At 35.9% G+C, this 115,343-nt stretch carries 93 protein-coding genes and 2 rRNA genes (1 of these 95 cut by a window edge); 21 read left to right on the plus strand and 74 right to left on the minus strand.

What is annotated here, in order from left to right:
- The 15 genes from AC4BB2_RS11855 to pth form a co-directional block, all read right to left on the minus strand.
- A 23S ribosomal RNA gene (locus AC4BB2_RS11855) occupies window positions 1-2,215 on the minus strand (it extends 697 nt beyond the left edge of the window).
- A gap of 285 nt (window positions 2,216-2,500) precedes the next feature.
- Window positions 2,501-4,061: ribosomal RNA gene (locus AC4BB2_RS11860) — 16S ribosomal RNA — on the minus strand.
- The 16S and 23S rRNA genes sit together here, the layout of an rRNA operon.
- Window positions 4,062-4,660: 599 nt before the next feature.
- Window positions 4,661-6,157: a lysine--tRNA ligase gene (gene lysS, locus AC4BB2_RS11865; RefSeq protein ID WP_490473108.1), complete on the minus strand. Its 1,497-nt coding sequence runs from the start codon at window positions 6,155-6,157 to the stop codon at window positions 4,661-4,663.
- Between the two features lie 94 nt (window positions 6,158-6,251).
- Window positions 6,252-7,256: a tRNA dihydrouridine synthase DusB gene (gene dusB / locus AC4BB2_RS11870; protein WP_490473109.1), complete on the minus strand. Its 1,005-nt coding sequence runs from the start codon at window positions 7,254-7,256 to the stop codon at window positions 6,252-6,254.
- Window positions 7,257-7,268: 12 nt separating this feature from the next.
- Complete coding sequence (gene hslO / locus AC4BB2_RS11875) at window positions 7,269-8,165, minus strand: Hsp33 family molecular chaperone HslO (protein ID WP_490473110.1); 897 nt, start codon at window positions 8,163-8,165, stop codon at window positions 7,269-7,271.
- 219 nt (window positions 8,166-8,384) lie between these two features.
- A complete protein-coding gene (gene ftsH / locus AC4BB2_RS11880; RefSeq protein WP_490473111.1) occupies window positions 8,385-10,547 on the minus strand; it encodes an ATP-dependent zinc metalloprotease FtsH in 2,163 nt (720 codons plus the stop codon).
- Between the two features lie 99 nt (window positions 10,548-10,646).
- A complete protein-coding gene (gene hpt, locus AC4BB2_RS11885; RefSeq protein WP_069635832.1) occupies window positions 10,647-11,192 on the minus strand; it encodes a hypoxanthine phosphoribosyltransferase in 546 nt (181 codons plus the stop codon).
- Between the two features lie 112 nt (window positions 11,193-11,304).
- Complete coding sequence (gene tilS, locus AC4BB2_RS11890; RefSeq protein WP_490473112.1) at window positions 11,305-12,714, minus strand: tRNA lysidine(34) synthetase TilS; 1,410 nt, start codon at window positions 12,712-12,714, stop codon at window positions 11,305-11,307.
- An 80-nt stretch (window positions 12,715-12,794) separates the two neighbouring features.
- Entirely contained in the window at window positions 12,795-13,271 is a 477-nt protein-coding gene (locus AC4BB2_RS11895) for a S1 domain-containing RNA-binding protein (RefSeq protein ID WP_490473113.1), read from the minus strand.
- 43 nt (window positions 13,272-13,314) lie between these two features.
- On the minus strand, window positions 13,315-13,782 hold the full coding sequence (locus AC4BB2_RS11900; protein WP_490473114.1) for an FtsB family cell division protein: 468 nt from the start codon (window positions 13,780-13,782) through the stop codon (window positions 13,315-13,317).
- A gap of 132 nt (window positions 13,783-13,914) precedes the next feature.
- The gene (locus tag AC4BB2_RS11905; RefSeq protein WP_490473115.1) at window positions 13,915-16,164 is read right to left on the minus strand and encodes a hypothetical protein; all 2,250 of its coding nucleotides are present in this window, start codon (window positions 16,162-16,164) and stop codon (window positions 13,915-13,917) included.
- A gap of 295 nt (window positions 16,165-16,459) precedes the next feature.
- The gene (locus AC4BB2_RS11910; protein WP_490473116.1) at window positions 16,460-16,732 is read right to left on the minus strand and encodes an RNA-binding S4 domain-containing protein; all 273 of its coding nucleotides are present in this window, start codon (window positions 16,730-16,732) and stop codon (window positions 16,460-16,462) included.
- A 5-nt stretch (window positions 16,733-16,737) separates the two neighbouring features.
- Window positions 16,738-18,321, minus strand: coding sequence for a putative polysaccharide biosynthesis protein (locus tag AC4BB2_RS11915; protein WP_490473117.1), 1,584 nt, complete (start codon window positions 18,319-18,321; stop codon window positions 16,738-16,740).
- Between the two features lie 131 nt (window positions 18,322-18,452).
- Window positions 18,453-21,992: a transcription-repair coupling factor gene (mfd, locus tag AC4BB2_RS11920; protein WP_490473118.1), complete on the minus strand. Its 3,540-nt coding sequence runs from the start codon at window positions 21,990-21,992 to the stop codon at window positions 18,453-18,455.
- Window positions 21,993-22,149: 157 nt separating this feature from the next.
- Window positions 22,150-22,716 carry an aminoacyl-tRNA hydrolase gene (pth, locus tag AC4BB2_RS11925; protein ID WP_490473119.1) on the minus strand — a complete coding sequence of 189 codons (567 nt, stop codon included), beginning with the start codon at window positions 22,714-22,716 and terminating at the stop codon, window positions 22,150-22,152.
- 381 nt (window positions 22,717-23,097) lie between these two features.
- On the opposite strand from pth, the gene AC4BB2_RS11930 reads away from it, so the two are divergent.
- Window positions 23,098-24,078 carry an L-lactate dehydrogenase gene (locus tag AC4BB2_RS11930; RefSeq protein WP_490473120.1) on the plus strand — a complete coding sequence of 327 codons (981 nt, stop codon included), beginning with the start codon at window positions 23,098-23,100 and terminating at the stop codon, window positions 24,076-24,078.
- 81 nt (window positions 24,079-24,159) lie between these two features.
- Here AC4BB2_RS11930 and AC4BB2_RS11935 read toward each other — a convergent pair whose 3' ends face one another.
- Genes AC4BB2_RS11935 through AC4BB2_RS11950 form a run of 4 tightly spaced genes read right to left on the minus strand, consistent with a single transcriptional unit; the run spans window position 24,160 to window position 26,965 of the window.
- A complete protein-coding gene (locus AC4BB2_RS11935) occupies window positions 24,160-24,828 on the minus strand; it encodes a hypothetical protein (RefSeq protein WP_490473121.1) in 669 nt (222 codons plus the stop codon).
- Window positions 24,829-24,873: 45 nt separating this feature from the next.
- A complete protein-coding gene (locus AC4BB2_RS11940) occupies window positions 24,874-25,389 on the minus strand; it encodes a transcription repressor NadR (RefSeq protein ID WP_490473122.1) in 516 nt (171 codons plus the stop codon).
- A gap of 19 nt (window positions 25,390-25,408) precedes the next feature.
- Window positions 25,409-26,248 (minus strand): chorismate mutase, encoded by an 840-nt coding sequence (locus tag AC4BB2_RS11945; protein WP_490473123.1) that lies wholly within the window; start codon window positions 26,246-26,248, stop codon window positions 25,409-25,411.
- A gap of 12 nt (window positions 26,249-26,260) precedes the next feature.
- Window positions 26,261-26,965, minus strand: coding sequence for an NAD-dependent protein deacylase (locus AC4BB2_RS11950; RefSeq protein WP_490473124.1), 705 nt, complete (start codon window positions 26,963-26,965; stop codon window positions 26,261-26,263).
- A gap of 215 nt (window positions 26,966-27,180) precedes the next feature.
- Here AC4BB2_RS11950 and AC4BB2_RS11955 point away from each other — a divergent pair, with 215 nt between their 5' ends.
- On the plus strand, window positions 27,181-27,480 hold the full coding sequence (locus tag AC4BB2_RS11955) for a hypothetical protein (protein WP_490473125.1): 300 nt from the start codon (window positions 27,181-27,183) through the stop codon (window positions 27,478-27,480).
- Between the two features lie 81 nt (window positions 27,481-27,561).
- On the opposite strand, the gene queG is transcribed toward AC4BB2_RS11955, so the two are convergent.
- Together queG and AC4BB2_RS11965 are read right to left on the minus strand one after the other, a co-directional pair.
- Window positions 27,562-28,707 carry a tRNA epoxyqueuosine(34) reductase QueG gene (gene queG, locus AC4BB2_RS11960; protein WP_490473126.1) on the minus strand — a complete coding sequence of 382 codons (1,146 nt, stop codon included), beginning with the start codon at window positions 28,705-28,707 and terminating at the stop codon, window positions 27,562-27,564.
- Window positions 28,708-29,237: 530 nt separating this feature from the next.
- On the minus strand, window positions 29,238-30,728 hold the full coding sequence (locus AC4BB2_RS11965) for a MucBP domain-containing protein (RefSeq protein ID WP_490473127.1): 1,491 nt from the start codon (window positions 30,726-30,728) through the stop codon (window positions 29,238-29,240).
- A 545-nt stretch (window positions 30,729-31,273) separates the two neighbouring features.
- Here AC4BB2_RS11965 and AC4BB2_RS11970 point away from each other — a divergent pair.
- The gene (locus AC4BB2_RS11970; protein ID WP_490473128.1) at window positions 31,274-32,374 is read left to right on the plus strand and encodes an NAD(P)/FAD-dependent oxidoreductase; all 1,101 of its coding nucleotides are present in this window, start codon (window positions 31,274-31,276) and stop codon (window positions 32,372-32,374) included.
- Between the two features lie 57 nt (window positions 32,375-32,431).
- Here AC4BB2_RS11970 and AC4BB2_RS11975 read toward each other — a convergent pair whose 3' ends face one another.
- Window positions 32,432-32,815 carry a YbgA family protein gene (locus AC4BB2_RS11975; RefSeq protein ID WP_490473129.1) on the minus strand — a complete coding sequence of 128 codons (384 nt, stop codon included), beginning with the start codon at window positions 32,813-32,815 and terminating at the stop codon, window positions 32,432-32,434.
- Between the two features lie 202 nt (window positions 32,816-33,017).
- Between AC4BB2_RS11975 and AC4BB2_RS11980 the strand changes: the two genes are divergently transcribed.
- Entirely contained in the window at window positions 33,018-34,487 is a 1,470-nt protein-coding gene (locus AC4BB2_RS11980) for a peptide MFS transporter (RefSeq protein ID WP_490473130.1), read from the plus strand.
- A 140-nt stretch (window positions 34,488-34,627) separates the two neighbouring features.
- Here the strand turns inward: AC4BB2_RS11980 and AC4BB2_RS11985 are convergent, their stop codons facing one another.
- The 5 genes from AC4BB2_RS11985 to fabF all read right to left on the minus strand — a co-directional run bounded on the left by AC4BB2_RS11985 (window position 34,628) and on the right by fabF (window position 39,027).
- Window positions 34,628-34,903, minus strand: coding sequence for a hypothetical protein (locus AC4BB2_RS11985; RefSeq protein ID WP_490473131.1), 276 nt, complete (start codon window positions 34,901-34,903; stop codon window positions 34,628-34,630).
- A gap of 167 nt (window positions 34,904-35,070) precedes the next feature.
- Window positions 35,071-36,231 carry a cation:proton antiporter gene (locus AC4BB2_RS11990; protein WP_490473132.1) on the minus strand — a complete coding sequence of 387 codons (1,161 nt, stop codon included), beginning with the start codon at window positions 36,229-36,231 and terminating at the stop codon, window positions 35,071-35,073.
- 185 nt (window positions 36,232-36,416) lie between these two features.
- The gene (gene efp / locus AC4BB2_RS11995) at window positions 36,417-36,980 is read right to left on the minus strand and encodes an elongation factor P (protein ID WP_490473133.1); all 564 of its coding nucleotides are present in this window, start codon (window positions 36,978-36,980) and stop codon (window positions 36,417-36,419) included.
- A 371-nt stretch (window positions 36,981-37,351) separates the two neighbouring features.
- Window positions 37,352-37,786: a 3-hydroxyacyl-ACP dehydratase FabZ gene (gene fabZ, locus AC4BB2_RS12000; protein ID WP_010762460.1), complete on the minus strand. Its 435-nt coding sequence runs from the start codon at window positions 37,784-37,786 to the stop codon at window positions 37,352-37,354.
- 2 nt (window positions 37,787-37,788) lie between these two features.
- Window positions 37,789-39,027: a beta-ketoacyl-ACP synthase II gene (gene fabF, locus AC4BB2_RS12005; protein ID WP_490473134.1), complete on the minus strand. Its 1,239-nt coding sequence runs from the start codon at window positions 39,025-39,027 to the stop codon at window positions 37,789-37,791.
- Between the two features lie 291 nt (window positions 39,028-39,318).
- Between fabF and fabI the strand changes: the two genes are divergently transcribed.
- On the plus strand, window positions 39,319-40,071 hold the full coding sequence (gene fabI / locus AC4BB2_RS12010; RefSeq protein WP_490473135.1) for an enoyl-ACP reductase FabI: 753 nt from the start codon (window positions 39,319-39,321) through the stop codon (window positions 40,069-40,071).
- A 55-nt stretch (window positions 40,072-40,126) separates the two neighbouring features.
- Here fabI and AC4BB2_RS12015 read toward each other — a convergent pair whose 3' ends face one another.
- The 8 genes from AC4BB2_RS12015 to AC4BB2_RS12050 form a co-directional block, all read right to left on the minus strand.
- Window positions 40,127-41,215, minus strand: a complete 1,089-nt coding sequence (locus tag AC4BB2_RS12015) for an acyltransferase (RefSeq protein ID WP_490473136.1) — start codon at window positions 41,213-41,215, stop codon at window positions 40,127-40,129.
- A 115-nt stretch (window positions 41,216-41,330) separates the two neighbouring features.
- Complete coding sequence (locus tag AC4BB2_RS12020) at window positions 41,331-41,486, minus strand: hypothetical protein (protein WP_490473137.1); 156 nt, start codon at window positions 41,484-41,486, stop codon at window positions 41,331-41,333.
- Entirely contained in the window at window positions 41,483-42,070 is a 588-nt protein-coding gene (locus tag AC4BB2_RS12025; protein WP_490473138.1) for a DUF1700 domain-containing protein, read from the minus strand. The genes AC4BB2_RS12020 and AC4BB2_RS12025 overlap by 4 nt, the downstream gene beginning before the upstream one ends.
- Window positions 42,063-42,380: a PadR family transcriptional regulator gene (locus AC4BB2_RS12030; protein ID WP_490473139.1), complete on the minus strand. Its 318-nt coding sequence runs from the start codon at window positions 42,378-42,380 to the stop codon at window positions 42,063-42,065. The genes AC4BB2_RS12025 and AC4BB2_RS12030 overlap by 8 nt, the downstream gene beginning before the upstream one ends.
- A gap of 524 nt (window positions 42,381-42,904) precedes the next feature.
- Entirely contained in the window at window positions 42,905-43,438 is a 534-nt protein-coding gene (locus AC4BB2_RS12035; protein ID WP_490473140.1) for a hypothetical protein, read from the minus strand.
- 184 nt (window positions 43,439-43,622) lie between these two features.
- Window positions 43,623-44,459: a GNAT family N-acetyltransferase gene (locus AC4BB2_RS12040; RefSeq protein WP_490473141.1), complete on the minus strand. Its 837-nt coding sequence runs from the start codon at window positions 44,457-44,459 to the stop codon at window positions 43,623-43,625.
- A 55-nt stretch (window positions 44,460-44,514) separates the two neighbouring features.
- On the minus strand, window positions 44,515-44,895 hold the full coding sequence (locus AC4BB2_RS12045; protein ID WP_490473142.1) for an FAD-dependent oxidoreductase: 381 nt from the start codon (window positions 44,893-44,895) through the stop codon (window positions 44,515-44,517).
- An 11-nt stretch (window positions 44,896-44,906) separates the two neighbouring features.
- On the minus strand, window positions 44,907-46,448 hold the full coding sequence (locus tag AC4BB2_RS12050) for an ABC-F family ATP-binding cassette domain-containing protein (RefSeq protein ID WP_490473143.1): 1,542 nt from the start codon (window positions 46,446-46,448) through the stop codon (window positions 44,907-44,909).
- 436 nt (window positions 46,449-46,884) lie between these two features.
- Here AC4BB2_RS12050 and AC4BB2_RS12055 point away from each other — a divergent pair, with 436 nt between their 5' ends.
- Entirely contained in the window at window positions 46,885-47,472 is a 588-nt protein-coding gene (locus tag AC4BB2_RS12055) for a DNA-binding protein (RefSeq protein WP_490473144.1), read from the plus strand.
- Window positions 47,473-47,562: 90 nt separating this feature from the next.
- On the opposite strand, the gene AC4BB2_RS12060 is transcribed toward AC4BB2_RS12055, so the two are convergent.
- The 3 genes from AC4BB2_RS12060 to AC4BB2_RS12070 all read right to left on the minus strand — a co-directional run bounded on the left by AC4BB2_RS12060 (window position 47,563) and on the right by AC4BB2_RS12070 (window position 54,173).
- The gene (locus AC4BB2_RS12060; protein WP_490473145.1) at window positions 47,563-48,990 is read right to left on the minus strand and encodes a helix-turn-helix domain-containing protein; all 1,428 of its coding nucleotides are present in this window, start codon (window positions 48,988-48,990) and stop codon (window positions 47,563-47,565) included.
- Window positions 48,991-49,596, minus strand: a complete 606-nt coding sequence (locus AC4BB2_RS12065; RefSeq protein ID WP_490473146.1) for a bacterial Ig-like domain-containing protein — start codon at window positions 49,594-49,596, stop codon at window positions 48,991-48,993.
- 104 nt (window positions 49,597-49,700) lie between these two features.
- Window positions 49,701-54,173, minus strand: coding sequence for a bacterial Ig-like domain-containing protein (locus AC4BB2_RS12070; RefSeq protein ID WP_490473147.1), 4,473 nt, complete (start codon window positions 54,171-54,173; stop codon window positions 49,701-49,703).
- A 321-nt stretch (window positions 54,174-54,494) separates the two neighbouring features.
- Between AC4BB2_RS12070 and AC4BB2_RS12075 the strand changes: the two genes are divergently transcribed.
- Window positions 54,495-55,166: a hypothetical protein gene (locus AC4BB2_RS12075; RefSeq protein WP_490473148.1), complete on the plus strand. Its 672-nt coding sequence runs from the start codon at window positions 54,495-54,497 to the stop codon at window positions 55,164-55,166.
- Window positions 55,166-56,023, plus strand: a complete 858-nt coding sequence (locus AC4BB2_RS12080; protein WP_490473149.1) for a sce7725 family protein — start codon at window positions 55,166-55,168, stop codon at window positions 56,021-56,023. The genes AC4BB2_RS12075 and AC4BB2_RS12080 overlap by 1 nt, the downstream gene beginning before the upstream one ends.
- 55 nt (window positions 56,024-56,078) lie before the next feature.
- Here the strand turns inward: AC4BB2_RS12080 and AC4BB2_RS12085 are convergent, their stop codons facing one another.
- From AC4BB2_RS12085 to AC4BB2_RS12110, 6 genes are all read right to left on the minus strand, one after another.
- Complete coding sequence (locus tag AC4BB2_RS12085; RefSeq protein ID WP_490473150.1) at window positions 56,079-57,275, minus strand: DUF998 domain-containing protein; 1,197 nt, start codon at window positions 57,273-57,275, stop codon at window positions 56,079-56,081.
- A 266-nt stretch (window positions 57,276-57,541) separates the two neighbouring features.
- Window positions 57,542-58,645 (minus strand): NADH-dependent flavin oxidoreductase, encoded by a 1,104-nt coding sequence (locus AC4BB2_RS12090; protein ID WP_490473151.1) that lies wholly within the window; start codon window positions 58,643-58,645, stop codon window positions 57,542-57,544.
- 86 nt (window positions 58,646-58,731) lie between these two features.
- The gene (locus tag AC4BB2_RS12095; RefSeq protein ID WP_490473152.1) at window positions 58,732-59,100 is read right to left on the minus strand and encodes a MarR family winged helix-turn-helix transcriptional regulator; all 369 of its coding nucleotides are present in this window, start codon (window positions 59,098-59,100) and stop codon (window positions 58,732-58,734) included.
- 179 nt (window positions 59,101-59,279) lie between these two features.
- The gene (locus tag AC4BB2_RS12100; protein WP_490473153.1) at window positions 59,280-60,593 is read right to left on the minus strand and encodes an NCS2 family permease; all 1,314 of its coding nucleotides are present in this window, start codon (window positions 60,591-60,593) and stop codon (window positions 59,280-59,282) included.
- Between the two features lie 210 nt (window positions 60,594-60,803).
- Window positions 60,804-61,709, minus strand: coding sequence for a phosphatase PAP2 family protein (locus AC4BB2_RS12105; protein ID WP_490473154.1), 906 nt, complete (start codon window positions 61,707-61,709; stop codon window positions 60,804-60,806).
- Window positions 61,710-61,987: 278 nt separating this feature from the next.
- Window positions 61,988-62,647 (minus strand): DUF998 domain-containing protein, encoded by a 660-nt coding sequence (locus AC4BB2_RS12110; RefSeq protein ID WP_490473155.1) that lies wholly within the window; start codon window positions 62,645-62,647, stop codon window positions 61,988-61,990.
- Between the two features lie 233 nt (window positions 62,648-62,880).
- Here AC4BB2_RS12110 and AC4BB2_RS12115 point away from each other — a divergent pair, with 233 nt between their 5' ends.
- Window positions 62,881-63,786: an ROK family protein gene (locus AC4BB2_RS12115; protein WP_490473156.1), complete on the plus strand. Its 906-nt coding sequence runs from the start codon at window positions 62,881-62,883 to the stop codon at window positions 63,784-63,786.
- Window positions 63,787-63,982: 196 nt separating this feature from the next.
- Here the strand turns inward: AC4BB2_RS12115 and truA are convergent, their stop codons facing one another.
- Window positions 63,983-64,720: a tRNA pseudouridine(38-40) synthase TruA gene (truA, locus tag AC4BB2_RS12120; protein ID WP_490473157.1), complete on the minus strand. Its 738-nt coding sequence runs from the start codon at window positions 64,718-64,720 to the stop codon at window positions 63,983-63,985.
- 220 nt (window positions 64,721-64,940) lie between these two features.
- On the opposite strand from truA, the gene AC4BB2_RS12125 reads away from it, so the two are divergent.
- The 3 genes from AC4BB2_RS12125 to AC4BB2_RS12135 are packed head-to-tail and all read left to right on the plus strand — an operon-like array spanning window position 64,941 to window position 66,979.
- Complete coding sequence (locus tag AC4BB2_RS12125; RefSeq protein ID WP_490473158.1) at window positions 64,941-65,249, plus strand: ArsR/SmtB family transcription factor; 309 nt, start codon at window positions 64,941-64,943, stop codon at window positions 65,247-65,249.
- 31 nt (window positions 65,250-65,280) lie between these two features.
- Window positions 65,281-66,216, plus strand: coding sequence for an ABC transporter ATP-binding protein (locus AC4BB2_RS12130; protein WP_490473159.1), 936 nt, complete (start codon window positions 65,281-65,283; stop codon window positions 66,214-66,216).
- Window positions 66,209-66,979, plus strand: a complete 771-nt coding sequence (locus AC4BB2_RS12135) for an ABC transporter permease (RefSeq protein WP_490473160.1) — start codon at window positions 66,209-66,211, stop codon at window positions 66,977-66,979. Before AC4BB2_RS12130 ends, AC4BB2_RS12135 begins: the two co-directional genes overlap by 8 nt.
- 83 nt (window positions 66,980-67,062) lie before the next feature.
- Here the strand turns inward: AC4BB2_RS12135 and AC4BB2_RS12140 are convergent, their stop codons facing one another.
- Entirely contained in the window at window positions 67,063-67,572 is a 510-nt protein-coding gene (locus tag AC4BB2_RS12140; protein ID WP_490473161.1) for a DinB family protein, read from the minus strand.
- Window positions 67,573-68,317: 745 nt separating this feature from the next.
- Here AC4BB2_RS12140 and AC4BB2_RS12145 point away from each other — a divergent pair.
- Window positions 68,318-69,142, plus strand: a complete 825-nt coding sequence (locus AC4BB2_RS12145) for a hypothetical protein (protein ID WP_490473162.1) — start codon at window positions 68,318-68,320, stop codon at window positions 69,140-69,142.
- 370 nt (window positions 69,143-69,512) lie between these two features.
- Here the strand turns inward: AC4BB2_RS12145 and AC4BB2_RS12150 are convergent, their stop codons facing one another.
- The 3 genes from AC4BB2_RS12150 to rlmH all read right to left on the minus strand — a co-directional run bounded on the left by AC4BB2_RS12150 (window position 69,513) and on the right by rlmH (window position 76,371).
- A complete protein-coding gene (locus AC4BB2_RS12150; protein WP_490473163.1) occupies window positions 69,513-73,478 on the minus strand; it encodes a BspA family leucine-rich repeat surface protein in 3,966 nt (1,321 codons plus the stop codon).
- A gap of 885 nt (window positions 73,479-74,363) precedes the next feature.
- Window positions 74,364-75,500, minus strand: coding sequence for an LPXTG cell wall anchor domain-containing protein (locus AC4BB2_RS12155; RefSeq protein ID WP_490473164.1), 1,137 nt, complete (start codon window positions 75,498-75,500; stop codon window positions 74,364-74,366).
- A 391-nt stretch (window positions 75,501-75,891) separates the two neighbouring features.
- A complete protein-coding gene (gene rlmH / locus AC4BB2_RS12160; protein WP_490474700.1) occupies window positions 75,892-76,371 on the minus strand; it encodes a 23S rRNA (pseudouridine(1915)-N(3))-methyltransferase RlmH in 480 nt (159 codons plus the stop codon).
- Between the two features lie 423 nt (window positions 76,372-76,794).
- On the opposite strand from rlmH, the gene AC4BB2_RS12165 reads away from it, so the two are divergent.
- Both AC4BB2_RS12165 and AC4BB2_RS12170 read left to right on the plus strand, forming a co-directional pair.
- Entirely contained in the window at window positions 76,795-78,114 is a 1,320-nt protein-coding gene (locus AC4BB2_RS12165) for a S1C family serine protease (RefSeq protein WP_490473165.1), read from the plus strand.
- A gap of 188 nt (window positions 78,115-78,302) precedes the next feature.
- Window positions 78,303-78,587 (plus strand): hypothetical protein, encoded by a 285-nt coding sequence (locus AC4BB2_RS12170; RefSeq protein WP_490473166.1) that lies wholly within the window; start codon window positions 78,303-78,305, stop codon window positions 78,585-78,587.
- Between the two features lie 56 nt (window positions 78,588-78,643).
- Here AC4BB2_RS12170 and ytpR read toward each other — a convergent pair whose 3' ends face one another.
- The 4 genes from ytpR to pepA form a co-directional block, all read right to left on the minus strand.
- Window positions 78,644-79,261 carry a YtpR family tRNA-binding protein gene (gene ytpR, locus AC4BB2_RS12175; protein ID WP_490473167.1) on the minus strand — a complete coding sequence of 206 codons (618 nt, stop codon included), beginning with the start codon at window positions 79,259-79,261 and terminating at the stop codon, window positions 78,644-78,646.
- Between the two features lie 180 nt (window positions 79,262-79,441).
- Window positions 79,442-79,897: a universal stress protein gene (locus tag AC4BB2_RS12180; protein ID WP_490473168.1), complete on the minus strand. Its 456-nt coding sequence runs from the start codon at window positions 79,895-79,897 to the stop codon at window positions 79,442-79,444.
- 42 nt (window positions 79,898-79,939) lie between these two features.
- On the minus strand, window positions 79,940-80,251 hold the full coding sequence (locus AC4BB2_RS12185) for a thioredoxin family protein (protein ID WP_490473169.1): 312 nt from the start codon (window positions 80,249-80,251) through the stop codon (window positions 79,940-79,942).
- Window positions 80,252-80,261: 10 nt separating this feature from the next.
- Entirely contained in the window at window positions 80,262-81,338 is a 1,077-nt protein-coding gene (pepA, locus tag AC4BB2_RS12190) for a glutamyl aminopeptidase (protein ID WP_069635767.1), read from the minus strand.
- A gap of 272 nt (window positions 81,339-81,610) precedes the next feature.
- Here pepA and AC4BB2_RS12195 point away from each other — a divergent pair, with 272 nt between their 5' ends.
- Entirely contained in the window at window positions 81,611-81,949 is a 339-nt protein-coding gene (locus AC4BB2_RS12195) for a PepSY domain-containing protein (protein WP_490473170.1), read from the plus strand.
- A 47-nt stretch (window positions 81,950-81,996) separates the two neighbouring features.
- Here the strand turns inward: AC4BB2_RS12195 and trmB are convergent, their stop codons facing one another.
- From trmB to AC4BB2_RS12220, 5 genes are all read right to left on the minus strand, one after another.
- Complete coding sequence (gene trmB / locus AC4BB2_RS12200; RefSeq protein WP_490473171.1) at window positions 81,997-82,644, minus strand: tRNA (guanosine(46)-N7)-methyltransferase TrmB; 648 nt, start codon at window positions 82,642-82,644, stop codon at window positions 81,997-81,999.
- A 122-nt stretch (window positions 82,645-82,766) separates the two neighbouring features.
- Entirely contained in the window at window positions 82,767-83,546 is a 780-nt protein-coding gene (locus AC4BB2_RS12205) for a phosphotransferase family protein (RefSeq protein WP_490473172.1), read from the minus strand.
- Between the two features lie 233 nt (window positions 83,547-83,779).
- Window positions 83,780-84,643, minus strand: a complete 864-nt coding sequence (gene dat / locus AC4BB2_RS12210; RefSeq protein WP_490473173.1) for a D-amino-acid transaminase — start codon at window positions 84,641-84,643, stop codon at window positions 83,780-83,782.
- A 2-nt stretch (window positions 84,644-84,645) separates the two neighbouring features.
- The gene (locus tag AC4BB2_RS12215) at window positions 84,646-85,863 is read right to left on the minus strand and encodes an ABC transporter permease (protein WP_490473174.1); all 1,218 of its coding nucleotides are present in this window, start codon (window positions 85,861-85,863) and stop codon (window positions 84,646-84,648) included.
- Window position 85,864: 1 nt separating this feature from the next.
- A complete protein-coding gene (locus AC4BB2_RS12220) occupies window positions 85,865-86,602 on the minus strand; it encodes an ABC transporter ATP-binding protein (protein ID WP_490473175.1) in 738 nt (245 codons plus the stop codon).
- Window positions 86,603-86,738: 136 nt separating this feature from the next.
- Here AC4BB2_RS12220 and AC4BB2_RS12225 point away from each other — a divergent pair, with 136 nt between their 5' ends.
- The 3 genes from AC4BB2_RS12225 (at window position 86,739) to AC4BB2_RS12235 (ending at window position 88,854) form a co-directional block, all read left to right on the plus strand.
- Window positions 86,739-87,167: an HIT family protein gene (locus AC4BB2_RS12225; RefSeq protein ID WP_490473176.1), complete on the plus strand. Its 429-nt coding sequence runs from the start codon at window positions 86,739-86,741 to the stop codon at window positions 87,165-87,167.
- The gene (locus AC4BB2_RS12230; RefSeq protein WP_490473177.1) at window positions 87,167-87,508 is read left to right on the plus strand and encodes a YtxH domain-containing protein; all 342 of its coding nucleotides are present in this window, start codon (window positions 87,167-87,169) and stop codon (window positions 87,506-87,508) included. The genes AC4BB2_RS12225 and AC4BB2_RS12230 overlap by 1 nt, the downstream gene beginning before the upstream one ends.
- 338 nt (window positions 87,509-87,846) lie before the next feature.
- Window positions 87,847-88,854 carry a peptidylprolyl isomerase gene (locus tag AC4BB2_RS12235; protein WP_490473178.1) on the plus strand — a complete coding sequence of 336 codons (1,008 nt, stop codon included), beginning with the start codon at window positions 87,847-87,849 and terminating at the stop codon, window positions 88,852-88,854.
- Window positions 88,855-88,900: 46 nt separating this feature from the next.
- Here the strand turns inward: AC4BB2_RS12235 and AC4BB2_RS12240 are convergent, their stop codons facing one another.
- The 10 genes from AC4BB2_RS12240 to AC4BB2_RS12285 form a co-directional block, all read right to left on the minus strand.
- Window positions 88,901-89,362 carry an ASCH domain-containing protein gene (locus tag AC4BB2_RS12240; protein WP_490473179.1) on the minus strand — a complete coding sequence of 154 codons (462 nt, stop codon included), beginning with the start codon at window positions 89,360-89,362 and terminating at the stop codon, window positions 88,901-88,903.
- Between the two features lie 17 nt (window positions 89,363-89,379).
- A complete protein-coding gene (locus AC4BB2_RS12245) occupies window positions 89,380-90,324 on the minus strand; it encodes a 3'-5' exoribonuclease YhaM family protein (RefSeq protein WP_490473180.1) in 945 nt (314 codons plus the stop codon).
- A 2-nt stretch (window positions 90,325-90,326) separates the two neighbouring features.
- Complete coding sequence (locus AC4BB2_RS12250; protein ID WP_490473181.1) at window positions 90,327-93,023, minus strand: AAA family ATPase; 2,697 nt, start codon at window positions 93,021-93,023, stop codon at window positions 90,327-90,329.
- Complete coding sequence (locus tag AC4BB2_RS12255) at window positions 93,020-94,252, minus strand: metallophosphoesterase family protein (RefSeq protein WP_490473182.1); 1,233 nt, start codon at window positions 94,250-94,252, stop codon at window positions 93,020-93,022. The genes AC4BB2_RS12250 and AC4BB2_RS12255 overlap by 4 nt, the downstream gene beginning before the upstream one ends.
- Window positions 94,253-94,419: 167 nt before the next feature.
- Window positions 94,420-95,550: a metallophosphoesterase gene (locus AC4BB2_RS12260; protein WP_490473183.1), complete on the minus strand. Its 1,131-nt coding sequence runs from the start codon at window positions 95,548-95,550 to the stop codon at window positions 94,420-94,422.
- On the minus strand, window positions 95,543-96,412 hold the full coding sequence (locus tag AC4BB2_RS12265) for a phosphatidylserine decarboxylase (RefSeq protein ID WP_490473184.1): 870 nt from the start codon (window positions 96,410-96,412) through the stop codon (window positions 95,543-95,545). Before AC4BB2_RS12265 ends, AC4BB2_RS12260 begins: the two co-directional genes overlap by 8 nt.
- 21 nt (window positions 96,413-96,433) lie before the next feature.
- Window positions 96,434-97,039: a CDP-alcohol phosphatidyltransferase family protein gene (locus tag AC4BB2_RS12270; RefSeq protein WP_490473185.1), complete on the minus strand. Its 606-nt coding sequence runs from the start codon at window positions 97,037-97,039 to the stop codon at window positions 96,434-96,436.
- Between the two features lie 273 nt (window positions 97,040-97,312).
- A complete protein-coding gene (locus AC4BB2_RS12275; protein WP_490473186.1) occupies window positions 97,313-97,654 on the minus strand; it encodes a YlbF/YmcA family competence regulator in 342 nt (113 codons plus the stop codon).
- 68 nt (window positions 97,655-97,722) lie between these two features.
- Complete coding sequence (locus tag AC4BB2_RS12280) at window positions 97,723-99,915, minus strand: PBP1A family penicillin-binding protein (protein ID WP_490473187.1); 2,193 nt, start codon at window positions 99,913-99,915, stop codon at window positions 97,723-97,725.
- Window positions 99,916-100,194: 279 nt separating this feature from the next.
- Window positions 100,195-102,768 (minus strand): MucBP domain-containing protein, encoded by a 2,574-nt coding sequence (locus AC4BB2_RS12285; RefSeq protein WP_490473188.1) that lies wholly within the window; start codon window positions 102,766-102,768, stop codon window positions 100,195-100,197.
- Window positions 102,769-103,225: 457 nt separating this feature from the next.
- Between AC4BB2_RS12285 and AC4BB2_RS12290 the strand changes: the two genes are divergently transcribed.
- Window positions 103,226-104,182 (plus strand): endo-beta-N-acetylglucosaminidase, encoded by a 957-nt coding sequence (locus tag AC4BB2_RS12290; RefSeq protein ID WP_490473189.1) that lies wholly within the window; start codon window positions 103,226-103,228, stop codon window positions 104,180-104,182.
- Between the two features lie 696 nt (window positions 104,183-104,878).
- Window positions 104,879-105,745, plus strand: a complete 867-nt coding sequence (locus AC4BB2_RS12295; protein ID WP_490473190.1) for an RluA family pseudouridine synthase — start codon at window positions 104,879-104,881, stop codon at window positions 105,743-105,745.
- Between the two features lie 187 nt (window positions 105,746-105,932).
- Here the strand turns inward: AC4BB2_RS12295 and AC4BB2_RS12300 are convergent, their stop codons facing one another.
- From AC4BB2_RS12300 to AC4BB2_RS12325, 6 genes are all read right to left on the minus strand, one after another.
- Window positions 105,933-109,601, minus strand: coding sequence for an Ig-like domain-containing protein (locus AC4BB2_RS12300; RefSeq protein ID WP_490473191.1), 3,669 nt, complete (start codon window positions 109,599-109,601; stop codon window positions 105,933-105,935).
- Window positions 109,602-109,803: 202 nt separating this feature from the next.
- Window positions 109,804-111,324, minus strand: a complete 1,521-nt coding sequence (locus AC4BB2_RS12305) for a phosphohexomutase domain-containing protein (protein ID WP_490473192.1) — start codon at window positions 111,322-111,324, stop codon at window positions 109,804-109,806.
- A 37-nt stretch (window positions 111,325-111,361) separates the two neighbouring features.
- Complete coding sequence (gene argR, locus AC4BB2_RS12310) at window positions 111,362-111,817, minus strand: arginine repressor (protein WP_490473193.1); 456 nt, start codon at window positions 111,815-111,817, stop codon at window positions 111,362-111,364.
- Between the two features lie 213 nt (window positions 111,818-112,030).
- On the minus strand, window positions 112,031-112,669 hold the full coding sequence (locus AC4BB2_RS12315) for an ABC transporter ATP-binding protein (RefSeq protein WP_490473194.1): 639 nt from the start codon (window positions 112,667-112,669) through the stop codon (window positions 112,031-112,033).
- The gene (locus tag AC4BB2_RS12320) at window positions 112,659-114,800 is read right to left on the minus strand and encodes a hypothetical protein (protein WP_490473195.1); all 2,142 of its coding nucleotides are present in this window, start codon (window positions 114,798-114,800) and stop codon (window positions 112,659-112,661) included. The genes AC4BB2_RS12315 and AC4BB2_RS12320 overlap by 11 nt, the downstream gene beginning before the upstream one ends.
- Before the next feature lie 73 nt (window positions 114,801-114,873).
- Window positions 114,874-115,233 (minus strand): lactococcin 972 family bacteriocin, encoded by a 360-nt coding sequence (locus tag AC4BB2_RS12325; RefSeq protein ID WP_490473196.1) that lies wholly within the window; start codon window positions 115,231-115,233, stop codon window positions 114,874-114,876.
- Window positions 115,234-115,343 lie beyond the last annotated feature (110 nt).

A 115,343-nucleotide genomic window follows, 5' to 3' on the forward strand; every position in this document is an offset into this window, starting at 1 on the left:
CGGGTTAGAGGGTTCATAACACAAGGGTAGTATCCCACCAGCGCCTCCACCGAAACTAGCGTTCCGGGTTCATCGGCTCCTACCTATCCTGTACATGTGGTACAAACACTCAATATCAAGCTACAGTAAAGCTCCATGGGGTCTTTCCGTCCTGTCGCGGGTAACCTGCATCTTCACAGGTACTAAAATTTCACCGAGTCTCTCGTTGAGACAGTGCCCAAATCGTTACGCCTTTCGTGCGGGTCGGAACTTACCCGACAAGGAATTTCGCTACCTTAGGACCGTTATAGTTACGGCCGCCGTTTACTGGGGCTTCAATTCTGAGCTTCGCCGAAGCTAACCCATCCTCTTAACCTTCCAGCACCGGGCAGGCGTCAGCCCCTATACGTCATCTTTCGATTTTGCAGAGACCTGTGTTTTTGATAAACAGTCGCTTGGGCCTATTCACTGCGGCTGACCGAAGTCAGCACCCCTTCTCCCGAAGTTACGGGGTCATTTTGCCGAGTTCCTTAACGAGAGTTCGCTCGCTCACCTTAGGATACTCTCCTCGACTACCTGTGTCGGTTTACGGTACGGGCAGTTGTTTTCTCACTAGAAGCTTTTCTTGACAGTGTGACATCAGGAACTTCGGTACTATTATTTCCCTCCCCATCACAGCTTGTCCGTACAGAGTAAAGCATTTGACTCTACTCAAGACTTACTGCTTGGACATGCACTTCCAGTCGCATGCATTCCTTAGCCTCCTGCGTCCCTCCATTGCTCAAACAAAAACAACTGGTACAGGAATATCAACCTGTTGTCCATCGCCTACGCCTATCGGCCTCGGCTTAGGTCCCGACTAACCCTGGGCGGACGAGCCTTCCCCAGGAAACCTTAGTCATACGGTGGACGGGATTCTCACCCGTCTTTCGCTACTCATACCGGCATTCTCACTTCTAAGCGCTCCAGCCGTCCTCACGATCGACCTTCAACGCCCTTAGAACGCTCTCCTACCATTACACCAGAGGTGTAATCCACAGCTTCGGTAAACTATTTAGCCCCGGTACATTTTCGGCGCAGGGTCACTCGACTAGTGAGCTATTACGCACTCTTTAAATGGTGGCTGCTTCTGAGCCAACATCCTAGTTGTCTGTGCAACCCCACATCCTTTTCCACTTAATAGTTATTTTGGGACCTTAGCTGGTGGTCTGGGCTGTTTCCCTTTCGACTACGGATCTTATCACTCGCAGTCTGACTCCCGGATATAAATGAATGGCATTCGGAGTTTATCTGAATTCGGTAACCCGAGATGGGCCCCTAGTCCAAACAGTGCTCTACCTCCATCATTCTTAATTCCGAGGCTAGCCCTAAAGCTATTTCGGAGAGAACCAGCTATCTCCAAGTTCGTTTGGAATTTCTCCGCTACCCACAGCTCATCCCCGCACTTTTCAACGTACGTGGGTTCGGTCCTCCAGTGCGTTTTACCACACCTTCAACCTGGCCATGGGTAGATCACATGGTTTCGGGTCTACGACTACATACTCATTCGCCCTATTCAGACTCGCTTTCGCTGCGGCTCCGTCTCTTCAACTTAACCTCGCATGCAATCGTAACTCGCCGGTTCATTCTACAAAAGGCACGCCATCACCCATTAACGGGCTTTGACTTGTTGTAGGCACACGGTTTCAGGATCTATTTCACTCCCCTTCCGGGGTGCTTTTCACCTTTCCCTCACGGTACTGGTTCACTATCGGTCATTAGGGAGTATTTAGCCTTGCGGGATGGTCCCCGCGGATTCCGACGGAATTTCTCGTGTTCCGCCGTACTCAGGATCCTCCTAGGTGTTGCCAACATTTCGTCTACGGGGCTATTACCCTCTTTAGCGGACCTTTCCAAGTCCTTCGACTATCTTGACAGACTACCACAACGGAGTCCTACAACCCCAACAAGCAAGCTTGTTGGTTTGGGCTCTTCCCGTTTCGCTCGCCGCTACTCAGGGAATCGAATTTTCTTTCTCTTCCTGCAGGTACTTAGATGTTTCAGTTCTCTGCGTCTACCTCTAACCAGCTATGTATTCACTGGAAAGTAACATCCTATAAAAGATGCTGGGTTTCCCCATTCGGAAATCTCTGGATCATAGCTCACTTACAGCTCCCCAAAGCATATCGGTGTTAGTCCCGTCCTTCATCGGCTCCTAATGCCAAGGCATCCACCGTGCGCCCTTATTCACTTAACCTTACGATCTTACGATCGGTTTTGTTTGGTTCGTTTCTCTAGCGATAGAGGCGTCACCAATAAAATAAGCTTCGAACAATTTTAATTAAAAAACTCATTCAACGCGGTGTTCTCGGTTTGTTTTGATTACTTTTTTACTTCAATATCCAGTTTTCAATGAACAATTCGTTTGAGAGAAACATATAATAAGAAAAATAACCAACGGTTATTCTCTATTTATAAGAGTAAACCTCTCAAAACTGAACAAAGTATCGACGAATGTGTAAGTTTCCGTAATATTCCTTAGAAAGGAGGTGATCCAGCCGCACCTTCCGATACGGCTACCTTGTTACGACTTCACCCCAATCATCTATCCCACCTTAGGCGGCTGGCTCCACAAGGGTTACCTCACCGACTTCGGGTGTTACAAACTTTCGTGGTGTGACGGGCGGTGTGTACAAGGCCCGGGAACGTATTCACCGCGGCGTGCTGATCCGCGATTACTAGCGATTCCGGCTTCATGTAGGCGAGTTGCAGCCTACAATCCGAACTGAGAGAAGCTTTAAGAGATTTGCATGACCTCGCGGCCTAGCGACTCGTTGTACTTCCCATTGTAGCACGTGTGTAGCCCAGGTCATAAGGGGCATGATGATTTGACGTCATCCCCACCTTCCTCCGGTTTGTCACCGGCAGTCTCGCTAGAGTGCCCAACTGAATGATGGCAACTAACAATAAGGGTTGCGCTCGTTGCGGGACTTAACCCAACATCTCACGACACGAGCTGACGACAACCATGCACCACCTGTCACTTTGTCCCCGAAGGGAAAGCTCTATCTCTAGAGTGGTCAAAGGATGTCAAGACCTGGTAAGGTTCTTCGCGTTGCTTCGAATTAAACCACATGCTCCACCGCTTGTGCGGGCCCCCGTCAATTCCTTTGAGTTTCAACCTTGCGGTCGTACTCCCCAGGCGGAGTGCTTAATGCGTTAGCTGCAGCACTGAAGGGCGGAAACCCTCCAACACTTAGCACTCATCGTTTACGGCGTGGACTACCAGGGTATCTAATCCTGTTTGCTCCCCACGCTTTCGAGCCTCAGCGTCAGTTACAGACCAGAGAGTCGCCTTCGCCACTGGTGTTCCTCCATATATCTACGCATTTCACCGCTACACATGGAATTCCACTCTCCTCTTCTGCACTCAAGTCTCCCAGTTTCCAATGACCCTCCCCGGTTGAGCCGGGGGCTTTCACATCAGACTTAAGAAACCGCCTGCGCTCGCTTTACGCCCAATAAATCCGGACAACGCTTGCCACCTACGTATTACCGCGGCTGCTGGCACGTAGTTAGCCGTGGCTTTCTGGTTAGATACCGTCAAGGTAAGAGCAGTTACTCTCCTACTTGTTCTTCTCTAACAACAGAGTTTTACGATCCGAAAACCTTCTTCACTCACGCGGCGTTGCTCGGTCAGACTTTCGTCCATTGCCGAAGATTCCCTACTGCTGCCTCCCGTAGGAGTCTGGGCCGTGTCTCAGTCCCAGTGTGGCCGATCACCCTCTCAGGTCGGCTATGCATCATGGCCTTGGTGAGCCGTTACCTCACCAACTAGCTAATGCACCGCGGGTCCATCCATCAGTGACACCCGAAAGCGTCTTTCAAATCAACACCATGCGGTGTCGACTATTATGCGGTATTAGCACCTGTTTCCAAGTGTTATCCCCCTCTGATGGGTAGGTTACCCACGTGTTACTCACCCGTCCGCCACTCCTCTTTTCAAATGAGTGCAAGCACTCGGTAGAAAAGAAGCGTTCGACTTGCATGTATTAGGCACGCCGCCAGCGTTCGTCCTGAGCCAGGATCAAACTCTCATAATAAAAGTTGAACACAATCCGAAGATTGTTAAGCTCATTTGGTTGCTAGCATATTGCTTCGCTTTTGTTAAAAATTGTTGTTTGTTTTTACCGTTGTAAAAACAACCTACACATTTGGTTCGTCTTACTTTGTTCAGTTTTCAAAGGTCTACTTTGTTACCTCGCAGCAACTTTTATATCATATCAAATCGACGATTTGATGTCAACACTTTTTTTCAAAAGTTTCAAAGTTTTTTTCTGCTTGTTGTTGTCGAGTCTTTCTTGACAACTTCATTAGTTTATCAGGTTGTTTGTTATTTGTCAACAACTTTCTTCCTGATTTTTCAAGTTTTTTTAAAACTCGAAATGTTATTCTATTTTTGTCGTTTGGCGTTTTTCATCAGTGCCTTGCGACAAGATATAATATACCAAGTTTCAGTGCTTTGGTCAACTAAAATTTGCACTTTTTTTAAAGTTTTTTTCGTTACCGATTGTTTTATTACTTTTGTTCTTTATTGTTCGTTTTTAAATGATTTGCGCAAGAGAATCCTACTGTTTTTTTGTTTTTTTCCGGAAAATAAAAAAGAGTAGATTTATCAGGAAACAATCTACTCTTTTATCTTTTATCTCATTGTTGGAAACAACAGAACATCACGGATTGATTGAGCGTCAGTTAAGAGCATAACTAATCGATCGATACCAATTCCTAATCCTCCAGTTGGTGGTAAACCATATTCTAAAGCTTCAATAAAGTCTTCATCTACTCCATGTGCTTCATCATTTCCTTGCTCACGTTCTTTTTCTTGGTCTTCAAAGCGTCCACGTTGATCAATTGGATCATTTAACTCAGTAAAGGCATTCGCAAATTCTTTTCCTACTATAAATAGTTCGAAGCGATCAGTGAAACGAGAGTCTTCCGGATTTTTCTTCGCTAAAGGCGATACTTCTACTGGATGACCGTAAACAAATGTTGGTTGTTGCAACGTTTCTTCAACAAATGTTTCAAAGAATTCATTTATAATATGCCCCACTGTCATATTTTTATTAATTTCTACATTATGTTTTTCTGCTAATTCACGCGCTTGTTCAACAGGCATTTTTTGCCAGAAATCAACACCAGTTTGTTCTTTGATTGAGTCAACCATATGCACACGTCTGAACTCAGAACCTAAATCAACAGCTTGTCCGTCATACGTGATGTCAGTTGTTCCCAGAACTTTTTCTGCAGCATTGCGGATGATTCCTTCTGTCAAATCCATCACGTCTTGATAATCTGTATAAGCGGTATAGGCTTCTAACATAGTAAATTCTGGGTTATGAGTCGTATCAATCCCTTCATTACGGAATACTCGACCGATTTCATAAACCTTCTCCATACCGCCGACAATCAAGCGTTTCAAATGTAATTCTAACGCGATTCGCAAGTATAAGTCCATATCCAGCGCATTGTGATGTGTAATAAAAGGACGTGCTGCTGCGCCACCGGCATCATTATGCAAAACAGGTGTTTCCACTTCTACATAACCGTTACCATCAAGATAGCGACGAATTTCACTGATGATTTGACTGCGTTTCATGAAACGATCGAAACTATCTTTATTACTAATCAAATCTAAGTAACGTTGACGGTAACGTTGTTCTATATTTGTTAAGCCATGGTATTTATCTGGTAAAGGACGCAACGCTTTTGTTAGCAAAACAATTGTTTTTGCTTTAACAGTCACTTCACCTGTATCAGTTTTCATGATTTGTCCCGTTACACCAAAGAAATCTCCCAAGTCAGCATGTTTAAATAGTTCATATGCTTCATCACCAACTTGGTCTTTACGTACATAGATTTGAACTTGGCCTTCACGGTCTTGTAAATGAGCAAAACCAGCTTTTCCTTTGCCGCGTTTAGTCATCATACGACCAGCAACACTAGCTGATAAATCCATCTCGCTTAATTCTTCTTTTGAATGTTGGTCAAATTGTTCATGTAATTCTTTTGAATTATGTGTACGGTCAAAACGCTTACCGAAAGGATCAATCCCTTCTTCACGTAAATTTTCCATTTTCTCACGACGCACAAGCATTTGATCATTTAGATCTTCTACATGCGCTTGTTGTTCATCTGCCACTTTGTTTCCTCCATTCTGAAATCACATACCCCTATAATGCCACAGTAAAACAAAAAAAAGCAAGCCGAATTTTTATTTCAGCTAGCTTTTTTTGTTAGATTGTTTCGATTGCTTCCTTTTCTGCATGTTTTTCTGCTTTTTCTTCGAAGGCATCCATCAAATCAACCATTTCTTGTTGAGTCTCAGCTTGATTAATTGCAACTTTCACTTTAGCCGCACGTGGAATTCCTTTAAAATAGTACGCAGCATGCTGACGAAATTCTCTAGTAGCAATTTTTTCACCTTTTAAATCAACTAAACGTTGTAAATGTACTTTCGCTGTTTCGATTTTTTCGTGAGGTGCTGGTTCAGGCATTAATTCTCCTGTTTCTAGATAATGTTTTGTACGTTGGATCATCCACGGATTTCCCAAAGCAGCTCTACCAATCATCACACCATCAGCTCCAACATAATCTAACATACGTTTTGCGTCTTCTGGTGTGCGTACATCACCATTGCCCATGAAAGGAATCGTTAAATGTTGTTTCACTTCTTTTAAGACATCCCAGTTCGCTTGACCTTCATACATTTGAACTCTAGTACGCCCATGCATTGCAATAGCCGAAGCTCCTGCTTTTTCAGCCGCCAATGCATTTTCAACAGCGAATAAGTGATCTTCATCCCAACCTGTTCTCATCTTCACTGTAACTGGTAAGTCCACAGCAGAAGAAACTGCATCGACCATTTCGTAGACTTTATTTGGATCTAAAAGCCATTTCGCTCCTGCTTCTGCTTTGATAACTTTGTTCACCGGACAGCCCATATTGATATCGATAATTGCAGCTTGCGTATTTTCTTCTACAAATTTCGCTGCTTCAACTAATGTTTCTTTATCTCCACCAAAAATTTGTACGCTTAATGGATATTCTCGTTCATCTATATAAAGCATGTCTAACGTTTTTTTGTTTCTTTGCTGAATTCCTTTGTCACTGATCATTTCACAGACAACTAAGCCTGCACCAAATTCTTTGACCGTTACACGAAAAGCAGCATTGCTAATTCCAGCCATCGGTGCTACTACAACACGATTTGGAATTTCTATATTCCCTATTTTCCACATAGTGGTTCTCTCCTACTTTTCGCGAGTATTGTTGATCGCTTCGTCTCTTAATTCAATCAGATCATCTTCACTATATTGATATTTGTTCCCACAAAATTGGCAAACTGCTTCAGCCCCGTGATCTTCTTCGATCATTGCATTGATTTCATCTAATCCAACAGCAATGATTGCTGTGCCAAATTTTTCTTTTGAGCAGTTACATTTAAATTGAACTGGCATTTTTTCTAAGATTTCGATTTCATCTTTACCAAGTAAACGCTCTAAAATGCCTTCTGGTGATTCACCTTCATCGATCAAACGTGAAATCATCGGGACTTCTTGTAATCGTTGTTCAATAAAATCAATTGTTTTTTCATCTGCTCCAGGCATTACTTGAATCATAAATCCGCCAGCCGCTTTAACACTTTCATCTGTATCCACTAAAACACTCAACCCGATTGCTGAAGGGATTTGTTCAGACACTGCCATGAAATAAGTAAAGTCTTCGCCAATTTCACCAGAAACGATGGGTGTTTGTCCTGAAAAGGTTTCTTTCAAACCTAAATCTTTGATTACAGTAAAAATCCCTTCTGTTCCAACAGCTCCACGTACGTCAATTTTACCACTTTCGTTTAATGTTAAACTGACATGAGGATTTTTTATGTAACCTTTAGTATTTCCACTGCCATCACTATCAACAACAATTCCACCTGCTGGTCCATTCCCTTGAACTTTTACAGTTAATTTGTCTTCACCTTTCAAAGTCGCTCCAAGTAATAAAGCTCCAACCATTGTTCTTCCTAATGCAGCCGTTGATGAACTCCATGTATCGTGACGTTGTTGTGCTTCTGATATTGTATTTGTTGCGCAAACTGCATATGCGCGAATCGATCCTTCATAACATAATGCTTTTACTAAGTAATCTTCCATTTTGTTTCCCTCTTCTCACTAGGTACTTTTTCTGACTCATTATCAGATAATACTAGTGTTTGCTTATTTTTTCAACTAAATAATTCTATAATTTCAATCAACGTACACAAATAAATCGTCTCTTTCTTCGTTCGCAAGTGATTCGTCTCATCAGCTATGTCAACAATTCTAGTGTTCTCCAACAAAAAAAAGCATCCCTTAAAAGGGATGCTCATGTTTTTATTTGTAACGATCGTCAAAGTTATTACGGTCATATTCAGAATCATTTTTAGCCTCATCATCAGATTCAACTTCTGATTGAACTTTTTCTTCTGTTTTTTCACTGTCCGCTTTTACTTCTTCTGCTTCATCATTTAGTTCTTTTTTTGCGTCTTCAAAATCTTGTTTTTCTTCGGCTTGTCTTTGTGCATCTTTTTCTTCTAATGCACGTTTTGCTTCTTCAAACGTTTGAGCTTTTTCACTAGGGAATTGGCTATCAATAACGTCTTGAGGCATAACGCCTTCTTCAAACAATGATTTGATGCTGCGAGCATCTAATGTTTCATACTCTAACAGTTTTTCAGCAATTAGTTTGTGTTGGGCACGATGAGATTCAATGATTTCACGTGCTTTGTCGTGTGCTTCCATCAAGATGCGACGAACTTCTTGGTCGATCTCAAAAGCAACTTGTTCTGAATATGCTTTTGTTTGACCATAATCACGGCCAACAAAGACTTGGTGGTTTCCTTCGTATTGAACTGGACCTAATTTGTCGCTCATTCCATATTCAGTTACCATACTACGCGCAATACCTGTTGCTTGTTCAAAGTCATTAGATGCACCTGTTGATTGTACATTGAAGATAATTTCTTCAGCTGTACGTCCACCAAGCAATCCAACGATTTGTTCAAACATATCTTCTCTAGTCATTAAGAATTGATCTTCTTTTGGTAAAGCAATCATGTATCCACCAGCACGTCCACGAGGAATAATCGTTACTTTATGAACGATACGAGCACGGCTTAAAACTAAACCGACAATTGTATGCCCAGCTTCGTGGTAAGCAACCATTTCGCGTTCTTTTTTGTTGATTACACGATCTTTTTTCGCAGGACCAGCAATTACGCGGTCTTCTGCTTCATCCACATCGGATGCATCGATTTTCTTTTTATTACGACGAGCTGCCACTAAAGCTGCTTCGTTCAAGACGTTCTCTAAATCTGCACCAGCAAAACCTGGTGTTTGTTGGGCAACTACTTTTAAATCAACATCATCAGCTAATGGTTTGTTACGCGCGTGAACTTTAAGGATTGCTTCACGGCCTTTCACATCAGGACGACCAACTAAAATTTGACGGTCAAAACGACCTGGACGTAATAACGCAGGATCTAACACGTCTGAACGGTTTGTTGCAGCAACGACAATAACGCCTTCGTTTCCATCAAATCCATCCATTTCAACAAGTAATTGATTTAGGGTTTGTTCACGTTCGTCGTGTCCGCCGCCCATACCAGCACCACGTTGACGACCAACGGCATCAATTTCATCGATAAAGATAATCGCTGGAGCATTTTTCTTCGCTGTTTCGAATAAATCACGGACACGGCTCGCACCGACACCGACAAACATTTCAACGAAATCAGAACCAGAAATTGAGTAGAATGGTACGCCTGCTTCACCAGCAACGGCTTTAGCTAGTAATGTTTTACCAGTTCCTGGAGGTCCTTCTAAAAGAACACCTGCTGGAATACGGGCACCTAACTCTACAAAACGGCGAGGATCTTTTAAGAATTCAACCACTTCGACTAATTCTTGTTTCTCTTCCTCTGCTCCTGCTACATCTGAGAAGCGTACGCGATTCGCTTTTTTGTCAGCTTCTTTGGCTTTTGATTTACCAAAGTTCATGACACGGCCGCCACCACCGCCACCGCCGCCTTGTTGTCCCATCATCATATAGAATAAGAAGATGAACAGCACGATCGGTAAGAAACTAAATAAGATAGAAAGCCAAGCACCGCTTGATGATTGTTCTTTCACTGTAAGTTTCACGTTATTTTTTTGAGCCATATCTTGAATGCCTGACAAAGTGATATCACTTGGCAAGACAATAGTAGTAAAGGCTTTTGTAGATACTTCTGTTGATCCCCATAAAGAAAGACCGCCAGTGTTTTTGATTTCTTGTTTTTCTTTGTACTGACCTGTGATCTTATAAACTCCATTGGTTGGTTGGATCGTCAGTTCTTTCACTTTACCTTCTTCTAGTTGAGTATTGAAGGTTGAGTATTCGATATCTGGTGACTGGGGATTGTTATTTCCAAAAATGAAATAAACAACCATGACCATCGCCAAAATAAGCAATACGTAATATAGGCCATTTTTCATGCCGCTATTCTTTTTATTCATGCCTGTCCTCCTTTGGTTACTGCACGTAATTTAATTTTACGGTTTTATTTTATCAATTCTGACCATTACATTGTAACATAACTAAATCCCAGAGAGATATTAATTTGATTCGTAGATTTCTGGTTTTAATACGCCTACATATGGGAGATTGCGGTATCTTTCAGCATAGTCTAAACCATAGCCTACAACAAACTCATTCGGTACATTAAAACCAACATAATCGGCAACAATATCAACCACGCGTCCTTCTGGTTTATCCAACAACGTGACAATTTTCACAGACGCTGCCTTTCTATATTTAAATAAATCTACTAGATAAGCTAGTGTACGGCCGCTATCGATGATATCTTCTACAATAAGGATATCGCGTCCTTCAACATTTGTGTCCAAATCTTTGACGATTTTCACTTCACCAGAAGACACTGTCGCATTTCCATAACTAGATACATCCATGAAATCCATTTCTAAATACGTATCAATTGAGCGTGTAATGTCGGCCATAAAAGGAATTGCACCTTTCAAAATACCGATGACTAATGGATTTTTATCCTTATAGTCTTCTGTCAACTGTTTTCCTAGTTCAGTTGATTTTTCAAGAATTTGTTCTTTGGTAATCAAAATTTGCTTAATATCTTTCTCTAGCATATTGCTCTCCTCTTCTTTATAGTTCCACTATTTACTCTCAGTGCTTTTAACACCTAGAAGACAGGTGTGGAACATTAGTAAAATGTCGTTTCCTTATTTTAGGTTATTTTGTTTACTCGTTTATTTTATAAAGGAGTCTGTAGTGTATTTTATCAGTTTCTTTAGGAATACTCAAATATGAATTTACGAATTTTGGCACCCAAATAATGTTCTCTTCCGAAGAAAGGATAACCCACGCTTGTTCTCGGATATGATTAGGGATTTTTTGATCAATAAATAATCGATTTAGTCTTTTCGTTAAGTCTGGTGTTAAAGAAATTCTATCTCCATCTTGTCGATGTCGGATCGTTAAGGGCAAGGGAACCTGACTACTTATAAGTAGAGAATATTCTTGCCAATTTTTTATAGTTTCCGGTAAATTTAGTTTTCGTTCAGTTGTTTCAAGTCCTATCCATTCCTTATTAGAAAGAAAAAGATGTTGGTTTTCCTTTAGACAAAATAATTGCTCTTCTTGATTAAAGGTCTCTTTTTTCAAATATGCTACATCATATTCCTTAATCACTTGCCATCCTTGTTGGAGGTCCAATGATTTTTGTGGGGTTGCTTGATTAAGGTCAAGCAATGCTAAAAATCGTTGAATATGTATTTGGCTGAGTGTTACACCTTTTGGGACTAATGTCCGTTGAAACAAGGTCATCAGAAAAAAAGTTTGTGTGCTTTTTTTTTCTTGTTCCAATTCAGATAATTTAATCTTCCAACCTTCTGCGGTTTCTTCCACCCAGCGATCATATTTGGGATCAATAACTGATTGAATGAGCTCATCAGCTAATTCAATCTGCTCAATAAAATTAGTCATATGTTGTAAGAATTGTTGGTTTTCTTTTTTTAACTCTGGGACAACTTGATGTCGTACCCGATTGCGCATATACGCATCGCTCTGATTCGAACGATCTTCAAAATACACAACTTCTGATTCTTTAGCGAATTGTTCCAACTGTTCTTTTGAAAAGATTAGGAATGGACGAATCAATTCACCTTTTCCAAACACTTGTCTTGCTCTGATGCCTACTAAATTAGAGATTGCACTTCCTCTAGTCAGCTTCATTAAAATCGTTTCCGCTTGATCATCACTATGGTGAGCAGTAAAAATCGTGGGGTAGATTTCTTGCTCCATGATTTCAGCAAAGAAATCATAACGGTATTTGCGAGCGCGAGCTTCTGTATTTTTTGTCTTATCTATAGCATCCCATTTTTTACTGTAATAAGGAATTTTTTGTTCTTTGCAATAGGTTTCCAAATAAGCGGATTCTTGTTCCGACTCTGGTCGCAGCTGATGATTAACATGAGCCACAGCTAGTTTTAGTTGATCCTTTTGAGCCGCTGTCTGCATTAGTTTCAATAAGACCATTGAGTCAACGCCGCCAGAGATTGCTAATAATATTTTTTGGTTTTGCTGCCAGTATTCATTTCTTTTACAATGATCGTAAAACGCTTGAAACATCTGCTCACCTCTTTGATTCATAGTTTATAAATTCTCTCACAAAAATATACATGCACTAAACAGAAAAGCCGAGCTTTCGCTCAGCTTCGATTATTTATTTACTAGTTACGGCGTCCGCCGCGACCACCGCGTTTACCTTCTGTGTTACGTTTCAAAGAAGATAGACGATCATCACTATCTTTTAAAAACGAGCTCATCAATGAATCAAAATCTTGTTTTGAATTCATTGGTTGTGCTTTTGTAAATTGTTTTTTAGGTGCTGGACGTTGTCCGCGGTCACGATTACCTTGTTGTTCAAAGTTATCCCGACGTTGAAATTCGCGTTTTGGCTCCGCTGCTGGTGCATCTTGCGCTTTACGAATCGACAAGCCTACTTTACCGTCATCACCTACTGAGGTAACTTTAACTGTTACTTCATCCCCGACAGTTAATACATCATGGATGTCTTTAACAAATCCATTTGATACTTCACTAATGTGAACCAACCCTGTTTTTCCTTCACCTAAATCGATGAAGGCACCAAAATTAGTGATACCTGACACTTTTCCTGGCAACTTCGCTCCTACTTCGATTGACATAAAAAAAATGTTCCTCCTATTATTTACCCTATTATATCTTCAGTTATTCGCCTGATTGTTTCTCAGTCGAATGAGACTGTGATTGACTTACTTCTGATGATTGCTTTTGTTCATTACTGGAGCCAGTCGTTCCGCCTAACTCTGGAATGTTGTAGATTTGTTCTCCTTCTTTTGAGACATAAAACCGGCTACGGGCTAATTTTGCCACATAATCATCATCTCTCAACAAAGCAACGTCTTGTTCCAAACGCTTGAGCTTCTTGTCTGCTTCGCCTGATTCAGCAACAGCATCCGCTTGTTGCGCTTTAAAGGTATTCAATTGTTGGTAATCTTTCACCAACTGGATACCAGAAACAATAAAAATCACAAACGCCACGAGAAAAACAACCGCTAGACGCCGACGTCTGAAAATTAACTGTTTTTGCTGTTTTTGAAATTCAGCATACTGTTCTTTTGTATACTCATTATCTAACGCAGCAACTTTCTCCATGTCTTTTTTCTTTTTTCCCATGTCTTACGCTCCACTCGTTTTTGGTTTGTCTGTCTCATTATACCAACATCTAAGAAGCTTGTCTAATCTAAATTGTTACTATTTTTTTAAAGTCTTAAAAACTAGTATTGTTCTATTCAAATAGGAACATACTCATCCTGTTATATCGACAGCTGGTTTGCCTAACGCAGGTATTTCACTTCCTGAACGCAAACAACGATACTTCAAGTTGATAGTCATAGACGGATGAATAGTCGGCTTATCCTTATCGGGATCTTTAATTTCTTCGCCATTCTCGTCGACAAACAAAATACGGAAAAATAATTTTTCAGGATCATCGGTCTGAGTTGCAATCGAAGAAGAAGGGATTAAATTAACATTATTATAGTAATTATTTTCAGCCTTCAGACTATCTAATCTGACTATCCTAGAGTACTGATCTTCTACACCATCTTTGCCGATAATAAGCTTTATACCTTCCCCCTTAGTACTTTCATAATTCATAGAAAGATTAATCTCACTTATTCGAACAAATGGAGGTAAATTCCAGCCAAAAGTATTTTTAGTTGGGTAACTTTTACCTGTCCAATGAGTCGGAACATACAGTTCATTTAATTCATAACTTGCAGGCGAGTTATACGTGCCATAATATTTAGGCAAAGGAACATAGTAACCATAATCCGTTTCCCCTCTACTGACATTGGGAGATTCTACAATTTTTAGAACTGGGATATACTTATTTTTAGTATTAAGAAGTGCTTGCCCATAGGAAACACCATTGAATTTCGTTGACTGAATCAGTCTCAATCGATTACGGATAGTACAATTTTCCAACGACAACATAGGCGTTCTTATTGACCCTCCAAATTGATTGTAGTTAGGATCAGAACCGAACATACTGAGATCAAGACTGATGTTATTGGGTAAACTGCAGTGACTAAAATCAGCCGTTGCAAGACCAGATAAATCTGCTAAAACAGAATCATCATGTTCAACGCCTTGTGCTGTGCTAGAGTCAATATGACTAATATTAAATTGACCATAATTTGCTTGCAAGATTGTTTTTTGTTTTCCTTCTCCACCTTCTAATCGCGAAGACCTAACTTGAACACGACTTGCTGAAGCAATATTTTGATAACCATCTGGAAAACTATAATCAGCCATAAATCGTAGATAGGTTTGTTTATCTCCTTTCATTAAAGCTAATGCATTTTCAATATAAAATTGAGAATAATTTGACGGCACATTGTACCATACTGAATTATCTGCATATGACGCAGTTTCAGTATTTTCAACCTTAAACTCCACTGCTTCAGGATTCTCGATATTAATTAGTTTTTCAAAATTTCGATAGGAACCGCCGTTTATTCGCAGACGATCACCTAGCCCATATCCTGTGTAATTAAAAAGAGTCCCACAAGGATTAGTCTGACCATCCACCCCCATATTATGGGCATTACCAGAAACTAAACTGAACCGTACGTTATTGAAATGTTGCTGTGATAGCGAATTAAAATGCTTCTTGGTTTCACCAAATGTTACGATACCTTCATTTCTCAATAAAGATCCATAACCAGCTTCTATATAACCACAAGGTTCAACAACCAGATCATCAACATAAAGTTGATTGATATTTGTTGTCTCACCAATCAATGTGTCCGTTTCTGCTAGTGGAACAAACAGAATCGTACAAAAATTACCTTTAACACTAAAATCAAACGGTGATCTAGTTAAACTAAGATAGCTTTTGTGTTTTGTAAACTCTTCTCCTCGTTTAGACATAAGTCTCATATCCTCAATTGCTTCATTTAATATTTGAGACCCTAATGCATTGTCACCTTTTACAATTATTTTTCCATTAGGTTGTAATTCTAACGGGCATATCGTATGTAGGTCACTTGTTGATGGTGCGTGAAAGCTAGCATCTTGCGCCATTTTACAGGCTCTTTTTAGCGCTTCCGTTGAATCAGTTCCACTTGGCAAGTCTCCTATTACATTTTTCCCGCTGGTTGAGCTTCCCCAAGTTGCGGGATGTTTAGCATCTGCCTTCACACCGAACCAAGCAGCTTTAACATGCGTTAAAGCGGGGTAATCAACAACAGGAGTATTATTATCTTTATACGTTGTTGTGACCTGCCCTTCACCAGAAAAAATTTGATAATGTCCTGCTTCAATATCCGAATTCACAAACAACGTTTCGTCAGGCAAAACCTTAAATGTTGCTCCTTTTTCAAAAATCAACCTAGGCTTATTTGATATTTTCCCTCCACTAAATATAAATACTCCTGCTGGAACAATAACATCCTGCTCCAAGTTGTTTAATTTACTAATAAATTGGGCATTATCAGTGACACCATCATTAGCAAATCCTAAATCTGAATCTAACAAAGACTTTCTTTCCATTTACTTAACCCCTCTCTTTATTCCTTTTATTATAAAATTACGACAGTAGCTTGACGCTTCTGTATCTTAATAATGCCATTAGTTCTTATCCTTCACCTTTCGAAATACCTCCAACACTCCCCCATGACTTTATAAAAAAATAAGAGCTTGGAAATAATTGTAACGCCTCTTTTAACATCAGGTTTTGAACCTAATGATTAAGGAGATACAACCATTCCAAACTCTTATTATTTATTGCTTAAATATACTTCTCTTCATTTTATTTCAGATCCAGACAAAACAATGCTAATTTTATTTATTCACTATCACTATTTTCGACTCTTTTTTCTGAAATAATCTGATACATTTTTTCCGCATCTTCTTTTTTCGTTGAATCACGAAGTTCAAGTACTTCAATTTCTAAGATTTTGTTTCCAAATTGGATCTTGACTTGATCACCAATTTTTACATTGCTTGATGACTTTGCCAAGATACCATTAATTTGAATCCGACCTTTATCCGCAACTTCTTTAGCCACAGGTCTTCTTTTGATAATTCGAGACACTTTTAAAAATTTATCTAAACGCATAAAACCTACCTCTTCATTCTTAATATTTTCGCTCCAAACGGTAATGTTAGCCATTCTCGTATTGTAAATAATTTTATTTTGATTATGATAAAAATAAATGTTGCTCCACCAATAAAAACGCCCAACAACGTAACGATTAATGCTTGACCACGATGACTAACCGTTCCAATCACCAGCCCAATAACACCTTGATAACAGAGTAACACAATTCCCATCATACCTAAACTGATAGTTAATTTTTTCAGAAAGTGATTTTCTACACCAAATCGATTGATTTCTTTTTTTGAGAAGAGCACCAAGAAAAATAATGTAGCAACTAGTCCTGCAATAGTAGAAACACTTGCACCAACCGTTCCCCAACTATATGTTAGCGAGCTTGTTAAGAATAGTTTGATGAGTAAACCTACTCCAGCAGAAACTATGGATGTCGTAAACTGGCTACGACTTTGCAAAATACTTTGATACGCTTGAATAACTGCCATAAACGCTATGGAACAAACGTATATCCCTAAAACGCCATTTCCTTTGTAATCTTTAAATAAAGCAAAATTCATATAAGGAAGCAATAAAACTAAGCCCAACGAAGCGGCTGTAGCAATTGTTGTCGTTAAACGTAAAAATATTTTTGCAGCTTTCAAAAAACGCCCTTGTTCCTGACTGATAAAATATTTTGTCAGAGCTGGTAAAAAACTTGAGCTTAGTGCCAAAGCAACGACGAGACCTAATTGCACCAAAGGTTGACCTCGATCATAAATACCTTTATCGATTTTAGCTGCAGAATCACTGATCCCAGAAGCAACTAATGAATTTTTTACAAAAAATGAATCAATCAATTGAAAGAAAATCAAAAACGCACTATATAAAGAAACAATTCCGCCTTCTACTACTAAACGTCCAAATAATTTTCCAGAACCTTTTTCCACTTTCCACTCAGTAAGATACGCTGAACTGCCGACACGGATTTTTTTGTCATAGTACCACAAAATTCCAGCAGCGATTATGCCTCCTAACAAGGATCCTCCCATCGCAATTGTTCCTGTCTGATAAACAGACCAACCGAATTGGCTAAAAGAATACGCAGCAACCAAAATCACACCCACTCGAATAATTTGTTCCATTACTTGAGAAACAGCGCTTGGAATCATTAGTAAGTGTCCTTGAAAATTCCCACGATAAAAAGACAGTATCGGAACTAACAAAAATGTAAAAGAGACGACTTGAATCAACGAGGCTAATCGAACGTCTCCCATCATAAAGGCAATTTCATGACTACCCAAAAAGAAAAACGCCCAACATAAACCGGCAATCACAAACACAAAAGGAAACAATTGTTGTAAAACCTTTTTCTGTGCGCTAATCTCTCGTTGTTCTGCTACTACTTTTGAAATAAATTGAGGCAGCCCCGACAACGCCAATGTCATAGCAATTCCATAAATCGGATATACTTGCTGATATACATAGAACCCTTCATCACCAACTAAGTTTTGAAAAGGCACACGATAAACTGCACTCAGTACTTTAGCGATAAATGACGCAACAGTTAAAACAGCAGCGCCGTGCATCATCGTTCGCATCTCATTACGCGCCATGGTTGACCTCCTATTCTAAAAGTCGGCTGGGCTCGCTCAGCTCTGACAGAAAAATAGAAAAAATAGACTGAGACACTCTTTGACTCCTTCAATTTTTATCTTTTTCCTGAGAAACTGGCTCATGAAACTAGCTAACTTTGCTCTTCATCAACAGCAATTGTCTTGTACTTTTCTTGCCTTAAAGCTGCAGTAAATAAAGCAACTTCTTGCAGCCAAGCAGCTTCTTTCATGTCTTTAGGCACTTTCAAGCGAACCGACATTTTTTCATTATCTACAGCTAAGTCTGCTTTCAACTGAGTTTTAGATAATGCTTCAAAAATTTGTTCTACATTATAAGTCTTAGTACCGATCTTGCTTAAGGTAAACGTGATTTCTAACTGTCGTTTACGAATCGTTTCTACTAAAGCACGATCTCCGTCCATTTTAATTTGTCCAGTAGTCAATAAATGAGCCACTTCGTCTGGATACTCTCCAAAACGATCCAGAAGATCCGCTTCCAATTCATCATACATATCCATATTTTCCAATTGACGAATTCGTTTGTAAATTTCAATTTTCTGACGTTCATCAGCAATATAGCTTGTTGGTAAATAAGCATCGATACCCAAATCGATTTCAACAGATGTTTTCTGATCTTGAATGTTTTTCCCTTGTTTACGAGCCACTGCTTCTGAAAGCATTTGTGAATACATGTCAAAACCAACCGAATCGATAAATCCGTGTTGTTGCGCACCTAATAAATTCCCTGCTCCACGAATGGATAAATCCCGCATAGCAATCTTAAATCCAGAACCTAGTTCAGTAAAATCTTTGATCGCTTCTAAACGTTTTTCACTGACTTCATTTAAGATTTTTTGTTGTTCGTACATAAAATAAGCATACGCTACACGATTGCTCCGACCGACTCTTCCTCGCAATTGATACAATGTAGATAAGCCCATATAATCAGCATTTTCCACAAATAGCGTATTTGCATTAGGAATATCAACACCCGTTTCAATGATTGTTGTCGTGACGAGAACATCATATTGTCGCTCAATAAAATCAAATAGCGTATTTTCCAATTGAACTTCCGTCATCTGACCATGTGCATAAGCGATTCTAGCATCTGGAACCAAGGCTTGGATTTCTTCTACCTTTTGCTCAATCGTATCCACCCGATTATAAAGATAGAAGACTTGTCCATCACGGGCCATTTCTCTTTCGATAGCTTCTCTAACAGCCCCTGGATTATTTTCCATGACGTATGTTTGGATCGGATAGCGGTTTTCTGGCGGCGTTTCAATGACAGAAAGGTCACGTACCCCAAGCATCGACATGTGCAGTGTTCTAGGGATTGGCGTCGCTGTTAGTGTTAAAACGTCCACTTGTGCTCGAAGTTGTTTCAAGCGTTCTTTGTGTTTTACCCCAAAGCGTTGTTCTTCATCGATTACTAACAAACCAAGATCACTAAAATTCACGTCTTGTGATAGCAAACGATGTGTTCCAACTACAATATCCACTTGACCATGTTTAATTTTTTCGATTGTTTCACTTTGCTGTTTTTTCGTTCTAAAGCGGCTCAACAAACCAACTTCCACTGGAAATCCTTCAAAACGATCCAGCATGGTTTCATAGTGTTGTTGTGCCAAAATAGTTGTAGGAACTAAAAAAGCGACTTGTTTATTGTTATTGATTGCTTTAAACGCCGCACGCAAAGCAACTTCTGTTTTCCCGTAACCGACATCCCCCACAAGCAAGCGATCCATCGGTCTAGTTTTTTCCATATCATGTTTGATTTCAGCGGTACTACGTAACTGATCGTCAGTTTCACTGTAAGGAAATGCATCTTCAAATTCTTTCTGGTAGGCATCATCCGGCGGAAATGCATAGCCTTTTTCAGATTCTCTTGAGGCATAAAGCTGAATCAAATCATCAGCGATATCTTCAATTTTAGATGATACTTTGCGCTTAGTTTTGCTCCATTCACTACCACCTAATTTATTGACTTTTGGTGATTTCGCTTCTGAAGCGACGAATTTTTGAATCAAGTTCAGCTGTGTTACAGGAATAAACAGTTTATCATCATTTTGATACAAAATAGTGATGTAATCTTGATGAACACCGTCAACTTCTAAAGTCTGCATGCCAATATATTTACCGATCCCATGATTCGCATGAACGACATAGTCACCTGTTTTTAAATCGCTATAACTTTTTAGGCGTTCTGCATTGGAAACCGTTTGACGTCGTGCTCTTTTTTTCGTTGTTGTATGGAAAATTTCTTTCTCCGTGATGGCAACGATTTTTTCAACTGGCAATTCAAATCCCGACTGTAGTGAGCCTTCGACGATTTGGATTTTTCCTGCTATTAACTTATCAGGAGAGGCTGTCACACTTGAAATATCAAAATCACGAAACAGCTCTTCGACTTTTTGACTACGTTCTTTTGTTGGAACAAAAACGACAACCGTCTGATCTTGTTTTTGCCAACGATCCATTTCCGTTTTCAATAAAGGCATTTGACCAAAAAATTGCTGCATGGAACGGTATTGAAAATTATGCACAGCTTGAAAACGCAGATTGCCCATTCCTTTTTGAAACAACGAAAAGAAGGTCGTTGGAAAAGTCATTTTCCGAACTTGCTCATGAAACTCTAAACCAAATGTCTGTTCAGGAAAAACACGCATTTCTTCTAATTTAAGTACTTGCCATTCGTTCTCTTCACGAAGGATTTCACGCTCTGCTTCTAAAATCCGAGCATAGTCATCCACGAAAACGAAACTATCTTCAGGTAAATAATCAAGCAACGTCGTTTTTGTTTCATATAGAAAATCAGTATAATAATGTGCTGTATCCGTAGGAACACCTTGATTCCAAGAGGTTGCTAACTGCCCAAAGTAATCTTGAAGGAAATCTTTTTCAGCGGCATCTTTAGCGATGGCTATTCTTTTTTCCAGTGCATTGTTTAGTTGTTTTTCACCGTGAACCAAATCTTCTTTTGAAAACACAAGATCTGTCATTGGTGACAGCGTTACAGATTCAATGTTCCCCACAGAACGTTGTGTATCGGCTTCAAAATAACGCAGAGAATCAATTTCAATATCAAATAATTCCGCTCTGACAGGATATTCAGAATTGAGCGGATACACATCAACAATGCTGCCTCGGATACTGAAATCTCCTGGCTTGCCAACTAAAGATTGACGTTCATAGCCCATTAATACAAGCTGCTGCGCTAAAGTATCTAATTCAATTTCTCCGCCAATTGACCAATGCAATTGGGCTTGTTTCCACGTTTGTTTACTTGGCAAATATTTTCTTAAGCCGGCTACAGGAACAACTACAATTCCTGCTTGATCGGTTAAAAGAAAGTTAAGGGTTGCTACTCTTTCCGCTCTAGCTTCTGGTGAAGAAAAAGCCATCTCAGCAGACAGCACTTCATCCACGGGAAATAAATAGACTTCTTCATCAGATAACACGTTGCGAAAATCTTCAACTAATTGATTTCCATAATAAAGATTAGGAACTGCAACAACGATTTTTTTATTTTTTTCTTTGAAGCCACTAGTCATAACCAGTGTTTTGGCAGAGCCTGCTAAGCCTGTAATCAACTGGCGACTATTTTCTGTTAGTTGATTACGCCAATCTTTGGCTAGTTCACTTGCACCAATTCGTTCAATGATGTTCACGTTAGACTCCTCCTATAATTTAAAAGCGTAGTGGGCTCGTTTCGCCTCCAATGAAAAAATAGAGAAAATTGAACGAGGTGCTTTTTACCTCATTCAATTTCCATCTTTTTTCCCGAGAAACTAACTCACGAAGCTAGACAATAAATTCCCCAGTTGTTTATTTTCCATTAAATTGATTCATCGTATCAACAAACGTATGCCCTTCACAGGCATAAATGGCTGCATCCGCTGCATTTTTTACGGCTATCAATATTTCTTCGTGACTTTCTTTTGGAAATCCACTTAATACATGATGAACTACTGTATTGCTGCCTATTGGACGTCCAATACCGATTTTAATTCTCGGAAACTCATTTGTTCCTAAATGAGAAATCAAACTTTTTATCCCGTTATGTCCGCCAGCTCCACCTTTTTCACGTAGACGAATTTTGCCAACTTCTAAATCTAAGTCATCATAAATAACAATCAACTCTTCATCTTCCACACCATAATAAGTCATTAACGGTCCAACTGATCGACCAGACTCATTCATAAATGTCAGAGGTTTGACCAACATGATTTTTTCTGTTCCTATAAAGAACTCTGCGATATCTGCTTCAAATTGACTTTTATTGAATGTCGCATTGTAACGGTGAGCAATTTCATCTACTGTAATAAAACCAATATTATGTTTTGTTTCTTGATACTTGCTTCCTGGGTTACCTAGCCCGATGATCATTTTCATTTTGTTTATATTCTCCTTATAATTAAGAGGTTTAAACAAAAGCTGATTCTATAAGCTTTTGTTTTTTCACCACTGTATATTCATTCTCCAACACAAAATACCCGAGCAGGAAAATCTTCTGCCCAGTTTTTTTATAATTATACCATAAAACAGTCAATTGCCGAATCTTTTAATTTGTTAAAAAAAACGTAAGGCTGATTTATTTTTTTCACTGGAAAAAAATAATCAAAAATACAAATAGTGAAATAACGCACATGAAAGAGTTTTCTTATGATACAGAAGGAAAAACTGTATTAATATATAAAACAAACACCGTGACAAAACTCACAAACGATGGTATTATCATTGTGATAAAACAATTATCTGAAAGGGATGATACACATGACTGCAGCAGTAGGATATAAAGATCATCAAAAAGTGATTTTAGTTGGAGATGGCGCCGTCGGATCTAGTTACGCTTTTGCCTTAGTCACTCAAAACATTGCACAAGAAGTTGGAATTATAGATATAGATATCAAGAAAACAGAAGGAGATGCCGCTGATTTATCTCACGCATTAGCCTTCACTTCTCCTAAAAAAATTTATGCAGCTACTTATGACGACTGTCATGATGCTGACCTTGTGGTATTAACTGCAGGAGCCGCACAAAAACCTGGCGAAACAAGAATTGATTTGGTTCACAAAAATTTGAAAATCAATAAGCAAATTGTAACTGCAATTGTTGATTCTGGTTTCAATGGCATTTTCTTAGTTGCCGCTAATCCAGTCGATATTTTAACCTATTCTACATGGAAATTCTCAGGATTTCCAAAGGAACGCGTTATCGGGTCAGGAACCTCACTTGATTCTGCTCGCTTCCGTCAAGCAATCGCCGAATTAGTTGACGTGGATGCTCGTAATGTCCATGCATATATCTTAGGTGAGCACGGAGACACAGAATTTCCAGTTTGGTCTCATGCAAACGTTGCTGGATTGCAAATTTATGAATGGGTCAAAAATAATCCGGACGTAGATGAGGAAGCGATGGTTAATCTATTCTTTAATGTAAGGGATGCGGCTTATTCAATCATTGAGAAAAAAGGCGCAACATTCTATGGAATTGCAGCGGCCTTAGCCCGAATTACTAAAGCAATTTTAGACGATGAAGATTCCGTCTTCCCACTTTCTGTTTATTTAGATGGTGAGTACGGACAAAACGATATTTATATCGGTGCACCAGCTGTTATCAATCGTCAAGGAATCAAACAAGTCATTGAAATTCCATTGTCAGATTCGGAAATGGATCGAATGAATGCTTCTGCTAATGCTTTGAAAGAAGTTATCCAATCAGCATTTGAGAAATTTGAAGCGGAAAACAATTAAAAAACTCTCTATCCGAAGTCATCCTGCTTCGGATAGAGAGTTTTTATTGTTAATCAAGTTAACCTTGTCAGGCAAGGTTACTTACATTGGCAAATATTCTAACATCACATCACTATCTTTTGGCTCTACGTTTCCAGCATAATTTGGTGTTGCCAAAGATACCCCACCATTTTTATTTATAAAAGTATAAAAATCACCTGAAATTATACGGTCCTGATCGCTGTATATACGTTCTCCAAGTACTAATTCTGTATTTACGTTAACGCTACGTATAGCATTGTTCCCTGCTGAAAATATGCGTATTGTTTTTGTGGGAATCTGCTGATATGAAACCTCGTAACTCGTTACATGTTCTTGTTCTGGTGCCTTTAATCCAAATGATACTATGCCTTGTGATGCATTTTCAAAAGAAAATTCAATAGCATTCGGAATATTCATTCCCTTATTAACAAACACTTGATTCGCTTTAAACGTATCCAATGAAACTTCATAAGGATAGGCTTTTGTCACGTCTTCTTTTGTCGTCTCTTGAGTAGCTTGTTCTTCAGATGAACTACTTGAAATTTGTTTTGTTGAATCACCTGTACTTGATTTTGATGTTGAAGTATTTGAGTTATTAGACTCAGTCTCTTTCTTCACAACAGAACTGCTAGTCGTTGAGCTTTCCAAACTTTTATTGGATTCCTGTATATTTGAACAACCTGAAAGTAAAAAAATTGCCCCAAAAACAAAATAGATTTTTTTATTCATACTTTTCATTGTCTCCTCAATTTTCATTTTTTCATGTCTATTTTATCATTTATACAAAATACCTTTTTCAATCAACACTTCTTTTATATCTTTAAGTACTTCTTCATTTTCACAACGAATCGTATGCAAGTGAATCCCTTCAGTCAACTCAGACAATAACGAAGCGCTATTTTTTTTATAGGCTTTGACAAATTCTTTCACTTCTTTTTCTGTGCGAATATACAGTCCACCCGTTAATTCCCCATAAATCGGATGTTCTACCACTACATCCAGAATTTCACCACCTAGAGAAACAATCGTCAATAGTTCCTCTTCCGTTTGCTCAGGTGAATGTTGACAAGCAATTTTTCTGATAATCCCTTTTTTATCTTTTTTAGCCTCAAGTAAATACCCTCGAGCTGTTGCAATAATTTCGTAGCCTGCTGCTCGTAAAAGTGCAACATCTCCAACTACTATTTGGCGACTGACCTTGAATTCTTTCGCAAAGAGACTGGCACTCACTGGCTTTTCTGCTGATTCTAATTCAAGTAAAATCGCTTCTCGTCTTTTTATGCCATCCATTCACTTTCCTCCTGTTACCTTAGTCTAGTTGTTTTTGCTGAAATTGTTTTGAAACATCCATGATTTCTTGGTAAGTCTCCTTAATAACTTCTTTATACTTATCATTTTTTACATAACTATCAATTTTTGCTAGCACTTCTTTTTCTCTAGATATATCTAAAATTGGCTGTTCTGATGTTTTTTTGATTGCAACAATGGCTTCCACAACATCCATACGCTCTTCTAATAAAGCGACGATTTGTTTGTCTACTGCGTTGATTTTGTCTCGCTGAATCACCAGAGGGGGACGTTTTTCATCCACTTCTATTTCTTTGATAATTTTCGCTGGATTCCCACCAATGACACAGTTATCTGGAAATGATTTTGTTACTACAGCCCCTGCTGCCACAACAACATTATCGCCTAAAGTTACACCCGGAGTAATGACAACACCTCCGCCTAGCCAAACGTTGTTTCCTAATGTGATTGGTTTACCATATTCTAAGCCGCTGTTTCTTTTAACAGGATGTAATGGGTGAGTCGCTGTATATAATTGAGCATTCGGACCAAACATACAGTTGTCACCAATCGTAATCGGACAAATATCCAAGAAGATACTGTTGAAATTCGCATAAAAGTTTTTCCCAACATGAATATTAAAGCCATAGTCAAAACTAATAGAAGGTTCAATATAGCTGCCAGTTCCAGTTGTACCAAACGTTTCTTCCACTAACTGCCGACGAATCAAGTGATCTTCTTCTCGATTAATCAATTTCATTTGTTCTCTAGCAAATTTTCTTGCCGTCGTTAATTCTGGATCAGCAGCAAAATAAAGTTCGCCATCAATCATTTTTTGTCGTTCTGATTTTATCTCTTCCATAGTAACGCTCCTCTATAAAATATTTTCAAAAATCTTCGTTGCATCTTCTTTGAAAAAATAAGCCTCTTTACTTAATTGAATCGGTGTTTGATTGATTACTAAAATCTTTGCTGTATCAGCTGCATAATGAATCAAGTCACAAAAAGGATGCACTTGAAAGCTAGTTCCAACTATAACCACTAGTTCAGCGTTCGCGACAGCTTCAATTGAGCTCTCAATTGATTGTTCGCTTAAACCTTCTTCATATAAAACAATATTGGGTCTAATTTGTCCACCACATTGCTGATGGCGATCAGATACTAAATATGTGTTTGCTGAAACTTTTTGACCACATGATTGGCAATAGCAATCATACAAATCCCCATGGAAATTTACTAAATGCTGCGTTCCTGCCATTGCGTGAAGGCCATCTATATTTTGAGAAATGACCCATGTATTTTTTGTTTTTTCTAATTTTGCCATTTTCAGATGAATGAGATTAGGCTGGGCCTTAGGATGATACAATGTTTTCACAAATGAATAAAACTTTTCAGACTCTTCCAGTAGACATGTCCGACTTAACAAATATTCAGGACGTTCTATCCCGTGATATATCCCCGATAAGGATCGATAATCAGGTACACCCGAAGCAGTTGAAACACCTGCACCCGTCAAAAAAGTAATTTTTTCAGCTTGTTGGATTAGGTCCACAGCTTTTTGTTCATCAATTGATTGCATAGACTCATCTCCTAATACTTTTATTATAGCTTAAATGGATGTCAGATAGAAAAAATATTCGCATAAATTTAAATTTTAGCGATTCAGAATTGAAACTGTATCGCCTAAAATCATGTGAGAAGCTTTTAATATTGTTAAGTTTTTCACTGTCTTTTCATGACAAAAAAAAGAGAACGTGATAGAATACTTAATGTATAAAAGTGAGGTGAAACTTCGTGGTAGCATTTATTATTTATTGGGCAGCTATTTTAGTCTGCATCGCTTGGGGTGTTTTAAGTTTATGGTTTTCAATCTATTATCTTTCACGTAAAGAAAATGGAAACCTTTGGGCTTTCGCATTTTTAAACGTTCTTGCAGGTATTGTTTTAGCAATTGTTTTAGTTATTTACAAAACGTGGGATTTCGATATTACAACATATTCAAGCTTGATTTACACAATCTTAGCTTCATATGGCGTCTTAACAATCTTACAAGCGATTTTAGGCCGCGAACCAAAAGAGGCTGCAAAAGCTTAATTTTGTTAGTTAAATATCAAAAAGCACTGAAAAGATTTTCTTTTCGGTGCTTTTTCTTATATATCTGACATAAATGATTGATTACTTTTCTAATCGCTCAATTGCATTCGTTATCTCCACAATCACTTCTGCATCTTGTTCTTTCTCTAATAACTCATTCAAAATAACACGCCATTTTTCTGCTTCTCTATTTCCTAATTTACCAATGGCCCAAGCCGCAGTTCCTCTAATCACAGGACGCACATCTTCTTTTGCACAAACTAAAATTTCCGGTAACGCACTACGATCACCTAAATTAGCTAAAGCAATCAACGCGTTTCTTTGCAATGGTTTTTTCCCTCGCCAAGAACCTGAAAGATGCCCAAAGGTTTCTTTAAATTCTTTATTAGATAGGTTTAACATTGGTTTTAGCTTAGGGTAAACTGTATCAACTTCTGGTTCCATTTCTTTATGAAAATGAAAATTTTTCCCTTTATTATATGGACAAACTAGCTGACAAATATCACAGCCGTAAATCACATTACCCATTTTTTTACGATACTCTTCTGGTACCATTCCTTTGGTTTGAGTTTGATAAGCTAAACATTTTTGTGCATTCATGCTGCCGTCACCTAAAAGCGCTTGTGTGGGACAGGCTGTTACACAACGAGTACAGTCACCGCAGCCAAAAGGAACAGGTTCGTCCACTTCAAAATCAATATTTGTCACAATCTCTCCTAAGTAAACGAAAGAACCGAACTCTTCTGTAATCAACAAACCGTTTCTACCGATAAACCCTAATCCTGCACGCTGAGCTACAGCTACATCAACCAATTCTCCAGTATCCACTTGTGGAGCAAAACGCCATTCCTCCGATTCTTCCAAACTTTTAGCCTGAGATTGAATAAAATCAATCAATTTTGTTAAACGATCCCGCAAAATATCATGATAATCAATTCCCCAAGAAGCTCGAGAAAACATGCCTCTTTTCTCATCTCTTGGAACTTTCTCTTCGATTTTAGTTGGATAGGCTAACGCAATAGAAATAATTGTTTTTGGGTTTTCAAACGTTTTTTCTGGATAGATACGTTCTTCAATCACTTGATGTTCAAAACCTGAGTTAAATCCAAGTTCTTTTTGTTTTCTTAATGAATCCTCTAATTCATAAAAAGGTTCAGCCGAAGCAAAGCCGATTTTATCAATCCCTAACCGTTTACTTTCCTCAATAATTCTTTGTTTTAATGTCATGGTGTATACTCCTTAATTTAAAAGCTGAACACGCTCATTTAGTACGTCACTTAATTATAATCTACCAGTTAAATTATTGTCATTATTTTACTTTCGATTTGATAAATCTGTCGTTTATTGTCCAGATGAACTTGAAGCAAATGTTACCTGTTTAACAAAAATAATAATGATTACTATTGAAACTCTTCAAGAAGATTCTTATAAACATCTACTCAACTATATCAGCCCATGTAAAATACTCTTTATTAATATTAGCAACGATTCGCCTTTTTCTTAAACTAGGATAGACTGTTCCAGCAAACGCCTTGGCTATCACTTGCATAATCAATTTCTTGCTCTTATTCTGCCATAGTAGTTACTAGATTGCTATACTTTTCTCTTATAAAAAAGACTGATGACTTCTTAGTCATTAGCATGAATTTAATCAACAAGCGTCCATTTACCTATTTTGCTATTGTTCATTATGTATAAAAAAGAAGCAAAGAAAATCTTCGCTTCTTTTTTAGAACATCCACTGTTTAAATGGATCTTTATTCTTTAATCTTTCTTGGTTTAAAAAATAATAACGTACCTACTGCTAACACAATAAATCCAAGACTAGCGACAACACTTGTTTGTTCACCTGTCTGAGGTAGTTTTTCATTTGATTTATACGTATTTTTTTGATTATGGTTTGTTAAATTTATTGTTGCAGGTTTTTGAAGTACGACTTCTGGATCCACTGGTCTGATTGGTAGTATTGGTTTTTCAACCCCAATTTGTTTATAAACGAATGTTACATCATTCGTACCATCACCAAATGTTCCAGATAATATTGGTTCTACCACACTTGTATAGGTCAATGGTTGATTGTTTGAAGAAACATATTCATAGCCTTCAATAACTGGTGGCTCAACTGACCAGGCTACATTAGGTCTTCCTGTTAAAGATGTAGCCGCTTGGTCCATAATTAAATGGTTATTCTCATCCACTAATGATACAACAACAAGCAACCGCAAACGATCCATTACGTCTCTCAAAGCCTTCACTGCATCGTCTGCCTCCTTATTTGTTAAGGCATTGTCAAATGCATCAACAGCTTGATGAAACGCATTTTCAAAATCTACTTTGTCTTTAGCATTAGCAACCTTCGAACCAGATAACTTACTTGCTTCTTCTATAATTTCAGCTAAATGATCTCTACGAATTAGGCCATTACCGTCATTAATTGCAGCATAGATATCATTAGCTGCATTGACAACATTTACTCTGTTTGCAACAGCTAACCTTGGATTTATTGTACCATCCGCTTGCAGAATATCTAACAAAACAATTTCCCCTGCATCAACGGCGTCTTGTATCCTAGCTTTCTTAGCTTCAACTGATGCTGGTGTATATAGATTTTTAAATTCATCCGTGTTATTTATAATTTTAGTTGCTTCGTCAATTGCAATTTCTAAATTTTTTGCAAAACTTAACTCAACTGGTGCCGAAACTAAGCTATTGACTTTCTTATTGAGCTGTTTTATCACATCAGAAAGCCAACTATCTATCACACTTGGGTCAGCCAATAACTTTTCTGCTTCTTCCATTATTACTCTTAGTTCTGCTATTGACTCCGCTGTATATGTACCTTTATCAAGTTTTGATTGAGCTTTAGCAAGTGCAGCTCTAACTCTTTGTTTTTGCACCTCACTTGCTTTTGACATCTCCTTCTTTTCTATTTGCTCTCCTGATTGCTTTAATGCTTTTTCTTCTTTCCCCTCCGGAACTGATACTGCGTCTACTTTTTGGCTTTCCTCTACGATATTATTTGCAGACGTATCTCTATCTGGCGTCTCAGTTGCAGCTGAGTCCACCTTGTTTTCTTCTATCGGCTTAGGATTAACTACCTCACCAACCTGCTCTTCAGTATTTTGAGGAGCTACCATTTCACTTGATTCAGTTGTTTCATCTGTTACTGCTAAAACAGAAATTGGCGCTACCAATACCTGTATATTGAACAATGAAACGACAACCATACCTTTTAATAATTTTTTCATTTTTTCTCCCTCTTTAGAATCATCCTTTAAAAAAAAGTAAAATACTTTCTAAATTAAGCATATCATAGCAAAAGTTATTAGTTTCTCATCAATTTATTTTTTTCATAAAATTAATGAGAATTCTTTAACAATTCATCTACTTTTTTATTCCTATTATCTATTTTACAACACTGAGAATATTTATCTCGTCAAACAAATAAACCATTAAATAATTATGCTTAACACCTCGAAAAAGACGATTCTCAGTTCAATAGTCTTTTTATTTAACTAACAGAATTCTACGAGCTTAGGTTAATATGGCAGTGTAACTCTTGGGAGGAGTCTAAATATAGGATTACTTATAGACAATCTAAAAAAGAAAAACATGTTCTAAAACTAAAAAAACATTTGATCCACAACTCATTGTTTTGTTTTTTTGATACCTTTCTATTCATTCTCTTTTATAGCAATCCAACCATATAATAAATGAAAGATCTCTTGCATCCTTCACTATCTTATGTAAAAATGAATTACTTGATTCTAGAAGTACATTAAAGGAGCTATCTATGAAAAAATTAGCAATCGTTGGTGGCGGAATCATTGGACTGACCTTAGCCAACTACATCGATTTAAAAAAATATACTGTCACAATTTATGACAATCCAATAGGACAAGCGACCAAAGCGAGCGCTGGAATTATCTCCCCTTGGCTTTCTAAACGCCGCAATAAAAAATGGTATCAACTAGCAAAGGATGGTGCAGCCTTTTATCCTAAATTAGTGAAAGATTTTTCTCTATCGGAAAATGTCTATCAACAAACTGGAACATTGATCCTTCGCAAAGATGGTGAACTTGACTCATTGAGAAAACTGGCAGAAGAAAGAAAACGAACAGCTCCTGAAATTGGTGATATCCAATTATTGACGCCTCAACAAGTATCAGAAAAACTGCCTATATTAGCCAAAGCACCTGCTCTTTTTATCACGGGCGGTGGAAAATTAGATGGTGCTAGTTACTTAGAAACATTGCGGAAACGTGCGCTGACTCAACATATTACTTTAAAAACAGAGACGGTTAAACTTAACCGAACACAAGATAAGTGGTCTATTACTACCTCAACTGAAACAGAACCATTTGACGAAATCGCTTTATGTGCAGGCCCTGGCTTATCTTCTCTATTAGAACCTTTAGGATATAAAACTGATATTAGACCACAAAAAGGACAATTATTAGCTTTTGAAACCCCCTTTAAAGAAAGCGGTCACTGGCCTGTAGCCATGCTTGACGGGGAAAGTGATTTGATTCCTTTTGAAAATGGACAAATTCTAGTAGGAGCAACTCATGAAAACGAGGCTGGTTTTGATTTATCTCCCACTAAGGAAGCTTTTTCCATACTCAAGCAAAAAACAGCTCCATTTCTTACTAACTCAACTTTTTTTGAAGACTATCTATCTACCTATCGTGTTGGAACTAGAGCGTATACGTCGGATTTTGCACCATTTTTCAACTGTCTACCAGATGATCCTACGGCTGTTGTGGCAAGCGGCTTAGGTTCTTCTGGTCTAACAACTGGTCCTTATATTGGATTCCTTTTAGCCGAGTATTTTAATTCAGGAAAAAACAATTGGGATGAGTATCAAAAAACGATTGATCATTACTTGAAATAGCCACGACAAAACCGGTTAACTCACCTTATTTTGGTAAATTAGCCGGTTCTTGTTTTTTTAAAACGCCTCATCAAAAAGCAATTTTGACTGCAGCAAATACGGGTCTTGATACTTTACTGTTAATTCTTTTAAAAATGGTAATAATTCATCTTGCTCCAAAGAAAAAGTCTCCATCAAATTTTGATATTTTTCCCGTTCATCTTCTGTGACCTTATTTTTAAAATACCCCCAAACATGTTGATAGGCATTCAACGTATTTCCTTTTTTAGCTGGTTCAGCTAATGCGTGGTGAATATAACTATAAAAAGCTTGCTCTTTTTCTTCATTCCATGTATTATCAGCAAATAGTTTTCCGATAGCTTGATAATCTTGTTGGGATTTTGCCAGGATTAAATACTTCAATGATGCCCACTCTTGTTGTTTTTCTATGATTAATTTCAATATAATCCCCCGTCTTCTCTCATCCAGTATTCACAATGAAAAATGAGAAAAAGATGAGTATATTCTCTATTTTTTTTATAGTCTAATCATTAAAATTTATGATGATTAAAATGGTAACAGTTTACAATCAATATGTATAGTTTTTAGAAAATCTATGTTAAGTGAATTTTCTGAATATTAAAAAGAATTGAGGTTAGTATTTATGAACGATCAGCAGCTAGACAAATCTTTCTTGGGTCAACCCAAAGGCTTGTCTACACTCTTCTTCACTGAGATGTGGGAAAGATTTAGTTACTATGGTATGCGAGCAATTTTACTCTATTATATTTACGATACAGTCTCAAATGGCGGTTTAGGTTTACCAAAAGAAACTGCTTTGGCCATTATGTCGATTTATGGATCCTTGGTTTTTATGTCCAGTATTATTGGCGGTTGGATTTCAGACCGAGTATTAGGTGCTAGAAAAACCGTATTCTACGGCGGTGTATTCATTATGGTAGGGCATATTGTCTTGGCTACCCCGTTTGGCATTGCCGCTTTATTTCTTTCTATTTTTCTGATTGTAATCGGTACAGGAATGTTAAAACCTAATGTCTCCGGCATGGTAGGTCATCTTTACTCAAAAAAAGACACCCGGCGAGATGCAGGCTTCTCTATTTTTTATATGGGAATCAACATTGGCGCATTACTAGCACCATTTATTGTTGGTACATTAGGGCAAACGTATAATTATCATGTTGGGTTCTCAGTTGCCGCTTTTGGTATGTTTTTCGGTTTACTGCAATATTATTTACAAGGAAAAAAATCATTAGAGGGGATCGGCTTAAAACCTACCAATCCTATTGATTCAAACGAACGAAAACTATTCATTCGTTCATTAGTGATTGCCTTTATTTTTACTATCGTTCTTTTTGGCGGTGCATTTATTTTAGGTCACTTAACGATTGATTTCTTTATAAACACTGTCAGTATTTTAGGGATACTATTGCCTGTCTATTATTTTATAAAAATGCTGACATCTAAGAACGTAACAGAAGAAGAAAAACCAAGAGTGCTAGGCTATATCCCATTGTTTCTAGCTGGTATTGTTTTTTGGTCGTTAGAAGAACAAGGCTCATCTATTTTAGCACTATTTGCAAATGAACGAACGAATGACACCTTGTTTGGATTCTCCATTGCACCTAGTTGGTTTCAATCATTAAATCCAATTTTCGTTGTATTTTTGACTCCTATCTTCGTCACTTTGTGGACAAGATTAGGGAATAAACAACCGTCAACAGTCGTTAAATTTTCATTAGGTTTAATTTTTGCAGGTTTTTCTTTTGTCATTTTGATGTTGCCAGGTTTACTATATGGTACAAACGGAAGAGTTAGTCCTTTATGGCTATTTTTTAGTTTTTTCGTGATGATTGTAGGTGAAATGTGTATTTCTCCAGTTGGTCTATCCATCACCACAAAATTAGCACCTAAAGCTTTTGAATCTCAAACCGTAGCAATTTGGTTATTGGCAGACGCTGCTTCACAAGCTATCAATGCGCAAATCGCACGTTTTTATACACCTCAAACTGAATCCGCCTATTTTGGAATCGTAGGAACAGTAGCAGTTATTGCAGGTATTCTTTTGATTTTTTGCAAAAATCCAATCAAAAAATTGATGGGGACTATTCACTAAAAAAGATTATAAACTAAAAAAATACAGGATGAAGTGTTTTAGTAGCTAACTTCATCCTGTATTTTTTATCTGTGTTATTCGGCCTATTTTGTGTTACAGTGTCCATATTTAAAAATCTTGTAGTTAAGAAAATGCTGATTCTATTTGCCCATATCTGCTTGCACCACATCCGCGTCGTCAAGACTGACTCCTTTTGGAACAGGTATTTCCGATCCATCCTCGAATGTTTTAATTGTCACCTCTTGCCCATCAACGACTTCTGTACGTTCACTCACAACATCGGCTTCTTTTTTGTCAATTTTTTTCGTTTGTGGCTTAGTGTCTTCTTTACCATTATTCCCACCTCCACAAGCGGTTAATGGCGCTACTACTAGTAAAGTTAATAATACTAGTAAACCAATACTTCTTTTTTTCAAAACTGAATTCCCCCTTTTTTTTGATACTTATAATTTATCAAAGTCACATGGATTCTATTTGTATATAATCTGTATTTTTTCTGTATTTATATATTTCAAACAAAAAAACCTTAAAGACCGTCCTTATAAGACTGTTTTTAAGGTTTTCTTTATTTTATCTACACTTTTTAATAGTTTAGTGACTCTTGCTTAACAATTGTTGCTTTTAGAAGTAACGGTGCAATAATTGTTGTTGCTATAATTACAACAATCACGGAAGAGTAGTAATCTTCTGAAAGAAACTTCGATGCTAATCCTACTTTAGCAATAATTAATGCCATCTCGCCTCTGGAAACCATTCCAGAACCAATAATCCATGTAGAAATCCCCTTGAATCCTGTCATTCGAGCGCCTAATGCGCCACCCACTAATTTTGATAATACTGCTGCTATTGTTAATACTGAGATAAATACAATATGTTTTCCCATACCTGCAAAAGTCATATTTAAGCCAATCGAAACAAAAAACATCGGAATAAACACGGCATATCCGATTGGTTCTAATTTCTCATCCACTCGTTTACGATAACCAGTTTGAGCAATTGCCACACCTGCAAAGAACGCTCCAATAATCGCTCCCATGTTCAATAGCTCAGCAAAATAGGCAAAACCTAAGCAAATAACCAACGAAAATGCTGAAACAGATTCCACAGCAATTAGCTTCTCACTTAAATTCAACACCCAAGGTACAAGCCATTTGCTTGCCGCAAATATAACAATGAAGAAAAAGACTTTCAACAATAGAACTTCCCACATCGGCAATCCTTCACCTGGTGCGGAACGATTCATCAAACTCAACATAACACCTAATATTAAAACAACAACAATATCATCAACCACAGCAGCGCCAAGAATCGTTGCGCCTTCTTCACTATCTATTTTATTTAAATCTTTTAATACTTGAACAGATATACTAACGGATGTTGCACTGAAAAGAACACCCAAAAATATAGCATTTGATATAGAAAAATCAAATAATTCCGCCACACCAAAACCCATTAAAGCTGGAAATAAAATTCCCAATAAAGCTACAGCTAAGGCTGGTCGCCAATATTTTTTTAACAACTCCAAATCACTTTCCAAGCCTGCAATAAACATTAAAATAATAACACCAATTTCAGAAAAATAATGCATAAAATCATCTGGCTGAACCCAACCTAATAATGCTGGACCAATCAAGATACCAACTAATAATTCTCCGATTACAGAAGGAATCCCCACTCGATTACAAAAATGTCCAGCAAGTTTGGTAAATAATAATACCAGACACAAAGTTAATAAAAAGACCATATTTCCTCTCCCTTTCTAACAAAAAACTTACAACTTATTGTATCATGCTACTTAACTTTGGTAGTCACAAAAAGTTTACAAAACCCTTACCAACAAATAAAGATTGCTCTAAAAAAATATGAGGCAAAACGAATAATCAGTTTTGCCTCACAGTCTAACTCCGAATACCTCGTACTTTGGTTCAATTATTTTGATGCACGTTTTAAATAGGTACCTTCTTGTGTGTTGATTTCCAACATCTCATCTGCTTCAATAAAATCAGGAACGTTTACAACTAATCCTGTTTCCATAACAGCAGGTTTGCCTGAACCTGAAACTGTTGCGCCTTTGATTGAAGGCTGTGTTTCTTTTACTTTCAAGATAACCGTTGTGGGTAATGTTACACCAATTACTTCTGATCCGTAAAATTGGATTTTTACTTCCATATTTTCTAAAAGGTATTTTAATTCCTCTTCGATTACAGAAGTTGGGATTTCATATTGTTCATAGGTTTCTAAATCCATGAAGTTGGCTGTATCATCTTGACTGTATAAGTATTGAACTGGTTTGCTTTCGATAAAAGCTTTTTTCACTTTATCATCTGGACGCATCGTTGTATCAGTCGTCGCTCCTGTACGAACGTCTTTCAATTTCATACGCATAACGGTATTCCCTTTACCAGGTTTGTGGTGGCTAGCGTCCATTACACGGATTAGTTTTCCGTCTTGTTCAAAAGTCATGCCTGCTTTAAGATCACTTACTGCTATCATTTTATTATTCTCCTCTTTCTTTAAGGTTCGATCATTCAATCTAATATTATGTGACCGAAACGTTGGTGTAGTCTCCGCTGTGTTTATAATACTTTGCTTCTGACTTAGCACAGAGACTCATCTTGAAAAAAATTCTTCTCAATCATTGTAGCAGATTACTTGTGGATATTCTAGAGAATACGCTGTTCCAGTTCATTTTTTTAAGGTGAAACTGGGGATTTTCTAATTTTTCAAAAAAACTGTACTACTTATTGCGAATTTTTTAGCCGTCAAACCAAAAATGCAGTGCCCCCCATAATCTGGGTTACAATCCAGTTAGGGGTGCACTACAAAAAAATCTTTTTTTGTGATTATTACAGTTCGTTTGCTTCTTATCTACCTACAATAAATGTTAATTCACATTCGCAGACTTTTTTATCTTCAACAAAGGCAGTCGCTTTTCCGATTCCTACATAGTCTCTAATTTTAACGATTTCAAAATGTAATTTCAGCACATCGCCTGGAACAACTTTTTGACGGAATTTTGCTTTGTTGATTCCACCAATATACGCTGTTTCCCCTTTAAATTGATCCATTTTCAAAATCAAGATTGAACCAACCTGAGCTAATGCTTCAATAATCAAAACACCTGGCATTGTTGGGTTTCCAGGGAAATGTCCTTGGAAAAACTCTTCATTGATCGTTACATTTTTTGTTGCGATGATTTTTTTATCTGTAATGATTTCATCCACATAGTCGATAAAACAAATTGGGTAACGATTTGGAATCATTTCCATAATTTCTGTTGCATTCATTAATCTTGTCATTTTTACTTTTCCTCCCATTTCTTCATACAAATAACACCATTATGACCGCCAAAGCCAAACGAATTACTTATCGCATATTCTGCCTGAACCTTGCGGGAACCATCTGTTACATAATCTAAATCACATTCTGGATCAGCTTCTTTATACCCTACTGTTGGATGTACAACACCTTCTTGCAGTGTCTTCACGCAAGCAATTGCTTCTATTCCACCAGCAGCACCTAAAAGATGACCTGTCATGCTTTTCGTACTGGAAATTGGAATATCATAGGCCCGTTCACCAAATACTCGTTTTAACGCTGCTGTTTCAGCCGCATCATTGGCTGGCGTTGACGTTCCATGTGCATTAACATATCCAATAGAGGCCGCATCAATTGAGGCTTCAGCTAAAGCTAATTCAATCGCATCAGCAGCACCACTACCGTCTTTTAAAGGTGCTGTCATATGACTAGCGTCACAATTGCTACCATAACCAACGACTTCACCTAAAATAGTTGCACCACGTTTTTGAGCGTGTTCCAGTTCTTCTAGCATCAACATACCAGCACCTTCACCCATCACAAATCCATGTCTTTCTTTGTCAAAAGGAATGGATGCTCTCGAAGGATCATCTGTAGTATTCAAAGCACTCAAAGCCGCAAAGCCGGCAATTCCGATTTCACAAATCGTCGCCTCTGTCCCACCTGTAATCATCACATCAGCCAAACCGTACTTGATTGTACGGAACGCTTCACCAATTGCATTTGTCGCTGACGCACAAGCCGTCACAATCGTTTGAGAAGGACCTTTTGCGCCTAATTTGATTGAAATATTTCCAGATGCCATATTAGCAATCACCATCGGAACAAAGAAAGGTGTTACTCGTTTTGCCCCTTTTTTATCCATGACTCTTACTTGATCTTGTAAAGTTGTCATACCGCCAATACCACTGCCGACGATTACGCCAAAGCGTTTGGGATCAATTGATTCATGAGTTAATCCACTCATATTCCATGCTTCCATCGCCGCAACTAATCCGTATTGAGAAAATAAATCCATCCGTTTTTGTTCTTTTCGGTCAAGAACGTCGCTTGGATCAAACTCTTTTACTTCACCAGCTAATGCAACACCCGTATCTTCTGAATCAAATTTAGTAATTTTATCAATTCCTAATTTTCCATTAACTAGGTTTTGCCAATATTCTTTCACCGTATTTCCTAGAGGAGTCACCGCTCCCATTCCCGTTATTACAACTCGTTTCATCATGCACCTCCGCCATTGTTTTGACTATCAAATTAAAAAAAACTTGCTTAACCAACACTTTTTTGTTTAAATTTAAGTAAAATAGTTTGACTTTCAAAGTATTTTGGTTAATAATTCAGACATCCGATAAAATGTCTGTCGATTAGTCATTATCAAGTTAGAGAATTTTATTATCATTCTCAAACAGATAATACCAGTTGCAATTTTATCCGTCAACTTAAATAAGGTCATATTTTTAGATTTTATTAAGACATGTGACACTAAAATAATTATCAAAGGGGAAAAAATCATATGTTTCTAAAAAATAAAAAAGTCGTCGTAATGGGCGTAGCAAACAAAAGAAGTATCGCTTGGGGATGTGCCAAAGCTTTGAAAGAGCAAGGTGCTGACATTATCTATACTTACCAAAACGAACGCATGAAAAAACAAGTAGAAAAATTAGCTGAACCAACTGATTTGTTGGTGGAATGTGATGTGTCATCTGATGAGTCAATTGCCCAAACATTCCAATTGATTCAAGAAAAATTCGATAAAATCGATGGATTAGTCCATGCAATTGCATTTGCTAACAAAGAAGAGTTAGATGGAAATGTCAGTGATATCAGTCGTTCCGGCTATTTATTGGCTCAAGATATCAGCAGTTACTCGCTTTTAGCTGTTGCACATTACGCAAAACCACTATTGAACCCTGGTTCAGGTATTGTTACAATGACGTACTTAGGTTCTGAAAGAGCCATTCCAAATTACAATATGATGGGAATTGCAAAAGCCTCTTTAGAAACAGCAGTAAAATATTTAGCTTACGAATTTGCAGCAGACAAAATCCGCGTGAATGGGATTTCAGCTGGGGCCATTAAAACTCTTGCAGTAACTGGTGTAAAAGATTACGATCAATTACTTAAACTTTCAGAAGACCGTACACCAGATAAAGCTGGTGTGACGATTGAAGAAGTCGGTAACACTTGTGCCTTTTTAGTCAGTGAGTTAGCTGGTGGGATTGTAGGAGATATTATTTATGTAGATAAAGGGGTTCATCTTACTTAAAGCAAAAGATGAAGTTGAGACAAAATCAAACGTATTTTGTCTCAACTTCACCTCTTTAATTAAGTTTCTGCATGTATGCACCATTTATCCTTAGCATAAGCTGTAGATCAAAATAGTAATATGGCAACTGATGGATAACAGTGATTGTGAGAGAACTTAATACATGTGTAGCAATCAAAGTTATGATCAACTGGAGCCAACTGTTGGAAAAGAAATCGTAGCTGTTCACCAAGTTTGCTGTCCATAAAATACATAACGGATGGATGAAATAATAATATTTTCCTAAGTCTCGCAGATGCTTTATATTCATTTTTAGGTTCAACTCTGCATGTAAACTCCAGCAAAAAAGGCACGTAGTAAATGGAATAAGCGCAAACATAAAGTTTTTATCAATACCCGCATTAGAATACACCGCAATTCCCTCTCCCACTAGAATTATTCCAGTAAGGATGACAAGTAGTCCAAGGTACTTTTTAGTTTGAAGGATTTTTTCTCGATAGTCCCATAAAAAGAAACCAATAACTACAAATATTACGGCAAAAAACAAGCCATTACGAGTCGTTATAAACACATTCATATACTGATCAAAAATTAATTTTAACGGTTCATTTTCAATGTAAGCATAGTAGGTTTCTAATGAACCAAATAGATACATAACAGCTGTAGCACCGAATAAAAAAACATAGCTTGTTTTTTTCAATAACCAATGCACAAAAATAATGCCAAAAATCATTGCCGGAATATACCAAAGATGATAATAAGTACCTGTGTAGAACACCCCTACTATTAAAGCTATTGGATACAAGGCGGGGCTAAGTGGATAAAACTGTTGAATCCACATAAAGCCAACAGGTAAGTATACAAGACTCCAAAACAAATAGGATTTTGTTAACGACGTTAAATACCTCTTTATGTAATCTGATGATTGATTTTGTCCTTTTTTAACAAAATAACTACTAGAAATCAAAAAAAACGGTACAGCCACTCGGCACAAAACATTCTTAAATAAATAGTTGATTTCCGGATTTTGGAACACTCTTTTACAATGAAAACAGATAACTAAAATCGCTGCTGCGTATTTTATTATATCAATCCCATGGTTATTTACTCTCTGCTTATTTACTGACCTGTTGATATTCCCCACCCCCTTAACGCTGCTATTCGTTGCTTCTCAAATTAATTATAACAAAGCTTATTTTAATTTTTATCGGTATTAAGACTGATTTTGTGCTTATTCGGTCTTAGTATTTCTATTCTCTTTAATTAAAATGAATAGTCCTATACCAAGGTACAGGTGTTTCTTGTTGGTACTTATCTATCTGCCAACCAGCCATCGTAAACCCAATTATCGTAATGACAAAACCAATCAACATCAGGCCAACACCAAGCTTGAAAAATGTTTTCTTATCCATCATACTAACAACTCCTTAGCTTTAATAATATGAACAATTTTATTGGAAAACCTTCTCGAAATTTTAATAAAATAAGTTGTCATATTAAAAGTCAACAACCCGCAAAGTATTGATATCCCTAGCATTAGGGTACCAACACCTAACTGCGTAACCCCAATATAAATACCATCTTGTAATGCAAAAACACTAGCAAACACACTAAAGACTGAAGAACCGAAGCTGGCAATTGCAAGAATACCTGTTGAAAATGGAAGACACCAGATAACAATATATCCAGATAAAACAACCCCCATTGCCGCTAATAATAGGCTTCCCCACAAAGGAAAACCTAAAATCAATAATGCAATGATTAATGGACTGATTGATTTTTTCTGTGGTATATTTCCTTCTTCAAAAGCATCTTCTAAAATCTTGCTAGCTATGATTGATGGTTTGCCTAATTTTTTTACGGCCTCTTCTTCACTGACACCTTCTTCTAAGTAGTCTTCAATCAGTTCATCATAGTAGTGGATAAACTGATCTTTTTCTACCTCATCCAGGCGCATCAAACCTTGTTCTAATTGATATAAAAATTCTTGTTTACTCATTTTTCTCCCCCATTTCAATAAAGTGATAAACCTTCATTACTTCATCCCATTCTTGGATAAAAGCTTTTATTTTATCCCTGCCATTGTCTGTGATTCGATAGTATTTCCTTAAACGACTGTTATGTTCCATCGAGTATGTCTCCAACTCTTCCTTCGTTTCTAAACGTTTTAAAATTGGATATAATGTTGATTCGGAAATTGCTATAACATTGGATAAGTCTTTAATTATTTGATAACCGTAAGAATCAGATTTCTTTAAAATAGCTAAAATACAATATTCTAGTAATCCTTTTTTTAATTGAGAATCCATATTATACCTCCTGACACACATTACTATACATTACATAGTATAGTGTGTCAAATAGTATTTCTATTCAAAAAAAATATAGATATAGTTTACTTAGATATTAAATCAGCAACTATTATACTGTTCTAATCATTTGATTGCGCTGCTGCTTTTTATTTCAATAAAAATTGGAATATTTTTTTAACTGTTGCGAATTGCCTCAACTGCATTTTCTTCTTGATAGGTTGAACACTTTTTAAAATGCTTTATATACATAAATTTTTCAATGTATATAAAAAAGATACAACCCAACTTTTCATCCAGAAAAATTGTTTGTATCTTTTAAGAAAAAAATAAGCAGGAGCTCATACTCCCACTTAAAATTTTTCTGATCCATGCACGATTCTTTGCCTACACCCTAACTAGAGTCACCCATATACAGGTGGCTCTAGTTTCATAATAAAAAAACATATAGAGTTTAATACATACTAATATAAGTTTGGGAATAGATATTAAAATAATGATTCAGCTCTCTTTAATCACTTTTATTAATCTAAACTAAAATCAATATCATTGTAATCAACACAAGGTAACGCCTTTATATGCATTCCCGAAGAGAAACCAACCTTAAACTTCATTGGCTTAACTGAATAATTTATAAACGTAAAGGTGTCTGTTCCATACCTTGTTATATCCTTCATACTAGGATCTGTCGCAGGTGAATACTTATAATCAAGTAAAACATTATTACTATTACTTATACGTGAGATTCTTTCCGCCCAATCTCCCCAATAACGTACGGTGTAATCATTTTTGAATACAAAATAATCCTTCTGTGGATTATCAACTATATATTTAACTAAAATTTTTGAAGAAAAGTCTTTGGTATTAGTATATCCAAAGCTAAAAGTCTTAGATTGTCCTGCTTGTAGTGTAAATTCTTCTTTTACCACAGCACTTTTAGTAACCGGTTTCAAATTTGTCCGATTAATATTGGTAGCTTCATCCGCATTAGCTAAATTAGGTGCTGCCAATAAACCAAAGATTGTTAAACATCCTACCATTACTGAATTTTTCTTCATAAAAACAACTCCTTAATTTTTAGTAACTTAATTCTATCATAAAGTAATTAAAATTACCAGAAATTTTATATCCCTCTCTAATTTAATAAGCTAATTATTCACATCTTTAGACTCTAAACTCTAATATATTCGTTTCACAAAAAAATATGTAGAAAAAGCCAAGCTAGACTTTTTCTACATACTTTTATTCTTCCAACAATTTTTTAGCTAATTGAAATTGTGTAGCTTGCAACGTAACACCTATTTTTTCCACCTCAATATATTCAGGTGTTGCCATATCAAAATTAGCGATTTTGATAGTATCAATATTTTCTCTTTCTTTTAACCTAAGCAACATATCAGTTATTAATCCTTTATCTTTTCCTTTAGGCAAATGTAATTGTCTGAGTACCAACGTTTTTTCTGAGTCTTCCTCAACTAAATTAAAACTGATTGAACCAAGCTTAGAATTTTCTTGATAAATCTCATAGTTTCTATCTGAAAAAATGCAGCGGTTTTGCCAAGGTGTCCATTGATTTTCAGCTAATGTATGTTCTTTTGGCGAAGCGGTTTTAAACTCAAGAGCATTTTTCACCTGAATCGTAATCGGTAAAATAATTGAACCCACAGCCAACTCATTTACGGGCTGGAATCCTTTTGCTTCATATAATTTTTTAGCACGTCCATTAGCAGCAAGTACTTCAAGAATCAGATGCTCACATTGATTTTCAGTTGCCAGATTTTCAGCATAATCAATCAATTTAGAAGCAATTTTACTTCTGCGATATTTAGGAACCACAGCCATCCCGCCAATCCACATCACTTTAGTTTCCTGAAAGGTTTGAATTCCCAATAAGATGATCCCTGCAAATTCTCCATCAATGGAAAATACGGCGGATAGCTGTTTTGAAAGTTTTAGTGACTGAATTCTATGTTCTAATCCGATTTTGTCTACACGGATTGGCAATAAGTAATCACTGAACCCTTGATTCCAAGTTTCCACTACTTGTTGAAAATCAGCTTCGTCTATAGATATAAACATACTCGTACTCCTTTTTATACTTTGTTTACTTTACTATAAACGAATGTGAGAATATTCATAGCTTTTTAGGAAAAATTATATTATCAATATTAAGAAATGTCTTGAACCCTTCTTTATTACAGAGACAAACTTGCTCCTTCTCTTTATTAATAAAAGATGTTTCTAAGAAAATTGTCACCACCAACGCTTCTAACTTACTCATCATTTCAGCTCTTTTTGGTGATGTTAAACTATCTGAAAGAATCTCATCCGAACTTTCTATGATAGTAACTTCCTTACCTTGACTAGCTAAACCAATGGCAATTAGGCATTCTAAAATACCACCGCTGATGATTAAAATACGTTCACCAAACTGATTTTCTACTATTTTCGTCGCCTCTTCTTCTATCCTTGAAAACTGATTCAGATGATGCGCTTCATATCCTGCAAAACTCATCTTTTTTTACCTCATTGTCTAATAAGATGCTTATCAGCAATCGTATAAACATGATCTGCAACAGCCGAGTAAAACTGCTCATCATTGGAAATCAATAGAACACTTCCTCTAAAGGCCTTTAGTGCTTCTTGAAGAGCTTTTCTTGAATCTACATCTAAATGATTGGTCGGCTCATCTAAGATCAGGAAATTGCTTGGCTGCATCGTTAAATCACACAATTTCACTTTTGATTGTTCCCCACCACTTAACATGTAAATATTTTTTGAAGCAATTTCCCGTTTCAACCCACATTTTGCTAATTCTCGACGAACATCTTCATAGGTAAGCTTCGTGTATTTATTTGCTAAGGCTTCTATCGGCGTCCATTCGGTATTCTCCCATTCAATTTCTTGTGAATGGTAACCTACAACAACTTGAGGTGAAAATTGAGTTTTACCAGAAACCGCTGGCACCATTGAAAGAAGTGTTTTTATTAATGTTGATTTACCTAGTCCATCAGCTCCAGTGATTACTATTTTCTCCCCTTTTTTCACTTGTAGATCTCGTACTGTAAGCAATGGTTCTTTGTAGCCCACAGTCAGTTCATCGATAGTCATAACGTTTGGTGAACTTTGAGGCATTAATTTAAATGAAAAATTTGATTTGACTTTCTTTTCAGGCTCTTTCAGTCGATCCATTTTTTCTAAGTGTTTTCTTCTACCTTGTGCCATTTTGGTCTTGATACCAGCAATATTTTTCTGTATAAACGCTTCAGTTTCTTTGATTTTTCGTTGTTGCGCATCAAATTGGCTTTGATATGCTTCTGCCAAATGAGCTTTTTGTTTTAAGAAATCCTTGTAGTTACTGTGGTATTTTTTGATTGAACCAAAATCGATATCACAAATACAAGTAGCAATGTTACTTAAAAAGTCTGTATCATGAGAAACAATGATAAAGGCATTTTCAAAAGCGTTCAAATAGTCTGTCAACCACTCGATATGTTCTTGATCTAAATAGTTAGTCGGTTCATCTAAAATCAAGACTGATGGTTTTTCCAACAACAGTTTTGCTAGAATAACTTTTATTTGATCTCCACGATTTAACGCACTTAAGGTTTGCTCTGCATCATTGATACCAAGTCCTGTGATTGCTTTACTGATATCATTTTCTACTTGATAAAAACCTTTGATTTCTAATTGTTCTTGATAGGTTGCAGCTCTTGTCAATAACTGGTCATCGCCAGTTTCGCCGTATGTTTCATAAAGTTTGATCATTTCCTTTTCTGTAGCAAATAATTCTTTATATGCTGAACTTAAAAATTCATTGATCGTCAATGATTGATCCATATCTACGTATTGATCTAAATAACCTAAAGTTGCCGCCGGATTCCAAATAATCGCACCTTCATCTGGTAACACGTTCCCTAAAAGCATCTTCAATAAGGTACTTTTCCCTGCGCCATTTTTACCAACAATTCCCATATGTTCTTTACTTCTTAGAGTAAATGAACTGTTTTCGTATAGCTGTTTATCTGGTACTGCATATGTTAAATCTTTGACTTGTAATAATTCCATTTTATTTTCCTCTTTCATGTAGTTTCGCTATTATTTTTACTAAAGAACATACAAAAAAGACCCATAGACAAAATGTCTAGGGCCTTTTTAATCTATATATCCTTCAGTAAATAGGTACGCCAAAAACATAGCAAACATATGCTATTTTTTTAGTATACTAAATTTACTGATGAATAAGAAAAGCTCCTAAGCTTCTCGATTAAGCTCCATACAACACTTCATCAAAAATAAGTTGTAGGGAGCTAAGAGTTGAAATAAATAATACGTACATTTGAAACACCTTCCTCAGGTGTTACTCTACCATTTTGGAAAAAAATAGTCAAATTCAGATAATTTATTGACGACTGCTTTTAAAAAATTTGAAATAAATACTTATAGCGATATACTAGAAATACTAGTACTATTTTCGGTTTCTATAAAAATAAGGAGGCTACTTATGACTATATTACCAAGGATTGGCAAACCAGCCACTAGCGCTCTGAAAGCCCGTGGTTTCACGACTCTTGAGCAAGTTCGCACATTAGATAAAGTAACTCTTTCAAAAATGCATGGTGTAGGTCCTAAAGCAATAACGATGTTAGAAAAAGCATTAGCTGAGCACAATTGGACTTTTCAAGAATCCTCTCCTAATAACACAATACTAGAATCTGATTTTAGTGTTATCTGTTCATTAAATTGTGATAATGCGCCAAAAAGAAGAATCATTCGAGATTATTTGATTGCAGCTACATCAGGAAATCAGCAATTACTAGAATCTTTACTTTCAGATTCATTTCGTTGGATTGTACCGAAAAAAAAAACTTTGGAAGGAAAAGAACTGTTTATTAAAACCATTCTCAAAGAGAAACAGGACATCCAAAGCCTTGAAATCCAATCCATTTTAACTCATGGAAAAGAAGGTTCCACCCACGGAACAATGACAACTAAAACAGGAGATATTATTTATTTTTCAACTATCATACAATTTGAAAGTAACAAAAAAGAGGCTCCTATTTCTAAAATCACTTCTTTCGTGATCCAATAGTCATTTGCACTAAAACTAGATTAATTTCTTTTCTATTTCATTTAATACTACAAATAAATGGTGGTATAAACTCAGTTTCTCATATCGATGTTATCTCCTATTTTTATTCAATTGTAAATTCTTATTTATTTGTACAATTTCATTTCCGAAGTTTCGCCAATCACTTGCTCTAGGTGGCGCTAACCAGATCAGACTTCGTGCTGAAAAAGAGTTTTGGGGAAGATAGTCAGAGACGATAAGATCTGTATCTGGTCGAATAACTGGTTGGAAATTAATGCTGAATGAATCGAATATGCTGATTTGGGCTTTAATAAATTGATTATATTTTTTTCCTTGGGTGAAATTCACGTGAATGTTAATCGTATTTTTTTCGTTTTCTTGGTCATATTGTTGAGAAAGTACCAACAATAAATTGAAAAATAGCGATTTTTTGCTAAATTTAAATTCTTCTTCATCCAATTGATAAATAAATGTATAACAAATATCAAATATGACTGGATATCGCTCTTGAAAAAACTCTAAATCCATCACTCGTAGCGCAAGATCCATCAAAGGAGTGATAAATTTATGTTGATAAATAGTATTACGGACAGTATTAGAAAGTTCTTGTTCAAATCTGTTTAGCTGAGAAAACTTAAGACACTCCTGTTTTAATTGCTCCACATACTTTTCGATTGTCTCATTCTCAAGATCACAAAACTCGATTCGATAAACAGACAGATTACTGAATATTCCTCTTATTTCGACTTCTAACTCTCGGTTTGTTCCATTTATTGTGCAACCTCCCCATTGCCTAATTGTTTGGTATATATGCTCTTCTTTAGCAAAATCAACTGACTGAAAATGGCTTGGTAAAAAATACTGGTGTGTTCTCTTCACTCTTTCTAACATGACGAATAAATAATGTCTGAATAGAAAGAATGTATTTATCTCTTCATATGATGTTTTTAGGGAAGAAAATAGTTCATTGACGGATAAAATATCTGATTGATTGTATAACTCATCAGAATCTTTATAGATTCGATAATAGAGCATCGTAAAATACTGGCGAATGTTCATTTCATCTCCTATTAATTGAAATGTCTTGGATAATTTTATATCATATTGCCCAAGTTCTTTTCGAATTCTATCAACAATTTTATAGACGACGGTGCGGCTCATACCATATTTTTCTCCATATTTTTTGATTGATGTAAATTGTTTGAAAAATATCGTCTTCAATAATGTAAATTCCAAAGAGTGTTTTAAGTATCTTTCTTCCACAATACTTGAGGATATTTGAGCACCCTGAAAAAGTACGATTTCATTGCTTTGATCAACCAGCTCCATTTCGTTAATCAACTCAAATCTTTTTAAATCCTCATTTAGTTCCAAAACACTGCGTTCCAAAAGGTATTGGGAGATATTAAATTGCTCACACAAGATATCCTTGCGCTCTGAAAACGAGTATTGTTGCTCCAATTTTCGAATAATTGCCAGTTTTAAATTCGCACGATCATCTAATAACAAGAAATCCATTTATACTCTCCTTGCTCCATACAGCAGGGTACCTGATAAGAAGCTCAACATATTCCCAAAATTTGTAGGACATAACAGATCCGCTCCGCCGGAAGTTTTTGTGTTCATTTTTTGTTTAATAGGTTCTTTTTTAAACAGCTCATCATTCAGCATTATTTTCTCTTGATAATTATTTAGAGAATCATTATTCATCCCTCTCTTTTTTTCGTCAGAGCTTGTAACAGGAGTAACGGATACTTTAGCAACAGAAACATAAGATTTATAGGAGAATTTCACAAAATAGTTACCTATTTTCTGTGTATTTACATTGTTTTTGACCGTAACTTCTTTTAAATCTAACGGCTCTCCATTCTCATCTTTTAATATCCGTACATTGTCCAGAGGATTCCATTTTCCCTTTAGCCTGATAACTACGTCCTTAAGACAAAGCTCGGTATTATTTTGCTTCACTTCAACGGTGACTGTCTTCATTTTTCCATCTACTTCATAGGTCATTTTATATTTCCCTGGCGTTGTTGCTTCCGCTCCATAAACAACGTCATAGTGAACAAAAAATGCTGACGAAAAAAGTAAGGCAGTACTTAGTATTAAAGATTTATTTTTCATCTATCACTGCACCCCCAAATCATTCCTAAAATCGAATAAAAAGCGGAATAAAAGCAAATCAAACTCTGCTTTTATTCCAGCTAAAATCTCTTTTAAATGTTCACTCAATCAGGTTTCCTTCTATTCAATAAATATACTCCAATTAACGTAATTGATAGACTCAAAAATCCTATCAGGGTGAAATAACCTGTTGTTTTCTCACCTGTTTTTGGGTAATTCCCTTGTTTTTTTGGTTTAACAATATGCGTTTGATTCGATTTAGGAGATTTCTTCTCAAGAACTGTAATATTTGCCATAGCCGTTTGTTGTTTTTCATTTTGGCTTTCATCGTTTGTTAAAGATCGTCTATTTTTTCTTGGTTCAGACTTTTGTACGGTTTGAGTCTTATAGGATACTTGATATGCTCCTTTTTCTTTTGTCTCAACGGTTCCAGAGACAGCCACGTTTTCAAAAGAGATCTCTTTCCCATCTCTGTCCGTTGCTGATATGAAGTTGTCTTTAGCATCCCAGTCATCGCCTACATAAATCGTAGAATCTTTCACCACTATGGTTGATTGGTCTTCTTTGACTGTAATTTTTGCTGTTGCTTTTTGGTTTCCATATCCATAAACAACTTCATAAATACCAGCTTTTGTTGTATCTGCAGCTCCGTTTACAGTTACTTTTCCAATTGGAATACTTTCACCATTTTCGTCTGTTGCTGATAGTAAATTATCTGCTGCCCGCCAAGTATCTCCTACATAAATCGTAGAGTCTTTGACTGCAAGCGTTTCTTGTTTCGATACAACATGGACGACTATTTTGGCTTCTTTGTCTTGGTTTTGATAGCTGATTTCATAGTCCCCAACCTTAGCAGTATCCACTGTCCCTTTTACAATTATTTGATCAACCTCAACAGAATTTCCGTCTCGGTCAGTCGCAGAAATAAAATTATCTTCTGGGCTCCAGTTTGCTCCAACATAAATCGTAGAATCTTTTCCACTAATCGTTGTTTGATTAGGCAACACAGTGATCTTAGCCATTTCTTTTAGCTCATTGTGGCTATACGTAACGTTATAAACACCAGCCTTTGTCGTATCAACGGTTCCAGAGATAGTCATCTCTTCAACTGGAACTGTTTTCCCTGTTTCATCTGTCGCTGACAAAATATTATCTGCTGCTCGCCAAGTATCGCCCACATATAATGTAGTGTCTTTCACTACTAATGTGTCTTGATTAGAAACTACAGAAACGGTTATTGTAGTTTCTTTGCCTTGGTTATGATACGTAATATCATACGCACCGACTTTTGAGGTATCCACATTTCCGGTAACCGTTATTTGATTGAAAGCAACTGATTTTCCTTCTTTATCGGTTGCTCCTATGAAGTTGTCTTCTGGTCGCCAATTTGTTCCAACATAAATAATTGAGTTTTTTGCGTTAATACTCGTTTGATCTGTTTTTTCTGTCAGAGGAATATCCATTGAATTTGTTCCTTTTGTCAATTTGATTATTTTGCCATTGAGATATTCTTCAGCAATTGTGTAGCCTGCTGGAACGTCCGTTGCTCTTAATGTATATTCTCCTGACATGATTGAATCAAATGTATAATCGCCATCATCGTTTGTAATAAACTCCGTATGATTGTTTGTAACATTGTCAATTAATTCAAAATGAACATCAGGTATATTTACAGCCATGTCTGCTTCATTATACGTATGAAACTTTGCTTGAGCTAAAAAAACGACTCCTTCCGCATCTCCATCCGAAAATCTTAAAACTATCGGCGTTGTCGCAATAGTTCTACGTGTTTCTGACATTTTTTCCAAATTATCAGCGGTGATGACAGTTTCTGTAAAAATCTGTCCAGCATTTTTAGAGACAGTGTTATAGTTAATCGTAATATTTTTCGTCAAGGTGTAATCTTCAAAGACGATTTGTGCCCCTGTTCCTGTTGGTTTGATAGTGTATACATCTTTTGGTACACCAGTAATAATAATAGAGTTTAAATCAATTCCAGCATTTGTTGTTCCTTTTGTCGCAATATCAAATGTGGGATTTTTAACTTTACGTGTTTGGTTATTGATATTTTGGGTTTTTAATTCATTTTTTGTTACATTTTTTAAAGAATCATGACTTATTTGGTTTGCGGATAAAATTTCCGTTCCATCATTATTTACTGAAGCTGTGGCTGACCACACTTGATTACCATATAGCGGCTCTGCTGCGCTTGCGGTAACATTGATTTTGTTTGTATCGATCCATCCATTAGCATACTTATACTCAATGATATAACGCTTTGATGTTTTTCCAAAATCAAATTGATTGGTATTATCTGCCTCATTAAACGTAACTTTTGGGTATGCTGGGTCACTGGAAGCTAACGGCTTATCAAAATAGTAGCCACGATCCCAATATTGTGGATAAATCGAATCAACTTGATCATTTGAAACATCATAAATATCAAAAACGACATCTGTTCCAGCAGGAACTTTAGTGGAAATACTTAAGTTATCAAATGAATCATTTCTAGCATTGACTAGAAATTGGTTTTTGCTGCCTTGTAATGTGCGTTCTGAATAGGTTTTACTGCCTGTTAGGATTGTTGTCTCTATAGTTTCATAGTCATCTGCACTTAGTGTTACTGGTAATGTATCAATAGGAATGCTTTTACTTTTTTCTAATCCATCTGGTACATAATTAAAACCTAAAGGCAGATTGAAAGAATGTGTGACAGGTGTTGTAAATTCTATGACTGAACCGCCTTCAATCGCCGTGATTGTATAATCCTTATTTAGTTTGTAATAAGAATATTCTCCTTTGGGTTCTCTTAATTTTAGGTAGTTAGGATGTTCAACTTTGATTACTACATTTTTTACAGGTTTTTGAGCGCTTCCTTCTATGGCTACAGTTGTACGACCAAAATAAGCACCATTTTCATCATAGTTTCCCCATGCCGTTTCTGCATTGTTAGGATTAATGATTGAAACAGGTTGAAGGTATTGATCTGAAACCAACATCATTGCTTTTCCATCACTGACTATAGGCGTGCTTAGGGAGATATCGATATCTTTTTGTTCAAAAGGAATGGTGAGCTTATCTGCTTTTAATCTCAAAACACTATCTTTAATTGCCGTTAAAATTAGTTTATTATTTTCTTTGCGAATATCGAAAAAGTCACTTACTTTAGCTGCTTGGTATTCTCCGGTATAAGCTGAAAATTCATACTCGCCAATTGCTTGTCCATTTTTACTTTCCAAAATAATTTGTTCGCCTGTTTTTGTTTTTGTAGGAATGTCATAAATATAGACATAATAATTACCTTTTTCTTGGAAATTAGCACTTTCTAAGGTACCTAAGCTTGTTTCTTTTAATGATTTTTGATCTTTACTTGTTTTTGCCATAAATTCAAGCCCACCGTATGGTGCACTTGAACGATTTAAGCTGACTGATCCTAATTTTGTTGTAGGATAACGATTGTAATAACTATAATAATAATCTGAAAGGCTTTCTAAACCTAACGTACGATCAACCGATAAAGCATAAGCTTTTTGCTGATTCATATTTGTAAACGTTACGGCTCCTCGATATGCATTATCTTCATTTATTGTATAATCTTTGTCTTTTTCCAAAGGCTGTTTTGACTCTGGTATCACATTTCCATTAATATCTACATCATACGAAAAAGCAAGAATCGGTTGGTTGGAAATCGCAGAAAATTTTGCTCCTGGGACATCAGACATTAACAATTCTACTGTCTGAACACCAGACAATCCTCTGTCCAAATTATAATAAATATTTCCGTTTATACCGTAGTTATTCTTAGTTTCTTCATATTTGATAGGAGAAACTTCTTCATACAAGTCAAAAGCATACAGATTCTTTGTTTGCCCTGGTGTTTCAATTGTTACCAGCGGATTGGAATGTGTATACACATAACTTTTTAAGTCCAAATTGAATTTTGTTTCAGTGATACGCTGATTGAATGTAATCGTCAATCTTTTAGTTCGGGCATCCACTGACCATGTAGCGCCAATATTCGCAACATCTCCACCAACATCAGAATATCCAAGATTATCAGACAACTCTACGGTATACACTGAACCTGGTGCATAATCTTTATCCTCAACCACAAAGTTTAGCTTCGCCGTTACTGGTGTTGTATTGAGTACTCGATTTAAAGAATTCTGACTGTACTCTGTTCCTTTCATATCGGTAACGATCATGTTTGTTAAAAGCTCATCTTCAATAGCTGCAGCTCGATTTACGTTTTCTATTTTAGCTTTTTGAGTCGTCTCTAACATTGGTGGTTCTGTTCCTTGATTCTGATCGCCTTCTGTTATTCCAGTTTCAGCTTCACTCTCTGTTTTATTATCTTTTGGTTTGTCAAAATCACTAGTATCATCTTGTTCGTTCAATAAATCACGAGATTCTTTATCTTTCGGAATCTCTTCTGGTTTTATGTCAGCTAATTGTTTACTTGGAGAAATTTCATCTATATTATTGTCATTAGTAATTGCAAATACACTTGTAGCTGAGCCAAAACTCTGTAAGACTAATATTGCTACCATAAAGATCTGTAACTTTCTTTTTTTCATGAACAACGCCTCTTTCCCATAATTTAATAATAATCTTATAATATCCCGTTTTTACAGTTCATTATGATTATTTTTTTATATATTACAAAAAAATAAAAACAGATAAATGTTTTTTTTAGAAAAAAACTATGTAAATCCTTTATAAACAACGTTTTACGACTCTACAAACCAAACAAATATAAATGAGATATTTCATATCAACATATGAGCTTTGTGTTTAAATAAATTGATAAATTTCAAATTTTATAAAAAAAATTCAAAAACTCTTTATTTTCACGAATGTATGTTCTATAGTAGAATAAACAAAAAAAGGAGTTACGTATGAAAACTTCATTAACAAACCAAATGGAAGAAGTCCTTTATTATTATTGTCGGGAAAATGGCGACATCGTGGTAGAGGAAGTTACTATGCCTGAAGATCAAGGAATTGTTGATACTCTGAGTTGTCGTTTGACATCATCGAATCAATTTGAATGGCGCTGCTATGAGTTAAAGGTGAGTAAAGCTGATTTCCGTTCAAAAGCAAAACTTTCTTTTATCGGTCATTACAATTACTTTGTGTTGCCAGAAGTACTTTTTGAAAAAGTAAGGGAAGAGATCCCTAATCATATCGGCGTTATGGTTTATCATCAATATATTTCTAGAGAAGATCAAATGCAGCCAGGCTACTTTACAATAGAGAAAAAGCCGCAAAAACAAGAGCTTTCAGTAAATGAACAAGAACTTCTTTTTCGTCTGATTACTGCTCAAGCTAGAGAAGTCGGTAAAGCCAAACAAACTGCACGTGGCTTACGTGTTTTTTCAACAGACCAACTTTATAAGGAATTGAAAAAAAGGCAGCCTGATTATGATTTATTTGGCGGTGGAGTAAATTTCTATGATCGTTTCGTAGAGGATATTTGTGATCAGGCAGTTGAAGCACTAAAAAATGAATTAGACGCCACTCGGGAGGCTTATTTTGAATTAGAACAGCGTCTTCTGGAGGAAAAGTAATGTATTATCCTTATTTTCGCGGGAAACAATTTGACTTGTTAGCACTGACAGCTCTTTTAGAAAATGATTGTTTGTCCCAGCAGATTATACCGATCGTTGAACCAGTAAAAAATTCAAATGCATTGAAAAAGTTTATTCAATTGTGCGAAAAGACAGAGCGGCCTTTTTATCTTATTCAAAATCCGCAAACGGGTGATTTCTTGACTGAAGAAGGGAAGCTTCAGCTATGCTCATTCCCCACAGAAAAAGCGATGATTGTAGAACAACCTATTGAAACTTTACACGCAGAGCCAAATCTTTTTATAATTGGAAGCTCAATTCCAGCGTTGCAAAGCGACTGGCAATCAAATCAAGTTCCCGTTCTACTGTCGGAGGAGTTTCGTTTACTGCAAAAAATTAACGGCGAAAAGATTATTTCACAAGATGTTTTCACTAGACTACCTAAAACAAGTTTCTATCAGGAATGTCCGGATGAATTTTTTTCCAACACACACTTAACTTTTAAAAAAAGAGGATTTATTGGTTTCAGCGACTTTTCCATTGATAGTCGAATCTATTACGAGCATAGCTATCCTTCAAAGGTATTGCCTTTACATCTTGTTTATTTTGAAAATGATGTATTACGAATCCATCATTTTCTTTCAAGCGAGGACGCACTTTCTCAGAAAGAAAAATTCTTTGAGATCATGATTGAAGTGAAGCAATGGGTAGATAAATTGTGTGATAAGAAAGTGACTTTAGGGATAGAATTACTCCTTGAAGCAGTTTCCAAAGATAAGTTTCCTGGTATGGGGGTTATGAGGAAAGCGGCTGTGATGCATCATATGGAATTGATGTCTCGTTACTTAAAAAAATAAATAGCTTGAGGCTAGAGTCAAACAGAAATGTTTCACTCTAGCCTCGAACTATTTTTTAGATTCCCTCTGATTCTTTTTTAGGCGTATGTTTTACTTTAACCTGAAACGTGTTATTGATATTCTGTGCCATTTTTTGCAGATTTTGAAGCAACAAAATGATCCAACTAAAAGCCAGCATAAACGCTAATAATTCAAACACAGTTAATGAAAGATAACCAACCCCTTGAAAGAGAACAACAACTATCACTAAGGTTACCGCAATCAGATATGAGATTGTCAAAAATTCTTTTGACACCTTGGGTAATAACCACTTGATCCCCACAATTAAAACGACAATTAAATAAACTAAATAACCTGCCACTTGATTATGAATCCCTTGAAAAGGACCTGTTTCTGTATAAGGAAATAGCCCAACTGCGCCAAGATCTAATGCTGTTATTGTTAAAAGGACACGTAAAATAGTCAAACGCTTACTGTGAGGAATAGCCTTTTGCAGTTCTACAAATAAACTATCAATCAATGCTACCATTAACAATGAAGAAAACATCAACGTAACATTAAACTGCCAACTATTTTTTGCTTCGATGGTTCCTAGAAAACTAAAATTAAATTGCCACCACATGTAATCTTTATTTGTAATCATTGAAAGTAAGACCCCTCCAATGATTACAAATATCAACAGGTTAGTCAGCTTAGAAGGCGTGATAGACAATGCCGAATAGATCATAAAATAATTAACAAGCCCAACAAATACGAAAAACAACAATGTTGCGGTATAACGATCAAGCGTTGCACCTATAAATACCAACCCAATCACTTTGAAAAAAACTAATAAAGAAAAGAGCAAGATAACAATAAATGAAAGTAAAATCGCTGGAAAATTTCGCCAATAAATATCTTTTGATTGGGTAGTGATTTGATTTCTCTTTCCTTTAATGAAAAAGAATATAAAACTAAAAACGCCACTTAAAACGCCTAAGGAAAGAACAAAATTAGCAATCGAATACGGTCCAATCAAAGCAATCTGGTTTTTATCACTATAAAATAGATAAAACAAGAATAGACTACTAATAATTAACGTTGGAATCAAAAACCACCTAAGAGAAATCGTCTGATTTCCCACAACTTTATTTTTAGGTTCGATCACTATTTTTTGATCCTTAATACTTACAATAACTTCCGTCTCATTTTCTAAATGAAATTCTTCAACTATTTTTTCAGGTAGTGTTACACTCACTTGATTTTCTTCCATGCCCATTCTCCTTTTATATAACATCTTATAACTAGTATAGGTTTCTTATTTGCAAAAGCAATAAAAAAGATTTTGTTTTAAGCATCTCCACTTTTACTTCTTTAGTTTATCAGATGAAACATTTCTTTAGAGACTACTCAAAAGACTGTAACACAGTTAAACGCTTCTTATTAAAAAATCAAAAAAAGAGGACAAATAAGAGTGTAAGCCTCATTCGTCCTCTGAAATTTCTTTTTATCCATGTGCTTTCTATAATAGACTATCTATTATTTAAGTCGTTCAGGCATCATAGCTTCTAAAAATCCCCAAACACCGTTACTGATTCTTAGTTCTTCTCGATCATAATGGGACAATTCTTTCCTAATCAAATGGTCTTGCTTATCTAGAATTTTTTGTCCCCAATGAGGATCAATCAAAACTGAACGGCCTACAGCGACTAAATCTGCAGTAGTTAAAATATTTTCCACATCTTCTCGGCTTCTGACATCGCCAACGCCGATTAAAGGAAGGCGATCATTAATCGTTTCTTTTACATAGTCTATAATCGGCTTATCTTTAAACGCTTCACTTACTGAATGATTCTTGTAACTACTCATTGACAAGTGTAAGTAATCCAACGGTTTATTAGATAATTGATCTACTAAAAACAATGTATCCTTCAAACGAATCCCTGGCTCTTCGTATTCTTCTGGAGAAAAACGATAGCCAACAATAAATTCTTTAACCCCCGATTGATCAACAACTTCAGTGACGCCATCCACCAAATCATTAATAAATTTAAATCTTTTCTCTAAAGTTCCACCCCAGTCATCTGTACGTCGATTAGAGTGTGGAGAGAAAAATTGTTGAATCAAATACGTGTTTGCCCCATGAATTTCTACTCCATCAAAACCTGCTTTGATTGCTCTTTCAGTGGCTTGTTTGAAGCTTTCTAGTATGTTAAAAATCTCTTGTTCTGTCAATTCTCTCGGTGTTTGTGCATCTGGTCTTTCAGCAGCAACTGCACTTGGCGCAACCGGTTGAGCCCCTTGCAATACTTTAGAATCTGTCATTCTTCCCCCGTGGAAAATTTGGAGAATCGCTTTCGTATGATTCTTCTTGATTGCTGCAGCTAATTTAGAAAGCCCTGGAATAAAACGGTCATCATACACACCTAACTCACCATCCCAGCCTTTGCCTCCTTCATGAACATTGGCCGCTGCAGTAATAAATGCCCCAACTTCCCCAGAACGTAATGCATAATAGTCAATCTCATCATTTGTTACAACACCATCAAAAAATGACATCTTTGTTGTCATAGGTGCAATAACTATTCTATTTTTTAAGTGTACCCCTCTTTTAAAAGTTAAGCCAGATTCTACATTATTCATTTATTTTTCTCCTCTCGAAATATGCATGCGCATGCAACTAATTTTATAATAAAGAATAAAAGACCAAAAAGCAACTTTTTAGTCTTCTAAATAAAATATTCCTCTAAAACTGTCTTTACATCTTTTTCAACTGACAACAAAACTTGCAACCCTTCATCCGTCAAATCTATATAAATGCCTCGTTTATCATCAGAACAAATCCTTCTTTCAATAAAAGGTGGATTTTTCTCTTCTAATCGCTTAATCAAACGAGATAATGCGCTTTGACTTAAGCATAAATAGCTACCTAAATCGTTTAACCTCATATGACAGCCATTTTGATTAAGTTGGTATAATGCATAATATTCACTTGTTGTCAGTTGGCTATTTTTCTTTAATATATCTTCTAATTTTTTTTCAATTACAGCCTGCTTTTTTGTATAGTCCAACCACTGCGATATAAGAGGCGTTTCCATTTTTGATCAGTCCTCGCTAAATTGTCTTTTTCATTACTTATATTTTGCGTGTTTTTAGTGTAAAAGTCAAAATTTTAAGAAAATCAGTAGTCTCACCTATCACTTTACTAGTATCTCTATAGAGAAAAAAAGAACCAGCACATCCTAAAAAGAATCCGCTGGCTACTGAAATAATGATACTAGTTAACGTTTAAAATCCACATAAATCCTACGAAAACAAAGAATAACACATACATAATTGGCGATACTTCTTTGCCACGTTTAGCAGCAACCATAGTAATCGGATAAAAAATAAATCCAAGTGCAATTCCATCTGAAATACTGTAAGTCAAAGGCATTCCCAAAAGAATTAGGAATGAAGGAATCGCAATTTCCATTTCTTCCCATTTAATTTCACGTAGTGACTGCGCCATCAAAACGCCGACAACAATCAATGCTGGTGCTGTTACTTGTGACGTTACAACTGACAATAACGGAGAGAAAAATAATCCCACAATGAAAAACAGCCCTGTTGTTACAGCCGTTAATCCAGAACGTCCACCTACCGCAATTCCTGCAGAAGACTCTACATAAGCTCCAACTGGAGAAGTTCCAAAAAGTGAACCAGCAAGCATAGCTGTCGAATCAGCTGCTAACGCTTTTCCAACTCGAGGCATTTTATTATCTTTCATAAAACCAGCTTGGTTTGCCAAACCGACTAATGTTCCAGCTGTATCAAAAAATGTAACTAATAAAAATGTTAAAACTACAACCCATAACTGTAATGAATTAATATCCCCTACATGTTTTAAAGCAACTAAAAAAGTAGGTTTAAGACTTGGTGCAGCCGAAACAATTTTAGCAGGGGCATGAATTAGACCCGTTCCCAAACCTAAAATAGTTGTTGCTGTCATACCTATAAAAATTCCTCCTGGAACACGGCGAACTAATAAAATAGCCGTGATTGCCAAACCAAAAATAGTTAGCCAAGTGGTCCCTACATTCAAAGGGCCTAACGCAACAAGTGTTGATTCATTAGAAACAATGATTCCGCCTTCGCTTAGCCCAAGAAAAGCAATAAATAATCCAATACCACCAGAGATAGCATATTTTAAATCCGCAGGTATAGCATCAATAATTAATTCACGTAATTTGAAAATAGTAATCAAAATGAAAATCAATGAAGCTACAAAAACCCCTGCTAATGCTGTTTCCCATGGAACACCCATTCCTATACATACAGAGTAAGCAAAAAAGGCATTGATCCCTAAAGCTGGCGCTGTCGCAATAGGATACTTAGCGAAAATTCCCATCAAAATACAGCCTAAAGCACTAGCCAAAGCCGTCGCAGTAAAGACTGCCCCCTCATCCATTCCAGAAGCGCCCAACACAGTTGGATTTACAAATAAAATATACGCCATTGAAATGAACGTTGTAAAGCCAGCTAAAACTTCGCGCCTCACAGTCGTATTCAATTTTTCAATCTCAAAATAAGAAACAATTTTTTCTTTCATCAAATATCCTCCTAAAAATCCGAACGATAAATAAATCGTTCGTAAAAAGTGCAATGTTCATTCAAACAACGTGTTTAATCATATAATAAACAAAACGATAAGTAAACACAAAACTCAAAAAGAGTCTAAAGACGAACATTTATGATTTTTAAGAAAAAAGAAAATCCACTAAAACCAACAATTTACTGTCAACTTTAGTGAATTTGAAATTTATTTTACTAGCTTAAGCTGTGCACATTTTGTTCCAACAAAAACAAGGAAAATAATGATAAATGCACCCATTGTAGCATCACTGAAAAAGTGACAACCTAATAAAACTCTGCTAATAGCAGTAATTGTTCCCCAAGCAACACCAAAAATCAATAAATTCTTACGCAACTTAATGTTTTTAGGGCTTGCATATAAAGGAAAGAAAATAGCAAACATGCTTTCACAAGAATGACCTGAAGGAAATGATTTATGCCCAGTCGGCCCATTCATTTTGTACCAAGATGTAAAATTATCTTGAGCCGCATTTAGTTCATAAGGTCGAACCCTTCCCCACATGATTTTGATTTCCTCCACACACATGAGATAAACAAAGGCCACCGCCACACCTAATACAGCTACCCGCATCAAACGATCAAGCTCCTCAGGTGTTTTATGACTTAGCCATTTTTGAATAAGCAGTGTCGCTACTACAAAAACAATCAAACAAATTATGATATTGATGTGCGTTGGCAGTGTCGGATTAACTCCGCCATCATTATTTGCTTGCCCAATCGGACGGTTATGTTCAACATTTTGAATGGATGCTAACGTATATTGAATTGCAAACTTTAAATAGTACCAGATACCATATAAAGATAATCCAACGCCAGCAATGATAATCAATAGCTTAGCAATCACTGGTTCTTTTGATTGAAGCCCATAATGAGTAATGATTTCTCCACTCATTAATATAACTACACCAACTGGAAAGCAAGCATAATTTTGCAAAAAAGTAGCTAAGTATGAGTTTTGGCTCATTACAGTATTTGAGATCGCTAAATCTCCAAACGTACCAATTCCAAGTAAAATAATAAAAATCGATAAAACAATAGCAATTCTTCTTCCTTCTGACAATTTTTCTAACATTCTTAACTCCTCCTATGAATAGATAACAATAACTCATAGATAAAAGTTTATCATTTTAAACTATAAAATATCATACATTTTGTATGTTTTTTTACAAATAAAAAGACTTCTTCTAGTAGCTAGTTGATTTTGTTAGAACTACGATAAGAATCACTACGTTGTCTTTAACTGTCAAATTAATTCTCATCTTTGATTTTGTGAATATTTCTAGCTGGATTTCCTCCTACAATAAGATTGACTGGAATATCTTTAATTACATAAACAACGAACAGTCAATTTTATTTTATATCAGCACCAACTTTTACATTTTTGATTTGATCTAGAGCAAAGATTATCAGCGGTAAATAATTGAAAACAAAGCTAATTCGCTGACATAATCCAAGTTGGTTTAACATCGGTAATTGATTAATTTCAGGGAGTCGTGCCAAACCATAAATACCAGCAAACAGTAAACTGATAATCAATAAACTTAAGTAAAGACGACTATGCTTCATTTCCCCTTCTTTTTTATACAGTAAACATAAAATAAGTGGTAATAATAAAAATCCGGTATATCCTAACCCTGAGCCAATATTATGAACCCAAGTAGAAAAATTCCAAGTTGCTTGTTCAGTATTAATACTAAACAGCCCTGTGAAAATACAATCTCCTACACCATATAATCCAATTGCTGAAGCTAGTAAAATAGCTAATACGGGCGAAGTGCGATGAAATCTTTGATACACGGCAGGTATCGCCAGAACCATGAATAGTCCTGATACCACCGACCAAATCAAAAATGCTTGTCGAACTGGGCTATCTACATCCCCAAACACACTGATTACCATAGTCATCTGATCCATTTTCGGGTAAAAGTACCCTAAAATATACGGTGTTAAAAAGTCACTTACTGCCCCTAATAATAAAAAGTAAAATCCATATTTTTTTAAACTGCTCATGCTTGTCCTCCTAAGCCAATTTTTTAGCTTTCTCTCATTATAATTATACGTAATTGATGACTATTTTGATAATTTTAATTCTTTGAAATCTAAAAAAACATTAACCTTACTTTTTTATCTAAATCAAACAGTAAAGTTGCTAAACAATGTAATGATGATGAAGTTGCATTTTTTAAGCGTTTTCTTTAAGATGAAAGTATACACTATTTTTAGTAGCTTAGGGGGAATGAACAATGCATTATTTAAGTATTGATATTGGTGGCACTTACACTAAATTTGGGCTGATTGATCGAGCCGGTAATTTTATCCAAACTTGGAAACAACCGACACCTAAATCCTTGGAAACCTTCAAAGAAATGATTGTTTCCCAATTGGAAGCACAAAAAGGACAAATTAAAGGTATCTCTATGAGCTGTCCTGGGAGAGTCGATTCAGCGAAAGGCTATATCCATACCGGTGGTGCCTTATTATTTCTATATGATTTCCCTATGAAAGACTGGATCACCAGCATTACTGATTTGCCCTTTGCAGTAATCAATGATGGTAAAGCAGCGGCCTTGGCTGAATGGTGGATTGGTAATTTGAAGGGAGTCGAAAATGGTGCGGCTGTTGTCTTAGGGACTGGTATTGGTGGTGGATTGATTTTAGATAACCATTTACATCAAGGTCCTAATTTCCAAGCAGGTGAATTAAGTTTCCTTATTCGCCAATCACCAAACCCTAAACAACCTCAAATTTTTGGCTTTCATGGCTCAGCAGTAAAATTTATGAAAGAAGCAATCAACCTTATCAACGTTTCTGACGATGACTATGAAGCTGTTTTCATCGCAATAGCAAACCAATCATCAACTGATTTAACTGCTTTATTTGAAAACTACTGTCGTGATATCGCAATTCTTCTGATTGATATGCAAGTTTTATTGGATCTAGAAAAAATCGTGATTGGTGGCGGCATCAGTGCTCAAGATATCTTAATTGAAACGATCCAAAAGCAATATGTCACTATTCGACAAGAAGAAATGATGTTAGCTCAAACTTTTTCTCCATTGGTTATAGAAGCTTGTGCTTTTAGAAATTCATCAAATTTATTGGGCGCTTTGTATTATCTGTTTGTTGAAATTGATAAGAATCTTGATTAGCCATCATCTAATTCTTTTGATTTAAAATAATTTGCAAAAAATTAAAAAGAGAGAAACAAAACCGATATTTGGCTTTGTTTCGCTTTCTTTTGTTCGAATAGATGATAACTATGTCGATTTATTCGTAGATTTCCATGCTCACTTTAGCCACAACCACTTTCTTTTCACAGTTGAAGGCAGTTTAAAATTTCCTCGATTAATAATAAACTTCATCAAGAAAAAGTCCTTGAGAAGGAACGGTCATCCCAGCATCACTTCTTATTTTGCGCTCAAAGACCTCATCAATGACATCTAATGCCATCGTTCCAGCGCCAATTTCTAAGATTGTTCCCATAATGATTCTAACCATCTTATACAAAAATCCATTCCCCACAAAGGTGAAATGGAGCATATGCCCCTCTTTTTCGATCGAAAGTTCATCGATTGTTCGAACCGTTGATTTTTTCGTTTTTTTAAGGGAAGAAAAACCAATAAAATCATGTGATCCAATTAATTTTTTACAAGCCTCATTCATTAAATCAATATCCAGTTCTTGAGTATACTGAAAACTAAAATGACGTTCAAAAGCAGACGGAATCACATCATTCCAGACATGATAACTATATTTTTTTCCAGTTGCATTATACCGAGCGTGAAATCTTTCAGGAACTTCTTCTGCCTTCTTCACAACAATATCTCGTGGAAGATAACGATTAAGGAAATCAATCATCTCTGCCAAATTGATTGTACTATCTGTTTTAAAATTAGCTATTTGTCCTCTTGCATGTGTTCCGGCATCTGTCCTACCAGAGCCAATGATTTCAATCGTTGTTCCAGTCATTTGCGTCAGGATATTCTCTATTTTCCCTTGAATCGTCTTGTCCGAGTCTCCAAGTCTTTGCCACCCAAGATATCTTGTACCATCATACTCAATTGTTAGTTTAATATTTCTCATATCCGTCTCCTCTTATGATGCATTTTTTTACATCTGTTACTATTTCAATTGGACTCACAGACATTATACCTAATTCTTAGAGAACTGAATATAGAGAACTAAAAATGCAGCTACATTATAATAGCTATTTCCATCTATTTTTAATTATCCTTTTATTGACATTACATTCATACTAATCTATATTAAACATAGTCAACCATCTATATACAGGAGGAATAATATGGATTATGAAAGAATTTCATTGGTGCTAAAAGCTATGGCTGATCCTAAAAGAATGAAAATCATCGACCTTCTTTCTTACAGCAGTATGTGTGCTTGCGATGTGTTAGAACACTTTGACTTTACTCAACCAACTCTTTCTCATCATATGAAAGTTCTGGAAAAAGCTGGAATTGTTTCTGTCAGTAAACAAAAGCAATGGCATTACTATACACTACAAGAAGAGTTTGTAAGAGAATTTATGAGCTCCATGGCTCAATTATTATCTGACAGTGATGAGGAGTATCTTTGTCAAAAGAATCATAACTAAGAAATCATACGAATAAGGAGATATTTACTAAATGACTTATGCACTTGAAATAACAGACTTAAAAAAAGTATATGCATCAGGCGTCGAAGCACTAAAGGGGATAAATTTAGTTGTAGAAGAAGGAGATTTTTATGCCCTTTTAGGTCCAAATGGTGCTGGAAAATCAACAACAATCGGCATTATTACGTCTCTTGTCAACAAAACATCGGGAAAAGTAAACATCTTTGGCTACGATATTGACAAAGATTTGGTCCTTGCTAAACAACAGATTGGTTTAGTTCCGCAAGAATTCAACTTTAACCCATTTGAAACAGTAGAACAAATCGTTGTCAATCAAGCTGGTTATTACGGTGTTTCTCGAAAAGAAGCTCTAAAACGCAGTGAAAAATACCTAAAACAATCGAATTTATGGGAAAAACGTAATGTTCGGGCGCGGATGCTTTCTGGCGGGATGAAACGCAGATTGATGATTGCAAGAGCTTTAATGCACGAACCAAAATTGCTTATCTTAGATGAACCTACAGCAGGAGTAGATATTGAACTAAGACGAGAAATGTGGGATTTCCTTAGAGAACTGAATGAGAATGGTACAACGATTATTTTGACAACCCATTATTTAGAAGAAGCAGAAATGCTTTGTCGTAATATCGGCATCATTCAATCTGGTGAACTGATCGAAAATACTAGTATGAAAACTCTTCTAGCAAAACTACAGTTTGAAACATTTATCTTTGATTTGGAGGATTTTGATAAAAAGCCCGAAATTACAGGTTATAATAGTAGTTTTGAAGACGAGCGGACACTTGTTGTAGAAGTTGAACGTAATCAAGGAATCAATGAACTATTCGAACAGCTTACAAATCAAGGAATAAAAGTTCTTTCCTTACGGAACAAATCGAATCGATTAGAAGAGCTATTCCTAAAAATCACAGAAGAAAAACGTCAAGTGGGGGATAAAAATGTTTAAGCTATATTTCACGGCTCTAAGAAGTCTTGCTGCAAAAGAAACCAATCGTTATCTACGAATCTGGGTACAAACTTTAGTACCGCCAGTTATTACCACATCACTGTATTTTGTCATATTCGGAAACTTGATTGGCGGACGGATCGGACAAATGGAAGGATTCTCTTATATGGAGTTTATCGTTCCTGGATTGATTATGATGTCGGTAATCACGAGTTCTTATGCGAATGTTTCCTCTTCCTTTTTTTCACAAAAGTTCCAGAAAAATATTGAAGAATTACTGGTTGCACCAGTTCCGACCCATATAATTATCTGGGGATTTGTTATTGGTGGTCTTGGAAGAAGTGTTCTAGTTGGTACACTTGTCACTATGATCTCCCTATTCTTTGTCCCACTTCACGTTTATTCATGGTCTATTGTCATCATTACACTTCTGATGACAGCTATTCTGTTCTCATTAGCAGGCTTATTAAACGGAATCTTTGCCCAATCTTTTGACGACGTGTCAATTGTGCCGACGTTTGTTTTACAGCCCTTAACGTATCTTGGTGGTGTATTTTACGCAATATCAATGTTGCCGCCAATCTGGCAAGCTATTTCAAAAGTCAATCCGATTGTCTATATGATTTCAGGATTTAGGTATGGTTTTCTAGGAACAATTGATGTACCAATTATGTTATCTATGATAATTCTTGTTCTTTTTATTTCTGTACTTTATGCTGTTTGTTGGTACCTGATTGATAGAGGACGCGGTTTAAGAAGTTAAATTAAAGAGCTGTATTTGAGTGAATGAATGCTCAAATACAGCTCTTTTTATGGATTAATACAATCTTATTGTGTTGATGAAAACTATTTACCAATGACTAATCTTCTTGTATAAACAGCTTGTCCTGAATGCATCACCGCATCATCAATGGCAGAAACGATTCGAGCCTGACGTGTAACGACTGGTGTCCAGTTTGTGTCTACCACATCATCAAGACTTTCTTCATCCATACTTGCTAAATAAGTGTTTGTAAATTCAATGCTAGCGGCCAAATAATCCAGTAATAATTTTTTATCGGTCACTACAACTTTAGCCGCTTGCTCAGGAGTATGACACCAATCTTCTGTATCATCAGGCAATTCCAGCGCAAACTTCTCACTCCAACCTGATTCTAGCCACAGCGGCTTTGTGTTATTAAGTTCCGATAGTTGATAATCAAGTTCTCGTGCCGTATGCCAAATGAGCCATGTAACTGATTTAATTAGTGGAGCTGGCATGGTATTCGCCTCATCCACATTCATTTGATCAAGTGTCTCCTCAAAACGTTCTTGGGCTCGTTTCAAAGTGTCTATGGATAATTGTGTAATTTTCATGGTATACCTCCTTTGATTTTAAAATGAAATCGCTCGCTATATATATCTACTAGATACTTTACTACAGTGATTATGGATCATCAAATGTTCCAAACTATTCTTTTGGAAATTTGTCTGATTTTTTTATTTACAATTTTTCTATTCTACTTGAATCGTTTTATCTGAATCACTAAGTAATTGCCGACTGTGATCTCTCTATTCAGATTTTTACATTTATAACCTAAACAATCCAAAGTTACCCAAATGATTTAAACCATCATTTTAAAAGAAAAATCAAGTATTTATCCATTTTAAAATAACAAAAAAATAATATTTTTTTCAAATTCATCTTCCCAATTCCACTCATGATGAACTATTAGGTGAAAATAATTTTTTTTTCATCTTATTTTCTTTATCCAATACATAAAAATAAGAATTAACAGTTAAAACAAGCATTTAAGAAGAGAACAGGATTTTCTAAAAACATCCGTTTATAATAACTACATCTTATGATTCCACACAAATTATAATCCCATTATTTCATTATCATTATTTTACTAAAAATAACAAAAAATTGATAATACAACATTATGATATGGATGCTATAATTCGCATGTAACAAACGCTACTAACAAAGTGACGTATTTTTAGTAAATAGGTGAAACTCCGTAAATTAATTGGTAAAAAAAATCATTGTTCCTTTCTATTGTTTTTTTTATTAATTAACTAGCGGGTTCATATATAAAAAGTAAGGGAGATTTACATTATGAAAACAAAACACATTTTAACAACAGCAGCTGTATTTGCTGGGCTATTCTCAGGAGCTGTATTAACAACTCACACAGCAAATGCGCAATCCACAACTTCAGCCGTTACTCAAAAGGCTTCTGAAGGATCAATTGAAATTGGCTCAGTATATTACGAACATTATAATGTGCTTAGAGCAAAATTGAAAGCACCTGTTTCTACGACTAACTACTATCTAGTATTTACAACAGAGAAGCTATATCAGGAAGCAACACCAGTAATAGAAAACGGCAAATATATTGGCTTTGATATTAATCTTGATGACTTAATAAAAAAATACCCTACTGTTGCAGATAGAGAAAAATATTTCGATTCCTTATTTATTCGTATTATTTCCTTAACTGATATTAATCCACCAGTAATGAATAAGATAACAAATCAAGACTTAAAGAACGAGTTATTGAATTATCACTTTTTAGGTAACGTTCTTAAAGATGGAAAAGTGGGAACAACTTCTAATCTTATCGAAGGGAGTTCTTTCAATAAATTTTTCAACGAAAAAACGGTCTACGGAGATCATCTTTTAGAGAATGGTAGCATAACTACAAAAACTGGTGGCATGCAATTTGATTTTAAACCAGAAATGAAAGATGGTTATACTTATACTTTAACTGATGCCTCAGGTAAAGTTGCTGGAAAAGCATGGCCATTTATGGAGTACTTCTTTGTAAATTCACCAGAAGGAAAAACTTTCTTACCGAAAGAATATACCGTTACTGCGAAATCTAATACAACTGGCGAAGTTTATACTCTAGCTAAATTCACACCGACTAACATATTTTAAGAATTAAATGAACGATGAAAAAGAGAGTGGATTTCTTCTCTGTCTAGCTGTTGTAAGCAATCCCTCTCACTTTCAGATGATTTGGAAACACTTCAGACGAAAAGAAAAAACTGCGTAAGTAGCTTGTCTAGGATTAGCTACTTACGCGGTTTTCTATTTTATTCTCCTTCATGAGGAGAATATTCGTTAATGATTTCGTGTTTCATTTAACATTACTATCTTTTCCACTTCTTTTGTCACAGTCATCTTCCTACTGAGCGAGGCATTGATGATTGGCATAAGTAAAAGATGGTATCCCCCCCCCTACAGGCTATACTTTACAAGATGTTATTCTTAGCCAATAATAACTACATTGCTCTAGTTAAAATATTCACTTTATCCGTTCTCTTACATACGTTCCTGGTTGTGATCCATCGTATTTTTGAGTGAATTCTGTGCTTGTTTGGTAGATTACGGTGGGATTTGTTTGTCCATTTGAACCAATCCAACGGCCTGAATACGGAGCTTTATTCAAATCTTTTAAACCTGTATCTCCTTGAAAGCGAATGTCTTTTCCTAATTTTAGTTCTTCCAGATAGGACGGTAAAAACTTATTCATAGATTTAACCGATAAGGTATTCCAATTTGTTAAATCTAATTTTTTTATGCCCGTGCCGTTAAACATTCGAGACATGCCTGTCACTTGACTTGTGTTCCAGTTTGACACGTCCAATTGCCCTAAGGCTGCTCCCTCAAACATTTGAGACATACCTGTCACTTGACTTGTGTTCCAGTTTGACACGTCCAATTGCCCTAAGGCTACTGCTCCCTCAAACATTCGAGACATATTTGTCACTTGGCTTGTATCCCAATTTGATACATCTACGGTTCTTAATTTCGGCAGACTCATAAACATTCCGCTCATATTCTTCACTGTCGAAGTATTTAACAAATTACCGCCTTCTATACTTTCTAGCTCTGACAAATTATAAAATAAATCTCGCCCACTTGACACTAGTTTTACTGGTTCAGAAAAAATTATTTTCTTGATCTTTTTCCCTTTTAATCGACTTTGAGATTCAATATGTGATTGAATATTATAACCCCAATACAATTTTTCTGGAAACTCTCCTGATCCAAAGGTAACCGTTTGAGTGGATTCGTCCCATTTCCACGGAGCCGTTCCAAAATTTGTTCCATTTTTTTCACGTACATACTCACCGCTTTTGGTTCCATCATATTGTTGAAGAAAATCGGTAAATTCATTAAACGTTTGAGGAATTCCCTCTGCTCCTGTCCAATAACCTGAATACGGAGCTTTATCCAACTCTTTTAAACCTGTATCTCCTTGAAAGCGAATGTCTTTTCCTAATTTTAGTTCTTCCAGATAAGACGGTAAAAACTTATTCATAGATTTAACCGATAAGGTATTCCAATTTGTTAAATCTAATTTTTTTATGCCCGTGCCGTTAAACAGTTCTGACATACTCGTTACTTTGTCTACGTTCCAGTTTGATACATTTAAATGATCAAGAACAGACGCATTGACAAACATTTGAGACATCTTTGTCACTTGACTTGTGTTCCAGTTTGACACGTCCAATTGCCCTAAGGCTACTGCTCTCTTAAATATTTGAGACATATCTGTCACTTGACTTGTGTTCCAGTTTGACACGTCCAATTGCCCTAAGGCTACTGCTCCCTCAAACATTCGAGACATATCTGTCACTTGGCTTGTATCCCAATTTGATACATCTACGGTTCTTAATTTCGGCAGACTCATAAACATTCCGCTCATATTCTTCACTGTCGAAGTATTTAACAAATTACCGCCTTCTATACTTTCTAGCTCTGACAAATTATAAAATAAATCTCGCCCACTTGACACTAGTTTTACTGGTTCAGAAAAAATTATTTTCTTGATCTTTTTCCCTTTTAATCGACTTTGAGATTCAATATGTGATTGAATATTATAACCCCAATACAATTTTTCTGGAAACTCTCCTGATCCAAAGGTAACCGTTTGAGTGGATTCGTCCCATTTCCACGGAGCCGTTCCAAAATTTGTTCCATTTTTTTCACGTACATACTCACCGCTTTTGGTTCCATCATATTGTTGAAGAAAATCGGTAAATTCATTAAACGTTTGAGGAATTCCCTCTGCTCCTGTCCAATAACCTGAATACGGAGCTTTATCCAACTCTTTTAAACCTGTATCTCCTTGAAAGCGAATGTCTTTTCCTAATTTTAGTTCTTCCAGATAAGACGGTAAAAACTTATTCATAGATTTAACCGATAAGGTATTCCAATTTGTTAAATCTAATTTTTTTATGCCCGTGCCGTTAAACAGTTCTGACATACTCGTTACTTTGTCTACGTTCCAGTTTGATACATTTAAATGATCAAGAACAGACGCATTGACAAACATTTGAGACATCTTTGTCACTTGACTTGTGTTCCAGTTTGACACGTCCAATTGCCCTAAGGCTACTGCTCTCTTAAATATTTGAGACATATCTGTCACTTGACTTGTGTTCCAGTTTGACACGTCCAATTGCCCTAAGGCTACTGCTCCCTCAAACATTCGAGACATATCTGTCACTTGGCTTGTATCCCAATTTGATACATCTACGGTTCTTAATTTCGGCAGACTCATAAACATTCCGCTCATATTCTTCACTGTCGAAGTATTTAACAAATTACCGCCTTCTATACTTTCTAGCTCTGACAAATTATAAAATAAATCTCGCCCACTTGACACTAGTTTTACTGGTTCAGAAAAAATTATTTTCTTGATCTTTTTCCCTTTTAATCGACTTTGAGATTCAATATGTGATTGAATATTATAACCCCAATACAATTTTTCTGGAAACTCTCCTGATCCAAAGGTAACCGTTTGAGTGGATTCGTCCCATTTCCACTTAACCCCTAGATTGTCAACAATTGTAATTTTACTTATTGCACTTTTTTGACCATCTTCTGTTGTAGCGGTGATGGTTGCTGTTCCTGCGGCTATTGCTGTCACATTACCTGCAGCTGTGACCGTCGCTATTTTTTCGTTAGAACTACTCCATTGGATATCTTTGTTTGTTGCATTAGTTGGTGATATAGTAGCTGTTAGTTGCTGTTCTTCCCCTTTTTCTAATGTTACATTTTTAGGTTCAAGTTGAACGCTGGCCACGGGGACTCTTCTTGGAACGATAGTTACTTCACAGGTTGCGGTAACTAGACCATCTAATGATGTGGCTGTTATTGTTGCCTTAGCGCTAGCTTCGGAACGAGCTCTAACATTACCCGATTGATCTACTGAAACCCATGAATTATTACTGCTCCATTTTACCTCTGATTGGTAGGTTGCATTTTTTGGAAAAATATCAGCTTTTAATTGATAGACTTCTCCTCCTGCTACAGTTAACTTACTTGGTTTGATTTCCATTCGTTCAATAGGTACATAATCTTTTTGGTTTTGGTTAATGATGTTATTAACCATTGCAAATTTTTCTTTAGAAACTCTAGATCCACCATTATATATAGGTTGTGATGAAGATATTCCAGAAGTATGCACTGCACTAACTTGTGCATTAGAATCATATACAGGTGAACCACTTTGACCACCTACAGAATCAAGAAGATAAAACAGTTCATCTTTATCCCAGCCTAATTTTTCAAATTCATATTCACCATCTTTATATCGGAGCCTCTCATTAATTGGTTGTGATTCTGTATACATATAAAAGTTTTTATCCCCTGGATATCCACTTACTGTAAACATTTCTCCTGCTTTGTTTGTATGACTTAAACCTAACCAGCCTGTTTTTTCTCCAATAGGTCTATCTAATTTAATTAATGCAAAATCGTTTCCGATATGTTTATTGTTCATATATTCTTTTAAAATATAAATTTTTTCCATTTTGGCTTCTCCAAATGGTTTATTCCAGTAGCTGTTTCTTCCTGGTACGATAATTTTATCTGTTGAGAAACCTTTATCCCAAACTGCGTGTGCACATGTTAAAAATAAATCTTTTTGAATTAATGAACCACTCGCTATCGTTGAATAATCTGTATCCACATATTCCAATTGCGCAATTGCTGAATAGGGAAACTTTCTGGTATCTTGCACTAATTCTCTGTCATCTTCCCCTATTATCCCTCTTGTTTCAGGAATTCCTTGTGGTCGATTCGCTTCCAAAACGTCAGGCATTCCTTCATACATACTCTCATCAAACGGAATAATTCTTTCTGTCTTCGTCTTCACATCATACTCTACAAAATCATACTTACTCTCTGCTTTACTTATTTCTGGATATAAAAAGAACATTCCAAAAAATATTGTTAGTCCCAATGTTAATTTTTTCATTTTCTTCCCCCTATGTTTTAAGTAATTTAATTCATAACTATGTTCTTTCTGTAATAAACGTTCCACCGATCCTATCATAATTATCTAGAAACTCATTTGCTGCTACGTAACGTTTCAAAATTATCCTATGCCATGAACAACCTGCCAGAATATGATTGACTTACATTAATTGGAAAAGCTATATAGCAACTGTACGCAGAAAGATTACAACTTTTCTCCTAACGCTAGTTTCTCTAATTGCTCAGATTCAATTATTTTGATCCCTCAATTGCCAACAAGGCTCTATAGAAATGTCCTCAGTGAACGAATACCTCCCAACAAGGTTTATCATTTTTTTATGTTTATTTCATTTTCAACTCACCTCTCAGCTTCATGCACCCTGCATAAAATAACAATTACAACAAATTAAATATAACATAAAGTTCGATCTATAAATTTCATGTTTTACTGAAAAATAAGTATGAATAAGCCATTAAACAAATAACAGAAAACTACACGTTTTTTATTAGCAATAATCAAATAACATTTTATCCTTATAATAAAGTAACTAAGACACTTTTCTTATTTAGAAATGAGCATATTATCATCGTTTTGTACGATTTCTGGATTGCCTATACCAATTCCTTTTATTTGATCATTCGTTCGTACATTTCTAAAAGATTTTTGTTGAATACGTCAGGTTCTCACTTTATCTCAACGTTTCCTTTTTCTAAAATATTGCTACAATCATCTAAAATACCCTATTGGATAGTCATTCCTTTAACAGAAAAAAATCGTAACGAAACATGACATCTTAATAAGACGTAATGTTTCGTTACGATTATGTTTATTTTTATCAATTGATTCAACTCACTAAAAACGGATGTTTCCTCTATTAGACTACTTTTACTTTTTTAATACTGTTTCTTTCTTCTTATACCCGATAATTACCCCAAGAAGTAAAAGGATTCCTAAAACAAATAGGGTAGTATTTTGAATTGTTCCTGTACTTGGTAAACTACCTTTCGTTCCCTCTTTTGATTTAGTTTTATCTACTTGACTAGTAGCATGGCTTTCAGATCCTTTAACTTCCAAAACTGATTTTTTAGGAATAGTAAAAGAATACTCTTCTCCCCAATTTCCATTTGTATCATTTGCTCTTAAAACAATCTGTTTATCAGGACTAAGTTCAACAACTAAAGAAAAATAACCATTTTCATCTGAATCAATAGCTGAATTCCCCGTTCCTTCTAAATAATCAATAGATACTCTAACATTCGGCGCAGTTTTCCCTGATAGTGTTTTTGTTTCATGATTATAGTCAACTTGCAAAATTTTTAAAGAATCCAAGGCTTGCGCACCTGAAGTTCTAAAACTATAGGGCTCTCCAGTTCTCCCTTGTGAATCACTTGCAGTTAAGATCATCACCAATCCAGGACTGAATTGATCTACTATGGTAAATACGCCGCTCTCATCAGCCTTAACTGTTCCTTGCCCCATTGTGCTAGGAACGTACATGCTTACAGTTGCATTTGGTGCTGTTTTTCCCGTGAATGTATTTGTTTTTTGATTAAAAATAGTTTCTCTAATCGCTAGAGAAGGTGTTCCTTTTTGCTTTGTTACCTCAACATCAAGTGAGTCACTTATTTTCTCGCCCAAACTGGCAGTTATTCTGATAGTTCCTGATCGTGGATTAACAACAATAAATGAACCATTCGCATCAGCTTGGAATATTCCTACAGCTAGGTCAGGATTATCTAACGATTTTGCTGCTATCATTGCATAAGGAACCGTCTTCCCAACAATTTCCATATTTGCACTATCATAGAAAACATCCCACAGTTTCAATTTTTCTTCAGTAGCCTTAACTGTTACAGCATCTGTAGTTTCCCCAACTTGTACATCCTCATTAATACTACTTTCAGCTTTTTCAACAGTGTCTTCACTAATTTCTTCAGACTCTGCATACACTCCAGAAGTTGTATAAGCAACACCACTTGCCAATAAAAAACCTATCCCTAACAGTATAAACGTTTTTTTCATTTCCAAACCGCCTCCATAAAAGTAATGTTTTCGTATTCTTAATGTAATTATTGTAACACAAATGAAATAAAATTATTTCTCCAATACTTTTCTTAAGGCTTTCTTAATAAATTACAGTGAATTAGCTGAGGCATTTAATGGTGAATAGCTGTGATTGCTCAAAACTAAATCGATGTCAAATGCCGCGCCTATAGCAGTTCCAATATCTAAAACCATATGACTCATAAAAAAATTGACCGCTTTTATTAATTTTCAAAATGATGTTAGATCCTGCTGTTTTTTTGATAACTAGACAAATTCATTTTAGAAAAGAAAGCAAAGACTGATAGAACTAATATGAACTATCTAGTCTTTTTCAACCATTTTTATTAGCATTAATAAAAAAATCTCCCTACTTATGATACGGTTCCCCCCGCATAATCCGAAACCCACGATAAATCTGCTCCACCAATACCAACCGCATAAGCTGATGTGGATAAGTCAACTTCCCAAATGACATCTGCTGCTGGCTTCTCTTCAACACCTCTTCACTCAATCCTAACGATCCACCAATCACAAAAGCCAACTGACTCTTACCGTTGATTCCCAATTGCTCAATCTCTTTCGAAAATTCCTCACTACTAAATTGTTTCCCATTAATCGCCAAAACAAAGACATGATCTTGATCCGAAATTTTCGCTAAGATTCGCTCACCTTCTTTTCCTTTAACCTGAACCATCTCTAATTCACTTAAATTCTCAGGTGCTTTTTCATCTGCTACTTCAATAATTTCCACTTTTGCATAACTTTTCAGGCGTTTCATATATTCATTTATTCCTTGAACCAAATATTTCTCTTTCAACTTACCCACAGTAATGATTTTTATTTTCATCAATTTCACGTCTCTTCCTATTCTATTCTTCCAGTTGTTAACAATTTTATCATGAATGTTTTGACTCTTCCACATACTTTCCCACAAAGTTATGCACATATGCACAGACTTATCCACAGATCTATGCCTCAATATCCTTTATTTCATAGTATTTTGAGATACAAACACATATTCCCGTTTATTTGTCCACATTATCCACATTTTGTGGATAACTATTTCACAGGGGTTTTCCTCTATTTTTCAAAAGTTTTTCACACTTTATTGTGTATAAGTATTCCGATGAGATCATTTTTTCATTATTTATATCTGTTTTTCTCCCTAACTTGTTCATAAAAAATTCAAAGCTCTTGGGTAGACTAAAGTTGTCTTGAAAGACTATACTTAATATAATAAATAATGATAATTAATTAGGAGGTTGCTTGTATGCAAAGAAAAGATGTTACACCTGATTCAGATAATAATAAAAATGGTTTATTCAAAAAATTTGGGATTGGTCTAGTTGGAGGATTGTTAGGTGGAGCTTTAGCTTTTGGTGGCGCTTATGTTATCATGGGTCAAAATTCCTCTTCGTCTAATACACCAATAACGACGAATTCTGTAAAAAACAACAAAGGTGATACAAAAGTAACGAATGTTAATTTAGATGTTACTAGCGATGTCACTAAAGCTGTAGACAAAGTGAAAGATTCTGTTGTTTCAATTATCAATTTACAAAGTCCTAGTCAAAATAATGACCCTAGCGGCTTTGGCGGATTGTTCGGTGGAAATGACGGTGAAGAATCTAATGACTCTAAAACTGATGGCAGTGATTTACAAGCTGCCAGCGAAGGAAGCGGCGTTATTTATAAGAAAGACGGTAAAACAGCGTATGTTGTAACCAATAATCACGTGGTAGATCAAGCAAAAGGATTAGAAGTTGTTTTACATGATGGTACAAAAGTCAAAGGTGAATTAGTAGGTACAGATTCTTATACAGACTTGGCCGTAATCAAAATTTCATCTGACAAAGTGGATTCAATTGCTGAATTTGGTAATTCTGATAATCTAAAAATCGGTGAGCCAGCTCTAGCTATAGGTTCTCCATTAGGTTCAGCTTATGCCAATTCTGTAACACAAGGGATTATTTCTTCATTAAATAGAAATATCGAAAATGAAAATAACGGTCAAACAATCAATATCAATGCAATCCAAACAGATGCAGCGATCAACCCAGGGAACTCTGGTGGTCCTTTAGTGAACATTGAAGGTCAAGTTATCGGAATCAATTCTGTTAAAATCCTTCAATCTCAAAGCCAAGTAAGTGTTGAAGGTATGGGCTTTGCCATTCCAAGTAATGATGTTGTAAATATCATCAATCAATTGGAAAAAGAAGGTAAAGTTACTCGTCCAGCTCTCGGAATTACAATGGAAGAATTAACAAATGTCTCAACGCAACAAAGAAAAGAAATCTTGAACCTTCCTGATACTGTTCAAATGGGCGTTCTTATTCGTAGTGTTCAAACAGCTACTCCAGCTGACAAAGCGGGACTTGAAAGATATGATGTTATCACTAAAATCGATGATAAAGAAATCAACTCTGTAACTGAATTACAAAGTGCGCTTTACAAGAAAAAAGTTGGCGACAAAATGAAAGTTACCTTCTATCGTGATGGAAAAGAAAAAAGTGTAGATGTTGATTTAACAATCGATCAGTCAGCAATTAAACAAAACGCATCTAACTCAAATAATTCGCAAAATCCATAAACTAAAATATCTCATTTTATTTTGAAATGATAAAAAACTAGGTTGCTCTTTCCTAAACTATTTAGGAAATCAGTAACTTAGTTTTTGTTTTCTCAAAATTATTCTCTTTGATCTTATGCATCTTAACACCTTTATTTAAGCAATAAAAATCCAGTGATAATGTAGAATAAGAATAAATAAGACTTTACATGACTCATAAATTACGTGAAGAATGGGATAAGCTATTTGGGGAAAAACACGATTTAGAAGAATTAAAAAAAGCTAAATATGATGATAATGGAAACTTTGTCACAGATGAAGGGGTAAATTCAAAGGTATTGGATCATCCTTCTATTGGTTCTTTAAATGCTATGATGTACGCTGAGTGGAATACCTTTTTAAATGACAGCACATTATTTACAGCTTTGGAAGAAGAGGAGCAAAATGAGATTCGTTCAAATGCTCCAAGTTTCGCTAAATATAATGGTGACTAATGACACAAATAAAAGGTTGTGAAAATGAGAATATACTTTTCACAACCTTTTTTATTCTATTTACCAACAGGAAATGCTTCTCCTACAACCGCATCAAAAGGCAACTCTAAAATTCCTTTTTTCGCTGGTGCATCTGGCAAGCGTAATTCTCCTGCAGAACAAATCATTCCAAAACTTTCCACACCACGTAAAACACCTGGCCAGATCATCAAACCATCCGGCATCATCGCACCAGGTTTAGCCACAACGACTTTTTGTCCAGCTTTAATATTAGGCGCACCACAAACGATTTGTAAGACTTGGCCATTATCCACTTCCGTTTGAGTAATTGATAAATGATCTGAATCAGGATGTTTTTTACAAGATTTTACAAAACCAACAACGATTTTTGGTTCGTTATCTTCAGCTAACGATTCAGAAAAACCAGCTTTAGCAATTTCTTGATTCACTTTATTCAATTGTTCTTTTGTTAATTCTACTTGGCCACAGCCTTCGATCTTTCCTAAAACTGTTGATGCATCAAAAATATTCCAAGCAACAACTTGTCCGTCTTCTGCTACACTTATTTGTGCTATATTTCCGTTGCGTTGTACTCGATTTTCTTGTCCTTTATCATCAGCCACGATAATCATTAAAACATCACCGACATGTTCCTTATTATAAGCAAAAATCATTTTTTAACTCCCTCCATCTTATCTTTTTTCCAAAATCCTAAACAAATATCTCCTGTCCTATCTTAACAAAAAAATAGATTTACTGCATGGTATTTTTTCCTCTAACTACTGTAACTATGAAAAATAGGTGAAACAAAACGGTCAACGTCTTATTTCACCTATTTTATCTAGTCAACATATTTACTTGTTCTCAGGATGAACGATTAGTACGTCACAAGGTGCATGACGGATGATATAGCTACTAACGCTGCCAACCATTAAGCGTTCAACTGCATTTAAACCAGATTGACCCACCATGATTAGATCAACATTGTATTTTTCAGGCAACTCTTTACACATCACTTCTTTTGCCACACCATAAGTCAACACTGTTTCGACTTGAGTAAAATCAACCTTTTTGGCATACTCGCTACAATCAGCTAATATTTCTTTAGCACTTTCTGTTTCTTGATCCAACAAACCATCATTCAAAGAAGAGTAACCCATCATTGTGTAGACTCTATTTTCTATAACGTGAGCTACAATCACACGACCGTTATTTCTTCTGGCTACTTCCACTGCTTGTTGATACGCTAAATTTCCTTGATCACTGCCGTCGACACCAACTAAAATATTTTTATATGTTTGTGTTAGCACAGTACTCATCTCCCGATTGATTTATTTTAACTCTTGATGAAACTAAATACTTTTTAAAAAAGTTGTGATTTCTTCTTTTGTTTTACGGGCTTTGTTAACTAAACGACCTAATTCTTTCCCTTGATCTGTAACAATAAAACTTGGTATACCGAAAATGTTCCACTCAGATGCAAGTTCCATAAATTTATCCCGATCCACTTCAATAAATCGGTATTCTGGAAAATCCGCTTCTATTTCAGGCATCACTGGTTTAATAAAACGACAATCGCCGCACCAATCAGCAGTGAAAAAGAAAACACTTTTGCCTTCGGATACATAACTTGCCAACTCTTCATAGGATGTTGGAATAATCATAAATTACCCCCTACTTTCCATAAATAATCGTATTAACCGTTGTTTTATCTAAACCTTTTAAGACTTGGATCAACATTTCTCGGGCTGCTTCAAAGTCTTTGATATTGAACATTGTTTGATGTGTATGGATATAACGTCCGCAAACACCAATTACTGTACTTGGTACACCGTTATTTGTTGTATGAGCAGCGCCAGCATCAGTTCCGCCTTTAGATACGAAGTATTGGTAAGGAATGTTATGAGTTGCTGCGGTGTCTAATAAGTACTCACGTACACGAGGCAATGTAATCATACCTGGATCGTAAATACGTAGCAATGTTCCTTCGCCAAGATGACCGTAAGTACCTTTTTTCGTTTGAATATCATCTGCCGCTGAACAATCAACTGCAAAGAATAAATCAGGATTGAATTTATGCACAGAAGGTTTAGAACCACGTAAACCAACTTCTTCTTGAACATTTGCTCCAGCAATCAACGTATGGCCTAGTTGTTCATTTTGTAACTCTTCCAAGGCTTCTAAAACTAATGTACAACCATAACGGTTATCCCAAGATTTACTAATGATATTTTTGCCATTCGCCGTTTTAATCGTTTCTGTTTGTGGAACAATCGAATCACCTGGACGAACACCAAAGCTTTCCGCTTCTTCTTTCGATTCAAAACCAGCATCAAAAAGAATATCTGTCACTTCTAATTGTTTTTGACCGCTTGTGCCACGTAATAAATGAGGTGGAACAGATGAAGAGATACATGGATAATTCCCTTTACTTGTTTTTAAGGTAAAACGTTGAGCAGATACCACGTACGGATTCCATCCGCCCAAAGGTACCACTTGAAACAGTCCATTATCTTTGATCTGAGTTAGCATAAAACCAACTTCATCCATATGAGCAGCAACCATAACACGAGGTGCATCTAGTTCTTTAGCTCTCTTCAAGCCAAATATACCACCTAAACCATCATATTGAATCTCGTCTACTAATGGTGCCATATTTTTTTTCATATACGCACGAATATCATCTTCAAATCCGCTTGTCCCTTGTAATTCTGTTAGTTCTTTGATGCGTTGAAATGTTTTTTCTTCCATCGTTGTATTATCTGCCAGCTATCCTGCTAAACAAAGTTAAATCAACTTAGTTTCTTATTCAGGGATAACCTTTCTTTTTTGCTAAAAAATAACATTATATTCTAACAAAAACGGCAGATACTCCTTTCATATGATTTCATTTTCATTATAACGCAAATTTTTTCAATTGCCCACGTTTTTTGTTTTTCGATATTTTCATACATTGTGTTAGAATAGAGATAACGCTGAAGGTTTTTAGCAAACATTTGAAAAATACTCGGAGGTTATTCCCCATGAATGAAGAAAATGAATTAAGCTATTTTAAAGGTGGCTTGGCAATTGGTGTGAGTATCGGCATCATAAGTGGAATTGCATCAACACTATGGTTTCATAAGAAACGTACATTAGATGCTGATCTAGTTTTAGAAAACGTTAAAGATGCATTTCTAAAAGAAGGACCTATTGAAGGCTCATGGATTGAATTTGAGAAAAAACCATTACGTAAATTTGCCGTTCATTCAAAAACCTACAACGGTGGCATTTCACGTTTAGAAGATGGTATTATGGTGCAATATGAATTCATTGCTGATGCATATACTGGTACAGTAATCGATGTAAACCGATTAAAATAGCCAAACAAAAAAGCGTAGATTTTTATAAAAAAATCTAACGCTTTTTTCTATTTTTCAGCTTGAAACCTTGCCTCTACACGATAAATCGGCTGACCTTTAGCAGAGAATTTCGCTTCATACTCTGTCATGATATTTCCCTCATAGCTACTGGCATGAAGATCTAACCAAACTTGTTCAAGGATCATACCGTATTTTGAAAAGCTGCTTAATGAATATTCAAACAAGCCGCGATTATCTGTTTTAAAATGAATTTCTCCATTGGATTTTAGAATTTTTTCATCTGTTGCTAAAAATGTTTTATATGTTAAACGACGTTTTTCATGCCGTGTTTTTGGCCAAGGGTCAGAAAAGTTCAAGTAAATTTGGTCTATTTCATTTTCAGCAAAATATTCCGTTAACTCTTCACCATTCACATGAAGCAATTGTAAATTAGGCAAATCTTCTACCAAGGCTTTTTCTAAAGCAATCGAAAGGACACTCAACTGCATATCGATTCCAATATAATTGATTCCTGGATTCGCTTTTGCCATTCCTACCACAAATTGTCCCTTACCAGAACCTATTTCAATATGGATAGGATGATTATTTCCAAAACGTTCTGCCCAACGACCTTGCCACTTGGCAGGCTCATCTACAACCAATTCAGGATGACTAGCCAAAAGTTCAGCCGCTCCATGTCTTTTTCTCATTCGCATATTCTATGTTCCCTTCCTCTATAGCAAATTTTAAGAGGGTAGTACAAAACACTGCTGTTTTGTGCTGCCCTCTATTATTCAAATGAACGGCTAGAAAAAAACAACTGCTTTTTTCAGCCTCTTTAATACCCAAAAGCTTGTTTCAGTTTCAAAATTTCTGTATTCATTTCCCGTATTTCACCTGATTGATAGTGACGGAGTATTTCTTGTAGGAAATTAAATAAAGCATACCACTTAATTCGAGTCAGTGCCTCTTCACTTGGACGCATACCATATGACAATAGCCATTTATTCCAGCTTTCTCGGGGAACATAGTGTCCTAACAACATTCCTAAATCCAGTGCTGGGTCAGCAATCATCACTGAATCCCAATCAACTAAATACAAATAATTATTGGACACGATCCAATTTCGGTGGTTAACGTCTCCATGAACCACCATATAATTATGAACAGAATAGTTTGGTATATTTTCTTGCAAATAAAGGTACACTCTCTCAAGATACGTATTCTTTTGAAGTTCCGCTGGCAATTTTTCACCATATGTTTGAAGCATCATCCCAGGAGTCTGGATTTGTCCGCCGATTTTTTCCAACATTTTTTTCAACATATGCGAATGGTGCAAATGGTAAAGCACGTCCACCACGTCATTTCTTTGACCAATTTCTTGGCCTTTCAAAACCTGACCATCCAACCATTCTTGTGCAGTTAAAATGTCTCCAGTTACTGTTCGTTTGGTCCAAACCAACTTAGGGGCAATTCCTTCTTTAGACAAAGCGGCTAAAAGAGGCGAAGTATTTCTTTTAATAAATACTCTTTCAGTCGCACGTATACCCATGAAAGTTTGGCCAGTTGCGCCTTTTATTGGCTGCAAGCGCCATTCCTTATCCAACTGAAATGCCATGGAAATTATCTCCTATTCTTAACACAATTTAAATAAAAGCGGAACGGGCTCGTTCTGTCTCGTCTGAAAAATAGAGAATCATTTTTGTGATGCTTTTTATCACCGGAATGATTCATCTTTTTTCCGAGAAACTAGCTCGTTATGCTAAGTAACTACATCATTTACAGTACTTATCATTTTAGCTTCCATATCGTACTTCGTCAAGCATCTCTATTGCGCTTCTAACAGTTAGACTAACTTTCTGAAATTCCACACGCTGTATCAACGGCAGCAATATACGCATTTATTAGTTGTTTCGTGATTTTCCCAGGTTCACCCGTTCCAACGATATGATCATTCACTTTTACAACAGGCACGATTTCAGTCAACGATCCTGAAACAAAACATTCGTCTGCTGTAAACAGTTCTTCTTCATAAACAGCTTCTTCTATTACCGGAATATTCAACTCTCTAGCTAATTCTAAAATTTTCATTTTTGTGATTCCTGATAAAATCAAATTCCCATCTGGATGAGTATAAATCGTCCCATCTTTCACTACCCAAAAATTTGCAGCCGAAGCTTCTGTCACTTTGTCATCTCGTACGAGTACTGCATCATCAAAGCCTTTACGACGAGCATCATCTAATGACATCACATTGCCTAACAAACTTAGTGACTTGATATCACAGTGTAACCAACGGGTATCAGGTACAACAGAAACTGTAATCCCAGTTTCCATTTTTTTCACAGGACGTTCATAAGAAATGATATTAGCGGTTAAAACTCCTTTAACCTTTTTAGGATCAGGTAAAACGTGATTTCTTGGCGAATCAATTCCACGTGTCACTTGAAAATACAACTTACCTTCTTTGATTCCTTCCATTTCAACTAATTTTTTTAAATTAACTGTTAGTTCTTCTTTTGAAAAAGGCAAGGTCATTCTGATTTTTTCAGCACCGCTCCATAAACGATTTAAATGTTCTTCCAGCATATACAAGTGACTATTATACACACGAACAACTTCATATAATCCATCACCATATTGATAGCCGCGATCTTCAATATCGATTTTTACTTCTTCGCGTTTCACGATTTGATCATTCCATAAAATATGCATCATTAAGCCTCCATTTTTTTCAAACGATAAGGAACATAAAACTTAGCGAATACGAACACTTCAACGATCAATGCACCTACAATCAGCAAACCTTCTTTGCTGTCAGGCAGCGCAATCAACACAAAAATACTAAACAACATTGCTGCAACAAATAGTAACACCGTCACTAACTTACTCACAGCTTGCTTTTTCTGCCCATTTGATACAGGATACAAATGCGTCATTACCATATAATCAAACTGCGTATAGATTGGGATCAATTGAAACCCTATCAAATAAACAAACAGCACAGATACACCCATTGAAATCCAAAATTCTTTCAAGAAAAATAATATTACTCCGCCAACCAAAACTAAACGAATAAACAATCCACTGTATTCCGATCCTCTTAAAAAGCTGCGTGCATAGAGATATAAATACGTATTTTGACTTGTTTTTTTGATTTTACTTAACAGTGGATCAAGAAATTTCCGACGTTTTACGCTACTAGAAATTTCCGGCACATCTGTAAATAAATGAATAAACTGATAAATACGATGCATTCGATTTTTTTCTTTTTGAATCATTGTTTCCCAGTCTAAAGACACAACTTGTTCTTTTTTCTTTAATATCAGATAGAAAAATACCACTTGTACCACTGCACCTAAAACTCCTATCAGTGGCAAGGCATATAAACTAAGCGCAATAATCAACAAACTAGACATGAGCCAAAGAGCAAACCAGAAACGACGCTCATTTGAAGAAATTTGATATAGCTCATATTTCTGCAAGCGTAAATGGCTAGCCTTTAAAATCCCTAGCATAACAATAAAATAGAAAAATGTTGAAAATGCCCAACCAGTCGAAACGACTACAAGGGGCATTGACATACCACCCATCAAGAATAGCGCAACAAACGGCAACCAAAAAGAATAACGAATAGCCCGGTTCAAATACCCATTCATCTCAGGCTCTTTCGGTAAAATAAATACTTTATCCGCCTCTTGTGCTAACGTAGCAATACGTCCGATCTGAAGTAAAGCTAGCCAAAAAATCAACACAATCGGCCGACCCCAAACAAAATTCACTGGTAAAGTCTTCAACACTTGAGAATAGTAAAAACCTAGTCCCCCCAGTAAAAAGACACAAACTAAAATAAAATGATCGTTAAATACATAACGCATATACTTCATCATTTTTTTCAAGTGGCGTGTTAAACGAATGCCAAAAAATCCAGACATACTACCCCACCTTTTCTTCTTTTGTTAGTGCGATATAAATATCATCTAATGAAGATCCAGGTAAATTAAACTCTTTCCGCAGTTCCTCCATTGATCCAACAGCTCGAACTTCGCCATCATGTAAGACTACAAATCGATCACAATATCGTTCAGCAGTTGCCAAAATATGAGTAGACATCAAGATCGCAGCCCCTTGATTACGCATCTCATCCATTAACTCCAATAACGCATGAATAGCCAAAGGATCTAGTCCTAAAAAGGGTTCATCAATAATATACAAACTTGGTTCAATCAAAAATGCACATAAAACCATTACTTTTTGCTTCATCCCTTTTGAAAAATTAGCAGGAAACCAGTCTAATTTATTTTCTAATCGGAACGTTTTTAATAAAGAATCTGCTCGTTTAAAAGCTTCTTCAATGGGAATATCGTAAGCCATTGCCGTGATTTCAATATGTTCCCGTAATGTTAATTCTTCATACAAAGAAGGGGTCTCCGGAATATAGCCGATTTTTTTGCGATAGTTTTCTGGTTGTTGCTTCAATGTCTCTCCATCAATAGAAATTTTGCCCTTTTGTGGTGTTAACAAACCAATCACATTTTTGATTGTCGTACTCTTACCAGCACCATTTAACCCAATCAAGCCAACCATTTCACCAGATTTCACTTCAAAATTAATATCTTTTAAAACAGGAATATGACCATAACCGCCTGTTAAGTGTTCAATTACTAAACTCATGTTGTTCCCTCCAACTAATTTTTATCTTTAATCTATTATAACACGAACTTTTTGAAGGTTTCATGAACTTTTTCTCCCAAATAAAATTCAAGGTATGGTAAAGTAAAAGAAAGAGTAAAAAGAAAGAAGGGACAACATGACAGATTGTATTTTTTGTAAAATTATCAATCGAGAAATTCCTAGTTATAAAGTGTATGAAGATGATAAAGTTTATGCATTTTTAGATATTACCCAAGTGACCAAGGGACATACTTTACTCGTTCCAAAAGAACATGTAACAGACATCTTTGACTATGAGCCAGCGTTGGCTGGTGAAGTCTTTGCCCGTGTCCCAAAAGTAGCACGGGGCTTGGAACAAGCTTTTCCAGAGATGCAAGGATTGAATATTATCAATAATAATAAAGAACTAGCCTATCAATCCGTCTTTCACTCTCATATTCATTTGATTCCCCGTTATGGAAAATCAGATGACTTCTCTATTCACTTTGGAAACAATCAAGAGACTTATTCTTCTGAAGAAATGCAAGAAATAGCAGAAAAAATTGCGAAGCAGGTGGAAAAATAATGGGAAAATTTTCTAAAGGAATTTTATTTGGTGCAGTTGTCGGTGCTGCGAGTGGCCTTCTTTTCGCTCCAAGAAGTGGTAAAGCAACACGCCAAAAATTTATAGATGAAATAGATGATTGGTCTGATTTAAAAGAAGACTTTTCCGAGAAGTTAGATCAATTTAAAGAATCTGCCGCAGCTTTACAAGAAGCAGCAGAAATCTATATTGATCCATTTATCGATGGAGTGACCCGAGATGTTGAAAACTTTATGTTCCAAGCAGAGCCTAGACTAGATCAAATCCAAGAACAAGTTGAAAAAATCCAGTCTGAATTACCCGAGATGCCAGAAATTGACTAAACGCCTTTGAGGATGAAGTAAATTTATTTATTTCATCCTCGTTCATTTCCCTAAAATCTAAAAAAAAGATGTGAAATCGATTATTTCTTTATTAAAAAGACTTTTCCCCTCACTTATTCAGCTAATAGCTGAATAAATGAAGCATTTCAATTATTCACTTTAGACTAAATTTCGTAAAATCAGTCATTTTTATCGATGAAATTGTGTCCTAAATTCGAAAATTTATTGAAAGTATGACTTCGCTATTTCTTTTATGAAACATAGTGTGGTATAGTTATAACCGTGAGAATTAATTTCTACATAATAAAAAATAAAACAAACTTAGGAGTGCTAACAGAATGAAGAAAAAATTAATCTTAGCTGCAGCAGGCGTATTCAGTATTTTTGCATTAGCTGCTTGTTCAGGCGGTTCACAAGACATCGCAACAATGAAAGGCGGAGCAATCACTGTTGATGATTTCTATAATCAAGTGAAATCAAGCCAAACTGGTCAACAAGTTGTTCAACAAATGATTATTTCAAAAGTATTTGATAAAAAATATGGTAAAGATGTCTCAAACAAAGACGTTCAAGCTAAATATGATGAATCAAAGAAAAGCATTACAGATCAAGGTGCTAACTTTGAAGAACAATTAAAACAAGCGGGTCTTACTGAAAAAAGTTATAAAGAACAAATCAAAAAAAATCTAGCTTATGAAGCTGGTCTAAAAGCACACGTGAAAGTTACTGATGCTGATTTAAAAACTGCTTGGGCATCATTCCATCCAGAAGTAGAAGCACAACTCATCCAAGTTGCGACTGAAGATGAAGCAAAAGACATCAAAAAACAATTAACTGATGGCGGTGACTTTGAAAAAATCGCTAAAGAAAAATCAACTGATGCAGCGACTAAAAAAGATGGCGGCAAAGTGAAATTTGATTCTCAAACTCAAACTGTTGCAGCTCAAGTAAAAGAAGCAGCTTTCAAATTAAAAGACGGTGAAGTTTCTGAACCAATTCAAGCAACTGACGCTACTGGTTACCAATCATCTTACTTTATTGTAAAAATGGTTAAAAACAAAGAAAAAGGCAATGACATGGCTCCTTACAAAAAAGAGTTGAAAAAAATTGCTGAAACAGATAAATTAGCTGACCAAGCGTTCACACAAAAAGTAATTTCTGATGAATTATCTGAAGCTAACGTTAAAATGAAAGACGACACCTTCAAAGAATTAATGGCTGGTTTAATCCAAACAAAAGACTCTGAAAAATCTGAAGACTCTTCTAAGAAAGACAAAAAAGAATCTAAAGACTCTTCAAGTAAGACAGAAGAATCATCAAGCAAAACTGAAGAATCTTCTAAATAATACACAAACAAAAAAAGAGATGATGCCATCTCTTTTTTTGTTTGTTCTATTTTTGGAAAACAAGTTCAAAAAGTTCATATACAACTAACATATCTTCTGAAAAGGTTAATTGATAATCTTCTAATTCTTTTTCAAAAAAGGGGCGGTGTACACTGCGCCAATACGCAAGTGTCCGATCTCCTTCTCCTTCAAGATAAGCATGTACTTCTGATATTCTTGAATAAGGAAGTATATCTACTACTTTTGTACAAACGATTGCCTGAGCCTGATTATTTCCATCTAATAGCACACTATACTCCCCAACTTCCGGAAGATTTTCCGTTTCCAATCCTAGTTCATATAAAATTTTAAGAGAAGAGGTCCCAGTCTTCTCTCCTCCAAGCACATGTGCAAGCAACTCATCTGCCATTTCTGGTGAATGGCCAAAAGACCATGCTTCATAATTGTCATGTGAAATTGAGTATTCTTTTTTGAATCGTCCCCATAATGTTATCACCGATTGGTTCATTTCTTCTCCTAGCTCATTTAAATATCTTTTGGAACATAGAAACTACGATTATCTAAACCAAAGATTCGATCCGTATATTCCCCTGGTTCTGTTTGTCGAACTGAACTTAGCATCATTTGGATCGAAGCATCAATATTATCGATTTGATGTAGAACTTCTGCTTCCATAATTCTTGGTCGAACAGGTGAGCCATACTCTAACAATCCATGATGAGCTAAAACCATATGACGTAAAACAATCACATCTTCATCATTTTCATCAATTTTCAACGCAATACAAGCTTTCGTGATTTCTTCATCTATCAAAACCAGATGACCAATCAAATTTCCTGCTAATGTATATTCAGTTGCCATCGCCCCAGAAAGCTCTTTTACCTTACCTAAATCATGTAAAATAATCCCAGAATAAAGGAGTGCCGCGTTCAATTCGTTGTACTCTTTACAGATTACTTTCCCTAACCTGAGCATAGAAACGGTGTGATAGGCTAATCCATTTGCAAATGCATGGTGGTTTCTTTTCGCAGCTGGAAAATCAAAAAATTCTTTCTGGTATTGTGTCAATAAATAACGAACAATTCGTTGCCAATGGGCATTAGTTATTTCAAAAACAGTTTGATTGATTTCTTCAACCATGTCTTCTCGTTTTAATGGCGCCCTTTCCATATATAGAGCTGGCTCATTCGGCTCATCAGTGCGTGCAACACGCATATGGATAATCTTAACTTGAGGATTCCCTTGATACAATTCTCTTTTCCCATTTAAAAGAATTACATTTCCTGCTGTAAAACGACCAATCTCTTCCTCCGAAGCATCCCAGTACTTCCCATCGATCGTCCCTGACGTGTCTTGGAAAGTAAATGCAATAAATTTTTTACCGTTTTTGGCCATACGCACATCAGCATTCTTGATTAAAAGATATAGCTCAAAGGTTTCGTCTACAGTTAATTCACGGATTTTTTTCATACTTACGCTCCTTCTAATTCTATAATTGGTTGGTTTAACTCTTTATAATAGCTTACCATTTCTTTGTCAGAAGAAAAACAAATGACTTGCTGTTGTTGAGAAAAAACGGCAAATAATTGCGCTAGCTGTTCTTTTCTCTTGCTATCATAATGCAGCCAGCCATCATCAATCATAATTGGACACAAACTACGTTGTTCTTGCAAATAAAGAAAAGCAAATCGAACAGCCATGATTACTTGATCTCTTGTTCCTGTTGACAATTCATGGAGCATAAATCGTTGCTGATCTTCACGAATGACCACTAGTTGCTCTTCTTGTAACTGAATTGAGCGATACCCTTTTTGCGTTAAGAGCTGGAAATAATCCGTTGCTTTTTTCAATAAATTAGGCAATTGTTGTTCCGACAATTCGGTTAACAGATCCATCAATAACTGACCAGCTAATTGCTGACTCGACCATTCTAAAGCAAGCTCTTCAATTTCAGTCTTAAGCATGGCTTGTTCCTGATAAAGTTCATCTAGAGTACCATCAGCCAACATCTGTTGTCGTTGATAAAGTAGTTTTTGCTCTTTTTTCTGCAATTGTTGAATGTTGTCTTCCATTTCTTTAAGCGATTGCGATAACTGAATCTCTGTTGACTGCAATTGTTTTGGCTCAATGGACTCTGGGTATAATCCTACTAACATCCCCTGTAATTCTTGTTTACGTTTATGATTTGCGTTGGCTTCTTGATAGCTTTGAATTTTATTTGGAATCTCATTTATAGAAGCTATTTGGAATCGATGTAACATTGGACGTGCTTGGTCGATCACTTGTTGTTGCTTTTCTTTTACTTCACGAATCGTCTGGCGTGTGTATGCATCCGCTTGGTATTCTTGTGCAAAACGAACTTTTTCCATCCTATCAGCAAAACCGCTAATCACACGGATTCTTTCTCCTAAGGAGGTTCCAGCAATTGGTAACTTTGCTGTATAACGCTCTGTCTGTTTAGCTAAATCTGATACACGTTTTTGATCTTCCCTTAACTGATGTTCAAGCTCCTGATTGGTATTGATCAAAATCAAATATCGAGTAATATCTGTGCGGTGAGTCAACCAAAATTCCACTTGATCCATTCGACCTAGATGGTTTTCTTTAACTTTTTCAGCAATAAAGCGAGACATTTTTTGTTCTTCACTCTGTATCATTTGGATATCAGCTTTTATTTTCAATAATTGATCGTTCAAATAATCTAATTGAGATAACTTTTCTTGCCATTGACGCTTTTCATTCTTATAGATGTCTTTCGGTTGATAAAAAAGCGGTAATAATCCTGCAACAAGAAATCCTCCACTCAAAATGAACGACAGGTATCGAATCGGTATTGGTAAAAAGAAGCTAAGTAGCAAAAGAATCAATGCAGTTCCGCAAAAGAATGGATTAATTGACTTGTTTTTTTGTTGATGATTTTTTCGAAACATCTCTTTATTGACGGTTTCAAATGTACTTAAATTTTGTTCACGAGTCGCAATTTCTTCTTCTAGTAACTGCAAGTCTGTCTTAGCATTCTGTAGTTTCACTGTCCGGCCAACAATCTCTTCTCTCATCTCATTGACAGTATGTTCTTCAAAAGTTAATTGCGGAGGCTGTTCTGAATTCCATCCCCATTGTTTTTCTAACGGAAGCATCTCTTGCTGATTTTGCTGTAAGGATTGTGTCATCCAGTTGATTTCAGATAATAATTTGTCAATATCATATCGCTGATTAAGCAATTGCTGAATAGGTTCTTCTTCCTCTAAATAAAACTGATAATCATCACTTTGATCCACCGTCTCACTTTGTGTTGCAATACTTTGATTTAGACGAGTCAATTCTTCATTCAAAAAACGATGTTGTTGATAGATTGAAAGCAGTGATTCTTGTTCTTCCCGCCCCAACACAGTTGCTTGTGTTGACTCATCAATCATCTGCAACTCTTCATACAAAGGTAAATTCATTACTTGTTTTTCTACCAAAGCTAAATGCTGCTTCATTTCTTGGATCGTTTGCTGCTTTTCTGCAATTTGTCCTTCAGTATCTGCTAATTCAGTAATTAATTGTTGGAAAGGACGCTCTTGTTGTTCTTTGTCATTAATACGTTGCTGTAGGCTATGATAAGCATTCAATTTCTGATTTAACGGCGGCTGACTCCCTTTACCTTTATAAATCGTCTGAGCGGTCTTAAAATAGTCTTCTCTGCTGAGTAATAATTGCTGACTTCCAGATAAACCTAAAGAAAGCATAGAGGTTTGCAATTCTTCTTCACTTAATTTTTCCAATTGGCTAAGCTGTTCTTGCTGAAAAGTAAAAACAGCTTGAAACAACTCTTTAGTCAACGGATAAATCATCTTTTCAAGCGTTGCCTCATCACCTATTTGCTCATTAAAATAGACTTTTGCTTGTCCTTTATTTTGTCCCTTGAACCGCTCCACTTGAACTTCTCCATGAATCGGATGTGTAAACCATAAGCGTCCACCATAAGCTGCACCGTTTTTCGGTTGATAATCTTTTTTTCTTTTGCCTTTTGCGGGAAATCCAAAAAGCATTGCTTGAATAAATTGATAAATCGTTGATTTGCCCGCTTCATTTGACCCAAATAATAATTGATTCTTAGGTAGAAACTCAATTTTATGCTGTTGCCATTTGCCAAATCCAACAAGTTCTATCGCAATGAGTTTCATGGTTGATCCTCCTGAATAACAAAATCTTCCTTGATTTTTTGATCTGCTTGTTCAACACTGCGTTCACGCCAGTCTTCGTTGACTTGGACAACAGAAGAAAATAACGGATTCTGTACTAGCTCTTGTAGTGTATTTGAGAATATATCCTGCTGTAAGTAGTTTTTCTCTAGTTGTTTTAACAACTCTGGAGTGGCTGCAATCATTACTTTTTTGTCAACATCCTCATTTAGCACTTCAACTTGAAATAAAAATAACCTTTGATGCGTTTGCTGTAATAACGTTGTTTGGAGGTATTGAAGTAATTCTCCATTTTCGTAAGCTACCTGAAACTCTTCTCCCAATTGTGCTGTGTTTGTCAATTTTATTTCTTTTAAAAGAACCTGTTGTTCGTTTTTTGCGTCATTTAAAAGAAGATCTGTAAGAATGATTAATGCTTCCTTCAAATTTTTAGCTTGGCTCAATGAATACTTGTCCACTTGCCAAGTGATTTGCGCCACAGGTTCAAAATGGACAGTTGCATGTCCTGATTCTACCGAAACGATTGCTACACCTTGAACTGTCCGCTCTTTTTTTGTATGACCTTGCGGAGTTCCCGGATAGACTATCAATGGATCTGCACTCATTACTTGCGGTTGATGAATATGACCTAACGCCCAATAATCATAGCCCTTTGTTTTCATTTCGCTAAATGAAAACGGTGCATAATTCTGCTGACCATTGTTCGTCGTATCTCCATGATAGATACCGATATGAATATCTGCTGTTGGATCTTTCAAAGGAAAAGCAGGTAGTTTATTCTCGTTGATCCACGAATGCTCGTAACTAAACCCTGAGACTGCTACTTTTTCTTGATTCTTTGTCATAAAATAATGGGTCTCAACTTGTTCACTGCGAAAAAGAAATAGATTCTTTGGAAAATCAAACCAGTATCGCTCTGATACATAATAATCATGATTACCAAATGTCATGATTACAGAAATTTTTGCCTGTTCCAAACGTTTCATTTCTTCAATAAAATATGCCTGAGTCCTAATTGACGTTCGACTTTGATGGAAGGTATCCCCTGCAAAGATAACTACATCCACCTGATTTCTTATCGCTATATCAACAATCGATTTGACCACTTGCTGGTTAGCCAGCTGAAGTTTATCAACGATTTGTTTCGGAATATTTTTTAGGCCTTCAAAAGACCGATCCAGATGTAAATCTGCCGTATGCAATACTTTCATTAGATCCTCCTCTTGTCCTAATTCTCTTACTCAATCATATCATTTTATGAGGAATTGGTCAGTAATAATATACGAAAATTTGTTCGTTTTTCACTTTTTTTGAGAATATAAAAATACAAAGGCCAAAATTCAATGTTCTCCATCTCATCCTAGCCTCTTTATTATACTTATTTTATTGTCAGATCGATCTGTACGATTTCACTTTGCGTTCCGATACGCATCGGCGGTCCCCATGTGCAAACACCAGAAGAAACAATTACTTGAGGAGCGTTTTTATCCTTCCTATAGTAGCCGTAGTCAACTGTGAAATACGCCTTTGTTACTAAACTAAAAGGAAAAATCTGTCCTTTATGAGTATGTCCAGAAAGAATCAGCTCATTTGCCTGCTTATATTCATCTATATTTGACGGTTGATGATCCAAAATGATTTTTGGAAGTTGATTGCCCACTTTATTAAATTGCTCTTGAATGCTTTTTCTGTCACCATCTTGTGAACCAATCGGCCGACTATCTTTTCTTCCTACAACTAGAAGCTCTTCGGCCACTACCGTCATTTCATCTTCCAACAAAGTGATATCCCCTGATTCAACAAGTTCTTTCATCTTCTCAAAAGTTTCTCCAGCATCATGATTTCCCCAGCACATGTACGTCCCGTAAGTAGAAGACAGTCGCCGGAATTGTCTTTTGATTTCTTCTGGATCTTGCAACGCATTATAATTACCATCAAATAAATCACCTGAAATAAAAACTATATCTGGATTCACTTGATTGATTTTAGTCACAATCTTTTTCAGCTTCTTCACATCGTTCACATAACCAAGATGAACATCACTGATCAATACAGCTTTTATTTTTTTCTGTCCGTTATTTCCAGCTTTATTTAGCGTTACTTGATATTTCGTCGTTTTGATTTGCTGTGCTTGCCATGTACCATAGAGAAATAAAACAACAATCAATACAGTTGAACTTAACCAAATAACTAGCTCTGTTTTTGACTGAAGGATCGTAATTTTTTCTGTCACTTTGAGTACGGCATCCGTTAACCCAAAAATAACCAAAGATACTAACCAAAAAGAGAACCAATAACTACCTATTTTCCCCACAAAACTACTTACATTTGTATCGAATAATACTAGCGTCAACATAGATGCCATAGCAAACAAACCGATGATTACCCATAAAATAAACGAATAATTAAATGATGTAACTTGGTCTAAGAGAAAGAGAAATTTTTTACCGATGTAAAAATTTCCCAAAAGAAACAAAACAGCAATTATCAAAAATGCTAGCTTATTCATGATTCTCCTCCAATTTTTCACCAACAACTTGTCCAAATTTTACAATTGTTTCTTGATTGTTTTCTGTATTCAACCAAATTTCTGGATCAATCATCACTTGATTTTTTTGGAATAATAAAATCACTGTTGAACCGCCAAATTCAAACCAGCCTTTTTTTTCAAACCGCTGACACTCTCCTGAATTTTTCAGATTCTGGATTTTGCCAACCATTAAAGCACCGACTTCAATTTGAACGATTTTTCCGAAATTCTTTGTATCAATAATTGTCACTTCTCGTGCATTTCTGGAAAATACTGGTTCATTGTGAATGGCTATTGGTTGCACCGTGTGAAAAATCCCAGCTATCTTTTGATGTGCAAGAATAGTTCCTTCATCAATAAAATAATAATGGTGATAATCATCTGGTGTTAAACGAAAAATGACAGCACAGCCACCTTGCCACTGTTCAGCAAGTTCTGTACTATCAAGTAACTCTGAAAGAGCATATTCCGATCGTTTGACTTTAAAACAACTCTGTTCATTTATCGGATACACCGTAACTTTCCCATCACAAGGCGCTGCTAAAGATGTTTGTGCTTGTGGCAGTGGGCGCACTTCTTTTTTTATCTCCCGCATAAAAAAATGATTGAATGAAGTGTAGGTTGTCGCTTCATACTCTTCCATCTGTAGATCATTCTTTTTAATGAATTGATTAATCATTCCTTTTGAAAATGAGCTATTTAAATAGGCTCCAACGACTTTTGTGATTGGCGGTTGAATCATGCCTTTTAAAAAGAGACGTCCGATAGGATTTTTGTATAAAAAATGTAATGACCAACTATCGTTTTCAGTGATTGATTTTGTTTTGAATCGCTTCTCCATATATTTACCCCTTTGAAAAATCTAACGAATAATAAAAGCTAAAACGGCTCCTAGAAATGCTCCAAAGATCAATTTTCGAGGATCGACTTTTTTAATTTTCACCTTTGAAATAAACAAAAAACCAATAATCAATAATGCCGCTGGATAGACCAAAGCTATCTCAATATGTAAACGTCCTGCAATAAAAAACAACAATGGTATCAACGCTGCGCTACTAGTTACAGGTAAACCTTCATAATACTCACGACAGCCGACAGATTGTTCTTTTCGTTCCATCTCAGTCACATTGTAATGAGCCAAGCGAATCAATGCAGCTAAAATATAAAATACAAATAATGGCAAATAAATTCCTTGCGTCATTCCAGATGCATAACCTAAAACAGTTGGAAAAACACCAAAACTGATTAAATCAGCCAATGAATCAATCTGAATGCCGTAGTTCATCTCGCTTTTAGTGCGGTCTTTAAGATTTGCAACAAAACCATCAAACATGTCACAAATACCAGAGAGAACCAAACAAAAAATGGCTTCGACAATGTGTTGAGTAAGCGCTAAATACATACCAACTATAGAAAAAATTGCATTTCCATAGGTTAGAATCACTGTGTAATCATAAATACCAATCATACTTTTTGTTCCCCAATTCTTTTTTCGTTTAATATTACTATATCATTAAAGTAACGAGTTTTGGGATATTTTTTGAAAGAATCTGCGACTTTTTATGAAAATTTGAAAGAAGAAAAAACTCCTTTATCACACCAATTAATGATTATTTAGAGATAAATACAAAAAATATATCTTTTTTTCGACGTAAAATTTCTCATATAACCAAAAAAAGATAAGACAAAAGCCCCCCCTTCAAAAGAAGAGTTTCTTTTGTCCTATCCTTAAGCTTATTTCCTAATCGTTATATAGATCACGAATTGGTGTCATGATAATACGATTTAAATCATTCACAATCAAGCTAAATGCTTGCTCTTTTTGCATCAGCTGATTGATCACTTCTGCTTTTTGAACTTCAGTTGCCAATGCTTGTGCTTTTTCAGCGTCTTCATCTGAAAATTCTTCACCACGCATTTGTTTTTCTTGTAATCCTTGTTGGAAAGCTTGGAATTCTTTAAATAATTTGTACGCTTCTTCGTCTGCCTTTACTTCATCATATGCTTGCTCCATGGCTTTAAATTCAGCTAATTCACGGATCTCACGTTCTACTTGATTGGCTGTATCATAAATATTGCTCATTCAATCTCCCTCATTTCTAAAAATTCTTCTCTTTGATTGTACCATTCTTTGATTTGTTTTCAAACCGATTATTCTCCAGTTAAACCGCCAAAAATATCTTTCAATCCATTCTTGGTGTTGTCCCAACCTTCTTTGATTTTGCCGCCAATATCTGCAGCTCCCTCTTTAATCTTACCGCCAATGTCTTTAGCGCCTTCTTTGACTTGACCACCGATATCTTTCACACTGTCTTTCCATTCTTCATTATTTCCTGAAGACACTTCACTAGCCGCTTGGACTTCGCCTCCAGTAGCATAAGCATCCGCTACAGTAAATGGCGTTTGGGGAGTGTTAGCCATGATTCCTTGCGCTTGATTGCTAAAGACTGTCGAAGCATGAGTAGCACTGCTTCCTTGTAAATAATGGCTCGAACTTGTTTGTTCGAATCCTAACCAAGTTGCAATAACTACATCTGGTGTATATCCTACTACCCATTGATCGTTAGTTTTATCTGTGTCAAAGTTAGTTTCGGTTGTTCCTGTTTTTCCGGCCATCACATAACCAGCTGGATCAGCATTCATTCCCGTTCCAGAACTAAAAACACCTAAAAGCATACTGGTCATTTGATCGGCTACATCTTTAGTAATGATCTGTTTCTTTTTAGCGTTGGTATTATCTTCAATCACAGCACCTGTTGAATCAACAATTTTTGTGATCAAATGTGCTTCTGACTGAGAGCCACCTGTGGCAAATGGGCTATAAGCATTAGCCATGGTCATTGGAGAAACACCCGTTTTCAATCCTCCTAAAGCCAGTCCATAATATTTATCTTCACTGGCTAAAGGAATACCGAATTTCTGCGTTTTTTCAAATCCTTTATCCAAACCAATTTTATGCAAGGTCCAAATAGCCGGTAAATTCAAACTTTCTCCCAATGCCTGATACATCGGTACTTCCCCTGCATTCGTTCGGCTATAGTTTTCTGCTGGATAATAACTTTGCGGTTTATCTTCTAAAATATTATTTGGTTTCATACCAGATTCTAAGGCCGGTGTATAAACTGAGATTGGTTTTAATGACGATCCTGGTGAACGTTTTGTTTGTGTCGCAAAGTTAAAGCCACGATAAACATGCTCGCCTCGTCCTCCCACAACACCTTGTACACCGCCAGTTTTCGGATCAAGGGCAACTGAACCACTTTGAACCATTGCACCATCTTCTGCATTAGGCGGAAACAGCGCATCATTAGCATAGGTTTGTTGCATCGTCTCTTGATAATTTTGATCTAATGCTGTATAGATTTTGTAGCCCTTATTCAATAGATCTTCTTCTTTTAAGCCATATTTATTGACGGCTTCATCAATAACCGCATCAAAATAATAGGGATATCTATAATCTGAATTCTTATCTGAGTAATTATCAACCAACATGCTGTCCATATCTACACCAGCTTGAGCATCGGCTTCCCCTTGAGATAATTTACCATTATCTACCATTAACTGTAAAACCGTATTACGTCGATTAACTGCATTTTCTATATAATCTAGAGGATTATAGATACCCGGTCCTTTCAGCATACCTACTAAAGTGGCTGCTTGGCCAACTGATAATTCACTAGCGCTAACGCCAAAATATTTATGAGATGCATCTTCAATCCCCCAAACTCCGTTACCGAAATAAGAATTGTTCAGATACATTTCTAAAATCTGTTGTTTATCATATTTTTTCTCGATTTCGATTGCTAAAAATAGCTCTCTTGCTTTACGCGTCATCGTTTGTTCTTGCGTGAGGTAAGCATTTTTTGCTAGTTGCTGCGTAATCGTACTACCTCCGCCGCCTCCACCAATCATGCCAAGACTTAACTTCCCAACAACTGCCCGTAAAAGTCCTTTGATATCGTAACCATGATGAGTCTCAAAGTTTCGATCCTCAGTTGAAATTAATGCATCTTTGACATATGGAGAAATTTGATCAATGGTGACGACTGTTCCTTTTTGCCCAAACAGCTTCCCTGCTTCTTTTCCATCTTTGTCATAGATAACGGTGGATTCCTCCAGCCCTTTTTTGAGTGCTCCTACATTCGCCGATTTAGCCAGTGTAAATAAATAGATACTGGCTACTAAAACGACAACTAAGCCAAAAAGTAAAATGATTTTATTGATTTGATATTTCTTCCAAATTCGCTTTCTCCAGTGATGAAAACGAATCAAGTATGGTTTAACCCAAGTCCAAAAGCTTTTAAAAGCAGCTTTTAATTTTTCTATAATAGTTTTAGTATCCATAGTACTCCCTCTTATGTAAAAGTTTCTAAGCCATTTTAACATAGATTATCGTCTCTATTCATACGGCTTTAGCCTGAATCAGGCACATAGATTTTGCTTTATCTATTTTATCATGCTTTTCTTTTGATTTTATGTAGAAAAGCTTAAGAATCTGTCAAGAAAATGGGAAATCGCAATATTTGAATACTATTTTGTTTTATTAACTATAGTTGGACAATGTATCTATGGCGATATAAATAAAGATAGTGGCCGTTAGTTCTCCACTATCTTTATTATTTATTATTTGGAAGATTTTCGTTTATTCCAAATGAATAAACCAGTCAATAGAATGATGATGATACCACCCAAAACAGACAATTGTTTTCCTAAACCTTGTTTTTCTCCAGTTTTAGGAAAAGTTTTTTGATAGGTGGAACTTATTGTACTGGAGTTATTCAGATTTGGTTGAATATTTTGAGTTTGATGCTTTTTATCTAAAGTATCACTTAACTTACCATGATTACCGTTAACTGTTTGTTTTGTATATACATAGGTTATTTCTTGAGCCTCAGCAGTGAAATTTCCAGTTGAATTTCCTTCAACATTTTTGAAAACATACCCCTCAATAGCTAACTGCTCACTTGTATATGGGTCTCCAATATTCCCACTTAATATCTTAGTTGGGGCTAATTCTTTGCCTTCTGGGTCTTCGTATCTTACTGTTACGTCTGCTCCTTTAATTGGTATTTTGGTATAGATATACGTTACCGTTTGAGCTTCTGACGTGAATTTCCCACTTGCTGCTCCTCGAACTTCTTTAAAAGTATAGTCAGGAATTTCTATTTGTTCACTCGTGTACGTCTCTTCGAGATTCCCACTTAATATCTTAGTTGGGGCTAATTTTTTGCCTTCTGGGTCTTCGTATCTTACTGTTACATCTGCTCCTTTAACTGGCGTTTTTGTATAGATATACGTTACCGTTTGAGCTTCTGACGTGAATTTCCCACTTGCTGCTCCTCTAACTTCTTTAAAAGTATAGTCAGGAATTTCTATTTGTTCACTCGTGTACGTCTCTTCGAGATTCCCACTTAATATCTTAGTTGGGGCTAATTCTTTGCCTTCTGGGTCTTCGTATCTTACTGTTACGTCTGCTCCTTTAACTGGCTTTTTCGTATAGATATACGTTACCGTTTGAGCTTCTGACGTGAATTTTCCACTTGTTGCTCCTCGAACTTCTTTAAAAGTATAGTCAGGAATTTCTATTTGTTCACTCGTGTACGTCTCTTCGAGATTCCCACTTAATATCTCAGTTGGGGCTAGTTCTTTGCCTTCAGGGTCTTCGTATCTTACTGTTACGTCTGCTCCTTTAACTGGCTTTTTCGTATAGATATACGTTACCGTTTGAGCTTCTGACGTGAATTTTCCACTTGCTGCTCCTCTAACTTCTTTAAAAGTATAGTCAGGAATTTCTATTTGTTCACTCGTGTACGTCTCTTCGAGATTCCCACTTAATATCTCAGTTGGGGCTAGTTCTTTGCCTTCAGGGTCTTCGTATCTTACTGTTACGTCTGCTCCTTTAACTGGCGTTTTTGTATAGATATACGTTACCGTTTGAGCTTCTGACGTGAATTTTCCACTTGTTGCTCCTCGAACTTCTTTAAAAGTATAGTCAGGAATTTCTATTTGTTCACTCGTGTACGTCTCTCCGAGATTCCCACTTAATATCTTAGTTGGGGCTAGTTCTTTGCCTTCAGGGTCTTCGTATCTTACCGTTACATCTGCAGCTTGGAGCAACGGTATTCGGACATTGATTGTTGCAAATCCATTTAATGCCCCTACATGATTAATACTGGTATCTATAAAGTAATATTTTATTATATAGGTTTGCCCGGGAACTAAATTATTGCCGATAAATTTACCATTTTCAAATTTAAAGCGATTAGTAGAATTTTGATAGTTGATTAAAACTGGATTCCCATTGATTCCAATAATTGCCAAAGGATCTACTACACTTTGTCCACTCTCCAAAGTAATTGTTTTAGTGATTGATTGGTTAAGGAAATTGTATTGCCTTCTTTTAGGTGAATTGTAATAGTCCAAACTAGCACGCACATCACTGATATTATTCCTAGGCAGAACCATCCCTGTTAAATTAGGTAACGATGCAGCAAAAGCCATATTATCAATATTAGTATCTCCCATCGAGATATAAGTTAATTGCTTCAACATACTAATTAAATTCAAATCATCTAAATTCATAAAAGTAACATAATATGCGTACAATTCTGAAATCCCAGTAAGATATTGAACTCCTTCTAAACTTGTAAATTGTGTTTGCTTCGTTGTATTAAAATCTAAGCGAAAATGTCCATTTATTGATGCTAATTCTTGTTTTGTAGGTGTGTAGCTCTCCCAATCAGAAATATGTTTTAGTCTTGTATTGATCAGCTTTCGTAAATTCAAATCTGGAATAGTGACCACATCTGCAAAGGTTTCGTTTTTTTCTGAAGTGTCTGTTAATTTGTTGTTGGAATCTGTCATTTGTGTTGAATCAAAAGTTAAGTCAGACTCTTTTTCAGTCTGCAGTTTTTGCTGCTCGTTCTCTTCTTTTGTCTCTTCTGAAATCAATTCCGATACATTTGTTTGAGAATCTAAAAATTCCTCTTGTCCGATGGATTCATTTGAATTGCTTTCAAATTCTCCCTCGATCTTATTGTAATCTTCTTCAGTCGGGATCGATTGATCCGAAGTATTATTATCAATAGATGGATCTTCCGATTTTTGAATCATTTTGTTTTCTGCGTAACTGACTAATGGGGATACATTCATAAACAATAAGCTACTGACAACAAGTACTATTATACTTTTTTTCATGGTGCCTCCTTGGAAGTTTCTCCTATTTATAAAATAGTAGTAGATAATACAGCAATTATACATCAGATTAGTGGAAAATCATATTTAATATATATTTATATTGTATCGTTTTCTTTAAATATATATCAGATATAACTAATTTTAATGTCTGTTTTAGAAAAAGATTACACTTTCGGATAAATTAAGGCAAAAAAAATTCATATTTAGTTTGTATTATATAAACATACCAACAAACCCTAACAAAACACTTTTTCATTTTTTAACTCCTTTTTCCCACGCTTCCCTAAAGAGTGGGTCTCTTTTTGTTCTGAGAAAATTTTCAAGTAATACTACAGAATATGAAATTTCTACCTATTGCAACTGATTAAAGCTTACTTAATTGCTATTCTAGATTATTTTATGCTACACTTTTTTCGAAATGTAAGCGTTTAACAAAAAAACAAAGAGGAGTGTTTTTATGTCTAAGAAGTTACTATTTTTACTTATTCCAATTTTCTTTTTATTAAGCCTTGGCTTAGAGCCTAATCAATCTCATGCAACACAAACCACTAAAAAAGAACCAATCATGATGGCCTATTATCGCACATGGCGGGATGTTACTATGCCTCATGATGCAAATTCCACATTACCTGATCAAAACGTCACAGCTATGACAGATATTCCTGAAGGTGTGGATATCGTTTCTGTTTTTCATTATGTAAATCCCGGAACAAATCAACAGAAATTTTGGGATACATTGAAAGATACTTACGTTCCTACCTTACATGCTAGAGGGACTCGTGTTATTCGGACGATTGATATCCGAGAAATTTGGAATGTTCCACACGCAGGAGCTACTCCCACAATAGCTGAATATGAACAATATGCCCAAAAATTAATTGATACCTACCTTACACCGTGGAATTTAGATGGACTGGATGTTGATATGGAATCTAGTTTAACAGCTAAACAAGAAGAGATGGCTGCCGGTACATTTACAGCTTTGTCTAAAAAATTAGGTCCTAATTCCAACACAGGAAAATTATTGATTTATGATACAAATAAAGATAACCATTCTTTATTCAAAAAAGTTGCACCCTATATCGACTATCTATTTATCCAAGCTTACGGTCGTTCCGCTTCTTCTTTAGATAACACATGGAACACGTATAAAAATGCCATTACACCACAGCAGTTTCTACCTGGAGTCTCATTCCCAGAAGAACAAGACCACAATCGCTGGAACGACACCGTAGAACCTTATGAAACAAGCCGTGCCTATGCTTATGCTAAATGGAATCCAAAAGATGGGCAAAAAGGTGGGATGTTTGTTTATGCGATTGATCGAGACGGTAAACAATTTGGCGACGATACGATCACAAAAACAGATTTTAATTGGACAAAACGATTAATCAATACAATGAAAAATAACTAATCAATAAAATGATTACATGAAATTTAAACATTACTTTAGAAAAGCGTTACAGTTTTGAAGAAATTAATACACAAAAAATTCATATTTGCTTTGTACTATGTAAGCATACCAACAAACAACCCTAACAAAACACTTTTTCATTTTTAACTCCTTTCCCGTCCTTCCCCAAAGGACGGGTTATTTGCTGTGAATCACTACGATTGGCTTTGCCAGAGTAGATGATGAACAGTACTTGGCGAACATTGTGAGCGAAGTTCCCTTACTTGCAAATCACTGCGATTGGCTTTGTCAGAGTAGATGATGAACAGTACTTGGCGAACACCGTGAGCGAAGTTTCCTTACTTGCAAATCACTGCGACTGGCTTTGCCAGAGTAGATGATGAACAGCACTTGGCGAACACCGTGAGCGAAGTTTCCTTACTTGTAAATCACTGCGATTAGCTTTGCCAGAGTAGATGACAAACAGCATTTAGCGAACACCGTGAGCGAAGTTTCTTTGCTTATGAATCATCAAAGGACTAGATAAAACAAATATTAATAAACCACAAAGATCACATCATCCAACGTTGAACAGTACAAAATGTACTATAGGATATGCTTTGTAACGCTTGGTAACCACTCCGAAAACTCTCCCTTCATTTCTCTCGTCCAATTTGTTAAACTAAGATAGTACTCTATCGAAAAGGCGGAAAAAAAATGGAATTATCCATCCAGTTACCCAAGAATTTTAAAGAGCAAACAGTCCGAGAACTGCTGGAACAAGAATGGTTAGTTCCTCGTAAAGTAAGGCACTTTTTACGAACTCGAAAAAACGTTTCGATTAATGGCGAATCTGCTTTATTCCATTTCCCTGTAAAAAGTGGTGATGTTATTACTTTGCTTTTTGAACCCGAAGATTACCCCACACCTGAGATCCTTTTAGGAAATGACTCGATAATCGATGTATTATTTGAAGACGAACACTTGATTATTTTGAATAAACCGATCGGTATGAAAACTCATCCCAATCAACCTAATGAAAATAATACGCTACTTAATCATTTAGCTGCTTACTTAGCTCCTAAAAACCAAGTACCTTATGTTGTTCATCGCTTGGATAAAGAAACCAGCGGGGCAATTTTATTTGCTAAAAATCCTTTTGTACTGCCAATTCTTGGTCGGTTATTGGAAGGCAAACAAATTTATCGTCGATATCAAGCTATGATTTCAGGTAATCTAAAAGCATCTTTAATCATTCGTAAAAAAATCGGCCGTGACCGACATGATCGACGAAAACGAGTGATTGATGAGCGTCGTGGAGATGCAGCTGTTACCCATGTTGAAGTGGTTTCTTATATAAAAGAAATGAACCAGACAGCCATTTACTGTGTTCTGGAAACTGGACGAACGCATCAAATTCGAGTACATCTTGAAAGTATTGGTCATCCAATCATCGGTGATCCATTGTATCATCCAAGACCTAATGGCCGGCTAATGCTTCATGCTTATGAGTTACATTTAAACCATCCATTTACTGGAGAAATCATTGTAGCAAAGGCTGAACCTGCTTTATGGTCACTTTAAAATAAAAAAAGACTGGTTGTTATTGGACAGCAGCATGATATGCCATCCAGTAAAAAACCAGTCATTTTTGATCCTATTCCCTTTAACTTATTATTGAACATGTTTACATGGATAACCAATGAATCAATTGATAAAGAGAAGCAATACTCAAATTATTTAAATTTTTAATACACGTCTGGAAAATGAATCATTTATTCAATGTCACTCGGATTTTATTTTCTCCAAATACACCTCGGTTATATACTTTTAGATAGTACGTTTTTCCTGTTTCTAACTTAGCATTAATTTTGAACTGACGATTTCCATTGCTATCATCATTATAGCCTATTTGATTTTTTGTTTCGTCATATAAATACCCTGACCAGTCTAATGTCCCTTCGCTGACAAAGCTATAGTTCCCTTCAATACTTGGTTTAAAAGCGTAGTATTTTTCTTTAGTTTCCGGCAGGGATACATCAGTTACTTTATTCAAATCCAGCGCTATTGATTTATCGAAGCTGCTTCCAACTTTGTCAGATGTCACTTTGATTGTCACGCTTTTACTTAATCCATAATAACGACCTTTTGCTGTTATTGTCACGGTTCCATAATTTTTTGCTTCAATTTCTCCAGCCTCACTGACAGTAGCTACTCTGTTGTCGTTACTGCTCCAGATCAATTCTTTATTTTCTGTCGTATTCTTAGGTGTCAGTGTTCCTGTCAGCTGTTTCTTTTCTCCTTCTTTCAGGCTTATCACTGTCGGAGTTAAAGTAAGCTCTGTCGCACGCACTACTGGATAAACTCGGATTTTATTTTCTCCAAATATACCTCGATTGTGTACTTTTAGATAGTATGTTTTTCCTGCTTCTAACTTAGTAATAATATTAAACTGGTTATTTCCATTACCACCACGATTCGCACTTAGTTGATTTTTTGTGTTATCGTATAATTCCGCTGACCAATCAAGTTTCCCTTCACTAACGAAACTGTATTCACCATCACTACTTGGTGTAAAAGTATAATATTTTTCTCTCACTTCTGATAATGTCACTTCAGTTATTTTATTTGGTTCCAGTGGTAGTGTTTTATCAAAACTACTGCCCTCTTTATCTGAAGTCACTTGGATTTTGGTGCTTTTGCGTACACCTGAATAATTACTTCTTGCTGTTATTGTTACGGTTCCATAATTTTTTGCTTCAATTTCTCCTGTGTCGCTGACAGTAGCGACTCTAGTATCATTACTACTCCAGTTTATTTTTTCATTTTCAGTCGTATTTTCTGGTGCAATCGTCCCTGTTAATTGACTTTTTTCGCCTTCTTTCAAACTTGTCACCGTCGTTGTTAAGATAAGCTCAGTTGCACGTACTACTGGATAAACTCGGATTTTATTTTCCCCAGATATGCCTCGATTATATACTTCTAGATAGTAGGTTTTTCCTGCTTCCAACTTAGTATTAATTTTAAACTGGAGGTTTCCATTACCATCATCATTGTAACCTATTCTTTTTTTTGTTTCGTCATATAAATACCCTGACCAGTCTAACGTTCCTTCACTGATAAAACTGTACTCACCTGTACTACTCGGTTTAAAAGCATAGTATTTTTCTTTAGTTTCGTTGATTGTAACATCATACAGTTCATTTACATCCATTTCTATTGCTTCATCAAAGCTACCGCCAGTATTAGTATTTTTAACAGTAATAGTTGTTGACGCTGTTTTTCTACCGTCTTCTGTCGTTACTTTTATTACTGCAGTTCCAACTGCTTTTGCGGTAACTAAACCAGTAGATGACACAGTTGCTATATTTTTATCGGAACTGCTCCAGTCTACTTTTTTATTTGTTGCATTATCTGGATTTATTGTAGCTGTCAATTGCTTTGTTGCACCTATCACTAGCTCTTTGCTTGATGGAGTAACACTTACATCAACAACCGGGACATCTGGATCAGTTATTGTAATTGTACTTGTATCTGTTTTTCCACCTTCGTCTGTCGTTACTGTAACTATGACTGTTCCTGCTTTTTTAGCTGTAACTACGCCTGAACTTGAAATTGTTGCAATCGCCTCGTTCGAACTGCTCCAGCTTATTGCTTTATTTACTGCATTTTCAGGGATGACTTTAGCATCTAGTTGTTTTGTAGTCCCTGTTTTCATAGCCACTTTTTTTGGCTCGACGCTTACACCTGTGACTTCGGCGTCTTTTCCTTTAATTGTTACATTCATCGTTGGACTAGCTTCTGAATTCACCAGAATATCAAACGCTGAATAACTTCCATCAGAAAGTGCTGTAGAAGGTACTGATTCTTTAGTCAAAGCTGTCTGCTGTTGTTCGCCATGTCCACCCATCCCTTTGTAATAGAAGCCGTCGTAATTATTTGTAGAATAATAACGAGCCGTACTTAACTGTGAATGTCCTAAAATCCCTTCATTTGCTTCTTTCAACGTGACCAGTTGTTCGCTAGGAGAATTATTCTTCCTGTATGCTTCATTTACATGGTAAATCGCAACTCCTCCAGATGCTACAATTGGCTTATCCCCATGTTCTAAACTATAAATTACAGTTTTCAAAGCTGCGTCATACCCAGTTAATTGGCGGTTTTCGATTAAAAAATATTCTTTCGGATTTGCTGTGTTTACACGTACTAAATTAAAATCAGCTTGACTGATATGATTAACATTTATATTTACAGTTTTATCCACAATTGTCGGTTCAACAATACCTAAAGCAACTTTACAATAGGCATCTAAATGCGTCGGTGTAGCTCCACTTGATTCACCTTCTAGATATGCCCATGATCCATTTGCCATTAAACTATATCTACCAAGTCCATCACCATCAGAAACACTAACATATTTCCCATCATGTTCAATTATCTTCGTTTCAGAGTTATAAAGGTCAGGTAATCCTAAATCATGACCAAATTCATGTGCTATGATTCCTAATTCAGATTGATACTCATGATCAACATTTTTTCGCCCCATCCGCTCACCAAATGCAGTATAATGATTCAATTTTATCCCATCCACAATTGGATATCCTATTTCTTGACCTCCAAAAGACCACTTATGCCCCCAAACACTTGGATTAATATTAGCACTTGATGCTTCATATCCGGCAAAAACACTCATAATATGAAGTTCATTCGGCTCAATCCTGCCATTTTTATTTGTATCATATTCAGATATATCCACTAAATCTTGAATACCTTCTAAAGCATCCTTCAAGCTCGGCAAAACCTTACTAAAGTTGTTAAAGACCTTAGGATGATCTTGATCTAATTTGATCCGAACAATTCCATCTTGCTTACCATACGTTTCTTTTGCTGGCACAATATTTATTTTGTCATTCGTTGCTTCTTTATAATAAGTAACCAAACTTTTACTTGTTTGAGAAAAAATTCTATTTTCCCACTCTGCATCTGAGTATTTCAATTCCATATCATTAAATTCTATTAAAACAACTAGTAGATTTTGATTTTTATTCCATTTAGTAGCAGCTTTTGTCGTTCTTGATTCTTGTTTAAGTGACTCATTTTTATTCAATTTATCAATATCATTTACTGTCAAAGAATTGGCTGGACGCTCATCAATCAAGTATTTGCTTTGAGATGGTTCAGTTGTTTTTGTCTGTTTGTTTAGCTGACTATAATACCAATAATCATCTTCTCCTATACTAATCAGATCTCCAGTCCTATTAGCTATAACATAATTTAAATACTCATCACCAACAATTTGCGCTTCAAATTGTTGCCCGGAAGGTTGTTTGTATCCACCTATTTCCATATCTGCTGGCACTGCATATCCACTAACAGTAGACATTAAAGACAAGCACAGTCCCATCATAACCATCATTAAACCTTTTTTAATTTTTTTCATCCTTTTAAAAACCCCTTTATTATTTTTTGTAACAAAAACATATCACATATTTAATATATCATATAAATAAATATTTGAGCTATATTTTATATATTTTTTACATTAAAAACATATAATTATGAATTTTATTTTATGTAATTTAAATAAAGAAGAGGATAAAACCATCAAATCAATGGTCTTATCCTCTTCTTTATTCTATTTTTTATTGATTTATTATTGCTTGTAGCGTACTTAAGCCTAATTGCAAATACTTTTCAAAAAAGCCCGATAGTTCTTTTAAAATTTTTTGATTCATCCCACCATCATCATTTTCAACTTGTAAAACTAATAATGGCTCATGTAAACTCATTCGAAGTAAGAACCAACCACTCCCATATTCATCATAAACATACACTCGAATTCCTTCATGATTTTCAGGATCAACCTTCATACCTCGTTGACTCGCAACAAAACTACTTAGCTCCAGAATCACTTGTTCACCATATTCACGAACATTACTTGCCAAAATTTCAAAACGTAGTTCTTGGGTTTCAGCGGGTTGTTTTAATGAACTAATCAACTCTCCAATTGTTGAGCCTTCATTTTTTAAGCGTGGCAGCAACATCAATATTTTAGCAATAACGTAGGCACCATCATCTAAAAAGTAGTTTTCTTTAAAGGCCGCATGTCCACTGGTTTCAATCGCTAATTGAGTATCGATTCCTTCTTTATTTAATTCAATCATTTTATTGATGACATTACGATAGCCGGAAATATAGCGAACTTGTTTGCCACCTTTGGATTCAATAAACTCTTTCAGATGACTTGAAGTTGGTGAATTTGTAACAATGCTACTGCCTGGAAACTCTTCTAACACAATCGTAGCTAAAACAGCAATTAAATTGTTTCGATTGATTACTTCGCCAGATGCATCTACTACTGCCGATCGATCGACATCGGTATCAAAAATCACACCTAAATCAGCTTCGTTTTTCAATACAGCTTGTTGAATACTTTTCATTGCTTCTTTATTATCTGGATTTGGTATATGGTTTGGAAACATCCCGTCTGGTTCTAAAAATTGAGAGCCTGTGATATCAGCTCCCAGTCTTGCTAAGACCTTTTCAGCAAAGAAACCACCTGCCCCATTGCCTGCATCCACTATAATATGAAAACCTGCTAGAGGTTTTTCTTCTGTTGTTTTCATTCCTTTACGAATCTTATCCGTTAAATCAGCGGAATAATCATCTAAAATCGTTGTTTTTGTTGCTGAGCCTTTTGCTAAAAGTGCAGGTTCGTCAGCGTGTTCTAAGATATAAGCAATATCCGCTTTTTCTGCACCACCAGATTTAGTAAATAATTTTAATCCATTAAAATAATATGGTAAATGGCTCGCTGTTATCATAATCGCTGCATCGCAATCATATTGAGAAAACTGAGTTGCCATAAACATTGCTGGTGTAGTGGCTAAGCCAAAATCTAGGACTTCTACGTTTTGTTCCATAAAACTATCAATCAATGCTTGTTTCAAGCGATCCGCTGAAATACGGCTATCATGACCGATGCCAATTTTTAATTTTCCCGATTGATGTTTTTCAGCTAAATTTTTTTCATCACGAAGCCAATGAACCATTCCTACCGCGATTTTCCCGACTTGCTCTGGCGTTAGGTTCGCTGTTTTTTCTTCATGATCTACTGCTATTCCTCTTATATCCGACCCGTTTTGTAACGCTTTCAAATCCATGTAACCAAATCTCCCTTCATTTTTTGATTGGTTATGTTTAAGCCATCATCGCTTCAAATCGTTCAACAACGGCTATCGCGTCATCTTCTGAACGAGCAATGATAATGATTGTGTCTACTCCTGCTACAGTTCCTGCAATTTCTTCATAGCTGACTTCATCTAAAAAATTCGTCACAACATCTGCTGCGCCCATATCAGTATGAACAATTACCATAAACTGGACACGTTCCATGCGAATCACTGAATCTTTAACAGATTCTTTTAGTTTTTCTTCGCTGCTGGATGCTTGTTGTTGAGAGAATAAGGCATACTTCACTCGACCATCTGATCCGTGGGTTTTAACGATGCTCATCTCACGAACGTCTCTTGAGACAGTTGCTTGCGTTGCTTTGACGCCGGATTGTTCAAGAAGTGCAATCAGGTCGTCTTGGGTTTCTATTTCATTTTCTGTGATCAATTGTTTGATCAACAGCTGCCGATCTACTTTTTTCATGTCAACACTTCCTGTTTTTAGTTGTTTTCTTTATTATAGCGAAAGTCTGAGAAATTTGCATTTCTTTTTGGTAAAAATTACTTTATTATGAGAAAAGTGAGGGAAAACGTCGAAAAAGTGTAGAACAATCACTTGACTTTGTTCTACACTTTTTCTGGTAATATAGTTTTCAACATTATAAGGATTTAGGTTTTTTTTCGAGCTATGTCAATGTTAATTCCCGTTGTTATCATCTAAATCTATCACAGTTGTAGCATACTCTAAGAGTTTTTTATCATGTGTAACCATCACAACAGCTTTATTTTTTTCAGTAACTAAATATTGAAAATATTCTACTATAAACATGGCATTTTCGTCATCGAGATTACCTGTAGGCTCATCGGCAAAAATAATCTCAAAAGGTTTTAATAATGAACGAATAAGAGCGATTCTTTGTTGCTCGCCACCGCTTAATAAAAATACTTTTTTAGCTAGGATTGATTCCGATAATGAAAATTTCTCTAAAAGGGTTGTTAAATCCGTTTTCTTAAAAGACTTATTGTATTTAATCGCCAGCTTAAGATTCTCTAACACCGTCATATTTTCTAACAAGCCATAATTTTGGAACATGTAGCTGATAACATTCTTTCTAATCTTTTGAATATTTTTTTTCTTAACAACGGAATGATTGTATTTTAAACTTCCTGTAAATTTATTTTCTAATAAACTTAGGTTGTTAATCAGTGTAGTCTTTCCAGTGCCACTTTTTCCTGTTATCAAAACAAAATCTCCCGCTTTAACCGATAGCGTAAAATTGTTAATTATTTTCTTCTTGTCTATCTCAATTGACAAATCTGTAGCCTCAAATATCATAAAAATCCTCCTTCAGAGTAACGGATTTATTTTTAAAATGAATACATCCATAAATTGTTAGGTTAAGTATTAAAATAAATAGCAATGGGAAAAAACCAAAAGAATTTTTAGGATAGACTATATAAAAAACTGATACAGTAGTCATTTCTATAAGTATTGGGAAAAATACAACATCTATACTCTGGTTTAGTGCTGAGTAACCTAGTATTTTTTTTACGAAGAGTTTTTTTGAATTTATTTTGTAAATCACTAAAGAAATTTGAATATTCAACGTCAATAGTAAAACAAGCAAAATACCGTACTGAATACTTAAATTGAACAATATAACTTCATTTCTAGCAACATTTTCTCCACGTTCTTTAAAGACAGATATCGTAAAGTTTACAATCCCGTTAAGCCCTGATCCTCTCACATCTTTTTTTATAAGATCAAAAGGTTCCTTTCCAGCTATATCACCAAAATCAATAAACAATCCTCCATTCATGGTTAAAATATTTCCCCAAAATAGCCCGTCCATTAATTTAGGATTGACTACTATTGCTATAGGATCCTCAATATTATTCTTTTCTGCCTCAGTACCGTAGAACACATTATATGTAAAATACTTTTGTTTGTTTTCAACATATAACACTTGAATTTTTAGTTGATCCAAAGAAATATCAGCATTTGGCGGATCTTCTGTCAATCTAAATTTTACGTCTGCTAAATAATTCTTCTTTATTTCTGATTCATATTTTTTGTATTTCTTTGGAACAAGGATGGATAGTGTATTAGCATCAGAATTTATCCGTTCTTTTTCAGCATCTGTGACAAATTTTATCGGATTGACCTTTAAATAATTCCTATCAATCGTTATATCTGCACCACCTGGTGAAGTAATAAATTCTTCTTTATCCGATATTCTGTCTTGCCCAACCATCCTGGAGACCCCCTTAGAATTATAGATTACTGTATAGTTATAGGGAGCAATAATAAACGTTTTGTATTTAGTTGAGATTCGTTCATAAAATTTTTGAGCGTTTTTTAAATATGTTTTCTCTTCTATATTGTTGTCTCGATCCAATTGATTGGTTATGTTGGTCTTATATAAATTCTTAGTTCTTGACCAAACTTTGTTGGATTGACTTATGCTACTATATTTTTCGATTTCACTTTGGATTCTTTGGGATTTTCCTAGAAATAAAAATAAAGCTATACATAACAATATCCCCAGAATAATCGTTACTACCTTGCTTGGAGCAGCACCTTTCATATTGTTCATTTCCCGTATAAAGTGATATAAATATAGCTGCATTGAAAGATAGATAACCAATGAAAATAGGTAAATGGAAAGACACAGTAGTATTGACCATAGTAAATTTAGATTGATATGTTTAGATAAAAATATAAATATCAGCAAAGATATGATTAGTCCGTATAAGATAGAATAGGTTAATTTCATTGATTGCAGTACAATTTGTTTAGCAGAATAACCTAAAATTTTCTTTAAAGAAATAACTTTTCTTTGAGAAAATGCCATCGAAAGAATACACACAAAGAAAAATATAATCAAATACAGTAGAACAATATTTTGATAGGCGTTTATCGTAAAAGTATCGGATATCGTTGGGGCAGATATTTTTATAGTTCCATATTTTTGGAAAGTCGTTATAATATCTTGCTTATCCCCATTCCCTTGAATATAGAAAACATTACCCAAGCCACTATTTTTGACTTGCTCAAATGAATAAAGCTTTATTTTGAAGTAATCACTTGGTAAATTTATAAGACCGATATTATTTTCATCTTCATCCGAATAATTTGTAACATAGGAAGTCTCAGATTTTTTTGGAAATGCCCCCTCTTTCAAATCGAAGAATGGATTTACTTTAGGATTTGTTGAGAGAATATTTAGTGTGTCTTTATCAGAAAAATTGTATTGCGAAATATTTATTTTATTTTTAACAGATTCACTATAAATGTCATTAACTAACTTTTTATAATCGGTTTGTGGAGAATAGATAATATGAAGCTCTTGGGTATTTTCATAGAGTGCTTTGTTGATATCAAGACCATTTAAAATACTGGTGGAAGAGAATAATACTAAAAGAAAAATGATTGATGATAAGATAAAATTGATTTTTTTAATCATATGTATTCGACCTTTCTGATAGGGTAAAAAGAGAGTGTTAGTTTAAACACTCTCTTCATTTATACTTAGTTGACTAGTAGACATTCCACCAACCTGTATTTCCACTCAATGTTGCATTTGCTGTTGCATAAGCACGTCTGCCTGCACTTTGTTTATCTCGAACAGAGCCACCCCAACCATTTTTAGCTGTTGCACTATGTGTTCTTCTAGAATGATCATATCTTGCCCACACTTTAAATCCGTTAACACCACAAGCAAAGTCTCCTCCTCCAGCAGCATATCTTGCTTTCGGTATAACATCGTCTGGCGCTACATCATTACGCGCTTCCATTCCTCCACCAAATAAAGCTTCCTGATCCTCACTCGCTTGTACAGAAAAACCACCGACAACACTCATTGCTAAAATGCCTAAAAATAAAATAGTTTTCTTCATACTTCTTCCTCCATTATTTTTTATTACCATTTCTGGTACAAACTTAGCTTACTATCAGTTAGAGGCTTTTATAAAGAACTTGTTAATTTACATGACGAAATAAAACTGTG

The sequence above is a fragment of the Enterococcus sp. AAFC-DPL-5146 genome, assembly GCF_058216635.1.

What these genes read in the sequence shown, in the direction of transcription:
- AC4BB2_RS12235 (WP_490473178.1), top strand. Translation starts at nt 87,847, where the DNA reads ATGAAGAAAAAATTAATCTTAGCTGCAGCAGGCGTATTCAGTATTTTT.
- AC4BB2_RS12025 (WP_490473138.1), bottom strand. Translation starts at nt 42,070, where the DNA reads ATGAGTAAACAAGAATTTTTATATCAATTAGAACAAGGTTTGATGCGC.
- AC4BB2_RS12030 (WP_490473139.1), bottom strand. Translation starts at nt 42,380, where the DNA reads ATGGATTCTCAATTAAAAAAAGGATTACTAGAATATTGTATTTTAGCT.
- AC4BB2_RS12095 (WP_490473152.1), bottom strand. Translation starts at nt 59,100, where the DNA reads ATGGAAACGCCTCTTATATCGCAGTGGTTGGACTATACAAAAAAGCAG.
- AC4BB2_RS12320 (WP_490473195.1), bottom strand. Translation starts at nt 114,800, where the DNA reads ATGATTAAAAAAATCAATTTTATCTTATCATCAATCATTTTTCTTTTA.
- AC4BB2_RS12290 (WP_490473189.1), top strand. Translation starts at nt 103,226, where the DNA reads ATGTCTAAGAAGTTACTATTTTTACTTATTCCAATTTTCTTTTTATTA.
- AC4BB2_RS12285 (WP_490473188.1), bottom strand. Translation starts at nt 102,768, where the DNA reads ATGAAAAAAAGTATAATAGTACTTGTTGTCAGTAGCTTATTGTTTATG.
- AC4BB2_RS12260 (WP_490473183.1), bottom strand. Translation starts at nt 95,550, where the DNA reads ATGAATAAGCTAGCATTTTTGATAATTGCTGTTTTGTTTCTTTTGGGA.
- AC4BB2_RS12155 (WP_490473164.1), bottom strand. Translation starts at nt 75,500, where the DNA reads ATGAAAAAAACGTTTATACTGTTAGGGATAGGTTTTTTATTGGCAAGT.
- AC4BB2_RS12240 (WP_490473179.1), bottom strand. Translation starts at nt 89,362, where the DNA reads ATGAACCAATCGGTGATAACATTATGGGGACGATTCAAAAAAGAATAC.
- AC4BB2_RS12220 (WP_490473175.1), bottom strand. Translation starts at nt 86,602, where the DNA reads ATGAGTTTAGTAATTGAACACTTAACAGGCGGTTATGGTCATATTCCT.
- AC4BB2_RS12195 (WP_490473170.1), top strand. Translation starts at nt 81,611, where the DNA reads ATGAATGAAGAAAATGAATTAAGCTATTTTAAAGGTGGCTTGGCAATT.
- AC4BB2_RS12250 (WP_490473181.1), bottom strand. Translation starts at nt 93,023, where the DNA reads ATGAAACTCATTGCGATAGAACTTGTTGGATTTGGCAAATGGCAACAG.
- AC4BB2_RS12205 (WP_490473172.1), bottom strand. Translation starts at nt 83,546, where the DNA reads ATGGCATTTCAGTTGGATAAGGAATGGCGCTTGCAGCCAATAAAAGGC.
- AC4BB2_RS12325 (WP_490473196.1), bottom strand. Translation starts at nt 115,233, where the DNA reads ATGAAGAAAACTATTTTATTTTTAGGCATTTTAGCAATGAGTGTTGTC.
- AC4BB2_RS11970 (WP_490473128.1), top strand. Translation starts at nt 31,274, where the DNA reads ATGAAAAAATTAGCAATCGTTGGTGGCGGAATCATTGGACTGACCTTA.
- hpt (WP_069635832.1), bottom strand. Translation starts at nt 11,192, where the DNA reads ATGCTAGAGAAAGATATTAAGCAAATTTTGATTACCAAAGAACAAATT.
- AC4BB2_RS12185 (WP_490473169.1), bottom strand. Translation starts at nt 80,251, where the DNA reads ATGATTATTCCAACATCCTATGAAGAGTTGGCAAGTTATGTATCCGAA.
- AC4BB2_RS12245 (WP_490473180.1), bottom strand. Translation starts at nt 90,324, where the DNA reads ATGAAAAAAATCCGTGAATTAACTGTAGACGAAACCTTTGAGCTATAT.
- AC4BB2_RS11905 (WP_490473115.1), bottom strand. Translation starts at nt 16,164, where the DNA reads ATGGAAAGAAAGTCTTTGTTAGATTCAGATTTAGGATTTGCTAATGAT.
- AC4BB2_RS11990 (WP_490473132.1), bottom strand. Translation starts at nt 36,231, where the DNA reads ATGGTCTTTTTATTAACTTTGTGTCTGGTATTATTATTTACCAAACTT.
- efp (WP_490473133.1), bottom strand. Translation starts at nt 36,980, where the DNA reads ATGATAGCAGTAAGTGATCTTAAAGCAGGCATGACTTTTGAACAAGAC.
- AC4BB2_RS11945 (WP_490473123.1), bottom strand. Translation starts at nt 26,248, where the DNA reads ATGGAAGAGATAAAATCAGAACGACAAAAAATGATTGATGGCGAACTT.
- AC4BB2_RS11930 (WP_490473120.1), top strand. Translation starts at nt 23,098, where the DNA reads ATGACTGCAGCAGTAGGATATAAAGATCATCAAAAAGTGATTTTAGTT.
- AC4BB2_RS12145 (WP_490473162.1), top strand. Translation starts at nt 68,318, where the DNA reads ATGAAAACAAAACACATTTTAACAACAGCAGCTGTATTTGCTGGGCTA.
- AC4BB2_RS11935 (WP_490473121.1), bottom strand. Translation starts at nt 24,828, where the DNA reads ATGAATAAAAAAATCTATTTTGTTTTTGGGGCAATTTTTTTACTTTCA.
- AC4BB2_RS12080 (WP_490473149.1), top strand. Translation starts at nt 55,166, where the DNA reads ATGTATTATCCTTATTTTCGCGGGAAACAATTTGACTTGTTAGCACTG.
- AC4BB2_RS11910 (WP_490473116.1), bottom strand. Translation starts at nt 16,732, where the DNA reads ATGCGTTTAGATAAATTTTTAAAAGTGTCTCGAATTATCAAAAGAAGA.
- AC4BB2_RS12065 (WP_490473146.1), bottom strand. Translation starts at nt 49,596, where the DNA reads ATGAAAAATAAATCTTTAATACTAAGTACTGCCTTACTTTTTTCGTCA.
- fabI (WP_490473135.1), top strand. Translation starts at nt 39,319, where the DNA reads ATGTTTCTAAAAAATAAAAAAGTCGTCGTAATGGGCGTAGCAAACAAA.
- AC4BB2_RS12075 (WP_490473148.1), top strand. Translation starts at nt 54,495, where the DNA reads ATGAAAACTTCATTAACAAACCAAATGGAAGAAGTCCTTTATTATTAT.
- AC4BB2_RS12085 (WP_490473150.1), bottom strand. Translation starts at nt 57,275, where the DNA reads ATGGAAGAAAATCAAGTGAGTGTAACACTACCTGAAAAAATAGTTGAA.
- hslO (WP_490473110.1), bottom strand. Translation starts at nt 8,165, where the DNA reads ATGGAAGATTACTTAGTAAAAGCATTATGTTATGAAGGATCGATTCGC.
- rlmH (WP_490474700.1), bottom strand. Translation starts at nt 76,371, where the DNA reads ATGAAAATAAAAATCATTACTGTGGGTAAGTTGAAAGAGAAATATTTG.
- AC4BB2_RS12140 (WP_490473161.1), bottom strand. Translation starts at nt 67,572, where the DNA reads ATGAAAATTACACAATTATCCATAGACACTTTGAAACGAGCCCAAGAA.
- AC4BB2_RS12130 (WP_490473159.1), top strand. Translation starts at nt 65,281, where the DNA reads ATGACTTATGCACTTGAAATAACAGACTTAAAAAAAGTATATGCATCA.
- AC4BB2_RS12060 (WP_490473145.1), bottom strand. Translation starts at nt 48,990, where the DNA reads ATGGATTTCTTGTTATTAGATGATCGTGCGAATTTAAAACTGGCAATT.
- AC4BB2_RS12115 (WP_490473156.1), top strand. Translation starts at nt 62,881, where the DNA reads ATGCATTATTTAAGTATTGATATTGGTGGCACTTACACTAAATTTGGG.
- fabZ (WP_010762460.1), bottom strand. Translation starts at nt 37,786, where the DNA reads ATGACAAGATTAATGAATGCAACAGAAATTATGGAAATGATTCCAAAT.
- AC4BB2_RS12125 (WP_490473158.1), top strand. Translation starts at nt 64,941, where the DNA reads ATGGATTATGAAAGAATTTCATTGGTGCTAAAAGCTATGGCTGATCCT.
- AC4BB2_RS12070 (WP_490473147.1), bottom strand. Translation starts at nt 54,173, where the DNA reads ATGAAAAAAAGAAAGTTACAGATCTTTATGGTAGCAATATTAGTCTTA.
- AC4BB2_RS12315 (WP_490473194.1), bottom strand. Translation starts at nt 112,669, where the DNA reads ATGATATTTGAGGCTACAGATTTGTCAATTGAGATAGACAAGAAGAAA.
- ftsH (WP_490473111.1), bottom strand. Translation starts at nt 10,547, where the DNA reads ATGAATAAAAAGAATAGCGGCATGAAAAATGGCCTATATTACGTATTG.
- AC4BB2_RS12040 (WP_490473141.1), bottom strand. Translation starts at nt 44,459, where the DNA reads ATGTTTATATCTATAGACGAAGCTGATTTTCAACAAGTAGTGGAAACT.
- dat (WP_490473173.1), bottom strand. Translation starts at nt 84,643, where the DNA reads ATGCATATTTTATGGAATGATCAAATCGTGAAACGCGAAGAAGTAAAA.
- AC4BB2_RS12170 (WP_490473166.1), top strand. Translation starts at nt 78,303, where the DNA reads ATGACTCATAAATTACGTGAAGAATGGGATAAGCTATTTGGGGAAAAA.
- truA (WP_490473157.1), bottom strand. Translation starts at nt 64,720, where the DNA reads ATGAGAAATATTAAACTAACAATTGAGTATGATGGTACAAGATATCTT.
- AC4BB2_RS12045 (WP_490473142.1), bottom strand. Translation starts at nt 44,895, where the DNA reads ATGAGTTTTGCAGGATATGAAGCGCATCATCTGAATCAGTTTTCAAGG.
- AC4BB2_RS11895 (WP_490473113.1), bottom strand. Translation starts at nt 13,271, where the DNA reads ATGTCAATCGAAGTAGGAGCGAAGTTGCCAGGAAAAGTGTCAGGTATC.
- AC4BB2_RS12035 (WP_490473140.1), bottom strand. Translation starts at nt 43,438, where the DNA reads ATGAAGAAAAATTCAGTAATGGTAGGATGTTTAACAATCTTTGGTTTA.
- argR (WP_490473193.1), bottom strand. Translation starts at nt 111,817, where the DNA reads ATGAAAAAAGTAGATCGGCAGCTGTTGATCAAACAATTGATCACAGAA.
- trmB (WP_490473171.1), bottom strand. Translation starts at nt 82,644, where the DNA reads ATGCGAATGAGAAAAAGACATGGAGCGGCTGAACTTTTGGCTAGTCAT.
- AC4BB2_RS12100 (WP_490473153.1), bottom strand. Translation starts at nt 60,593, where the DNA reads ATGAAAGAAAAAATTGTTTCTTATTTTGAGATTGAAAAATTGAATACG.
- AC4BB2_RS12300 (WP_490473191.1), bottom strand. Translation starts at nt 109,601, where the DNA reads ATGAAAAAAATTAAAAAAGGTTTAATGATGGTTATGATGGGACTGTGC.
- AC4BB2_RS11940 (WP_490473122.1), bottom strand. Translation starts at nt 25,389, where the DNA reads ATGGATGGCATAAAAAGACGAGAAGCGATTTTACTTGAATTAGAATCA.
- AC4BB2_RS12305 (WP_490473192.1), bottom strand. Translation starts at nt 111,324, where the DNA reads ATGGATTTGAAAGCGTTACAAAACGGGTCGGATATAAGAGGAATAGCA.
- AC4BB2_RS12090 (WP_490473151.1), bottom strand. Translation starts at nt 58,645, where the DNA reads ATGAATAATGTAGAATCTGGCTTAACTTTTAAAAGAGGGGTACACTTA.
- AC4BB2_RS12270 (WP_490473185.1), bottom strand. Translation starts at nt 97,039, where the DNA reads ATGATTGGTATTTATGATTACACAGTGATTCTAACCTATGGAAATGCA.
- AC4BB2_RS12110 (WP_490473155.1), bottom strand. Translation starts at nt 62,647, where the DNA reads ATGAGCAGTTTAAAAAAATATGGATTTTACTTTTTATTATTAGGGGCA.
- AC4BB2_RS12265 (WP_490473184.1), bottom strand. Translation starts at nt 96,412, where the DNA reads ATGGAGAAGCGATTCAAAACAAAATCAATCACTGAAAACGATAGTTGG.
- ytpR (WP_490473167.1), bottom strand. Translation starts at nt 79,261, where the DNA reads ATGATTTTTGCTTATAATAAGGAACATGTCGGTGATGTTTTAATGATT.
- pepA (WP_069635767.1), bottom strand. Translation starts at nt 81,338, where the DNA reads ATGGAAGAAAAAACATTTCAACGCATCAAAGAACTAACAGAATTACAA.
- AC4BB2_RS12135 (WP_490473160.1), top strand. Translation starts at nt 66,209, where the DNA reads ATGTTTAAGCTATATTTCACGGCTCTAAGAAGTCTTGCTGCAAAAGAA.
- AC4BB2_RS12215 (WP_490473174.1), bottom strand. Translation starts at nt 85,863, where the DNA reads ATGTCTGGATTTTTTGGCATTCGTTTAACACGCCACTTGAAAAAAATG.
- AC4BB2_RS11965 (WP_490473127.1), bottom strand. Translation starts at nt 30,728, where the DNA reads ATGAAAAAATTATTAAAAGGTATGGTTGTCGTTTCATTGTTCAATATA.
- AC4BB2_RS12165 (WP_490473165.1), top strand. Translation starts at nt 76,795, where the DNA reads ATGCAAAGAAAAGATGTTACACCTGATTCAGATAATAATAAAAATGGT.
- AC4BB2_RS12280 (WP_490473187.1), bottom strand. Translation starts at nt 99,915, where the DNA reads ATGGATACTAAAACTATTATAGAAAAATTAAAAGCTGCTTTTAAAAGC.
- AC4BB2_RS12230 (WP_490473177.1), top strand. Translation starts at nt 87,167, where the DNA reads ATGGGAAAATTTTCTAAAGGAATTTTATTTGGTGCAGTTGTCGGTGCT.
- pth (WP_490473119.1), bottom strand. Translation starts at nt 22,716, where the DNA reads ATGAAAATGATCATCGGGCTAGGTAACCCAGGAAGCAAGTATCAAGAA.
- tilS (WP_490473112.1), bottom strand. Translation starts at nt 12,714, where the DNA reads ATGAATCAAAGAGGTGAGCAGATGTTTCAAGCGTTTTACGATCATTGT.
- AC4BB2_RS12295 (WP_490473190.1), top strand. Translation starts at nt 104,879, where the DNA reads ATGGAATTATCCATCCAGTTACCCAAGAATTTTAAAGAGCAAACAGTC.
- AC4BB2_RS12255 (WP_490473182.1), bottom strand. Translation starts at nt 94,252, where the DNA reads ATGAAAGTATTGCATACGGCAGATTTACATCTGGATCGGTCTTTTGAA.
- fabF (WP_490473134.1), bottom strand. Translation starts at nt 39,027, where the DNA reads ATGAAACGAGTTGTAATAACGGGAATGGGAGCGGTGACTCCTCTAGGA.
- AC4BB2_RS12275 (WP_490473186.1), bottom strand. Translation starts at nt 97,654, where the DNA reads ATGAGCAATATTTATGATACAGCCAATCAAGTAGAACGTGAGATCCGT.
- AC4BB2_RS12050 (WP_490473143.1), bottom strand. Translation starts at nt 46,448, where the DNA reads ATGGAATTATTACAAGTCAAAGATTTAACATATGCAGTACCAGATAAA.
- AC4BB2_RS11900 (WP_490473114.1), bottom strand. Translation starts at nt 13,782, where the DNA reads ATGGGAAAAAAGAAAAAAGACATGGAGAAAGTTGCTGCGTTAGATAAT.
- AC4BB2_RS12055 (WP_490473144.1), top strand. Translation starts at nt 46,885, where the DNA reads ATGACTATATTACCAAGGATTGGCAAACCAGCCACTAGCGCTCTGAAA.
- dusB (WP_490473109.1), bottom strand. Translation starts at nt 7,256, where the DNA reads ATGTGGAAAATAGGGAATATAGAAATTCCAAATCGTGTTGTAGTAGCA.
- AC4BB2_RS11950 (WP_490473124.1), bottom strand. Translation starts at nt 26,965, where the DNA reads ATGCAATCAATTGATGAACAAAAAGCTGTGGACCTAATCCAACAAGCT.
- AC4BB2_RS12105 (WP_490473154.1), bottom strand. Translation starts at nt 61,709, where the DNA reads ATGTTAGAAAAATTGTCAGAAGGAAGAAGAATTGCTATTGTTTTATCG.
- AC4BB2_RS12150 (WP_490473163.1), bottom strand. Translation starts at nt 73,478, where the DNA reads ATGAAAAAATTAACATTGGGACTAACAATATTTTTTGGAATGTTCTTT.
- AC4BB2_RS12225 (WP_490473176.1), top strand. Translation starts at nt 86,739, where the DNA reads ATGACAGATTGTATTTTTTGTAAAATTATCAATCGAGAAATTCCTAGT.
- AC4BB2_RS12020 (WP_490473137.1), bottom strand. Translation starts at nt 41,486, where the DNA reads ATGATGGATAAGAAAACATTTTTCAAGCTTGGTGTTGGCCTGATGTTG.
- AC4BB2_RS11980 (WP_490473130.1), top strand. Translation starts at nt 33,018, where the DNA reads ATGAACGATCAGCAGCTAGACAAATCTTTCTTGGGTCAACCCAAAGGC.
- queG (WP_490473126.1), bottom strand. Translation starts at nt 28,707, where the DNA reads ATGACATTAAAACAAAGAATTATTGAGGAAAGTAAACGGTTAGGGATT.
- AC4BB2_RS11915 (WP_490473117.1), bottom strand. Translation starts at nt 18,321, where the DNA reads ATGGCGCGTAATGAGATGCGAACGATGATGCACGGCGCTGCTGTTTTA.